Source organism: Streptococcus intermedius SK54 = ATCC 27335, from assembly GCF_000413475.1.
GTDB lineage: Bacteria > Bacillota > Bacilli > Lactobacillales > Streptococcaceae > Streptococcus > Streptococcus intermedius.
Window position 1 is genome coordinate 114940 of record NZ_ATFK01000004.1, and the last position, 115343, is coordinate 230282.

The 115343-nt window shown below is 36.9% G+C and carries 110 protein-coding genes, 3 tRNA genes, 2 pseudogenes and 2 riboswitches (2 of these 117 only partly in view); of the genes and pseudogenes, 46 read left to right on the forward strand and 69 right to left on the reverse strand.

All coding sequences use genetic code 11. The annotated features are described in order from the left end of the window. Together HMPREF1654_RS06000 and HMPREF1654_RS06005 are read left to right on the forward strand one after the other, a co-directional pair. A protein-coding gene (locus tag HMPREF1654_RS06000; protein WP_003076658.1) for a MarR family winged helix-turn-helix transcriptional regulator crosses the window boundary here: on the forward strand, positions 1 to 79 show its 3' portion. It extends 371 nt beyond the left edge of the window; 79 of the gene's 450 nt are visible here — the last part of the coding sequence; its start codon lies beyond the left edge, outside the window; the stop codon is at positions 77 to 79. Positions 80 to 89: 10 nt separating this feature from the next. Beyond that, entirely contained in the window at positions 90 to 797 is a 708-nt protein-coding gene (locus HMPREF1654_RS06005) for a B3/B4 domain-containing protein (RefSeq protein WP_003072615.1), read from the forward strand. 743 nt (positions 798 to 1540) lie between these two features. Here the strand turns inward: HMPREF1654_RS06005 and HMPREF1654_RS06010 are convergent. Then, the gene (locus HMPREF1654_RS06010; protein WP_003076235.1) at positions 1541 to 1984 is read right to left on the reverse strand and encodes a GtrA family protein; all 444 of its coding nucleotides are present in this window, start codon (positions 1982 to 1984) and stop codon (positions 1541 to 1543) included. A gap of 28 nt (positions 1985 to 2012) precedes the next feature. Beyond that, positions 2013 to 2122: riboswitch (PreQ1 riboswitch) on the forward strand. Between HMPREF1654_RS06010 and HMPREF1654_RS06015 the strand changes: the two genes are divergently transcribed. Further along, entirely contained in the window at positions 2120 to 2629 is a 510-nt protein-coding gene (locus HMPREF1654_RS06015) for a QueT transporter family protein (RefSeq protein ID WP_003072618.1), read from the forward strand. Its footprint overlaps the riboswitch before it by 3 nt. A gap of 56 nt (positions 2630 to 2685) precedes the next feature. On the opposite strand, the gene HMPREF1654_RS06020 is transcribed toward HMPREF1654_RS06015, so the two are convergent. Next, the gene (locus HMPREF1654_RS06020) at positions 2686 to 3735 is read right to left on the reverse strand and encodes a PTS sugar transporter subunit IIC (protein WP_003072620.1); all 1050 of its coding nucleotides are present in this window, start codon (positions 3733 to 3735) and stop codon (positions 2686 to 2688) included. 24 nt (positions 3736 to 3759) lie between these two features. Beyond that, positions 3760 to 4707: a 2-dehydropantoate 2-reductase gene (locus tag HMPREF1654_RS06025; RefSeq protein ID WP_003072621.1), complete on the reverse strand. Its 948-nt coding sequence runs from the start codon at positions 4705 to 4707 to the stop codon at positions 3760 to 3762. Between the two features lie 304 nt (positions 4708 to 5011). Between HMPREF1654_RS06025 and ligA the strand changes: the two genes are divergently transcribed. The 5 genes from ligA to kphA all read left to right on the forward strand — a co-directional run bounded on the left by ligA (position 5012) and on the right by kphA (position 10900). Continuing rightward, a complete protein-coding gene (gene ligA, locus HMPREF1654_RS06030; protein ID WP_003076606.1) occupies positions 5012 to 6970 on the forward strand; it encodes an NAD-dependent DNA ligase LigA in 1959 nt (652 codons plus the stop codon). 8 nt (positions 6971 to 6978) lie between these two features. Beyond that, complete coding sequence (locus HMPREF1654_RS06035) at positions 6979 to 7938, forward strand: diacylglycerol kinase family lipid kinase (protein WP_003076850.1); 960 nt, start codon at positions 6979 to 6981, stop codon at positions 7936 to 7938. A gap of 13 nt (positions 7939 to 7951) precedes the next feature. Next, positions 7952 to 10252: a type I pullulanase gene (pulA, locus tag HMPREF1654_RS06040; protein WP_003076858.1), complete on the forward strand. Its 2301-nt coding sequence runs from the start codon at positions 7952 to 7954 to the stop codon at positions 10250 to 10252. A gap of 116 nt (positions 10253 to 10368) precedes the next feature. After that, on the forward strand, positions 10369 to 10641 hold the full coding sequence (gene rpsP / locus HMPREF1654_RS06045; RefSeq protein WP_003076473.1) for a 30S ribosomal protein S16: 273 nt from the start codon (positions 10369 to 10371) through the stop codon (positions 10639 to 10641). A 19-nt stretch (positions 10642 to 10660) separates the two neighbouring features. Continuing rightward, a complete protein-coding gene (kphA, locus tag HMPREF1654_RS06050) occupies positions 10661 to 10900 on the forward strand; it encodes an RNA-binding protein KphA (RefSeq protein ID WP_003072626.1) in 240 nt (79 codons plus the stop codon). A 59-nt stretch (positions 10901 to 10959) separates the two neighbouring features. Here kphA and HMPREF1654_RS06055 read toward each other — a convergent pair whose 3' ends face one another. Together HMPREF1654_RS06055 and HMPREF1654_RS06060 are read right to left on the reverse strand one after the other, a co-directional pair. Then, positions 10960 to 11469, reverse strand: coding sequence for a transcription repressor NadR (locus tag HMPREF1654_RS06055; protein WP_003076429.1), 510 nt, complete (start codon positions 11467 to 11469; stop codon positions 10960 to 10962). A gap of 38 nt (positions 11470 to 11507) precedes the next feature. Further along, positions 11508 to 12032, reverse strand: a complete 525-nt coding sequence (locus HMPREF1654_RS06060; protein WP_003072629.1) for an ECF transporter S component — start codon at positions 12030 to 12032, stop codon at positions 11508 to 11510. Between the two features lie 140 nt (positions 12033 to 12172). On the opposite strand from HMPREF1654_RS06060, the gene HMPREF1654_RS06065 reads away from it, so the two are divergent. The 5 genes from HMPREF1654_RS06065 to HMPREF1654_RS06085 all read left to right on the forward strand — a co-directional run bounded on the left by HMPREF1654_RS06065 (position 12173) and on the right by HMPREF1654_RS06085 (position 17988). Continuing rightward, on the forward strand, positions 12173 to 13036 hold the full coding sequence (locus HMPREF1654_RS06065) for a GNAT family N-acetyltransferase (RefSeq protein ID WP_003076733.1): 864 nt from the start codon (positions 12173 to 12175) through the stop codon (positions 13034 to 13036). Positions 13037 to 13091: 55 nt separating this feature from the next. After that, positions 13092 to 13724 carry a copper homeostasis protein CutC gene (locus HMPREF1654_RS06070; protein ID WP_003076960.1) on the forward strand — a complete coding sequence of 211 codons (633 nt, stop codon included), beginning with the start codon at positions 13092 to 13094 and terminating at the stop codon, positions 13722 to 13724. A gap of 12 nt (positions 13725 to 13736) precedes the next feature. Then, positions 13737 to 14408: an MmcQ/YjbR family DNA-binding protein gene (locus HMPREF1654_RS06075; protein ID WP_003076268.1), complete on the forward strand. Its 672-nt coding sequence runs from the start codon at positions 13737 to 13739 to the stop codon at positions 14406 to 14408. A gap of 95 nt (positions 14409 to 14503) precedes the next feature. Next, positions 14504 to 16246 carry an ABC transporter ATP-binding protein gene (locus HMPREF1654_RS06080; RefSeq protein WP_003076407.1) on the forward strand — a complete coding sequence of 581 codons (1743 nt, stop codon included), beginning with the start codon at positions 14504 to 14506 and terminating at the stop codon, positions 16244 to 16246. After that, positions 16246 to 17988, forward strand: coding sequence for an ABC transporter ATP-binding protein (locus tag HMPREF1654_RS06085; RefSeq protein ID WP_003076650.1), 1743 nt, complete (start codon positions 16246 to 16248; stop codon positions 17986 to 17988). Before HMPREF1654_RS06080 ends, HMPREF1654_RS06085 begins: the two co-directional genes overlap by 1 nt. Positions 17989 to 18018: 30 nt before the next feature. Here the strand turns inward: HMPREF1654_RS06085 and HMPREF1654_RS06090 are convergent, their stop codons facing one another. Continuing rightward, positions 18019 to 19290: an aminotransferase-like domain-containing protein gene (locus HMPREF1654_RS06090; protein WP_003076282.1), complete on the reverse strand. Its 1272-nt coding sequence runs from the start codon at positions 19288 to 19290 to the stop codon at positions 18019 to 18021. A 234-nt stretch (positions 19291 to 19524) separates the two neighbouring features. On the opposite strand from HMPREF1654_RS06090, the gene HMPREF1654_RS06095 reads away from it, so the two are divergent. The 13 genes from HMPREF1654_RS06095 (at position 19525) to HMPREF1654_RS06155 (ending at position 33359) form a co-directional block, all read left to right on the forward strand. Beyond that, positions 19525 to 21813 (forward strand): CAP domain-containing protein, encoded by a 2289-nt coding sequence (locus HMPREF1654_RS06095; protein ID WP_003076528.1) that lies wholly within the window; start codon positions 19525 to 19527, stop codon positions 21811 to 21813. A gap of 248 nt (positions 21814 to 22061) precedes the next feature. Then, a complete protein-coding gene (locus tag HMPREF1654_RS06100) occupies positions 22062 to 22400 on the forward strand; it encodes an ATP cone domain-containing protein (protein ID WP_003072637.1) in 339 nt (112 codons plus the stop codon). Between the two features lie 148 nt (positions 22401 to 22548). After that, positions 22549 to 22725, forward strand: a complete 177-nt coding sequence (gene rpsU / locus HMPREF1654_RS06105; protein WP_000048054.1) for a 30S ribosomal protein S21 — start codon at positions 22549 to 22551, stop codon at positions 22723 to 22725. Between the two features lie 413 nt (positions 22726 to 23138). Beyond that, positions 23139 to 23990: a ribosome biogenesis GTPase YlqF gene (gene ylqF / locus HMPREF1654_RS06110; RefSeq protein WP_003076572.1), complete on the forward strand. Its 852-nt coding sequence runs from the start codon at positions 23139 to 23141 to the stop codon at positions 23988 to 23990. After that, the gene (locus HMPREF1654_RS06115; protein ID WP_003076831.1) at positions 23977 to 24753 is read left to right on the forward strand and encodes a ribonuclease HII; all 777 of its coding nucleotides are present in this window, start codon (positions 23977 to 23979) and stop codon (positions 24751 to 24753) included. Before ylqF ends, HMPREF1654_RS06115 begins: the two co-directional genes overlap by 14 nt. An 88-nt stretch (positions 24754 to 24841) precedes the next feature. Next, positions 24842 to 25399: a sugar O-acetyltransferase gene (locus tag HMPREF1654_RS06120; protein WP_003076878.1), complete on the forward strand. Its 558-nt coding sequence runs from the start codon at positions 24842 to 24844 to the stop codon at positions 25397 to 25399. An 82-nt stretch (positions 25400 to 25481) separates the two neighbouring features. Continuing rightward, a complete protein-coding gene (dprA, locus tag HMPREF1654_RS06125) occupies positions 25482 to 26324 on the forward strand; it encodes a DNA-processing protein DprA (RefSeq protein WP_003076620.1) in 843 nt (280 codons plus the stop codon). 85 nt (positions 26325 to 26409) lie between these two features. Further along, a complete protein-coding gene (topA, locus tag HMPREF1654_RS06130) occupies positions 26410 to 28503 on the forward strand; it encodes a type I DNA topoisomerase (RefSeq protein WP_014829675.1) in 2094 nt (697 codons plus the stop codon). Between the two features lie 55 nt (positions 28504 to 28558). Beyond that, entirely contained in the window at positions 28559 to 29053 is a 495-nt protein-coding gene (locus HMPREF1654_RS06135) for a hypothetical protein (protein WP_003076981.1), read from the forward strand. A 93-nt stretch (positions 29054 to 29146) separates the two neighbouring features. After that, complete coding sequence (trmFO, locus tag HMPREF1654_RS06140; RefSeq protein ID WP_003076323.1) at positions 29147 to 30481, forward strand: methylenetetrahydrofolate--tRNA-(uracil(54)-C(5))-methyltransferase (FADH(2)-oxidizing) TrmFO; 1335 nt, start codon at positions 29147 to 29149, stop codon at positions 30479 to 30481. A gap of 106 nt (positions 30482 to 30587) precedes the next feature. Beyond that, positions 30588 to 31412 (forward strand): alpha/beta hydrolase, encoded by an 825-nt coding sequence (locus HMPREF1654_RS06145; protein ID WP_016670404.1) that lies wholly within the window; start codon positions 30588 to 30590, stop codon positions 31410 to 31412. 18 nt (positions 31413 to 31430) lie between these two features. Beyond that, positions 31431 to 32171, forward strand: coding sequence for an esterase family protein (locus HMPREF1654_RS06150; RefSeq protein WP_003076787.1), 741 nt, complete (start codon positions 31431 to 31433; stop codon positions 32169 to 32171). Between the two features lie 27 nt (positions 32172 to 32198). Beyond that, positions 32199 to 33359 (forward strand): ATP-grasp domain-containing protein, encoded by a 1161-nt coding sequence (locus tag HMPREF1654_RS06155; RefSeq protein WP_003076666.1) that lies wholly within the window; start codon positions 32199 to 32201, stop codon positions 33357 to 33359. 485 nt (positions 33360 to 33844) lie between these two features. On the opposite strand, the gene xerS is transcribed toward HMPREF1654_RS06155, so the two are convergent. The 4 genes from xerS to HMPREF1654_RS06180 all read right to left on the reverse strand — a co-directional run bounded on the left by xerS (position 33845) and on the right by HMPREF1654_RS06180 (position 37892). Beyond that, positions 33845 to 34915 carry a tyrosine recombinase XerS gene (xerS, locus tag HMPREF1654_RS06165; RefSeq protein WP_003077056.1) on the reverse strand — a complete coding sequence of 357 codons (1071 nt, stop codon included), beginning with the start codon at positions 34913 to 34915 and terminating at the stop codon, positions 33845 to 33847. Between the two features lie 195 nt (positions 34916 to 35110). After that, positions 35111 to 36685, reverse strand: coding sequence for a signal recognition particle protein (ffh, locus tag HMPREF1654_RS06170; RefSeq protein WP_003076864.1), 1575 nt, complete (start codon positions 36683 to 36685; stop codon positions 35111 to 35113). Positions 36686 to 36745: 60 nt separating this feature from the next. Continuing rightward, positions 36746 to 37078, reverse strand: a complete 333-nt coding sequence (locus HMPREF1654_RS06175; RefSeq protein ID WP_003077007.1) for a putative DNA-binding protein — start codon at positions 37076 to 37078, stop codon at positions 36746 to 36748. Between the two features lie 115 nt (positions 37079 to 37193). Next, the gene (locus HMPREF1654_RS06180; RefSeq protein ID WP_003076949.1) at positions 37194 to 37892 is read right to left on the reverse strand and encodes a GntR family transcriptional regulator; all 699 of its coding nucleotides are present in this window, start codon (positions 37890 to 37892) and stop codon (positions 37194 to 37196) included. Between the two features lie 140 nt (positions 37893 to 38032). Between HMPREF1654_RS06180 and guaA the strand changes: the two genes are divergently transcribed. Further along, the gene (guaA, locus tag HMPREF1654_RS06185) at positions 38033 to 39592 is read left to right on the forward strand and encodes a glutamine-hydrolyzing GMP synthase (protein WP_003076638.1); all 1560 of its coding nucleotides are present in this window, start codon (positions 38033 to 38035) and stop codon (positions 39590 to 39592) included. A gap of 286 nt (positions 39593 to 39878) precedes the next feature. On the opposite strand, the gene HMPREF1654_RS06190 is transcribed toward guaA, so the two are convergent. The 8 genes from HMPREF1654_RS06190 to HMPREF1654_RS06225 form a co-directional block, all read right to left on the reverse strand. After that, on the reverse strand, positions 39879 to 40727 hold the full coding sequence (locus tag HMPREF1654_RS06190; RefSeq protein WP_003076966.1) for an alpha/beta hydrolase: 849 nt from the start codon (positions 40725 to 40727) through the stop codon (positions 39879 to 39881). 111 nt (positions 40728 to 40838) lie between these two features. Further along, positions 40839 to 41441, reverse strand: a complete 603-nt coding sequence (locus HMPREF1654_RS06195) for a lysozyme family protein (RefSeq protein ID WP_003072689.1) — start codon at positions 41439 to 41441, stop codon at positions 40839 to 40841. A gap of 3 nt (positions 41442 to 41444) precedes the next feature. Continuing rightward, on the reverse strand, positions 41445 to 42419 hold the full coding sequence (locus tag HMPREF1654_RS06200; protein ID WP_003076656.1) for a nucleoid-associated protein: 975 nt from the start codon (positions 42417 to 42419) through the stop codon (positions 41445 to 41447). Between the two features lies 1 nt (position 42420). Continuing rightward, a complete protein-coding gene (glyA, locus tag HMPREF1654_RS06205; RefSeq protein ID WP_003076431.1) occupies positions 42421 to 43677 on the reverse strand; it encodes a serine hydroxymethyltransferase in 1257 nt (418 codons plus the stop codon). 36 nt (positions 43678 to 43713) lie between these two features. Continuing rightward, complete coding sequence (locus HMPREF1654_RS06210) at positions 43714 to 44316, reverse strand: L-threonylcarbamoyladenylate synthase (protein ID WP_003076811.1); 603 nt, start codon at positions 44314 to 44316, stop codon at positions 43714 to 43716. Beyond that, entirely contained in the window at positions 44309 to 45139 is an 831-nt protein-coding gene (gene prmC, locus HMPREF1654_RS06215) for a peptide chain release factor N(5)-glutamine methyltransferase (protein ID WP_003076902.1), read from the reverse strand. The genes HMPREF1654_RS06210 and prmC overlap by 8 nt, the downstream gene beginning before the upstream one ends. Continuing rightward, positions 45139 to 46218 (reverse strand): peptide chain release factor 1, encoded by a 1080-nt coding sequence (gene prfA / locus HMPREF1654_RS06220; RefSeq protein ID WP_003076517.1) that lies wholly within the window; start codon positions 46216 to 46218, stop codon positions 45139 to 45141. Before prfA ends, prmC begins: the two co-directional genes overlap by 1 nt. Further along, positions 46215 to 46820 (reverse strand): thymidine kinase, encoded by a 606-nt coding sequence (locus HMPREF1654_RS06225; protein ID WP_003077040.1) that lies wholly within the window; start codon positions 46818 to 46820, stop codon positions 46215 to 46217. Before HMPREF1654_RS06225 ends, prfA begins: the two co-directional genes overlap by 4 nt. Before the next feature lie 104 nt (positions 46821 to 46924). Here HMPREF1654_RS06225 and HMPREF1654_RS06230 point away from each other — a divergent pair, with 104 nt between their 5' ends. Next, positions 46925 to 47125: a 4-oxalocrotonate tautomerase gene (locus tag HMPREF1654_RS06230; RefSeq protein WP_257995685.1), complete on the forward strand. Its 201-nt coding sequence runs from the start codon at positions 46925 to 46927 to the stop codon at positions 47123 to 47125. Between the two features lie 76 nt (positions 47126 to 47201). Here HMPREF1654_RS06230 and HMPREF1654_RS06235 read toward each other — a convergent pair whose 3' ends face one another. The 9 genes from HMPREF1654_RS06235 to nox all read right to left on the reverse strand — a co-directional run bounded on the left by HMPREF1654_RS06235 (position 47202) and on the right by nox (position 56786). After that, positions 47202 to 48269, reverse strand: coding sequence for an MATE family efflux transporter (locus HMPREF1654_RS06235; protein WP_003076563.1), 1068 nt, complete (start codon positions 48267 to 48269; stop codon positions 47202 to 47204). Positions 48270 to 48366: 97 nt separating this feature from the next. After that, positions 48367 to 49632 carry a nucleobase:cation symporter-2 family protein gene (locus tag HMPREF1654_RS06240; RefSeq protein ID WP_003072704.1) on the reverse strand — a complete coding sequence of 422 codons (1266 nt, stop codon included), beginning with the start codon at positions 49630 to 49632 and terminating at the stop codon, positions 48367 to 48369. Further along, a complete protein-coding gene (locus tag HMPREF1654_RS06245; RefSeq protein WP_003076355.1) occupies positions 49632 to 50213 on the reverse strand; it encodes a xanthine phosphoribosyltransferase in 582 nt (193 codons plus the stop codon). Before HMPREF1654_RS06245 ends, HMPREF1654_RS06240 begins: the two co-directional genes overlap by 1 nt. A gap of 96 nt (positions 50214 to 50309) precedes the next feature. Beyond that, positions 50310 to 50405, reverse strand: a riboswitch (purine riboswitch). Further along, positions 50401 to 51384 carry a GMP reductase gene (guaC, locus tag HMPREF1654_RS06250; protein ID WP_003072710.1) on the reverse strand — a complete coding sequence of 328 codons (984 nt, stop codon included), beginning with the start codon at positions 51382 to 51384 and terminating at the stop codon, positions 50401 to 50403. Its footprint overlaps the riboswitch before it by 5 nt. 259 nt (positions 51385 to 51643) lie before the next feature. Continuing rightward, positions 51644 to 52828 carry a DUF1266 domain-containing protein gene (locus HMPREF1654_RS06255; RefSeq protein ID WP_003076992.1) on the reverse strand — a complete coding sequence of 395 codons (1185 nt, stop codon included), beginning with the start codon at positions 52826 to 52828 and terminating at the stop codon, positions 51644 to 51646. After that, a complete protein-coding gene (locus tag HMPREF1654_RS06260) occupies positions 52828 to 53481 on the reverse strand; it encodes a hypothetical protein (RefSeq protein ID WP_003076748.1) in 654 nt (217 codons plus the stop codon). Before HMPREF1654_RS06260 ends, HMPREF1654_RS06255 begins: the two co-directional genes overlap by 1 nt. Beyond that, positions 53442 to 53609: a hypothetical protein gene (locus tag HMPREF1654_RS10045; protein WP_003076427.1), complete on the reverse strand. Its 168-nt coding sequence runs from the start codon at positions 53607 to 53609 to the stop codon at positions 53442 to 53444. Before HMPREF1654_RS10045 ends, HMPREF1654_RS06260 begins: the two co-directional genes overlap by 40 nt. 103 nt (positions 53610 to 53712) lie before the next feature. Then, on the reverse strand, positions 53713 to 55272 hold the full coding sequence (locus tag HMPREF1654_RS06265) for a ClC family H(+)/Cl(-) exchange transporter (protein WP_003072721.1): 1560 nt from the start codon (positions 55270 to 55272) through the stop codon (positions 53713 to 53715). Between the two features lie 140 nt (positions 55273 to 55412). After that, a complete protein-coding gene (gene nox, locus HMPREF1654_RS06270; protein ID WP_003076456.1) occupies positions 55413 to 56786 on the reverse strand; it encodes a H2O-forming NADH oxidase in 1374 nt (457 codons plus the stop codon). Between the two features lie 297 nt (positions 56787 to 57083). On the opposite strand from nox, the gene HMPREF1654_RS06275 reads away from it, so the two are divergent. The 6 genes from HMPREF1654_RS06275 (at position 57084) to HMPREF1654_RS06300 (ending at position 62591) form a co-directional block, all read left to right on the forward strand. Then, the gene (locus HMPREF1654_RS06275; RefSeq protein WP_003076731.1) at positions 57084 to 58013 is read left to right on the forward strand and encodes an FAD:protein FMN transferase; all 930 of its coding nucleotides are present in this window, start codon (positions 57084 to 57086) and stop codon (positions 58011 to 58013) included. A 19-nt stretch (positions 58014 to 58032) separates the two neighbouring features. Next, positions 58033 to 58641 carry an NADPH-dependent FMN reductase gene (locus tag HMPREF1654_RS06280; protein ID WP_003072727.1) on the forward strand — a complete coding sequence of 203 codons (609 nt, stop codon included), beginning with the start codon at positions 58033 to 58035 and terminating at the stop codon, positions 58639 to 58641. A 15-nt stretch (positions 58642 to 58656) separates the two neighbouring features. Next, positions 58657 to 59904 (forward strand): NAD(P)H-dependent oxidoreductase, encoded by a 1248-nt coding sequence (locus tag HMPREF1654_RS06285; protein ID WP_003076310.1) that lies wholly within the window; start codon positions 58657 to 58659, stop codon positions 59902 to 59904. Positions 59905 to 60053: 149 nt separating this feature from the next. Next, entirely contained in the window at positions 60054 to 61037 is a 984-nt protein-coding gene (locus HMPREF1654_RS06290) for an ABC transporter ATP-binding protein (RefSeq protein ID WP_003072731.1), read from the forward strand. Next, on the forward strand, positions 61030 to 61809 hold the full coding sequence (locus HMPREF1654_RS06295; RefSeq protein ID WP_003077011.1) for an ABC transporter permease: 780 nt from the start codon (positions 61030 to 61032) through the stop codon (positions 61807 to 61809). Before HMPREF1654_RS06290 ends, HMPREF1654_RS06295 begins: the two co-directional genes overlap by 8 nt. Positions 61810 to 61811: 2 nt before the next feature. Beyond that, a complete protein-coding gene (locus HMPREF1654_RS06300; RefSeq protein ID WP_003076709.1) occupies positions 61812 to 62591 on the forward strand; it encodes an ABC transporter permease in 780 nt (259 codons plus the stop codon). A gap of 27 nt (positions 62592 to 62618) precedes the next feature. Here HMPREF1654_RS06300 and HMPREF1654_RS06305 read toward each other — a convergent pair whose 3' ends face one another. From HMPREF1654_RS06305 to dnaG, 9 genes are all read right to left on the reverse strand, one after another. Continuing rightward, entirely contained in the window at positions 62619 to 64328 is a 1710-nt protein-coding gene (locus tag HMPREF1654_RS06305) for a cache domain-containing sensor histidine kinase (protein ID WP_003076471.1), read from the reverse strand. Continuing rightward, a complete protein-coding gene (locus HMPREF1654_RS06310; protein ID WP_003076277.1) occupies positions 64325 to 65059 on the reverse strand; it encodes a response regulator transcription factor in 735 nt (244 codons plus the stop codon). The genes HMPREF1654_RS06305 and HMPREF1654_RS06310 overlap by 4 nt, the downstream gene beginning before the upstream one ends. A 57-nt stretch (positions 65060 to 65116) precedes the next feature. Then, entirely contained in the window at positions 65117 to 66226 is a 1110-nt protein-coding gene (msrB, locus tag HMPREF1654_RS06315) for a peptide-methionine (R)-S-oxide reductase MsrB (RefSeq protein ID WP_003076846.1), read from the reverse strand. A 12-nt stretch (positions 66227 to 66238) separates the two neighbouring features. After that, the gene (locus HMPREF1654_RS06320; RefSeq protein ID WP_003072742.1) at positions 66239 to 66823 is read right to left on the reverse strand and encodes a redoxin family protein; all 585 of its coding nucleotides are present in this window, start codon (positions 66821 to 66823) and stop codon (positions 66239 to 66241) included. A 16-nt stretch (positions 66824 to 66839) separates the two neighbouring features. After that, positions 66840 to 67550 carry a thiol-disulfide oxidoreductase-associated membrane protein CcdA2 gene (ccdA2, locus tag HMPREF1654_RS06325; RefSeq protein WP_003069152.1) on the reverse strand — a complete coding sequence of 237 codons (711 nt, stop codon included), beginning with the start codon at positions 67548 to 67550 and terminating at the stop codon, positions 66840 to 66842. Positions 67551 to 67690: 140 nt separating this feature from the next. Further along, on the reverse strand, positions 67691 to 69019 hold the full coding sequence (brnQ, locus tag HMPREF1654_RS06330; RefSeq protein ID WP_003076420.1) for a branched-chain amino acid transport system II carrier protein: 1329 nt from the start codon (positions 69017 to 69019) through the stop codon (positions 67691 to 67693). 150 nt (positions 69020 to 69169) lie between these two features. Continuing rightward, complete coding sequence (locus HMPREF1654_RS06335; protein ID WP_003072745.1) at positions 69170 to 69499, reverse strand: metal-sulfur cluster assembly factor; 330 nt, start codon at positions 69497 to 69499, stop codon at positions 69170 to 69172. A 17-nt stretch (positions 69500 to 69516) separates the two neighbouring features. Beyond that, positions 69517 to 70629 (reverse strand): RNA polymerase sigma factor RpoD, encoded by a 1113-nt coding sequence (gene rpoD, locus HMPREF1654_RS06340; RefSeq protein WP_003072747.1) that lies wholly within the window; start codon positions 70627 to 70629, stop codon positions 69517 to 69519. Positions 70630 to 70631: 2 nt separating this feature from the next. Continuing rightward, a complete protein-coding gene (gene dnaG / locus HMPREF1654_RS06345) occupies positions 70632 to 72407 on the reverse strand; it encodes a DNA primase (protein WP_003076824.1) in 1776 nt (591 codons plus the stop codon). Positions 72408 to 72567: 160 nt separating this feature from the next. Between dnaG and mscL the strand changes: the two genes are divergently transcribed. Together mscL and HMPREF1654_RS06355 are read left to right on the forward strand one after the other, a co-directional pair. Continuing rightward, the gene (gene mscL, locus HMPREF1654_RS06350) at positions 72568 to 72945 is read left to right on the forward strand and encodes a large conductance mechanosensitive channel protein MscL (protein WP_003077044.1); all 378 of its coding nucleotides are present in this window, start codon (positions 72568 to 72570) and stop codon (positions 72943 to 72945) included. A 243-nt stretch (positions 72946 to 73188) separates the two neighbouring features. Then, positions 73189 to 74505, forward strand: coding sequence for an FAD-containing oxidoreductase (locus HMPREF1654_RS06355; RefSeq protein ID WP_003076505.1), 1317 nt, complete (start codon positions 73189 to 73191; stop codon positions 74503 to 74505). Between the two features lie 59 nt (positions 74506 to 74564). On the opposite strand, the gene HMPREF1654_RS06360 is transcribed toward HMPREF1654_RS06355, so the two are convergent. Together HMPREF1654_RS06360 and gyrA are read right to left on the reverse strand one after the other, a co-directional pair. Beyond that, positions 74565 to 75308: a class A sortase gene (locus tag HMPREF1654_RS06360; RefSeq protein WP_003076729.1), complete on the reverse strand. Its 744-nt coding sequence runs from the start codon at positions 75306 to 75308 to the stop codon at positions 74565 to 74567. Positions 75309 to 75328: 20 nt separating this feature from the next. After that, positions 75329 to 77776 (reverse strand): DNA gyrase subunit A, encoded by a 2448-nt coding sequence (gyrA, locus tag HMPREF1654_RS06365; protein ID WP_003076822.1) that lies wholly within the window; start codon positions 77774 to 77776, stop codon positions 75329 to 75331. Positions 77777 to 77974: 198 nt separating this feature from the next. Here gyrA and HMPREF1654_RS06370 point away from each other — a divergent pair, with 198 nt between their 5' ends. Next, a complete protein-coding gene (locus tag HMPREF1654_RS06370; RefSeq protein ID WP_003072763.1) occupies positions 77975 to 78958 on the forward strand; it encodes an L-lactate dehydrogenase in 984 nt (327 codons plus the stop codon). A gap of 134 nt (positions 78959 to 79092) precedes the next feature. Here HMPREF1654_RS06370 and HMPREF1654_RS06375 read toward each other — a convergent pair whose 3' ends face one another. The 10 genes and pseudogenes from HMPREF1654_RS06375 to parE all read right to left on the reverse strand — a co-directional run bounded on the left by HMPREF1654_RS06375 (position 79093) and on the right by parE (position 88586). Beyond that, positions 79093 to 79497, reverse strand: a complete 405-nt coding sequence (locus HMPREF1654_RS06375; protein WP_003076414.1) for an NUDIX hydrolase — start codon at positions 79495 to 79497, stop codon at positions 79093 to 79095. A 74-nt stretch (positions 79498 to 79571) separates the two neighbouring features. Further along, a tRNA-Arg gene (locus tag HMPREF1654_RS06380) sits at positions 79572 to 79643 on the reverse strand. A gap of 82 nt (positions 79644 to 79725) precedes the next feature. Next, positions 79726 to 80925, reverse strand: a complete 1200-nt coding sequence (gene rpsA / locus HMPREF1654_RS06385) for a 30S ribosomal protein S1 (RefSeq protein WP_003072767.1) — start codon at positions 80923 to 80925, stop codon at positions 79726 to 79728. 161 nt (positions 80926 to 81086) lie between these two features. Then, positions 81087 to 81158, reverse strand: a tRNA-Gln gene (locus tag HMPREF1654_RS06390). Positions 81159 to 81200: 42 nt separating this feature from the next. Further along, positions 81201 to 81281, reverse strand: a tRNA-Tyr gene (locus tag HMPREF1654_RS06395). Between the two features lie 52 nt (positions 81282 to 81333). Beyond that, positions 81334 to 81564 (reverse strand): DUF2969 domain-containing protein, encoded by a 231-nt coding sequence (locus HMPREF1654_RS06400; protein ID WP_003076889.1) that lies wholly within the window; start codon positions 81562 to 81564, stop codon positions 81334 to 81336. Between the two features lie 103 nt (positions 81565 to 81667). Beyond that, positions 81668 to 82699: pseudogene (locus HMPREF1654_RS06405) on the reverse strand (branched-chain amino acid aminotransferase); the annotation flags it as partial. Between the two features lie 131 nt (positions 82700 to 82830). After that, positions 82831 to 85287 (reverse strand): DNA topoisomerase IV subunit A, encoded by a 2457-nt coding sequence (parC, locus tag HMPREF1654_RS06410; protein WP_037589431.1) that lies wholly within the window; start codon positions 85285 to 85287, stop codon positions 82831 to 82833. A 352-nt stretch (positions 85288 to 85639) separates the two neighbouring features. Next, positions 85640 to 86461 carry an aminoglycoside 6-adenylyltransferase gene (locus tag HMPREF1654_RS06415; protein ID WP_003076238.1) on the reverse strand — a complete coding sequence of 274 codons (822 nt, stop codon included), beginning with the start codon at positions 86459 to 86461 and terminating at the stop codon, positions 85640 to 85642. Between the two features lie 175 nt (positions 86462 to 86636). Continuing rightward, positions 86637 to 88586, reverse strand: a complete 1950-nt coding sequence (gene parE / locus HMPREF1654_RS06420) for a DNA topoisomerase IV subunit B (RefSeq protein ID WP_003076982.1) — start codon at positions 88584 to 88586, stop codon at positions 86637 to 86639. Between the two features lie 172 nt (positions 88587 to 88758). Between parE and plsY the strand changes: the two genes are divergently transcribed. Then, entirely contained in the window at positions 88759 to 89406 is a 648-nt protein-coding gene (gene plsY, locus HMPREF1654_RS06425; RefSeq protein ID WP_003076487.1) for a glycerol-3-phosphate 1-O-acyltransferase PlsY, read from the forward strand. 424 nt (positions 89407 to 89830) lie between these two features. Here the strand turns inward: plsY and HMPREF1654_RS06430 are convergent, their stop codons facing one another. The 3 genes from HMPREF1654_RS06430 to HMPREF1654_RS06440 are packed head-to-tail and all read right to left on the reverse strand — an operon-like array spanning position 89831 to position 91564. Further along, a complete protein-coding gene (locus HMPREF1654_RS06430; protein ID WP_003076915.1) occupies positions 89831 to 90448 on the reverse strand; it encodes a hypothetical protein in 618 nt (205 codons plus the stop codon). A 47-nt stretch (positions 90449 to 90495) separates the two neighbouring features. Further along, positions 90496 to 90963, reverse strand: coding sequence for a deoxycytidylate deaminase (locus HMPREF1654_RS06435; protein ID WP_003072787.1), 468 nt, complete (start codon positions 90961 to 90963; stop codon positions 90496 to 90498). Positions 90964 to 90979: 16 nt separating this feature from the next. Beyond that, on the reverse strand, positions 90980 to 91564 hold the full coding sequence (locus HMPREF1654_RS06440; RefSeq protein ID WP_003072790.1) for a TetR/AcrR family transcriptional regulator: 585 nt from the start codon (positions 91562 to 91564) through the stop codon (positions 90980 to 90982). A 132-nt stretch (positions 91565 to 91696) separates the two neighbouring features. Between HMPREF1654_RS06440 and HMPREF1654_RS06445 the strand changes: the two genes are divergently transcribed. Beyond that, positions 91697 to 92542 (forward strand): DegV family protein, encoded by an 846-nt coding sequence (locus HMPREF1654_RS06445; protein ID WP_003076474.1) that lies wholly within the window; start codon positions 91697 to 91699, stop codon positions 92540 to 92542. Positions 92543 to 92797: 255 nt separating this feature from the next. On the opposite strand, the gene HMPREF1654_RS06450 is transcribed toward HMPREF1654_RS06445, so the two are convergent. From HMPREF1654_RS06450 to eno, 4 genes are all read right to left on the reverse strand, one after another. Further along, positions 92798 to 93529 (reverse strand): DUF3307 domain-containing protein, encoded by a 732-nt coding sequence (locus HMPREF1654_RS06450; protein WP_003076635.1) that lies wholly within the window; start codon positions 93527 to 93529, stop codon positions 92798 to 92800. Next, a complete protein-coding gene (locus HMPREF1654_RS06455; protein WP_014829655.1) occupies positions 93522 to 94199 on the reverse strand; it encodes a SatD family protein in 678 nt (225 codons plus the stop codon). The genes HMPREF1654_RS06450 and HMPREF1654_RS06455 overlap by 8 nt, the downstream gene beginning before the upstream one ends. Positions 94200 to 94350: 151 nt before the next feature. Beyond that, positions 94351 to 95094: an NAD-dependent protein deacylase gene (locus HMPREF1654_RS06460; protein WP_003076461.1), complete on the reverse strand. Its 744-nt coding sequence runs from the start codon at positions 95092 to 95094 to the stop codon at positions 94351 to 94353. Between the two features lie 77 nt (positions 95095 to 95171). Next, a complete protein-coding gene (gene eno / locus HMPREF1654_RS06465) occupies positions 95172 to 96476 on the reverse strand; it encodes a surface-displayed alpha-enolase (protein ID WP_003068974.1) in 1305 nt (434 codons plus the stop codon). A 366-nt stretch (positions 96477 to 96842) separates the two neighbouring features. Here eno and HMPREF1654_RS06470 point away from each other — a divergent pair, with 366 nt between their 5' ends. The 3 genes from HMPREF1654_RS06470 to HMPREF1654_RS06480 all read left to right on the forward strand — a co-directional run bounded on the left by HMPREF1654_RS06470 (position 96843) and on the right by HMPREF1654_RS06480 (position 98275). Continuing rightward, positions 96843 to 97385, forward strand: coding sequence for an LptM family lipoprotein (locus tag HMPREF1654_RS06470; RefSeq protein ID WP_003076714.1), 543 nt, complete (start codon positions 96843 to 96845; stop codon positions 97383 to 97385). 102 nt (positions 97386 to 97487) lie between these two features. Then, the gene (locus tag HMPREF1654_RS06475; protein ID WP_003072810.1) at positions 97488 to 97940 is read left to right on the forward strand and encodes a DUF1694 domain-containing protein; all 453 of its coding nucleotides are present in this window, start codon (positions 97488 to 97490) and stop codon (positions 97938 to 97940) included. Positions 97941 to 97951: 11 nt separating this feature from the next. After that, complete coding sequence (locus HMPREF1654_RS06480; protein WP_037589464.1) at positions 97952 to 98275, forward strand: nuclear transport factor 2 family protein; 324 nt, start codon at positions 97952 to 97954, stop codon at positions 98273 to 98275. Between the two features lie 85 nt (positions 98276 to 98360). Here HMPREF1654_RS06480 and HMPREF1654_RS06485 read toward each other — a convergent pair. From HMPREF1654_RS06485 to HMPREF1654_RS06515, 7 genes and pseudogenes are all read right to left on the reverse strand, one after another. Further along, positions 98361 to 99111 (reverse strand): annotated as a pseudogene (locus tag HMPREF1654_RS06485) (PHP domain-containing protein). 795 nt (positions 99112 to 99906) lie between these two features. Beyond that, the gene (locus tag HMPREF1654_RS06490; RefSeq protein ID WP_003076239.1) at positions 99907 to 101949 is read right to left on the reverse strand and encodes a hypothetical protein; all 2043 of its coding nucleotides are present in this window, start codon (positions 101947 to 101949) and stop codon (positions 99907 to 99909) included. A gap of 212 nt (positions 101950 to 102161) precedes the next feature. After that, complete coding sequence (locus HMPREF1654_RS06495; RefSeq protein WP_003076882.1) at positions 102162 to 103361, reverse strand: MFS transporter; 1200 nt, start codon at positions 103359 to 103361, stop codon at positions 102162 to 102164. A gap of 109 nt (positions 103362 to 103470) precedes the next feature. Then, complete coding sequence (gene asnS, locus HMPREF1654_RS06500) at positions 103471 to 104817, reverse strand: asparagine--tRNA ligase (protein ID WP_014829651.1); 1347 nt, start codon at positions 104815 to 104817, stop codon at positions 103471 to 103473. A 19-nt stretch (positions 104818 to 104836) separates the two neighbouring features. Continuing rightward, positions 104837 to 105202: a VOC family protein gene (locus HMPREF1654_RS06505; RefSeq protein ID WP_003072817.1), complete on the reverse strand. Its 366-nt coding sequence runs from the start codon at positions 105200 to 105202 to the stop codon at positions 104837 to 104839. Next, on the reverse strand, positions 105202 to 106383 hold the full coding sequence (locus tag HMPREF1654_RS06510) for a pyridoxal phosphate-dependent aminotransferase (protein ID WP_003076306.1): 1182 nt from the start codon (positions 106381 to 106383) through the stop codon (positions 105202 to 105204). Before HMPREF1654_RS06510 ends, HMPREF1654_RS06505 begins: the two co-directional genes overlap by 1 nt. Beyond that, on the reverse strand, positions 106380 to 106868 hold the full coding sequence (locus HMPREF1654_RS06515) for a cell wall elongation regulator TseB-like domain-containing protein (RefSeq protein ID WP_037589428.1): 489 nt from the start codon (positions 106866 to 106868) through the stop codon (positions 106380 to 106382). The genes HMPREF1654_RS06510 and HMPREF1654_RS06515 overlap by 4 nt, the downstream gene beginning before the upstream one ends. A gap of 84 nt (positions 106869 to 106952) precedes the next feature. Between HMPREF1654_RS06515 and HMPREF1654_RS06520 the strand changes: the two genes are divergently transcribed. Continuing rightward, on the forward strand, positions 106953 to 107399 hold the full coding sequence (locus HMPREF1654_RS06520) for a MarR family winged helix-turn-helix transcriptional regulator (protein WP_003076805.1): 447 nt from the start codon (positions 106953 to 106955) through the stop codon (positions 107397 to 107399). A 66-nt stretch (positions 107400 to 107465) separates the two neighbouring features. Continuing rightward, complete coding sequence (locus HMPREF1654_RS06525) at positions 107466 to 108017, forward strand: NADPH-dependent FMN reductase (RefSeq protein ID WP_003077053.1); 552 nt, start codon at positions 107466 to 107468, stop codon at positions 108015 to 108017. A gap of 49 nt (positions 108018 to 108066) precedes the next feature. Here the strand turns inward: HMPREF1654_RS06525 and yaaA are convergent, their stop codons facing one another. Beyond that, a complete protein-coding gene (gene yaaA / locus HMPREF1654_RS06530; RefSeq protein WP_003076237.1) occupies positions 108067 to 108792 on the reverse strand; it encodes a peroxide stress protein YaaA in 726 nt (241 codons plus the stop codon). A 113-nt stretch (positions 108793 to 108905) separates the two neighbouring features. Between yaaA and HMPREF1654_RS06535 the strand changes: the two genes are divergently transcribed. Further along, a complete protein-coding gene (locus HMPREF1654_RS06535) occupies positions 108906 to 109364 on the forward strand; it encodes a DUF1836 domain-containing protein (RefSeq protein WP_003072823.1) in 459 nt (152 codons plus the stop codon). After that, positions 109348 to 109995 (forward strand): PAQR family membrane homeostasis protein TrhA, encoded by a 648-nt coding sequence (trhA, locus tag HMPREF1654_RS06540; protein WP_003077006.1) that lies wholly within the window; start codon positions 109348 to 109350, stop codon positions 109993 to 109995. Before HMPREF1654_RS06535 ends, trhA begins: the two co-directional genes overlap by 17 nt. A 113-nt stretch (positions 109996 to 110108) precedes the next feature. On the opposite strand, the gene HMPREF1654_RS06545 is transcribed toward trhA, so the two are convergent. The 6 genes from HMPREF1654_RS06545 to deoC all read right to left on the reverse strand — a co-directional run. After that, positions 110109 to 111065 carry an ABC transporter permease gene (locus HMPREF1654_RS06545; protein ID WP_003072825.1) on the reverse strand — a complete coding sequence of 319 codons (957 nt, stop codon included), beginning with the start codon at positions 111063 to 111065 and terminating at the stop codon, positions 110109 to 110111. Between the two features lies 1 nt (position 111066). After that, positions 111067 to 112131: an ABC transporter permease gene (locus HMPREF1654_RS06550; protein WP_003076479.1), complete on the reverse strand. Its 1065-nt coding sequence runs from the start codon at positions 112129 to 112131 to the stop codon at positions 111067 to 111069. Further along, positions 112124 to 113659: an ABC transporter ATP-binding protein gene (locus HMPREF1654_RS06555; RefSeq protein ID WP_003076820.1), complete on the reverse strand. Its 1536-nt coding sequence runs from the start codon at positions 113657 to 113659 to the stop codon at positions 112124 to 112126. The genes HMPREF1654_RS06550 and HMPREF1654_RS06555 overlap by 8 nt, the downstream gene beginning before the upstream one ends. Before the next feature lie 129 nt (positions 113660 to 113788). Next, positions 113789 to 114844: a BMP family lipoprotein gene (locus HMPREF1654_RS06560; protein ID WP_003077035.1), complete on the reverse strand. Its 1056-nt coding sequence runs from the start codon at positions 114842 to 114844 to the stop codon at positions 113789 to 113791. A 71-nt stretch (positions 114845 to 114915) separates the two neighbouring features. Next, positions 114916 to 115305, reverse strand: a complete 390-nt coding sequence (locus tag HMPREF1654_RS06565) for a cytidine deaminase (protein ID WP_003072837.1) — start codon at positions 115303 to 115305, stop codon at positions 114916 to 114918. Next, positions 115292 to 115343 carry the end of a deoxyribose-phosphate aldolase gene (gene deoC / locus HMPREF1654_RS06570; RefSeq protein ID WP_003076286.1) on the reverse strand. The gene runs 611 nt beyond the window's last position, so the window shows 52 of its 663 coding nt (coding positions 612–663); the start codon falls outside the window, past its right edge; it ends in the stop codon at positions 115292 to 115294. Before deoC ends, HMPREF1654_RS06565 begins: the two co-directional genes overlap by 14 nt.

Sequence of the window (115343 nt, forward strand, 5' to 3'; positions counted from 1 at the left end):
AAAAATGTTATCAAAGGTGCGACAAAATATTACTGATGATTGGGAATTGGTAAAAAAAGGACAAAAAAGAAATTATTGAGAGGTGTAAAATGAAAGTCATAGTTGAAAAGGAATTTTGGGAGTTATTTCCTCAAGCACAAATTAGTATTATGGTAGTTAAAGGATTGGATAATAGTGTTGATGAAAGTAAGGATACTTATTTTAAATCTTTATTAAATAAGGGAAGTAAGCGAGCAGAAACTTTTATTGAAGATGACACGTTTACTCAAAATATTGTGATTCAAGAATGGCGTAATGCTTTTAGTAAGTTTAGAACTAAAAAAGGCGCTCGTTCTTCTATTGAGGCTCTTTTAAAAAGGGTAAGTCAAGGTCGTGAGTTCAATCCAATCAATCCGTTGGTGGATCTTTATAATAGCGTATCACTTTCCTATGCTGTTCCTTGTGGGGGTGAAGATATGGCTAAAATTCAAGGCGATTTACATCTTGGCAAAGCAGAGGGAGGAGAGGCTTTCTTTCCGCTTGGCGCAGAGACGGATGCACCGGCTCTTCCAGAAGAAATCATCTATTATGATGATGAAGGAGCTGTTTGTCGTTGTTTTAACTGGAGGGAAGCACAACGAACGATGTTAACAGAAGGGACAACGGATGCGGTATTAGTTATTGAAGCGATTAATGAAGATCAAGCAAAGCGTGCGCAAGTAGCTATGAATGAATTGAAAAGTTTAGTTGAAGATTATTTTGGTGTGAAAGGGGAAATTACTAATCTGACAATAAATCAACCAAGCGTAGAAATGTAAAAATAAAAAGCTTTTAAACAGAACCACCTATCATGTAATGGTTATATAAGGAGGTTCTTTTTTTGTGACTAAAAAGAACGGAAATTTACAAAATATTTCTCTAAATTTAAATTACAGGTAGTTAGTTATCAAAGCGAAAGGATGTCCTCTATTGTTAAGAATATAGCTTAAAAAGCAGATAGCCAAATTTGAAATTGAACAAGAAAATATCATGAAAATCCCGAGTTCCTCAAACAGGATTTAAGAGTTTGTAAATCCTAAGATAACCAAAGAATAAAATGCTTGTCTATGCATGGAGAATGATATTTTAAAATCTTAAGGGCTATCCTCACTTTCTGAGAATAGCTCCTTTTATCAAGCAGGGAATGGTTGCAAAGTGGTCACTCTGTGTCCAGTTTATCCGCCTATTTCGATTTTTTAAGTTCTTCTTACTATCTTTGGCTATGTAGTAGCAAATCACTATACAAATGGTTTAACACTGACTTGTCATAAAGTTATTATAGGCCTATTTCACGTTTTGAGAAAGAAGCTTGTCATAAGACTACCTCTTGTAAGAATTTCTTTTTACATTTTAAGAGTGAATCATTGAGATTATCCCCTTCACAGATTGGAGAGAAATTGATTCAGCAGCGAAAGACTATAGTGATAAATATAAGATAAGAGGCTACACGAAATTTTAAAGGGTATAGAGAATCACACATGGCGAACAACTATAGTTTTCTTACTGTTCATTTCAAGCTCTTTTATTTCTTTGATTTATTTTTAAATACAAATATTTTGCTAAAAACATAATTGAGTACAATAATAACGATTTGAGCAAACAGTGTTTCAATAGTATTGATCAATTTCATATCATGGTGAACAAACTGGCCGATGATATTTGGAAAAGTAGTAACAAAAATAAGTGTAAGTCCCATATCCAGTAAAAAGGTGGAAATCCGTGCAATTACAAACTTGATAAAACGAGAAAACCAGTTTTTTCTTTCTTGTTTAAAAACAATCGTATCGTTTGTCACAAAGGCAAAGAGGATACCAGCGATATTTCCCAAAGCTGTAGCTAGCAATTCATTGCTTGTATAAGCGTAACAAAACATACGAGTAAGAACAGCAACAACAGTTGTAGCAACACCAAAAAACAAATAAGACAAAATTTCATTCTCAAAAAAGTGTGTAATATATTTTTTCATATATTTACTCTATCATATTTAAAAAAAATGTGCTATACTTGAAAGGCTGTATTAATGTTATCAATACAGTCCTTGGCGCTTAGTTTCCTTTCGCCAAGCATATTATACGCGGTTATAGCCGCCAAAGGAGAAAAAATGGAAAAATTTACTGTTCGTGATATGGCTCAAATTGCTTTGGTTGCTGCGATTTATGTAGCACTCACAATGACACCGCCCCTGAATGCTATTAGTTATGGAGCCTATCAATTTCGTATTTCTGAAATGATGAACTTTATGGCTTTTTATAAACCTAAGTACATTATTGGAGTCACATTAGGTTGCATGATTGCTAATTTATTTAGTTTTGGGCTTATTGATGTCTTTGTCGGTGGTGGCTCGACCTTGATATTTTTGAGTTTGGGTGTATATTTCTTTAGAAAATATATGAATGAATATCTATTTAATGGATTAATCAGTAAAGCCTTTTTTTATTTTGCAATTTTCTTTTCGCTTTCTATGGTGACTATTGCAGCAGAATTATATATTGTTGCCAAAGCTCCATTTTTCTTGACTTGGTTTACGACTGCAGCAGGAGAGTTCGCTTCACTCATTATTGGTGGAATTTTAATGGACAAGCTAAATAAGCGGATTGACTTGGGGAAATAAATGCTTTGAATAGCAGACTTAATAAAAAATCTGTCGAAAATTCGACAGATTTTTTATTAGTCTTGGAATTTAAATACTACAGAAGAATCATATAATTTCAAGATTTTTTCAAAAATAATTTTACTTGCCAGAGCTGCAAGAATTGGAACAATGAGCCATACAATAACTGCTAAAGCTACATTTAGTCCCGCATCAATAGAAGCTAATGGCCCAACCAAACCAACGAGACCAAAACCTGCTGACTGAGCAGTTCCGCTGACTGAGAAAAGAGCTACTGGGATAGCAGATATAACAGCTGTGGTCAAACACGGAACTAAAATAATCGGATATTTAAAAACATTTGGCATCATCAGTTTCATAGCTCCTAAAGCAATAGCTAAGGTCACACCTGAATTATTTACTTTCCAAGAATGAACAACCAAAGCAACAGCTGTAGCAGCAACTCCCATTGCTGAAGCACCAGCTGAAATTCCGTTTAATTGAATAGCTAAACCGATAGCTACGGTTGAGATTGGAGAAATGATAATAAAGGCAAATGAACAACAAATTAAAATCGACATCAATAGCGGTTGGAAGTGTGTAAATTCATTGATAACCACTCCAATGCCAGTTGTAATTTGTTTAACAAATGGCAAGAGCAGTAAGCCGATAAAGGCTGCACCTACCCCGACGACAATCGGCATAGCTACCACAGCTGTTGAACCGAATCGATCTTTAATCAACATAAGCATACCAACTGCGATGGCTGCGGTCAACATAGTGTTGATCAAATCACCTGTGCCAGCCCCAACATATTTACCGAGTTCAGTATTGAAAGTAACGACACCTGAAGCTACAAAAGCAGCTCCGGCAGTGACCATCATTTGCATGGGTTTAAATCCAAATTGTAAAGCAATTAATCCACCAATAATTAACGGCGTTGCTAGTTGGAAAATAACAGCGATATGAATAATAGTCTGTGCAATTGGCACAGTACTGAAATATTTCAAAATGGCTGATAAAACAGCGTTTGGAATTAAGCCAATAATAACTCCTAATGCTGTTCCTGCCAATACTTTATTGACAAAGATTTTTGCTGTCATCTTTTCTTGTACTTGTGTTTCCATCTAATTTCCCTTTCTGTTTCCAAACTATTTAGCGCCTAATATTTGTTCTTTACAGTGAACCAATTCTGTCAAGAAGGAGCAATATGGAGTTTGTACACCATACTTTTGACCTTTTCGTACGACAGCTCCGTTGATATAATCAATTTCTGTTAAACGATTATGCTCGTTCAAATCTTGATACATTGATGGGTGATGTAATCCGATTGTATCTCGATTGTAGCAATTTTTTTCGATGTAATCGACAGTTTCCTCAACATTCAAATCGACATTTTCATATTTTGCAACCGCCGCAAATTCATTGACAATTTGTTGAACAATTGTATGGGCGGGCGTAGTATCACCGAAGTCTGCCATATTAGAAAGTAAAATGGTACATAAACCATTCATTGTTCCGTTGACGCAAGCCTTTTTATAAATGGCGTGTAAAATATCCTCTGAGTACTGTGCATTCAATCCAGCAGAATTTAAGATTTCGACAATGTGATCAGCTGTATCTTTGGCTTTTGAATCTGAAACCAGATTTTTCAGTGCAACGGTTCCATTTCCGAATAACTTCACTTGACCTGGTCCTTCCATACCTGCTGTCCACATAGTATTTCCAATCATGATATGATCTTTTGGCACATATCTTTCAATGATTTCTTCGTGTCCTATCCCATTTAATAAACAGAGAACATTTGTATGTTCTTTTATCAATGGCTGAATGTCTGTTAACATTGCTTCTAACTGCATTGCTTTAGTAAATAAAATGATTAAATCGCTGGACAAAGCTGGCTTTAGTTCGCTTTGAAGATAAATTGGTAATTTAGCGATGATTTGTTCACCATTTAAGTTAGCTTGTAAGCCGTTTTTCTGGATAGCTTTTACATGTTCTTTCCAGCCATCTATTAAAGTCACTTTATGTCCTGCTAGATGCAACATGAGACCAAAGCGACTTCCCATAGCACCAGCACCTGCAATTGTAATATTCACAATATGCTTCCTCCTGTATATTGTTCGAATTTTTTCTTTATTAAAAGAAAGTGAACTATATATATTTTACTTCTTTTATATCTTTTTTTCAATTAAATTTTGAATTATTAAGATATCTATAAAGTTCTAAGGGCAAAATTCTATTAAATTATTTATAAAATATCTAGGACATCTTATTTTACGAATGCTTATAAAATTTAGACATTCTAGTTTTTATGCTATTTCATTTTATGTGTCTAATTTTTTTGTTAAGAATATTAGTAAGAATGCTGTAGAAACGCATGAATTATGATAAAATAGAAATATGAAAGACAGAATGTTAGAACTGGTGAACCTACTAAATCAATATGCGCATGAATATTATACAACGGATAATCCAAGCGTATCAGATAGTGAATATGATAGGTTATATCATGAATTGTTAGATTTAGAACAGCAATACCCAGAGCTCGTTCAGGCTGATAGCCCAACTCATCGCGTGGGTGGTAAGGTTTTAGAAGGGTTTGAAAAATACCAACATCAGTATCCGCTATATAGTTTGCAGGATGCTTTTTCACGTGAAGAGTTAGAGGCATTTGATGTACGGATTCGCAAAGATTTTCCAAAGGTGAGTTATCTGTGCGAGTTAAAAATTGATGGTCTCTCCATTTCTCTTATGTATGAAAATGGCATTTTGGTTGCAGGAGCCACTCGGGGAGACGGCTCTGTCGGAGAAAATATCACAGAAAATTTAAAAAGAGTCAAAGATATTCCATTAGTCTTGCCAACTGCTGTAAATCTGACAGTTCGTGGTGAATGTTATATGCCACGTAGTTCCTTTGATAGGGTGAACCGATTGCGGCAAGAAAACGGGGAGTCGGAATTTGCAAATCCAAGAAATGCTGCAGCAGGAACGTTACGCCAGTTAGATACTGCAATTGTAGCCAAACGTAATCTTGCAACCTTTCTCTATCAAGAAGTTAGTCCAACAGACATGGCGAGCCAAGATGCTGTTTTAAAGAAGTTATCTAAAAATGGATTTAGTGTGAATGAACAGTATATTTTGGCTGATTCGATGGATGAAGTATGGGAATTCATAGAAAAAATCAATCAAGAACGGAAACAATTACCTTATGATATTGATGGAGTTGTAGTTAAAGTAAATGATTTGGCAATGCAGGAGGAGTTAGGTTTTACTGTAAAAGCACCTAAATGGGCGATTGCTTACAAGTTTCCGGCCGAAGAAAAAGAAGCTCAACTTTTATCAGTTGATTGGACGGTTGGGCGAACTGGAGTGGTTACACCGACTGCTAATCTAACACCTGTGCAACTAGCAGGTACGACAGTCAGTCGAGCAACTCTGCACAATGTCGATTACATTGCTGAAAAAGATATTCGTAAAGACGATACAGTTATCGTTTATAAGGCGGGTGATATTATCCCTGCTGTTTTGAGAGTTGTTGAAGGTAAACGTCAATCAGAGGATAAGATTGAAATTCCTAAGTATTGTCCGAGTTGTGGCAGTGAACTGATTCATTTTGAAGATGAGGTTGCCTTGCGTTGTATCAATCCACGATGTCCTGCACAAATCAAAGAAGGTTTAATTCATTTTGCTAGTCGTGATGCCATGAATATCGCAGGTCTTGGTCCGGCTGTTGTTGAAAAGTTATTTGATCAGCAACTGGTAAAAGATGTGGCTGGTATTTACCGTTTGACTGTAAATGATTTGTTGCAATTGGAGAATTTTAAGGAAAAATCAGCTAACAAATTATATACTGCTATTCAAACTTCTAAGGAAAATTCTGCTGAGAAATTATTATTCGGCTTAGGTATTCGCCATGTTGGAAGTAAAGCTAGTCAGATTTTACTAGAGCATTTTCATGACTTGGAGCAGTTAGCAAAAGCAACTAGAGAAGAAGTTGCTGCACTGGATAGCCTAGGAATGGTAATTGCAGAAAGCTTAACTAGTTATTTTGCTCAGGAAGGCACACAGATTCTATTGGAAGAATTGAAAGAAGTGGGAATTAATTTAGCTTACCTAGGTAAAAAGGTTTCAGCGGATGCGGCTCTTTCTGGATTAATTGTTGTGTTAACAGGGAAATTAGAGCGACTAAATCGCTCAGAAGCAAAAGCAAAATTAGAAAGTTTAGGTGCAAAGGTAACGAGCTCTGTTTCTAAAAAAACAAGTTTAGTCGTTGCTGGAGCAGATGCAGGAAGTAAATTAACAAAAGCTCAAGAGTTAGGAATTGACATTCGTGATGAATCTTGGCTTGAGAACTTGTAGAGGTTTGTATGGAAACAGCTAGAAAAAGAGCACGATTGATTTATAATCCGACCTCTGGTCAGGAAATTATTAAAAAAAATATCGCAGAAGTTTTAGACGTTTTAGAAGATGTGGGTTATGAAACAAGTGCTTATCAAACAACACCCGCTCCTTTATCAGCTCAAAACGAAGCAGAGAGAGCAGCCAAAGCAGGATTTGATTTAATTGTGGCAGCTGGTGGCGATGGAACGATTAACGAAGTGGTTAATGGCGTGGCACCATTGGAAAACCGTCCCAAGTTGGCGTTTATTCCTACTGGTACAACCAATGACTATGCGCGTGCTCTCAAGATTCCAATGGGAGATCCAGTAGCAGCTGCTCGGATTATTGAAAAAGATCAAACCATAAAAATGGATATCGGTCAAGCTTATGGAAAAAAATATTTTATCAATATTGCTGCAGCAGGAACTTTGACAGAATTAACATATAGTGTTCCAAGCGAAGTTAAATCGCGTCTGGGTTATCTTGCCTATGTTGCAAAAGGAGCAGAAATGCTGCCAAAATCTAAATTACGTAAGGTGCATATTGAACATGACCATGGTGTGTTTGAAGGTAAAGTTTCTTTAATCTTTGCTGCCTTGACCAATTCAATTGGCGGTTTTGAAAAATTGGCACCAGATACAGTATTGGATGATGGTAATTTCACCTTGATTTTGGTGAAAACAGCAAGGTTATTTGACATGTTAGCATTGATGATTCAAGCAATCAATGGTGGTCAGCATGTGACTGATGCAAATGTAGAATATTTAAAAACAAGTAAATTAAAATTAGAAGTTTTAGATAAAAAGGCACCATTCATGTTAAATTTGGATGGTGAATATGGTGGAGACACTCCTGTTGAGTTAGAAGTTCTTCATAACCATTTAGAGTTTTTTGCAAATATTGATGAGATTAGCGATAGTGCTTTGTCATTAGAAAATAGGGAATAATCAGGAGAATATGATGTTAGACTATCGTGTCTTAATCCATTACCATAATCAATTAGGTAATTATACAGCTTATAATATGTGGAAATGGCAAATGAATAAATGGGGAGAAGAAGCTTCTTTTTTTCAAAGAGATGATTTTGGTATTCAAGGGAATTTGTCGTATAAGAGCCATCATGCTTTAGATTATGCGCATGTCATTGTAAAAACAATTGATTGGTCTCACCAGTCGGTTGACTATTCCATTCAGTTATTACCTCCTCATCTGGTGACGGAAATCTGGATTATTGAAGGAGATAAGCAAATTTATTATTCTAGGCAAGCTGCTATAGCTAGTCCGTATTATGCAAAGCGAGATTTTCATGCTTTTGATATGGCTTTAGATAGCAAGCATTTTGATCAGCATTGGGGTTACCAAGGTTGGCTAGGTTGCCGTTTTGATGGTCAAACAGCTGAATTTAAACTTTGGGCACCAACCGCTAAAAAAGTGCAGTTAGTGGTATATAAGAATAGCAGTAATAATTCGGAAATTTGGAAAATTTATGAGTTGCAAAGAGGGAAGAGGTTTTCAAAAGATCATTCTGAAAATACAATTGGGATTTGGTCTAGGGTGATTTTGGATGATTTATCAGGTAGAGCTTATCAATATCAGTTAGAGTTTGAGTCTCACAAAACATTGACGCGCGATCCATACGCAGAAGCAACGACTGATGATGGATTTCGTTCTGTCGTTTTATCACCTACGGAGCGAAACCCTAAACATTTTCAAGTAAAGCAAGGACAACAAGCAATTTGGCGTTTGGAAAATCCTTGTCAGGCTGTTATTTATGAAATGCATGTACGAGACCTGACGAAATCTAGTAGTTCTGGTGTTTCTAAAAAATATCGAGGTACCTTTTTAGGTGCCTGTCAGAGAGGGACTAAAAATAGAATGGGGCAGGCGACAGGATTTGACTATATCCAATCTTTAGGTGTCAATGTCGTACAATTACAGCCGATCTCTGATCGACATAAAGACTATGATCAAGATGGGAATGTGGCTTACAACTGGGGTTATGACCCTCAAAATTACAATGCTCCAGAAACGAGTTTTTCAACAGATCCAACAAATCCTTCTCAAGGAATGCGGGATTTGAAAACGATGATTCAAGCTTATCATGATGCGGGTGTTTCTGTGGTGATAGATGTTGTGTACAATCATAGTTACTCTACTTATGATTCGCCTTTTCAAGCTACAGTGCCAGATTATTACTATCGGATGAATCCAGATGGCTCTTTCCAAAATGGGACAGGCGTGGGGAATGAAACAGCTAGTGAACACGAGATGTTCCGGAAATATATGATTGATTCGATTCTTTATTGGGTCAATGAGTATAATATAGATGGTTTTCGTTTTGATTTGATGGGAATTCATGACATTGAAACCATGCGTCAGATTCGAGAAGCTTTGGATGAGATTGATCCTCAAATCCTGACTTATGGTGAAGGTTGGGATATGGGAACCGGGTTACTTCCTCTTGATAAAGCTAAGAAAGATAACGCTTTCGAATTACCAAATATTGGTTTTTTCAATGACACTGAACGTGATGCTATTAAAGGAGCGGAGGTCTATGGGGGCTTAAAAGCTGGTTTTGTAAGTGGAGAGGCAACAGAATCAATTGTTGCTAAAGCAATTTTAGGAAGCAATGAACTGGGAGTTTATCTGGAACCGAAACAAGTTGTGAACTATGTAGAAGCGCATGATAATTATAATTTACATGACTTGTTAGTGGAACTACATCCAGATGATGATGACTTGACTCGTACCAAACGAATTGAATTGGCGACTGCGATGAATTTGCTGTTGCAAGGTATGAGTTTTATGGAACTAGGACAGGAATTTTCACGTAGCAAGCTAGTAGCAACTGGAGAAAATGGTCAAACTATTCAGGAAGATTATGAACGTGCTATGAATAGTTATAATGCTCCTGATACTGTTAATCAGGTAAATTGGGATTTGATAGCTGATCACCAAGAAAGTATTGACTATATCAAAAAGATTATCCATTTAAAAACTATGACAAAAGAATTTTCTTATCAACATTACGAAGACATTTACCAGCACGTCTTTGTGCACTCAGCTCATTCAGGAAGTGGGATTGTCATTTTTGAGGTGAAAGATGAGAAATATTACCTTGTGATCTTCAATGCAAGCGGCCAAAGTTACAACATTGAAGATATTGGCAATTTGAGATTTGTAGCTGGTAATAGTCGCCAAGTTAGTGATTCTTTTGTTGAAGATTTAACAGCAACAGTCTTTGAGGTTCTAGAATGGTAATTTGAGAGATGTCAAGTTTTTTTCTTGACACCTATTCTTACTTGTGATATGATAGAGTACGTTGGTAATAGCTCTGCTATACCTAAAAATAAAAAGAGAAAAGAGAAATTTTAAAAATGGCAGTTAAAATTCGTTTAACTCGTATGGGTTCTAAGAAAAAACCTTACTATCGTATTAACGTAGCAGATTCACGTTCACCTCGTGACGGACGTTTCATCGAAACAGTTGGAACTTACAATCCACTTGTTGCTGAAAATCAAGTTACTTTGAAAGAAGATCGTGTTCTTGACTGGTTGTCGAAAGGTGCTCAACCTTCTGATACAGTTCGTAACATTCTTTCAAAAGCTGGCGTAATGAAAAAATTTCACGATTCTAAATACTCTAAATAAATAGAAGTGCAGGTTAACCATGGACACGATTGAAAATCTTATTATTGCGATAGTGAAACCGCTGATTTCACAACCAGATGCTTTAACGATTAGGATTGAAGATACACCAGAATTCTTGGAATATCATTTAGATCTTGATCCTAGCGATGTTGGACGTGTAATTGGTCGTAAAGGTCGCACAATTTCTGCGATAAGGACGATTGTTTACTCTGTTCCAACCGAAGATAAAAAAGTTAGAATTGTTATTGACGAAAAATAAAATAGAGCCTTAGTGGCTCTATTTTTTGAAATCTATCCTTAAAATGACTTGTGTATGTTTTACAGTAGAAAACCTAAATTTTCTAGTGCTTTTTCGATATAATCTAAATCTTGCTGCGAATCGGCTTCTACTAGATGATAATGGACACCGTCTGTCAATTCAGATAAACCGCGGAAATTACTTTCATGAATTTGTTGGATAAAATGTTGGACATCTCTGCGACAAGTTAATTTCAGATACGTTTGGATTTCCCCATAAACAGGATGCTCCACCATAATATTTTGGACTCGTCCGCCATTGTCTACGATTGCCAACAATTCTGTTTCGATATCTTCGATTGTGTGCTTGACTTTAAAAAGCTGGTGATAATATTTAACAGTATCATTCATTTTGTAAATATAGCCTCTATTTGTGCTAATAATAGGAGCACCATCAGCTCGAAGAACGGCAATATCTTGAACAATAATTTGGCGCGTAACATTGAATTTTTCTGCTAGAATTTGACCATTTAAAGGAGTTTCTGTATTTTTTAAAAGTTGTAATAAATTAGTTCTTCTTTGTTTTATCATAAATTCATTGTAGAATAAATCCGTTAATTATTCAAGATTTAACGGATTTTTTGTAGAGTCTTATAAATAAATTGTGCAATGATAAAGTCAACGATACTATGAATAATTGTTCCAACACCTACGAGAATGAAGAGAAGGTAAAACATATTTTCTGGAAAAGAAGTAGAGGCGTAAAAGACGAGACAAGCAAGAACTTCAGCAATCGCATGAACGAAAGCAAGAACAATATTTAGTATCCAAGTTTGAATTGGTTTATCTAAAGTTTTAGGATATTTTCTAAGGTAAAGAGCACCTAACAATCCGAAGAAGAGATGAGATAAGGCGCGAAGAACAATAACAATAGGATAACCAGCTGCTAAGAATCCAAAGGTGGAACCTAAAATAACGACTAAAGTCATCAAAGGCGAGATAAACATAGCTAAAAAGATAGGGACATGGCTTGCTAACGTATAAGAAGCGGGTGGAATAATAATTTTTATAGGCATAATCATAGGAATGACAATAGCTAGCGCTGTCAAAAGAGCTGTGAGAGTTATAAATTGGTTTTTTGTTTTTGGTTTCATAATTCCTCCAGTAACTGTATATACATAAGTATATTTTATTGTTTTTACAGATAATGTCAAGAGAAAATTTCGATAAAGTAAACAAAATTCCTAAATAGTAGGTACTATGTTTGTTAGAATATTAATAAGAGGAGAAAACTATGATAGATATGTTAGAACAGCCAGAGTATATTGCTATTCATTCTTCCTTACGTTTGCGAAAGTATGATGGACAAGCTCATCTAGCTTTTTCTTGGTATCAGAATCCTGATGTAATCCATTTGATTGATGATAGTAGAGAGCCTTATACACTTCAGCGAATCAAGAAAATGTATGACTATCTTACTCAGCATGGAGAAGTGTATTTTATTGAGATTCTGATAAATGAAAATTGGATGCCAATTGGTGATGTAAGTTTTTGGCAAGAGGATATGCCTATTGTTATTGGTAACTCAGATTATCGTGGTCATGGAATCGGGAAGACTATTGTTCAAGCATTAATTGAACGTGGACGACAGCTGGGCTATGAACGTTTGTATGTTCGAGAAATTTATGATTACAATACTGCTTCTAAAAAGATGTTTGAATCGGTAGGATTTTATCCCATAGAAAAGACTGAAAAAGGACATCGCTATGCTTTGGATTTACTGCTTCCTTTATCAGCTATTCAACCAAGTCAATTTTATCTTTCAGAAGAGAAACTAAAGCAGGTTCAGACATGGTTTGATACAAAGAACATAAGTAGTTTAAAACCCTTGCCAATTAAGCGCTTCCAAGACAAAATCTTTTTTACTGATGGACACAGTAGAGCATTTATAGCTTATCAAGCTGGTTTTGAAGAGATTCCAGTTTATGCAGAAAAAGACGATTTGAATTGGGAGTTCTATTCCTATTGTCTTCAAGTTTGTGACAAAATAGGTATTGCTACAATAAAAGATTTAGAAAATCGGATTTTGTCTGTGTCGGATTACAAGAAAAATTGGTTAGATTGGTGTCAACAACTCTCAAAAAAATTTGAGGAATAAATAAAGATTGTGTTATAATGGTCAAGAAAACAGTTTCATATAGAAGAGGTCAAAAATGATTTATGAATTTTGTGCAGAAAACGTGACTGATTTGGAAAAAGCCATGCAAACAGGTGCTCGAAGGGTTGAGCTTTGTGATAATCTAGCGGTGGGTGGAACGACGCCGAGCTATGGTGTCATAAAAGCAGCTGTAGAGTTAGTGGATCCTTACCATGCAACTGTTATGACGATGATTCGTCCACGTGGAGGAGATTTTGTATACAATGATTTAGAAATGAAAATCATGTTAGAGGATATTCAAATGGCTTGCAGAGCTGGTACACATGGTGTAGTTTTTGGTGCATTGACAGTTGCTGATAAAATTGATTATCTAAAAATGGAAAAGTTGGTAGAAGCTGCTCAAGGATTAGAGATCGTATTTCACATGGCTTTTGATGCTATTCCAAAGGAACAGCAGTTCAGTACAATAGATTGGTTAATCGAACATGATGTGAATAGAATTTTAACTCATGGAGGAGTAGCTACAGAGCCGATCCACAATCATTTTCTCTGGTTAAATACTTTGATAAAACATGCAGCTGGTCGAATTGAAATTTTACCAGGAGGAGGTATTACGGTTAATAATCGTGATGAAATTATCGCAAATCTTGGCGTGAACCAACTTCATGGCACCAAAATTGTATTTTAGAAAGTGAAGAACATGTTAGAGATATTTGAGAAATATCAAGCGAATCTAGAAAAATTACAGATTTTTGGTTTTAAAAAAAAGGAAAAAGGGCTTGTTTATTCTCAAGAAATAATGAATGGTGATTTTTGTTTGCGAATTCAATTACAGGGTGAAGAGTTAAATTATCAGGTAGTGGATCAAGAAACAGGCGATGAATATGTACAAGTCAAAATGGAGCAGATGACGGGTGAATTTGTTGGACAGGTTCGTGAAGCTTGTCAAGAGATTTTCCTGATGATTCGAACTAACTGTTTTGACGAAGTTGGCTTTCTTTATAAACAGAGTGGCCGCTTGCAAGATTATGTTGCAAAAACCTATGATGGAAAGCTGGAATACCTCTGGGAAAAGTCTTCCAGGAAGAGTTCTACCAAAGCTGGAGTTTTCCGTCATCAGGACAGTAAAAAATGGTATGGAGCCTTTCTGACTACAGATTGGTCTAAGTTTGAAGTAGATCGAAGTGGTACTATTGAGGTGCTTAATGTTAAGAATGACCATGTGGTAGAGCTAATTCAGAGAAAGGGAATTTACCCAGCCTTTCACATGAACAAAAAATATTGGCTTAGCCTGCCCTTGGATGACACTTTAAGAGATACAGAACTTTTTGCTCTTTTGGACGAAAGTTTTATATTAACCAAAAAGAAATGAGAAATACAGTTAGCTTGCACTGACTGTGTTTTGTTTTTTCTAGTAATTATGAAAAATAGTGTATAATGGTAATCAGCAATAATTGAGGAGAGAATATGAATCTTATCAGAAAATTAGGTTGGTTTTTCAATCTAGAAAGAAAGCGGTATATAATTGGAATTCTAGCCTTGTCTTTGGTTAGTGTTTTTAATTTAATCCCCCCTAGAGTAATTGGTGTGGTAATTGACCGTATTGCTAGTCGAAATCTAACATCAAACCAATTAGTTTTAAATCTTTCGGTTTTGCTTGCTTCGGCTTTTATTATGTATGCTCTTCGTTATCTTTGGCGTCTCTACATTTTTGGCACAGCAAATCATTTGGGGCGAATTTTGCGCTCTCGTCTCTTTGAACATTTTACTAAAATGTCTCCGTCTTTTTATCAAAAATATCGAACAGGAGATTTGATGGCGCATGCAACAAATGATATTAATGCAGTCGTGAGCGTGGCAGGTGGAGGCGTTATGTCGGCAGTAGATGCCACAATCACAGCTCTGGTAACGCTGTTGACTATGTTTTTTGTTTTAGACTGGCGCCTGACTTTGATTGCCACCTTACCATTGCCATTTCTTTCTTGGGGAACGAGTCTAATTGGGCGAAAAAATCATGAGAGTTTTAAGGCAGCCCAAGAAGCTTTTTCTGATTTGAACAATAAGGTGCAGGAAAGTGTTTCGGGGATTAAAGTGACTAAATCATTTGGCTATCAAATAGCAGAAAGTCAATCTTTTGCAAAAATAAATCAGGGTGTCTATGAGAAAAATATTTTAGCCGCAAAATATAATTCCCTATTTGACCCTATGGTGTTGATTTTCATCGGCTTATCTTATGCTTTAACCTTGATTTTTGGTGGACTGTTCATCTCTAGAGGACAATTTACAGTTGGAGAATTAGTAACATTTATCACTTATCTGGATATGTTAGTGTGGCCTTTGCAGGCAATGGGTTATCTTTTTAATATTAGCCAGAGGGGGGCAGTTTCTTATGAGCGGATTGAGCGACTGTTAGCAGAAAAATCTGATGTCAAAGAGACAAAAAGCCCTGTTTCCCCTATCCAAAACGGTCGCTTAGTCTATGATATTAAACGTTTTTCTTATGAGGAAACAGCAACTTTGTCCAATATTCACTTTTCGTTAGAAAAAGGGCAAACGTTAGGAATCGTAGGACAAACAGGTTCTGGCAAGACGACGCTTTTGCGCTTGCTTATGAGAGAACAGGATATTCAGGAAGGTGCTATTTGTCTGAATAATCATGACATTCGAGATTATACTTTAAATGATTTACGGAGCTTAATTGGCTATGTGCCGCAGGAGCAGGTTCTTTTTGCAATGTCAATTGCGGACAATATTCGTTTTGCAAATCCAAATTTGTCAGATGACGAAGTGATTCAAGCTAGTAAACTTTGTGGTCTTTATGAGGATATTATTGGCATGCCAGCAGGCTTTCATACGATTGTCGGTGAACGTGGGGTGTCGCTTTCAGGAGGTCAAAAGCAACGTTTAGCAATGAGTCGAGCACTTGTTCTTAAACCAGATATTTTAATATTGGACGACTCTTTATCTGCTGTTGATGCTAAAACAGAGCATTTGATTTTGGAAAACCTCAAAACAGAAAGAGACGATAAAACAACCATTATCACTGCGCACCGTCTATCAGCAATTGTTCATGCAGATTTGATTTTAGTGATGGAAAATGGACGAATTAAAGAACGGGGTACTCACCAAGAGTTATTAACTCAAAATGGTTGGTATGCACAAACTTATCATAAACAACAATTGGCAGAAAATCTAAAGGAGGATCGATAATGAGAAAACAAGTAACCTTTTATCGCCTTCTAACTTATATGTGGCGTTATAAATGGATTAGCATTTTGGCACTCGTTTTCATCTTTGCGACAACCTTGGTAACGACAACTTTGCCACTTTTAGCTCGCTATTTCATTGACCATTTTATTAGTCGTTATCAGATTATGACAGGTTTTTATGTTCTGATTATGTACTATGCTCTTTTTCTTTTGCGAGTGTTATTTACTTTCTTGGGACAATATTCTTTTGCGCGTGTGGCACATAGCATTGTTCGCGATTTGCGTCAAGAAAGTTTTGAAAATATTGAGTATTTAGGGATGGTCTATTTTGATCAGACCCCAGCAGGAGCGATTGTCTCCCGTTTGACAAATGATACACAAGCAGTAGCGGATATGTTTAGTAGTATCTTTTCAAGTTTTTTAAGCTCTGTTTTTATTCTTGTCGTAACATTGGTGACGATGTTTAGCTTGAATTGGCAATTGACAGGTCTTATTGTACTCTTTTTACCAGTCATGTTAGGTTCCATTTTGGTTTATCAACGCTTATCTGATCGTCTCCTCAAGCTTGTCAGAAGTAAACTTAGCGATTTGAATGTTAAGCTTTCTGAAAGTATTGAGGGAATGCGTATTATTCAGGCATTTGGTCAAGAAAATCGCTTAATAAAGGAATTTGAAACTATTAACGGTGAGCATTTGGATTATACAGTTCGCTATCTTAATATTAATAGCCTTTTTCTGCGGCCAGCCATGTCTTTGTTGAAAATTTTAGCTTATGCGGTCATTTTAGCTTATTTTGGTTTTACTTGGCAAATTGCAGGAGTAACAGCCGGAGTTATGTATGCCTTTGTCCAATATGTCAATCAGCTTTTTAATCCTTTGATTGATTTGATGCAGAATTATTCTGTTTTGCAAACATCTATGGTAGCTGCAGGCCGCGTTTTTGAAATCATGGACCGTAAGGATTATGAACCGAAGCAAACCAATTTACCGCTAGAGATTACAGATGGAAAGATTGAATTTCGTCATGTTTCTTTTTCTTATGATGGCAAGTATGATATTCTTAGGGATATCTCATTTTCGGTCAAACAGGGGGAGACAATTGCTTTTGTCGGTGCGACTGGGTCGGGCAAGTCCTCTATCATTAATCTCTTTTTACGTTTTTATGAGTTTGAGAGAGGTGAAATTTTAATTGATGATAAAAATATTAAAGATTACAGTCAATCTGAATTGCGCCGAAATATTGGCTTAGTTCTTCAAGAACCGTTTCTTTATCATGGTACCATTGCTTCTAATATTAAAATGTATCAAGAAAATCTAGGGAGAGAAGAGATTGTAGAAGCTGCTAAATTTGTTGATGCGCATGACTTTATCAGTCGGCTACCTGCAAACTATAATAGCCCAGTGACAGAGAGAGGAGCGACTTTTTCGAGTGGTCAAAGACAATTGCTAGCTTTCGCTAGAACAATTGCAAGCAAACCTAAAATCTTAATTTTGGATGAAGCAACCGCCAATATTGATTCAGAAACCGAAGAACTGATTCAATCTTCTTTGAGAAAAATGCGTCAAGGACGAACGACTATTGCCATCGCTCACCGGCTATCTACCATTCAAGATGCCAATTGTATTTATGTTATGGAGAAAGGCCGAATTATTGAATCTGGTACTCACGAAGAACTCTTAACTCTCAAAGGTACTTATTATAAAATGTACCAACTTCAAGCAGGTATGATGGGAGAGGAGTGATTTCTTAGAAAAAAGGAGCTTCGGCTCCTTTTATAAATATTTATTTAAATGGTGTAAGGTTTTTTCTAGATTTTCATATCTAATTTTTGCGTATTGATAAGGACAATCATGTATGTAACTTGATTCAAAAAAGTCCAAAGATAGATTGCTGTGTTTCAATGAACTTGTTGAAGCAAGGGAACGGAAATCAAAAAGTACGCCATCTGTTGTTAGTTGATAGGGAAGCACTAGAACCTCAGCTTCTAAGAGGCTTTGAGCCTTATCTTTTTCTGCTTCCAATCGGGACAGAAGTGCTAGACGATTTTTCTCAAACATAAGATTATCAATGTAAAGAGATAAGGCTTTTTGCATGATGAGATTGCTATCGTAGTCTACTGCTTTTTTATAAGCAATGAAAGCTGATTGAATATCCGATGGCAATAGTAGAGCTGTTATTCGTAAGGCGGGAAAAAGACTGGCAGAAAAAGATTTGATATAAATGACATGTTGGCTGTTGTCCAAGTAATGAAAGGTCAACTCATGCTTGCTGTCAAAGTCAGCTAAATAATCATCTTCTACGATATAAACATCATAAAGCTGAGCAAGACGAATGATTTCCTCTTTTTCTTTTCGGTTGTAAGAATGTCCTAAGGGATAATGAAATCGTGGAATAGTGTAGAAAAATTTGATATTCCTTGATTGGAAAATCCATTCTAACTCTTTTAGATTGATTCCTTCTGGAGTCCGTTCAATCGTTTGATAAGGAAGTTTCTGTACGGTTAGCAAATCGTTTATCCGATGATAGGTTGGTTGCTCAACTAGAATTTCCTGCTTTCCGTTCGGGAACGCAATTTGCGACAGAATATAAAGAGCTTGCTGGGTACCAGATGTTAGAACAATTTTAGCAGCAGAGGTGTAGATAGCCGCATCCAAAAGCAGTTGTTGAACCGAGTGGCGCAACTCCTCCAATCCCTCTTGCTGTGAATAGTAGTTAAAAAGATAATTTTCTCGACCGATGAGCGTTTCATTGAGACAAATTCGAAAATCTTCATAAATTTGGTGGCGGTCATCCCTGACAGATAATTCCATATCCTGCTGATCTTCCGGACTATTTTCTAAGACATAGTAGCCACTCTTTGGAACAGCATAGATGTATTTTTGATATTTTAATTCCATTAGTGCCTTCTGGGCTGTATCTTTGCTGCAATGATACTTATCTGCTAACTTACGAATAGAAGGAATCTTCTGCCCCTTGAGCAATTTCCCATTTTGAATATCTTGACGAATCCGATCTACGATACATTGATATTTAGATTTTGGCATCTTAACTGTCCCCGTACAGAAGAAATTTTCTCTATTGTAACTTATTTTTGCATCTATTACAATTGGGGAATAATCGCCTGTTAGGCATAGATTTTTTATCGAATAGTTTCAATAAATTATTTATGTAAAAGAAATTTAATCAAATAGTTATCTATGCAAGACATTAGTGGAATTGTAATTTAGGTTGAAATGTTTTATAATGAAAAGGAACAAGTAATATTAGGGGGATTTCTAATGGAGAGAAAAATAAAAAAATCAGTCGTTGCGACCGGCTTAGCTGCAACGACAATCATTTCAGGTAGTCTATCACATCCAGTAAATGCAGAAGAAGCAAAACCAAAATCCACTGAACCAAAGACATCTGAAAAAATTACAAAACCAGTTACAGAATCAGATGTTCAATCAGCAAAATTGGAAGCAAATGCTGCGAAAGTTCAGAAAGATACGCAACAGAAAGTTGTAGATCAAGTAAAAGAGGATGTAAATACTTCAAAGGAAGCAGTAGCAAATAACAAGAAAGCCGTAGCAGATGCAGAAACAGAAAAAAATGCAGCGACCTCAGAAGTGATTAGAACTGCAAAAGAAAAAGTAAAAACAGCAGAGAACACTGTTGCAACAGAGAAGAAGAAGGTTCAAGAAGCAAAGTGCTCGGAAGAAAAGGCAAAAGAAGCTGTTAAAAATCAAGAAAATATTGTAGCAGGGCAGCAATCACTTGTTGATGTTGCCCAACGTGAATTAGACACAGCTAAAACTCCAGTTGCAAATGAGGAACACGATCTTAACCGCGCAAAAGAAGAAGAAAAACAAGCGGAAAAGAATTTGGCAGAAAAGCAAAAAAATCTTGCTAAAGCGAAAGAAGAAATCGCTAATCTTCCTAAAGAAATCAATGCAGCTACTGAACAAGTTAAGCAAAGTGAGCAAAAAGTTGCAGAAAATCAAGCGGCTATTGATCAAAAATCTGCTGAAGTAGCCCGCGCTGAACAATCAGCTGCTAATAGAAGAAATGTTGACTTGAGTAAAGCAACCTATGGTGAATTTTTGCAACATGCTAAAACAAATGGAGCTAATCAAGCGATTCGTAATGCAGCTGCTGAAGCGCTAGCGACTTATGAAAGAGCTAAACATGAAGACGGTATTACAATTGGTTCTGATTCAACAAGCCCAGCAACTTTGGAAAATAATTTAAAAGCGATTGAATTGGTTAGGGCAATCAATACTTACCGTAGACAAGCTGGATTAAAGGAACTGTTGATTGATCCTTACAAAAATCCAGCCAGTCAAGTTCAAACTCTTTATTTTAGAAGAGCAAATTGGCATATGGGCAAATATTTTGGCAATGAAAACGTAGCCATTAATAGCTCTGTAAGAGGAGCGGTTGGCTACTGGTATAGCGAAAAGGCTCTGTATCAGCAAATCGCTGCACAATATGGACTTCCAATAGACGAAACAAAAATTGATGCTAATGCTATTTATATGAAAGTGGGTGCTGATGTTTTTGCACGAATCGGTCACTATGTCCAAATGATGGATAAAAACTTTAATTCGATTTCAGCAGCATATTATAGTAATCCAAATCCATATAATAATTTATATGAAGTTGGTTTCCACACAGCATCTAATGAACGTTTCAATAACGGTACACTTCTTAGCGCAGATGCTTATGAGCAAGCAATCCGTAATTTTGCTGGTGCTGCAAAAGCTGCAGATGAACAAGCAACAGTAGCTAAGAATCAATTAGCTATGTTGCGAGCTCAAAGAACAGGCTATGTATCTACTTTAAATATCCAAAAGGCAAAATTAGCAGACCTTCAAAAATTGGCTGCGAATCGTTCAGGAGCCCTTGCTACTGCAAACGCTGAGTTGATTACAGCAGAAGCGGCTTTGACAAAAGCGAAGCAAAATATTGCAACGAAAGAAGCAGCTTTGAAACGTGCAACTGCAATGATTGCATCACAGTTAGCGCCTAAACAAGCAGCATTAGCAAAAGAACAAAATTTGCTAGAAACTGCTAAAAATAAATTAGTAGAACTAAAGAAAGCCTTAATTATAGAAGAGTTAAACCTTGCTAAGGCAAAAGATGCCCTACAAACTAGTCAAATCAAGCTAAAAGAAGCTCAAAATAACTTGGAAAAATTACAAAATGCACCTCAAGCGCTTGAAGCAGCTAGAAAAGCTCTTCAAGCTACACAGGCTGTCTATGCTGCGAAGGTTAACATGTTAAAAGAAGAAGAAGCAAAACTGGATATTGTGCGTTCCATTTATACCAAGTTACAAGAAAACTATGAAAAATTACAAAGTCAACTCCCACCAAAATCTCAAAAGACAACAGGTGTAGAAGTACAAAAATTGCATTTATCTAGAACTTATCAACCCAAGCCATTGTTAGTTAGACAACAAAATAGCAATCAAAAAGTTCTACCTGCTACTGGTACTAAAACAAATCAAGTTGCTGCATTGGGATTGTTACTTGGATTGGGAAGTTTAGCTAGTGTTCGCCGTCGTAAAAGAGATAATGAAGATTAATTAGTTCAAGATTAAAAAAATTACTCATCCATTCTAAAGACATACACTTTGATTTTTGAGTGTTTGTCTTTTTTTAAAATTAAGATATTCAAATCACTGTTGAAGAAATAAAGTAAAGATTGGATAAACTATAGTTTTATCTAATAACTTTTTCAAAGTATCTATTATTTTGAGAATTGCCGAAAAAATAGTATAATGTCTTTATTGTACTATGTACACAGACTTAACTAAGTTTAAAGGAGTTTTTCATGCAAGTCATCAAACGTAATGGCGAAATTACTGATTTTAATCCAGATAAAATTTATCAAGCTATTTTGAAAGCGGCGCAAACAGTTTATGTTTTGACCGATGATTTACGTCAAAATTTAGCGCTTGTCACTAAAAAAGTAGTATTGGATTTAGAGGAAGCTGGCGTAGAACGAGCTACTATTAGTATGATTCAATCAATGGTAGAAAATCGCTTACTAGGTGCTGGTTATATTACGATTGCAGAGCATTATATTTCCTACCGCTTGCAACGAGATTTAGAGCGTAATGGCTATGGCGATCAGATCGCAGTCCATTTGCATTTTGAACAAATCCGATAAATTCTGGTTTAGCTTATAAGACGCAGTAGCTATCGATTTTTTCATTTTCTCCCAAAAACAGACACATTCGAGCAATTTCTAAGACTTGACAAGTGTATCTTAATATGATAGAATTTAAAGGATTTTAAACTTGAAGGGAGTGAAAATAATGTCAAAAACAGTAGTACGTAAGAATGAATCCCTTGACGATGCTCTTCGTCGTTTCAAACGTGCGGTTACTAAAGCTGGTACTCTTCAAGAAACACGCAAACGTGAATTCTATGAAAAACCTTCTGTAAAACGCAAACGCAAATCAGAAGCAGCTCGTAAACGTAAAAAATTCTAATAAATAGAAAAAGCAGGAATTCAATCCTGCTTTTTTGTGTCTTTTCATGTTGTACATCGCTTTACAAAAGGAAAAAAGAGTTTTATCAACTTTAGTATCCTCAGTATCCTCCTTTTTGATACTCGTATGAAGGAGGTTTTTGAAAATTGTTATAATTTTTTGACCATGATCTATTTCCTCTTGTTGTAGAGTTTGACAACAAGAGGAAAGAAATTGTTGATTATGTAACACGAATTCGCGAACTAATACTTTCATTTACCGATAAACAGGATAAAAAAGCTGTTTTGTATCATTCAAGTTGAAAATTGCCTTTTAAATTTGAAAGGTTTTTTTGAAGCCTCTATTTATCGCTGCGGATTATTTAAAATTCTGATATAATGAAGATGTTAGAATACTGTAAGAAAGAGGTTTTCATGGCTACTATTCAATGGTTTCCAGGTCATATGTCAAAGGCTAGGAGACAAGTTCAAGAAAATATCAAATTTGTTGACTTTGTGACGATTTTAGTAGATGCGCGTTTGCCATTCTCTAGTCAAAATCCTATGTTGACAAAAATCGTGGGTGATAAGCCTAAACTCCTTGTTTTGAATAAAGCAGATTTAGCTGATGCCCATTTAACGAAAGAATGGCGAAGATATTTTGAAAATCAGGGCATCAAAACATTGGCTATCAATTCTAAAGAACAATCAACCGTAAAAAAGGTCACAGAAGCAGCAAAATCTTTGATGAAAGAAAAAATCGCTCGGCAAAAAGAACGTGGGATACAAATCGAAACATTGCGGACTATGATTATCGGCATCCCGAACGCTGGTAAATCAACTCTGATGAACCGTTTAGCTGGGAAAAAAATCGCTGTGACTGGAAATAAACCAGGTGTTACCAAGGGGCAGCAGTGGCTCAAGTCTAATAAGGACTTGGAAATTTTAGATACTCCAGGGATTCTCTGGCCTAAGTTTGAGGATGAAAAAGTAGCTTTAAAACTCTCTTTAACAGGAGCGATTAAAGATGATGTACTGCCAATGGATGAAGTGACTATTTTTGGAATCAATTATTTCAAAGAACATTATCCTACTGAGCTTCAAGAGCGCTTCAAGTCAATGAATTTAAAAGATGAGGCTCCTGAAATTATTATGGATATGACACAAAAATTAGGGTTTCGCGATAATTATGACCGGTTTTATCAGCTTTTTATCAAAGAGATTCGTGACGGAAAAGTAGGGCGATATACATTGGATATGCTGGGAGATTTGAATGGCAACGATTAAAGAAATTCAGAAACAGTTGGAACAAGTCACTGGTTTGGATGACCCATTTTTTAAAGAGCTGGCTCATGATGAGCGGACTGGGGTAAAGAAATTGGTTGTTAAGCGTCGCAAAGCAATTCAAGACGAGTATGAAGAAGAGACTCGGTTGGAAAAAATGCTATGCTATGAAAAAGATTTGTATGCACAGGGTATAGAATGTATTGCCGGCATTGATGAAGTTGGTCGTGGTCCTTTGGCCGGTCCTGTTGTGGCTGCAGCAGTTATTTTACCTAAAAACTCTAAAATAAAAGGTCTCAACGATAGCAAGAAAATTTCTAAGAAAAAACATGAAACAATCTATCAAGAAGTGCTAAAGCAAGCGATTGCAATTGGCATTGGTATCAAAGATAATCAAGTTATTGATGAAGTGAATATCTATGAAGCAACGAAGTTGGCTATGATAGAAGCAGTTGGAAATCTTAAAATTACTCCACAACATCTTCTGATTGATGCCATGAAGCTAGATCTTCAAATACCACAGACATCTATCATCAAAGGAGATGCTAATTCACTCTCCATTGCGGCTGCTTCAATCGTAGCAAAAGTGACTAGGGATCGCATGATGACAGATTATGACTTAACTTATCCAGGTTATGACTTTGCACACAATGTTGGTTATGGAACTCAGCATCATTTAGAAGGATTGAAACGTAGAGGAATTACTCCTATTCATCGCAAAACTTTTGAACCAATTAAATCAATGATTAAAAAGATAGAAAACTGAAGATGATTATTAGTAAACTTTTAAACAACAATGTAGTCATTTCTGAAGAAAATCACCAATTATTTATCAAGAATGAAAAGGAAAATCAATGGCAACTGAATATGAAAAAATGATAGCGGGACAATTATACAATCCTCAAGATCCAGAATTACGCAGGCTTGTATCTCGTTCTCGCAAATTTCAATACACATTTAACGCAGAACGAGATGGCAAAAGAAGAAGTGCTTTAGTAAAAGAATGGCTTGGTTCTACTGGTGAAAGTATTTCTATGAAACCAAATTTTGTTTGCGATTATGGTATCAATATACATTTAGGTGAGAATTTCTACTCTAATTGGAACATAACTATGCTTGATGTCTGCCCGATTACAATTGGAAAAAATGCAATGTTTGGACCAAATTGTCAGCTTTTGACACCTCTCCATCCTTTGAATGCACAAGACCGCCTATCTGGGGTAGAGTACGGTGCACCGATTACTATTGGTGATAATTGCTGGGCTGGTGGGGGTGTAACGATTTTGCCAGGGGTGACACTAGGTGATAATGTCGTTATCGGGGTGGGATCAGTTGTAACTAAATCTTATGGTGATAATGTTGTTTTAGCAGGAAATCCAGCTCGAATTATTAAAGAATTAGATAAAATGTAAAAAACGAGAAATTCTCGTTTTTTCATTTCTTTTACGAATAGTATCTTTGAAAGATATTAATGAAAGTAAAAGGAATGAAAAAATGAATAATTTTGATATTTATAAATTAAAAGAAGCCGGCTTGACAAACCAACAAGTTATCAATGTATTAGAATATGCTGAAATACATGAAAAAGATTTGTCTGCCAAAGACATGGCAGTTGTTTCCGAATGCCGTAATCCTGCTCTTTTTATTGAAAAATATTTGCAGTTAGATGATGATTTATTACGTCAAGAATTTGAGAAATTCCCATCTTTTTCTATCTTGGACGATGTATATCCTTGGGATTTGAGTGAAATTTATAATCCACCCGTTCTTCTTTTTTATAAAGGTAATTTGGATTTGCTAAAATTACCTAAAGTGGCTGTTGTAGGAAGTCGAAATAGTAGCCGAGTAGGCAGTCAATCTGTTCAAAAGATTATTAAAGAGCTAAACAATGAATTGGTTATTGTGAGTGGTTTAGCACGCGGAATTGATACCTCGGCTCACATGGCAGCATTGCAAAATGGTGGTCGAACAATTGCAGTTATCGGAACGGGCCTAGATGTGTTTTATCCAAGGGCGAATAAGAAACTCCAATCGTATTTGGGAGAACATCATCTAGTGCTTAGTGAGTATGGTCCTGAAGCAGAGCCATTAAAATTTCATTTTCCAGAGCGTAATCGGATTATAGCAGGATTGTGTAGAGGGGTTATTGTCGCTGAAGCTAAAATGCGCTCAGGCAGCCTTATTACTTGTGAGCGAGCAATGGAAGAAGGGCGAGATGTATTTGCTATTCCAGGGTCAATTTTAGATGGAAGAAGTGATGGCTGTCATCATTTGATTCAGGAGGGAGCAAAATGTATCACATCAGGGTCTGACGTACTTTCTGAATTCCAGTTTTAAAACAAGTTCTCCTATAAGAGAATGCTACTAGTTGACATCTTGAAAAAAATAGTTTAAACTCTATGAGGTTTATTACTTTTAGAAGGTGTTTAGATTGGCAACAAAAACAAAGAAAAAAACAATAGCTAAAAAAAATCTGGTGATTGTAGAGTCGCCAGCTAAGGCAAAAACAATTGAAAAATATTTAGGACGGAACTACAAGGTTTTAGCTAGCGTAGGTCATATTCGAGATTTGAAAAAATCTACGATGTCCGTTGATTTTGAAAATAATTATGAGCCAGAATATATCAATATTCGTGGAAAGGGTCCTCTTATCAATGACTTGAAAAAAGAAGCTAAAAAGGCTAAACAAGTCTATCTTGCGAGCGACCCAGATCGAGAAGGAGAAGCTATTTCTTGGCATTTGGCTCATATTCTAAATCTGGATGAACATGATAAAAATCGCGTTGTTTTCAACGAAATTACGAAAGATGCAGTTAAAAATGCTTTTAAAGAACCACGTCAAATTGATATGGATTTGGTAGATGCTCAACAAGCTCGTCGTGTACTTGACCGTATTGTAGGGTATTCTATTTCTCCGATTCTCTGGAAAAAAGTCAAGAAGGGGTTATCGGCTGGACGTGTACAATCTGTTGCTTTGAAGCTCATCATTGATCGTGAAAACGAAATTAATGCTTTTAAGCCAGAAGAATATTGGACGATTGATGGAACGTTCAAGAAAGGTGCTCGGCAATTTCAAGCAAGCTTTTATAGTATAAATGGCAAGAAAATGAAACTTGCTACCAACGATGATGTCAAAAATGTCCTTTCTCAAATCAAGAGTGATGAATTTACCGTAGAAAGTGTTGAGAAAAAGGAACGCAAGCGCCATGCTCCACTACCTTATACTACATCATCTATGCAGCAAGACGCTGCTAATAAAATCAATTTCCGAACTCGGAAAACTATGATGGTCGCTCAACAGCTCTACGAAGGAATCAATATTGGTTCGGGTGTGCAAGGTTTGATTACTTATATGCGTACAGATTCTACTCGTATTAGCCCAGTGGCTCAAAATGAAGCTGCGGCTTTTATTACAGAGCGTTTTGGCGAAAAATATTCTAAACATGGTAGTAGAATTAAAAATTCTTCTGGTGCACAAGATGCTCATGAAGCGATTCGTCCATCGAGTGTGTTCAATACTCCCGAAAATATTGCTAAATATCTAGATAAAGATCAATTAAAATTGTATACATTGATTTGGAATCGGTTTGTGGCTAGTCAAATGACAGCAGCGGTATTTGACACTATGAGTGTGAAATTAGAGCAAAATAGTGTTCAGTTTGCTGCAAGTGGTAGTCAAGTTAAATTTGACGGTTATCTAGTTATTTACAACGATTCTGATAAGAATAAAATGTTACCTGAGATGGAAAAAGGTGACATAGTGAAGCGAGTTAACACCAATCCTGAACAGCATTTTACTCAACCACCAGCACGTTATTCAGAAGCAACTTTAATTAAGACCTTGGAGGAGAATGGCGTTGGGCGCCCATCAACTTATGCACCAACGATTGAAACTATTCAAAGACGCTACTATGTAAAACTAGTTTCCAAACGCTTTGAACCAACCGAATTGGGAGAAATTGTGAATTCATTGATTATTGAATTCTTCCCAGATATTGTCAATGTGAAGTTTACCGCTGATATGGAAGCCAAATTGGATGATGTAGAAGTCGGAAAAGAACAATGGCAAAAGGTTATTGACGAGTTTTACCAGCCTTTTGAAAAGGAAGTAGCTAAGGCTGAGACTGAAATGGAGAAAATCCAAATCAAGGATGAGCCAGCTGGTTTTGATTGTGAAGTTTGTGGAAGTCCTATGGTTATCAAGTTGGGGCGTTATGGTAAATTCTATGCTTGTAGCAATTTCCCTGATTGTCACCATACCAAAGCTATTGTCAAAGAAATAGGCGTAGAGTGTCCTAAATGTCATCAAGGACAAATTATTGAGCGTAAAACCAAACGAAACCGCCTTTTCTATGGCTGCAATCGTTATCCAGATTGTGATTTCACGTCCTGGGATAAACCAGTTGGCCGTTCTTGTCCAAAATGTGGTCAATACCTTGTCGAAAAGAAAGTTCGTGGTGGAGGCAAGCAAGTTGTCTGCAGCAACGGGGATTACGAAGAAGAAAAAGTAAAATAGTTTTTACATAATTTATATTACGTAAAACAATCTTCTGAAGAAGAGGTACAGCTTTATGACAGATAAATTTGCAGAATTTCTAAAAATCGCGTCTCAACTGAACAAGATGGGAATTATTCCACTTCTGATGGGCTCCTTGGGGCTGGAACAGGTTACTGGACAAGATTGGCAAGCGCGTGATATTGATATTCATGTTCATGGTGATGAGCGTGGCTGGGAAGCACCAGATGAAGAGCGTATTTATGATATGGACAAGATTGAACCAATGATGGAGCGCTTGGGCTATCGCTTAGTCGATCTGCACGAACACGAATTTCAAAAAGAAGATTTATCTATTGAATTTGGAGCCATGGAAACCTTGGAGGCGTTTTCGGGTGTACCAATAGCGGAGCTGACTCGAAGAGAAGTAGAAGGTGTTCAGTTTCTACTGCCAACTGCAGAGCAATTTTTAGCTATCTACCGTGCTTCTTCACGAGATTCTTACCGAAATGAAAATAACAATCATAAGGATTTTGCTAAGATTGCTTACTTGGAAAAAATGACAAAATGATGGACAGGCGGGAATCCTCCTGTCTGTCTTTTTTACTATCTTTTTGTTATAATGGTCAGAGTGAAAATCTAGAAATATCCAAGGGAGAGTATCATGTCATTATCCTATATCAATGTTATCGGTGCTGGTCTGGCTGGCAGTGAAGCGGCTTACCAGATTGCTAAACGTGGAATCCCAGTCAAACTCTATGAAATGCGGGGTGTCAAGTCGACGCCTCAACACAAGACTGCGGACTTTGCAGAACTGGTCTGCTCTAACTCTTTGCGAGGAGATGCGCTGACTAATGCAGTCGGTTTGCTTAAGGAAGAAATGCGACGGTTGGACTCGGTTATTTTAAAGTCAGCAGAAGCGACTCGCGTTCCGGCCGGTGGTGCTTTAGCAGTTGGTAGAGAAGGTTTTTCGAAGATGGTGACGGATCAAGTAATCAGCCATCCACTAATTGAGGTCATTCGTGAAGAAATCACCGAAATTCTGGAGGATGCTATCACAGTCATTGCAACAGGGCCCTTGACCAGCGATGCTTTGGCAGAAAAAATCCATGCGCTCAATGGAGGCGACGGTTTTTATTTCTATGACGCAGCAGCGCCAATCATTGATGTCAATACCATCGATATGACCAAGGTCTATCTCAAATCTCGTTATGATAAGGGCGAAGCGGCCTATCTCAACGCGCCGATGACCAAGCAAGAATTTATGGATTTCCATGATGCTTTGGTCAATGCTGAAGAAGCACCGCTCAATTCCTTTGAAAAAGAAAAATACTTTGAAGGCTGTATGCCTATTGAAGTTATGGCCAAGCGAGGCATTAAAACCATGCTTTATGGTCCGATGAAGCCGGTTGGTTTAGAGTATCCAGATGACTACCAAGGGCCTCGAGATGGTGAATATAAGACGCCATACGCTGTGGTGCAGCTCCGTCAGGATAATGCAGCAGGCAGTCTTTACAACATCGTCGGCTTCCAAACTCATCTCAAGTGGGGCGAGCAAAAGCGGGTCTTTCAAATGATTCCTGGCCTTGAGAATGCAGAATTTGTCCGCTATGGTGTCATGCACCGCAACTCCTATATAGACTCTCCAAATCTGCTGGAACAGACTTTCCGATCTAAGAAACAGCCAAATATTTTCTTTGCAGGTCAAATGACTGGAGTTGAAGGCTATGTCGAATCAGCGGCTTCTGGTCTGGTTGCTGGTATCAATGCCGCTCGACTCTTCAAAGGAGAAGAAGCACTTGTCTTTCCAGAAACAACAGCTATTGGCAGCTTGCCTCATTATGTTACCCATGCTGACAGCAAGCACTTCCAACCTATGAATGTTAATTTCGGCATTATCAAAGAACTGGACGGCCCTCGGATTCGTGACAAGAAAGAGCGCTATGAGAAGATTGCTGAACGAGCGTTGGCAGATTTAGCGACCTATTTAGATAAATAGACCGGCATTTTACTTAAGAGCTCAAAAAAATTAGGAAATCCCTAACTTTTTTGCTTAATTTATGATATAATAAATAAAATTTTTGAAAATAGAAAGTTTTCTGAAAATGAATAAATCCTATTTCTACCTCGATATGAAAACACATGAATTGATAGTTCCATACACCAAACAAAAGCGACGTGTACGTGTTCTACTTCCTAAAAACTATGCCAAAGATACTAAAAAGACTTATCCAGTCGTCTATTTTCACGATGGGCAAAATATCCTTTACAGTAAGGAGTCTTACAGCGGTCATTCTTGGAAAGTAATTCCAACGATTAAGCGCAATCCAGATATTGAGAAAATGATTGTTGTGGCCATTGACAATGATGGACCACGGCGGATGGATGAATATTCTGCTTGGAAATTTGAGGAGTCCAATATTCCTGGTGTTCAGTTTGGTGGCAAGGGCACGGAGTATGCAGAGTTTGTTATGGATGTCGTCAAACCTTTTATTGACGAAAACTATCAAACTAAGGCTGACCGTCAGCATACAGCTATGATTGGGTCTTCATTGGGAGGCAATATTACCCAGTTTATAGGCATTGAGTATCAGGAACGAGTCGGTTGTCTGGGTGTTTTTTCATCGGCTAACTGGCTCCATCAGGAAGCTTTTGACCGTTATATAGAGCGTCAGAAGTTACAATCTGACCAGCGAGTTTTCATTTATGTCGGAACGGAAGAAGCGGATGATACAGATAAGACACTTATGGCAGGTAATATCAAGCAAGCCTATATCGACTCCTCGCTCACTTATTACCGCCAGTTGATTGCTGCTGGTGTTAAACTTGACAATCTGCAAATCAAAATCCAGTCAGGAGCCATTCACAATGAGATAGATTGGGCAAAGAATTTGCCTGATTGTCTCCGTTTTATCAGTGAGAAGTGGTAAGATAAAAGGAGAAAGCGCATGTATGTAGAATTGTTAAGTCATTGGAGCGGCAATCTGGGGCGAGAAATATATATAAATCGCTATGGCCATGCTGGTATTCCAGTAGTGGTATTTGCTTCATCGGGTGGCAGTCACAATGAATATGCTGATTTCGGAATGATTGAGGCTTGCTCATGGTTTATCGAGACGGGGAAGATACAATTCTTTACTTTAAGTAGCGTAGATAGTGAAAGCTGGTTAGCTGACTGGAAGCATCCTCAAGATCGAGCAGAAATGCATCGTGCTTATGAGCGATATGTCATCGAAGATGCTATTCCTTTTATCAAGTACAAGACTGGATGGTTTGATCCGGTGATGACGACCGGTTGCTCTATGGGAGCTTATCACGCCGTTAATTTCTTCCTCCAACATCCAGATGTTTTCAATAAAGTGATTGCCCTTAGTGGAGTCTATGATGCTCGCTTTTTTGTCGGTGACAATCTGAATGATGAAGCAATTTATCAGAACTCGCCAGCTGACTATATCTGGAACCAAAATGATAGTTGGTTTATGGACCGTTACCGTCAAGCAGATATCATTATTTGTACCGGCCTAGGCAGCTGGGAACAAGACGGGCTTCCATCTTTCTATACTCTCAAAGAGGCTTTTGAGCACAAAAATATTCCAGCTTGGTTCTCTGAGTGGGGGCATGATGTGGGGCATGATTGGATATGGTGGCGTAAGCAAATGCCGTATTTCTTGAGCCAGTTAAATCTTTAAGATATCAAGTAGAGAGGAAATTTTATCATGAATTATATTGTTATTTCACCTTATTATCCGCAAAATTTTCAACAATTTACTGTTGAGCTTGCAAACAAAGGAATTACTGTTTTGGGCATTGGGCAGGAACCTTATGATCAACTAGATCAACCTTTGAAAAATGCTCTAACAGAATATTTTCGGGTGGAAAATCTTGAAAATCTCGACGAAGTTAAACGCGCTGTAGCATTCCTTTTTTACAAGCATGGGCCAATTGACCGTATTGAGTCGCATAATGAATATTGGTTGAATCAAGATGCTCAACTACGTGAACAGTTCAATGTTACTGGACCAAAACCAAAAGACTTAAAAAAGACGAAATTTAAGTCTGAAATGAAGAAACTCTTCAAAAAGGCAGGCGTGCCAGTCGTTCCAGGGCAGATTGTAAAAACCTTGCAGGCAGTTGACATGGCTGTTAGCAAGATTGGGCTTCCGTTGATTGCCAAACCAGACAATGGTGTTGGAGCAGCAGGAACCTATAAACTTGAAACTACTGAAGATATTGAACAATTTAAACAAAAATGGGACAAGCAAACCGTTTATTTCTTTGAAAAATTCGTTGATTCTGGACAGATTTGCACATTTGACGGGTTACTAGATTCCAAAGGCAACATTGTATTTTCAACAACTTTTGATTATGCTTATACTCCTTTAGATTTAGTATTAAATCATTATGAAAATTCGTATTATATTATAAAAGACATGGAGCCTAAATTACGTCAATATGGTGAAGCTATCGTTAAAGTGTTCGGCATGAAAGAGCGGTTCTTTCATATTGAATTTTTCCGTAATGGAAATGATTATATTGCTATTGAATACAATAACCGCCCCGCAGGTGCTTTTACTATTGATTTATATAACTTTGCGCATTCGATTGATCTTTATCGTGGATATGCAGCTGTTGTAAACGGTGAACCTTTCCCACAGTCTCAAGTAGAAACACAATATGGCTTGGTGACTGCTCGTCGTTCAACCTCAAATTATGTATATTCAGAAGAAGAGTTGCGTGAAAAATACGGTGATAAATTAAAAGCAGTAAAAATTATGCCACAGGCTTTTGTTGACTTACAAGGAGATATTCATTATATTCTGACGACACCAAATCGATCTGAAGTCGATCAAATGATAGAGGATTTTGGAAAAAAGTAGAAAAACAATATTTTTTAGTTTAAATGGAATGAAATTCTAAAATTACATTCCTTGCCATTATTTTTAAAGATGCGAGACCAATTTAAGATCTTCTCATTCGTCAAAGCATTGGGACCATTATGTATAAAAGCAGAATCTAGGATGTAATAACTAAGAAATTACTGGTAAGGGGTTTTTGCGGAAATGTGTTGTTTTATACACAGAAGATACCAATCTATTTGAGGTCTGCGCCTCAAACTTTAATATTGTTGAAGAACTGCCTGATTTATGGAATTTCAGGGGTATCAAGAATGTAGACGTAGCAGCAGTAGAGGACGTGCTACATGATATTAAAAATACAAATATGAAGATATTTTGAAAATTTTAGAACAATGCTGTTGTTATTGTGTGAGAACCAAAAAATTAGCTCTTACATTAAAAATTAGAGCCAATTTTTGTAATTATTTTACAGAACAAAATATTGCATAATATTAGTTATGTAATATTTATAATTTATCTAATGCATTCTTTTGCTCATCATTAACGATATGGGTATAGAGGTCAGTGACCTGAGTACTAGCATGACCTAGCTGATGGCTAACCAAGACCTGGGACTTGGTCGCATCATAAAGCCTAGTAGCTAGAGTGTGGCGGAGTTTGTGAGGAGTCACTCGAACTTTAAAATTTTCAGAATACTTGGCAACCATCTTTTCTACACTAGATGCGTCAATCCGATTGGGGACTCCTCTATATCCTGTCAAAAAGAAGGCAGTATCGGATTTCTCAGTTTTATAGCGTTTGGATCGAATCTCCAAATACCTTTCTAAATAAGGTTTAGCGAAAGATGCAATATTAACAGAATCTCTTTTCCCACCTTTACGAGTAACTTCAATGACCATTATTTTCAGATTGAGGTCTTTCAAATCAAGATTTACTGCCTCGGATAGACGAATACCAGATGCAAGAAGTAGTGCTATCATCGCCAAATCTCTCTCTTTATTTTTGTTGAAAGAGGAGAGGGCACGGTTAGATAAACTTTTAGGATATTCTTCATCAATATAATTCAAAAATTGTTCAGTTTCCGTGCCTAAAAAGAGTTTTTGTTTAATATTTTCAGCTCGTGCAGCTAAAGTTTCTTTCTTTTTCTTAGTGGACACTTTTTTCATAACATTACGGTAAAAATAAGGCTCCCCATTCTCATTTTCCACCTCTTCAGTTAAATATTTATAAAGGCTAGAGAGAGCTGAAAGAGTGCGGTTAATAGTTGTTTGAGATACTCCGTTTTGCGTGGTATTAGCATTAAGCAGCGGTCGTTCCCGTAAGTAAAGGATAAATGATTCCATATCTTTTTTAGTCATATTTTCCAACACCGATAAAGGAATTTCTGCAATTTGTGAGACATCAGTAATTCCAGAGTCTAAAATCCACTGAAAAAAACGATTGTATTCTTTAAGATATTCATATAAGGTTGTAAAACTGTATGGAACAGTTAATTTAGATTGATAATATTCCAAAACATACCAGGGGAGAATAGTCTTTAGTTTTTCAATTCTTTCTAAAAGTAGTTCACGCTTCATAAAGGATCTCCATTATTTTATTCTATATAAGAAGTATAGCATAGCTCTATATTTTTTTCAAGAAAATTATAGTTTTTCGGAAAGATGTTAGAGAGATTACCTATAAAACAATCATCCCAAAGATGTTATGTTGCTAGAATATATAAAAAATAAGCCGATGCGCAATTTTTGAACGACTTATTTTTTTGTATTTGATTATTTCCGCTTTTTCTTAGCCTTTTTCATTTTATTTGCCATGCGTTTCATAGCTTGTTTAGTTGCAAATTCACCAATTTTTCCCTTAAGTCCACCACCAAACATTTGGCTCATATCCGGCATGCCAGTGCCTCCTAAACTTGACATATCTGGCATACCACCTTGCCCCATCATACCTTCTAGAGCTGTCATATCTGGTATTCCTCCTTCGCCAGGCATGTTCTTAGGCATATTGTTGGGGTTTAGTCCCATTTGCTTCATCATCTTATTCATATCACCAGACATGACACCCTGCATGACAGATTTGGCTTGATTAAAGTCCTTGATAAACTTATTAACTTCGACGAAGCTATTACCAGAACCTGCAGCAATCCGACGGCGGCGACTTGGGTTGAGAAGATTGGGGTTTTCTCGCTCAGCTGGTGTCATGGATGATACAATGGCACGTTTGCGAGCAATTTCATTTTCATCTACCTTAAAATTCTTCATGGCAGGATTATTGGCCATACCAGGAATCATCTTTAGTAGATCTTCCATTGGGCCCATATTTTGAACCTGATCTAGTTGGTCAATGAAATCATTAAAATCAAAGGTATTTTCTCGCATTTTTTCAGCCATCTCAAGTGATTTTTGCTCATCGTATTCTTGAGAGGCTTTTTCAATCAGAGTCAGCATGTCTCCCATGCCTAAAATCCGACTAGACATTCGATCTGGGTGGAAAGTTTCAATGTCTGTAATTTTTTCCCCAGTACCAGTAAACTTAATCGGTTTACCAGTAATTTGGCGGACGGATAAAGCGGCACCACCACGTGTATCGCCATCAATCTTAGTCAGAATAACCCCAGTTACTTCTAACTGATCATTAAATTCACGAGCTACATTGGCAGCTTCTTGCCCAATCATGGCATCGACAACCAAGAGAATTTCATTTGGTTGAGCAAGTACTTTGACATCACGCAGCTCATTCATGAGTTTCTCATCGATTTGCAGACGACCAGCTGTATCAATCAGCACATAGTCATTGTGATTAGCCTTGGCTTGCTCCAGACCTTGACGAACAATCTCGATTGCTGGTACTTCTGTTCCTAACGAAAATACTGGTACATCAATTTGTTGACCAAGAGTTTTGAGCTGATCAATAGCTGCCGGACGATAAATATCAGCAGCAATCATCAAAGGTCGAGCAGCTTCTTCTTTCTTAAGTTTATTGGCTAATTTTCCTGCAAATGTAGTTTTACCAGCCCCTTGGAGACCGACCATCATGATAATGGTTGGAATTTTAGGAGATTTGATAATTTCTGCTGTATCAGAACCTAATACAGTGGTCAATTCTTCGTCAACAATCTTGATAATTTGTTGAGCAGGATTTAATGTATCAATAACTTCGTGTCCGACAGCACGCTCGCGAACTTTTTTGATAAAGTCTTTGACAACTGGTAAAGCTACATCGGCTTCCAAGAGTGCCATACGAATTTCTTTGGTCGCTTCTTGGACATCACTCTCTGAAATTTTTCCTTTTCTTCGTAGATTTTTAAAGACGTTTTGTAAACGTTCGGTTAAACTTTCAAATGCCATAAAATGTATTTCTCCTGGTTAATGATATTGATTTGTGCGTATTTTTTTACTGACAATTCACTATTCTCGATTGTCAATACTAGATAAGGTTGCAATTTGCTTTTGCAAATAGATATCGTCAGCATATTTCTCTATTATTTGATCGAAAATTTGGCTTCTAACGATATAATCTGAATACATGTGAAGTTTCATTTCGTAGTCTTCTAAAATCTTCTCAGTCCGTTTGATGTTATCATAAACAGCTTGACGGCTAACTTGAAACTCTTCAGCAATCTCAGCGAGACTATAATCATCTGCATAATAAAGTTCAATATAATTCATTTGTTTATCTGTTAGAAGTGCTGCATAAAATTCAAATAGAGCATTCATTCGATTGGTTTTTTCAATTTCCATAAGATTTATTATACCAAAAAATACAGTAAAACTCTACTAGTGAAGAGATTTACTTAACTAAAAACACTCCCACATCAGCGACAGTGTTTACATATCTTAAATTAGGTAATATAAATTAATTGTTTTCTAAATAAAATTCAAATCGTTCGCCGACATATTGACTTTTGACATATTCAAAAGCCGTTCCATTGTCAAAATAAGAAATCTGTGTCAAACCAAGAATCGCATGACCTTTAGGAATTTCCAGGTAATGCGCAATCCTTTCTTTGGCAAGACGTGCATAAATAGTTTGTTGGGATTTTCCAATTTTATAGCCATGTTCTTGCAAGGTTTGAAAAAAATGCTTCGTAATTTCTTCTTTGTTAAAATTTTTGATGAATTTTTCTGGAATTGAAGCGACTTCATAAACTACAGGAATGTGATTAGCATACCGTACTCGTTCCATACGAATGACGTTTTCAGTCTTTTCGATTTCTAATTTTTCGACTTCTTCTTTACTTGGTAATGTTCGACGATAAGAAATAAGCTGACTTGAAGGCGCCTTTCCTTGGGCTTTGATAATTTCAGTAAAGCTAGTTGTGCCACGCATCTTTTCCTGAACCCGTGTACTAGCTACAAATGTACCACTTCCCATACGACGTTCCAGTACTCCTTCTTCTACTAAAAGAGTGATGGCTTGACGAAGTGTCATGCGGCTAACCTCAAATTGTTCAGCTAAATCACGCTCACTTGGCAAGCGTTGTCCGATTTTCCAAATTTCTTCGTCGATTTCTTTTTTTATTTGATCGTGAATTTTCATATAAGCTGGAAGCATAGTAACCTCTTTCAAGACAAATTTCCTCTTTTTATTGTATTATCAATTGAAATAAAAGTCAATTCTCACTCAATGGGATTGGAAAAGTCTCTATTTTGTGTTAGAATAAACAAAGAAATTTCATTTGAGAAAGGGAAGAAATGACAATTACAACTGAATTGCAAGATGTTGAAAGAATCATTGTATTGGATTATGGCAGTCAATATAATCAACTCATCTCACGCCGTATACGCGAGATTGGTGTTTTTTCTGAACTAAAAAGTAATAAAATTACAGCTGCTGAAGTTCGTGAAATAAATCCAGTCGGAATTATCCTGTCTGGTGGGCCAAATTCTGTTTATGAAGAAGGTTCATTTGATCTTGACCCTGAAATTTTGGAATTGGGCATTCCGATTTTAGGGATTTGTTATGGCATGCAGCTTTTAACTCACAAATTAGGCGGAAAAGTTGTACCCGCAAGAAACGCTGGAAATCGTGAGTACGGTCAGTCAGAACTCATTCATACGGATTCACAACTGTTTGCAAGCACTCCTGAACAACAAATTGTTCTTATGAGTCATGGAGACGCTGTTACAGAAATTCCTCAAGGGTTTGTACGAACCGGAACTTCTGCCGACTGTCCATTTGCAGCTATTGAAAATACCTCCAAGAAAATCTACGGCATTCAGTTCCACCCTGAGGTTCGTCATTCAGAATTTGGCTACGATATTCTTCGCAACTTTGCTCTTGATATTTGTGGAGCCAAAGGCGACTGGTCTATGGATAATTTTATTGATATGCAAATTAAGCAAATTCGAGAAACTGTTGGAGATAAACGCGTTCTTCTGGGTCTATCGGGTGGTGTCGATTCATCAGTTGTTGGTGTTCTCCTTCAAAAAGCTATTGGAGACCAGCTTATCTGTATTTTTGTAGATCATGGCTTACTCCGTAAGGGAGAGGCGGAGCAAGTTATGGATTCTCTTGGCGGGAAATTTGGTCTTAATATTATTAAAGCAGATGCTGCCAAGCGTTTCCTTGGTAAATTAGCTGGTGTATCTGATCCAGAACAAAAGCGTAAAATCATTGGTAATGAGTTTGTTTATGTTTTTGACGATGAAGCTAGCAAGTTAAAAGATGTAAAATTCCTCGCACAAGGAACGCTTTATACTGACGTTATCGAATCTGGTACAGATACTGCTCAAACTATCAAGTCTCACCATAATGTTGGTGGTCTGCCAGAAGACATGCAGTTTGAGTTGATTGAGCCTCTCAATACACTTTATAAAGACGAAGTTCGTGCGCTTGGTACAGAACTTGGTATGCCAGATGAAATTGTTTGGCGTCAGCCATTCCCAGGCCCAGGACTTGCCATTCGTATTATGGGCGAGATTACTGAAGAAAAACTCACAACTGTTCGTGAATCTGATGCCATTCTTCGCGAAGAAATCGTGAAAGCTGGACTCGATCGTGATATTTGGCAATACTTCACTGTGAATACTGGTGTTCGTTCGGTAGGTGTCATGGGAGATGGTCGAACTTATGACTATACTATTGCAATTCGTGCTATTACTTCTATTGATGGAATGACTGCAGATTTTGCTAAAATTCCTTGGGAAGTATTGCAAAAAATCTCTGTTCGTATCGTCAATGAAGTAGCTCATGTTAATCGTATTGTCTACGATATTACTAGCAAGCCACCAGCAACGGTTGAGTGGGAATGATGAAAATAAAAACCGCATGAAGTAAAGCCTTCAGCGGTTTTCTCTTGATAGTTTATAGTCTGCTTAACTTTATTATTAGCTAATATCATTTGTTCCAACATATGATTTCTTATGCCTTTTATAGCATAGCATTTGGACAAAAATGCGAGCATGCGTCTACTGGTATATAATCTCTGTATTGGTTCAGGTGTCGTCCTAAGCAATTTTGCATTGCAAGGTCATTCATCCTAAGAGTTGGTTCTTATAATATATCCAAAACAGTAAACTTAGTTTTTAATTGATCAATTTATTTTCCCCACAAAAATTGAATGAGTAACTTATCTACTTCTGGATTTTCGTGTAGTTGGCTATGTTGAGCTAGTTTACCTGTGATTTTCTTTTCTTGGTAAGATTTTGCATTATCAGAAACCAAGTACTTCAGGCTACGAGATGAAGCGTTTAAAACAGAACCATCTGATCCATTTTTGTAATCTCCATAGATATTTAACACGTCAACTTGATTTTGCGGGAAAACTTCACGTAATGGCAATAATCTTTGAAAAATCTGTGTGACTTGGTTTGGCTGACCTGTTGCTTCATTAACTTTTACATCAGAAGATAAACCCATAGCTTCTAAACCGGCAGCAAAATTAGCAATATTGACTTGCTTTTGTAATTGTGGTAATTTCTCATCTTGTCCATGATCTAGAAGATAATACAAAATAGACATATTTCCTAAAGAATGCCCCACCATATTCATCTTTGTAAAACCATACTTTTCTTGTAGCTTGCTGACCACGGCTTTTGCATATCGACCAACATCAATAGGATTGCGATTATCTTCGTAATTCACTTCTACGATTGGGTTGGCAGCGCCTTTGGAGATGTTTCCCTTCAAGGTTACCTGACCATTCCTATCAACATTTGCTCGAATAACAGTTTTTGTTACTCCTGCTTTTTTTGCTGCATCTGTCATATGTCGTTCAGCATTAGCACTACTCCCATAACCATGAAAGAAGAGCGTTGGAGTAGTTGATTGAACATAATTATTATTTTTATCTAACTTACCTTCTGCTTTAGTACGATAAAATAAAAACACAGAAATAGAAAGCAAAATTGTTAAAATTCCCGTAATTAAGGCTATTTTTTTCATCATATTTAGCATTTCCTTTTGTGAGATATATTTTCAAGTATAACATGTAAGAATATAAATGACAATTGATTTGTTTGAAAATCCCTAGCAGAGAAGCTACTAGGGATTTGATTATTAAAACCAATTCATCACTTTCATGATATACATATTCATCCGAACTTGACGAGAGTAATAGAAATTTCCTCCATTGATATAGAGTTTAGAACCATGTAAAAGTGCAATGGGATGATAATAAGCATATGTTTTCCCAGTTACGTTTCCTAAACTTGGTGCGACAACATCTTTAGAGTATTTTTTTGCTAAATCAATGGTGTTTTCCCCACCATGTTTTGCAATGTAGTCAATATAGGAGCGACCAAAGTTATAAGCTTGTACAGCGGTCCAAACATCTACTTTCTTTTTTTGCGCTAGATTTAAATTGGTGGATAAAGTTTGAACTCCTTGTCGAATACTTTCTTTATTATTTAAAATAGAATTTTTCTGTCCTGTCATACTCTCACTAGATTGCATAACATCAGAAACTTTACCTTTTGTTTCGGTATAAATCATAGCAAGGACAAGTTCTTCATTAGCTACAGTATCCTGCTCATCTAACACTTCTCGCACTAAGGTACGGTAGTTCATCACCTGCTTAACATCATGATGAACTTGGATAAACTTATAACAGACAAGGATTAAAAGGATAAGAAAAATCAGTTTTCTAAGAATTTTGAACATTATTTATTTACTTTGAATATCTTCTATGTTTTTGATGAGAATGGAATAAGTTCCATTGTCGTTTTGTATGAATTCTACAGATTCTGCATCTTGATAGATGTTATTGGGGACAATGAGTTCAATTCCATTTGAAAGGGAGAGTTTTTGATTTTCAAATTTTTTCTTCTGACGGCTACTATCAACTTCATCGAATTTAACAGTTTCTGGAATAACTTCCTTTACCCGATCTATAAAAGTCAAGCGAGCTGTAAGATTGTTATCAAATAATTCATCAGCTAGTTTTTCTGGCGACAATTCATCGTTTTCTTCTAAGTTTTTAAAAATAGACGATTTAACCTTGGATTGAAATTGGAAATCATCCTGATTAAAACTTTCTGCGACTTTTTGAGCCGTTTTTTCTAAGGCTTTAATAGATTTTTTAGGTGAAGTTTTAGGCTTGACTTGTAACAGGCTATCAGAAAAATAATTGAAAAAAGTCCCATTGTATTTAATCCGTTTTTCAATCAAATGGTATTTACGAGATTGAAGGTTAATAACCAAAGCCTCATCAGCACCTGTACCAAATCCAGGCAAGTTATTCTGGGTAATCTTGATAGGATTGTCTACTTGTCCACCCAAGTGAGTGAATGTTTCTCTCAAAGCAATGCGCAAAAAAGCAAAATGCTCAACGCCTTCTTTGTCAAATTGAACAAACATCAAATCGTTGGTTTTCTGATTTTCGCTTACCAAAAATTCCTCTTTCCAGAGATTGGCAACTGTGATGGATGTTTCTAAAAGGTCTTTTGTAATATGTGATAAAAAGACACTATCTTCTGTGAAAATACCTGTTTTAGCCTCATCTGAATAGACACGTTCAATCTTCCTGCGAAGATATTCTTCAATTTTGGGAGTAATATCAAGATATTTATCTGCTAAAAGAAGATCGGTATCTGATGGACTAAATTGATGAATAATAGCTTTTTTTATGTAAATGTCCATTTCAAACCTCGTATAGCGGAAAGGCATCTGTCAATCCCTTGACTTCTGCACGAACCTGCTCTAAAATAATTTCGTTATCAGCGTTTTCTAAAGTTTTAATAATCAATTCTGCTACTTTAATACTTTCTGTTTCGCCAAAACCACGAGCAGTAATAGCTGCAGTTCCAATCCGAATTCCACTTGTTTTAAATGGCGATAAAGTTTCATAAGGAATAGAGTTTTTGTTGAGGGTAATGTGTACATTATCCAATAAATCTTGAGCAATTTTTCCATTTTCAACCACTTTGGTCACATCCACAAGAAAAAGATGATTCTCCGTACCACCTGAAATGACACGGAAATTAGCATGTTGCTGGAATACTTGAACCATTGCCTTAGCATTATCCAAAATCTGCTGAGCATAAACTTTGAAAGCTGGATCTAATACTTCTTTGAAAGCAGCTGCTTTAGCAGCTACTACGTGCTCCAATGGTCCCCCTTGAATTCCTGGGAAGATTGCAGAATTAATCTTTTTTGCTAACTCTTCATCATTGGTTAAAATGAGACCTCCGCGAGGACCTCTAAGAGTTTTATGAGTGGTAGTTGTTGTAATATGTGCATAAGGTACTGGGCTTGGATGCAAACCAGCAGCAACTAAACCAGCAATATGAGCCATATCTACCATCAGTTTTGCTCCGACAGTATCTGCAATTTCACGAAATTTTGCAAAATCAATAATATGTGAATAGGCAGAAGCTCCTGCAACAATCAATTTGGGTCTGACTTCTTTAGCTTGTGCCAAAATAGCCTCAAAATCTAATAGTTCAGTTTCAGAATCAACATTGTAAGGTACAAAGTTGTAGTTTTTTCCAGAGAAGCTAACAGCAGCACCGTGTGTCAAATGTCCACCTGCCGCAAGATCCATTCCCATTACTGTGTCGCCTGGCTTGATTAAGGCCATATAAGCTGCACAATTTGCTTGACTACCTGAGTGAGGTTGGACATTAGCGAATTGTGCTCCAAATATTTTCTTGGCACGTTCAATCGCTAACGTTTCAATCACATCTACAACATTTGTACCGCCATAATAACGATGACCTGGATAACCTTCTGCATATTTGTTGGTTAAAATAGAGCCTTGTGCTGCCATAACCGCTTTTGAAACAACATTTTCTGAAGCTATTAATTCAATATTGTTTTGCTGACGTTTTTCTTCTGTAGTAATGGCTTCCCAGAGCTCACCGTCATATTCTTTATAGTCTTTATGATCAAAAATCATAAGAGTCTCCCTTCTGTCAAAATGGTTCAAAACCTACTAGTTGATTTTTTGAAAACCGATTTCTGGAATTTTAGCAAGGATTTCTGCACGAGTAACAGCCCCTTGACGTAGAATATGTGCGGTTTCTCCAGATAAATCCAAAATAGTTGAATCCTGACCTGTTAGAAAGATATCATCTTCTATACCAAGAACTTTATGGTTGAACTCTATCATAATTTGCTGAAAGTTTACTCCACTACTCTTTCCAGATAAATTTGCAGACGGACCAATGAGAGGTCCAAATTTTCTAATCAAGTCCAAAGTTTTGGGATGGTTAGGAACACGAAAACCAACTGTTTTCATACCTGAATTTACCCAAGTCGGAACTTGTTCATTAGCTTGTAAAATAATCGTTAAAGGACCCGGTAGAAAAGTTCGGTAAAGCTTTTCTAGATACTGAGGCTGATATTTAGAAAATTGATAAATATCTTCTAAACTTGAAACGTTTAGGTTCAAAGCTTTGTTGCGAGGTCTTCCTTTTAAGTTATAAACATGTTTGACAGCCTGTTTATCTAAGGCTTTGCAAAATAAACCATATACCGTTTCGGTTGGTAACACGACTGCTCCTCCGCCACTCAGTATTTCCTCAATTTTATCCATTATCTATCACTACCATTCTATCTTTTCCGAATTGATCTTGTAAGATGCGAATTCTCATTTTGGGAAGTGTGGACTCAAAGATTTTTTTGACCTTTTCCCCTTGTTTGTAGCCAATTTCGAGATAAATCTTTCCTTTTTCTGTTAAATGATTTGGGGCACTTTCAGCAATTTTTCGATAAACGGCATATCCATCTTCTTCGGCAAAAAGAGCAAGATGTGGCTCTGAGGCAAGGACGTTTGTCGCTACTTCCTCTATATCTATCTCTGAAATATAAGGTGGATTAGATACAATAATATCATACTTTCCCGTAATCTTCTGAAAACAATTAGACTGAATAAAGTCTACCATTACATTGATAGATTTTGCATTTTCTTGCGCTAAATCCAGAGCATCTTGGGAAATATCAGAAGCTGTAATCTGCCACTTATCACGCTCAGCAGCTAAAGATAAAGCAATTACTCCGCTTCCAGTTCCAATATCTAAAATTTTAATATTGATATTAGGATTTTCAGCCAAAATGAGGGTGACCAATTCTTCAGTTTCCGGTCGTGGAATCAGCACGCGTTCATCTACTTTAAAGGAGCGGCCCAAAAATTCTGCATGGCCAATAATATATTGAGCAGGTTTATGAGCTAATAATTGAGTTTGAATTTCTTTTAGTAACTTTACATCATCTACTGCTGCTTCTGTGTGCATTTTCATCACAAATTCGGTGAAAGATAAGTCTTTTAAGGCTCGAAAAGCAAAGGATAAGCTTTCTGCTTCTTCCCCAACTGCTTCAAGCTCGATTTCCATTTCAGCAAGAATTTGAGCTAATTTCATTATTTATTCAGTTCTTCTAATTTTTGTGTTTGATCATACAATACCAAAGCATCTACGATTTCATCTAATTTTCCAGCTAAAATCGTATCTAATTTTTGCAGTGTCAAACCAATACGATGGTCTGTCACACGATTTTGTGGGAAATTATAGGTACGAATCCGTTCTGAGCGATCCCCAGTCCCGATGGTCGATTTTCGCTCGGCATCTTGCTCGTCTTGTGCGATTTGCGCAAAATGGTCAGCTACGCGTGCACGGATAATCTTCATAGCCTTGTCACGATTCTTCTGTTGCGTTCTTTCTTCTTGCATTTCAACTTTGATATTTGTTGGCAAGTGAACGATCCGAACGGCTGTTGCGACTTTATTGACATTCTGACCACCAGCACCAGAAGCATGATAAATATCAATTCGAAGATCTTTTGGATCAATATCGTATTCTATTTCTTCGATTTCGGGCATGACTAAGACGGTCGCTGTTGAAGTATGAACTCGTCCTTGGCTTTCTGTCACTGGAACACGCTGTACACGGTGGGCACCTGATTCGTATTTTAATTTGGAATACACAGCTTGCCCAGAAACCATAGCTACTACTTCTTTGAAGCCCCCAACCCCATTCATGGAGGCTTCCATGATTTCAAATTTCCAGCCTTGTGATTCAGCGTATTTTTGATACATTGTTAGGAGGTCGCCAGCAAAAAGTGAGGCTTCATCACCTCCCGCTGCACCACGGATTTCTAAGATAATATTTTTATCATCGTTTGGATCTTTTGGAAGAAGAAGAATTTTCAATTTTTCCTCATATTCTTCCTTTTCAGTTTTCGCATCTTTGAGTTCTTGCTTTGCCATTTCTTCCAAATCAGCGTCGCCAGTAGCATCTTTAATCATTTCTTCCGCATCTGTAATATTTTGAAGAACCCTTTTATATTCACGATAAGCTGCTACCGTATCGCGCGTGCTTGCCTCTTCTTTGGATAATTCCATGAAACGCTTAGTATTACTGACAACATCAGGATCACTCAGAAGCTCTCCCAATTCTTCATAACGATCTTCAACGGCTTGTAGCTGTTCATAAATATTCATTGCTTGCTATTCTCTCTTTCATTCTTTATTTCCTCGATTTCTGGATGGAAATAGTGCTTCCTACAGACTGGGATATAGGTTTCGTTTCCACCGATTTGAATCTGTTCTCCCTCATAAACTGGCTGACCATTTGTTGTTCTTAATACCATAGTTGCCTTTTTAGAACAAAATTGACAAATCGTTTTAATTTCATCAATCTTATCTGCTAAAAGTAGGAGATACTTAGAACCTTCAAATAACTCATTTTGGAAATCATTTTTCAAACCAAAAGCCATAACTGGTACATTTAATTCATCAACCACTTTCGCCAAGTCATAGACATGATGACGAGATAGAAATTGTGCTTCATCAATCAATACACAATAAGGTTTTTCAGGCATTTCTTGAATGAAGTGGAAAATATCAGTATCTTCTGCTATTGCCATTGCTTTTCGTTTCATGCCAATACGACTAGAAACAACACCGAAACCATCACGTGTATCAAGTGCACTCGTCATGATAACAACACCTTTGCCCTGTTCTTCGTAATTGTGTGCCACTTTTAAAATTTCAATGGTTTTGCCCGAATTCATCGTGCCATATTTATAATATAATTGAGCCATTTTTCTTGATTCGTTTCAAATTTCTCCAATTTTTAATACTTCTTATTTTACCATATTCTGACACTCTTTAAAACCTAATTTGTGATAAAATAAAAATATCAAATATAAAAAGGAGAAATGAAATGCCATTTGTCAGAATTGATTTATTTGAAGGACGTACTTTAGAGCAAAAAAAAGCTCTTGCAAAAGAAATCACTGCTGCTGTCGTGAAAAATACTGGCGCACCACAATCTGCTGTTCATGTCATTATTAATGATATGCCAGAAGGAAGTTATTTCCCACAAGGAGAAATGCGTACAAAATAACAAAAAAGAATCTTGGATAAAAATCTGAGATTCTTTTTTGTTTCAAAATAGTAAGAATGCATGTGCGGTAGATAACCTAATTTCTTTTTTGAATATGGTTAAGTCGGAGTTGATATAAAATGCCACTAACAACCAGACTGATAATTAGGCCAAACCAATAAGCAAAGGGACCTAAATTTGTGAGGTGATCTAATAGTAATCCAACTGGTAACGCCACCCCCCAATAACCAATCAATCCCAAATAAAATGGCACTTTTGTATCCTTATAACCGCGTAAAATTCCTTGCAGAGGCGCTGCAAAAGTATCTGCTAATTGAAAAAACAAACTATAAGTTAAGAAAATGGATGTCAGACGAATGAATTCTTTGTTCGTTCCATACAATGAAGCGACTTGATGACGAAAAAGATATAAAAATGTCAGTGTGAACATAGCAAATCCCAGTGCGGTCACTCTCCCAAGAGTACAATATTTTCTCACAACATCTAGTCGTTGAGCACCAATTTCGTAAGATACGATAATCGCCATTGCATTAGAAATGCTCATGGGGAAAGCATACATAAGATTTGAAAAATTAATAGCAGATTGGTGACTGGCAATGACTAATGAAGAAAATTTTGCCATGAGTAAACCGACAACTGAAAATATCACAACTTCTGCAAAAACGGTCCCTCCAATAGGAAAACCTAGGCGCATGCCTTCCAGAAATAAAAGTAGTGGGATAATTCCAAACGCTAAATACCAGAGATAATGTATAGCAACTTTTGCTACTAAAGGTTCTAAACTCATATTGGACAGAACCAGCGGCCCACCTAAAAATACGAGTCCGAACAAGAGAAGAGATAAGCCAAGAGACAAATAAATAAACTGATAAAAATCAGAAGCGACTTTTTCTTCTCGTTTTTGTCCTAAATGATGCCCAATAATCGGAACCAAAGCTGAGACAATGCCAGTTAGAAAAGTAAAGAAAGGACTCCATAAACTAGTCGCCATTGAAACTCCAGCTAGATGCAAAGTATTGTAATGTCCCGTCATTGTTGTGTCTACAAAAGAGGCTGAAAAATTGGCAAGTTGATAAATCAAAATTGGCAAAAAAATTGAGACGAATAATATCATTCGTTCTTTTAAATTGCGAGTTTGGTACATAAAATCTCCTCAAACAGTTCTTTCTCTCTTAACTATACTATAAGCAATTGGAATAGTCAAAAAGGCTAGGAGAAAATCTTCCTAGTCTTGTCGAACTTTATTTCTTCTTATGATTTAAAATAAGGTTTAAGGCAATTGCAATTACACTTGCCATGACAATTCCGTTTGAGAAAAACATTTGCAAGCCAGTTGGTAGGCTGTTAAAAAGATTACTTCCATTTAAGCCGACTCCAGCAGAAATAGATACAGCAGCAATCAAGAAATCATGCTCATTGTGTTCAAAATCAACTCGTGCTAGCATTTGCATTCCCTGAACTGAAACAAAACCAAACATGATAAGCATAGCGCCACCAAGTACAGGGCTTGGAATAATTTGTGCTAAAGCTCCGAATTTTGGTAGTAATCCTAACAAGATAAGAAAGCTTGCTGCATAATAGATTGGAAGACGTGTTTTAATTCCAGAAAGTTTGACTAAACCAACATTTTGTGAAAATCCTGTATATGGGAACGTGTTGAAAATACCGCCCAACAGTACAGCAATTCCTTCTGCTCGATAACCATTTCGCAGGCGAGTGCTGTCTAGTGTTTCCTTTGAAATATCTGAAAGCGCAAAATAAACGCCTGTTGATTCAACCAGAGAAACGGTTGCGATGATACACATCATGATGATTGATGAAAATTCAAACTTGGGAATCCCAAAATAAAACGGTGTTGGAACGTGCATAAGAGGTGCTTGAGTTACTGGAGTAAAATCTACTAAGCCCATACAACTAGCAACAATTGTTCCGACCATTAAACCAATCAAAATGGCAATGGATTTGAGAAAGCCTTTTGCGAAGATATTTACCAGAAGTATTATTAAAATTGTAACAGCAGCTAACAATAAGCTTTGGGCAGTTGGTTTTTCACTATTATTTCCCATATTACCAATGGCAACTGGAATGAGTGTCAATCCGATGGTTGTAATTACTGATCCTGTCACAATTGCTGGAAAAAAATTAGCAATTTTAGAACAAAATCCTGCAATCAAAAGAACGTAAACACCAGAGACGATGAGTGCTCCAAACATAGCTCCACTTCCATGTTTTTGACCAATCATGATCAAAGGGGCAACCGATTGAAAGGCAACCCCAAGTACGACTGGCAAGCCGATGCCAAAATATTTATTGAGTTGTAATTGTAAAAATGTTGCCACACCACACATGAAAATATCTGTAGAAATAAGGTAGGTCAGCTGTTGACTCGAATAACCTAATGCACTAGCAATCATGATAGGGACAAGGATTGACCCTGAATACATCGCTAATAAGTGTTGCAAACCTAAGATAGCCGCTTGTGAGTGCTTTTTTTCTTTATAATTCATTATGCATCGGCCTCCATAAATACAATTTTTCTATTTTCAAATTTTTGAATACGAGCTAAAGAAACGACTTTTCGCTTATCTTCTTCTAGTAACTTTCTACCTTCTTGGAATGATTTTTCAATGACAATACCAATCGCTTCTACAGAGGCGCCTGATTGCTCAATAATATCGATAAGGCCCTTAGCAGCCTGTCCATTTGCTAAGAAATCATCGATAATAAGAACTTTGTCCTGGCGATTTAAGAATTTCCCCGCAATCGAGATGGTACTCGTTACTTGCTTGGTAAAAGAATAAACTTCTGCCGTTAAAATCCCCTCCGTCATAGTGATATTTTTTGACTTTTTCGCAAAAATCATCGGAACTCCCAGTGCTTCAGCTGTATAAATGGCAGGTGCTATACCAGATGCTTCAATTGTCACAACTTTTGTAATACCGGCAGATTTGAAATAGGTAGCGAATGCTTTTCCAATTTCTCTCATTAAGTTTGCATCAACTTGATGAGTAAGAAATGAATCCACTTTTAAAATATTTTCCCCTAAAACATGCCCATCTTTTAGAATGCGTTCTTCTAATAATTTCATAAAATCACCCTTTAAAAAATAAAAAGCTTGCCAAAAGCAAGCCTAAAACAATTGGTTAAGCAATTGAATGTAAAATTCTTTGCTCTAATTTAGCAAGAAATTTGAAGACTTACTTATTGTTAGGTATTAGGTACCTTGTAGAAACATTATGCCAAATTCATAATATAAATAAGTAATGATTCTATTATTAATGTATATCACCATTCCAAATGGAATTTTTCACAATGACATAGTCCACGTGCCTCAGACCAGCTAAATCTTTTCCACCAGCATAGGAAATAGCACTTTGTAAATCTTGCTCCATTTCAATTAACGTATCCGAAAGATGTCCTTTAACAGGTAAAAGGATTTTCTTTCCTTCCACATTTTTATAAGCGCCTTTTTGGTATTCAGAAGCAGAACCATAATATTCTTTAAACTGTTCACCATTTACTTCAACTGTTTGACCTGGACTTTCAATATGACCTGCAAAGAGAGAACCAATCATTACCATGGTAGCACCAAAGCGAATAGATTTAGCAATATCGCCATGTGTGCGAATACCACCGTCTGCAATAATCGGCTTGCGAGCAGCTTTTGCGCACCAGCGAAGAGCCGCTAGCTGCCAACCACCTGTCCCAAATCCGGTCTTCACTTTTGTGATGCAAACTTTCCCAGGGCCAATCCCAACTTTTGTGGCATCTGCTCCAGCATTTTCCAGTTCACGAACAGCTTCTGGTGTCCCAACATTCCCTGCAATCACAAAGGTATTAGGTAATTCTTTTTTTATGTGTTGAATCATTTCAATGACACTGTCTGAATGCCCATGAGCAATATCAATCGTGATATATTCTGGAGCGTCTGTTTTCAATTGACTAATGAAATCATATTCATAATCTTTCACACCAACCGAAATAGAGGCAATCAAACCTTGCTCATGCATACGTTTAACGAATGGAAGACGACTAGCTTCGTCGAAACGATGCATAATATAAAAATAACCACATTTAGCTAGTTTTTCTGCAGTATCTTCATCCAGAATTGTTTGCATATTAGCCGGAACAACAGGAAGTTTAAAGGTGTGATCTCCAAAAGTAACGGTTGTATCAGCTTCTGACCGACTTTTGAGGATACATTTATTAGGAATCAATTGAATGTCTTCATAATCAAAAATAGGAAATTCGTTCAGCATATCACTCTCCTTAAGTTGTATGCAAAAATGACCTACCTATGCTTTCGCATCGCTACGTCTTTCCTGACGTTTCCTTTGACATTATAACACAATATACATATATTACAATAAAATACAGCAAAAACTATTTTATCGTTCGGTATTTCTGAAAAAACATTAAAAAGCAACTATTTTCTTTTGTATACCACAAGAGTCACTAATCTGAATTGTAGTCGAAAATTAAAAACCAGCGATAGTAAGAATTTCTATCGCTGGAGTTTTAAAATGGATATTGTTTATAAATACTGTTTGGATTGTTTAATAATTTCATGGCAACGATCCGATTGCTCTCGAAATCGCCGCCCCATCCAAGACTTCTGCCGAGTAATACTGCAGCAAAATATTGCCTCCAATTGTGATAATGTCGCTTTGCACCGACAATAGCTTGATCGATGGCAGTCCACATTTCTTGTTCAGAAATGTATTTCGCTACGTAGGCATAACGCAGCAGATTGACCAAACGGTCATAGTTCCATGCTTTTAAAGTTTGAATCTTTCCTAAGTCTACATCGGTATATTGATAATGAGCAATGAGGTTATTGACAATATCATCGTACACAGCTTGGTCGTCTATATTGGCTTCACCAGAACGAATATCCTTCAACAATTGATCTAAACCGTTGATGAAATTGTCTGCCAGTAAGTCTGTCACAGTTTGTAAAACATCCTGTTTATTATGGATATCCCAATCTACTGCCAGCATCTCTTTTGCATCTTTAACGGAAATTCGTCCAGTTGGTAGATAGCCCAATAGGTACTCATAGGACAGGCCGTTTCTAGTAAACAGGACAGCTCCATAAGCCAATTTTGCTTTTTCTGTGTCTGTTAGCTTACGACCAGGTGTTAGATGTGTTTTACTGTAAATATAAGTAACAAGTGCAGTTCCACCAAGTGCAATAAAGAGAACAATTGTTAAACCTATCCAGTAATACCACACGTAATAATTAGCTCGATCCACTTTTAAAAGATTGACGAAAATATCGATAAATAGAGAGAATAAATCTGCTTTTGAATCTGTCTGTTGCTGAGCATAGGCCAAGGCAAGGACTTCAGACAAGTAGATAGAAAAGTAAGAAAAAACAAGTCCTACCACAAAGCCAAATCCATCCAAACTAGGCATAGGTTTGTCAAACTTTGATTTTCTTTCCTCCTTACCAACGTTCCAATAAGTTTCTGAAGAATTGTTTGTTTCTCCCTTATCAAAAATGGAAAACCAAATAATGCCTAGCCATGGAAGAAGGGCAAAAATAATCAAGTGGGGATGTACTTCGTTGGAAATTGCAAAGAAATACAATATAGCTGTCGCTGCAGCCAGTCCCAATAAGCCTCCAAGGAGAGTTAACATTTTATTTACTTTGCGACTTTTCCAGTAAAATTGCTCCTTCCATTGTTTGAAACTGAGCATTAACGACCTCCAAGGATATTAATAATATTCGTTACGACGTTTGGTTGTTCAATCATATAGTGATTTGCGAAAGTTAAAACTTTACGATCTGTTGTAGCATCAAGAATAACAATCAACCCTGCATAATCTGAAACAACTGTATACTCTGCCCATTTATACACCTCATCATCAAATATAATGCTGTCTTTATTGATTTTTACTTTGATGCCGTTCTCAATCTTTTTATCTAGACTTTTGATAGTTTTCAGTCCACCAGCACGATTTGGATTTAGAGCACGGAATTCAATAGTTTGACCGTTTTCAATTTTCTGCATATCTTGTGGTAGATTGGCAGTAACCACATCATCTTGAAGCATATCAAGACTTCTTGAAGCATATAAATGCGCATTCAATCGAATCATTTTACCGGCAGATTTGTACAGGATTCCAAGCATTTTATTTGGTGTTGTACCTGGAATAATATGATATTGAAGACCTTGATAGAGAATCTTCTCGCCATTTTTTCCAACGGTAAATCCATCTTCATAATAATAGATAGTGGGTGATATTTTTAAAATATAGAGACCAACCGAAGCGAACAACAAACAAATGAGAAAGATAGTGATGATAAGCATCATCTTGATACTGTCAGACGCACCTCGTCCATTTCCCATCCCAGAGTTCCTAAAAGTGATTTAGTAATCATAAAAGCAAAAAAAGTAAATAGGAACATATCTGCAAAAGCCATAAAAGTAAAATAGAAACTGCGCTTGGCAGTGCCTTTTGGTGTTGAAGTTGACATATTGTCCTCCTAAAGTTTTAATATAACATTTTGCTTGTTTATTAGCAAAAAATAAAATAAATCGCCACCTTATTCATTATCATCTTTTATTTAACACAATACTCTATAGTAATATGTCCTTAATTCGACCGATGTCTGATTTTTTTACAACTACATAAATCATATCTCCCAGATAAAGGCGCGTGCTACCATTCACGGTCTGATTTTTCCCATTGTGCTGTTGCATTGTAATCAAGATACCTCTTGGTAACTCCAACTCATGAACTTGCTTACCAGCTATTTTTTCAGAAACAGGGATTTCAATAAGTGTCGTCTCACTATTATCTGATAGACTATCTGGAAGCATTCTCTCTAGCATAGCTTCATACACAGGTGCTCCACCCAGTAAATCCATTACAACATATGCCACTAGAGTGACCAATCCGAGGGGCATAAGATTTCGTATATCACCAACCATCTCAGTCACCAAAATGATAGCAGTTAACGGAGCCTTCGAAATAGCACCAAAATAACCACTCATTCCTAAAATGATAAAAATTGGAAATTGCTCTTGTGTTACGAAACCTAAGTTCACACAAAGAATACCAGCAATTGCTCCTAAAAGAGAGCCTAAGGTTAAAATAGGAAGAAAAATACCACCGGGAAGACCACTACCATAGCTAATCATACTCCAGATAAAGCGAATAATGAAAAACATCACTAATGGCATCAGCCAGTAATGTTGATTAGTCAAAGAAAGAACTAGTTGATTGCCACCGCCTAAAAGCTGTGGAAGAAAATATCCTATTGGAAGGATGAAAACGAAGGCTATAATGGGATAATATTGTGGAGAAAGATTCAGATATCTCCCAATTACATCGTAAATCCGAGGCATAGCTAAAACAACTTTTTCATATAAAAAGCCAGAAAAACCAAGAAAAATTCCCAACAACAAATAAAGCCAATACTGCCCTAAACCCATCAGCGGAATATCATCTGGCATATTTAATACAGGAGTTAATCCAAAGATTATGAGCGAAACAAAATTCGCTGTCAGACTGGCCGCTAAAGACGATACCCAAAAGAAACGAGAAAAATGATGATAGACTTCTTCAATGACAAACAATAATCCTGCAATCGGGGCATTAAAAGCTGCCGCTAGTCCTGCTGCTGCTCCGCTTGCAATCAGAGATCGTTCTTCGACAGGACTTAAGTGAAGACGTCTGGCAATTCCTTTCCCTCCCATTGCTCCAAGCTGAATACTGGGGCCTTCACGCCCTAACATCAAGCCACTTGCAATAGCTAAAATGCCAAGAATGTACTTTTTCCAAAGGACACTCCACCAAGACAAGCTTATTAGCCCTTTTAGCTCTGCTTCAACTTGCGGAATTCCAGAACCTTTAATATCCCTTTCTGATTTTGTTAATTTTGCGCTTATCCAAATCACGCAAGCGTAAAATAGCAGAAGAATAAAAGGAAATAAACTAATCCGTTCAAGTCCTTGCTGATAGAAATATTGAATAATATGAAACCCTTTTTCAATTAAAAAACGAAAAGAACCAACAATTGCACCCACGAAAATCCCAACTAAAATCCCTCTTGAGACTTGCAGAATGATCGAACTAGATGTAAATGCGAATTCTTTCTTTGTATTTGATACTTCTTCTTGTGTCTGAATAGACATCGTAGCCTCCCAAATATGTTCTCTTTCTATTTTAGCATAAATTTTTCTTATTGATGGAGGTTGTTTTAGAGAATGAATTTCTAAATAAAAATCAAACCAGTTTCGTTCGAAAGCTGGTTTGTAAGTTTAATATTTTATCTCTATTTTTCAGCTGTCAGTGCTGCCATCGTAATATAATTATAAGGTTTGTTAAAGTGAGGCAGGAAGAAAATATCGGTCAAAGCCAATTTATCAATCGTCACTTTCTCTTGAATAGCAAGTGAGAAGAGATGGATGCCCATTGAAATATCTTCGTGTGATGCTATTTGTGCACCAAGGATTACACGTGTATCTTTATCGAATACAATGCGAATAGCTACTTCATGGTTATCGTGTTTGATAAATTCTGGCTTTTGAAGGTCATTAAAGCCAGTTTTGACTGCATTGTAGCCAGCAGCTTTTGCTTTTTCCAAGGTCAAACCAGTTGAAACCATTTTAAGATCGTAGATATTAATACCGTTTGAACCTTGCACACCAATTCCTTCTAACTCATGCCCTGTCGCGTTGTAGGCTCCGACAATACCTGATCGTACTGCATTAGAAGCAAGTGCAATGTAACTCATATCATCTAGAGCATTGTCATAAATTGTCGCACAGTCACCAATTGCATAAACTCCTGAAAGACTTGTTTCTTGTTTTTTATCAACAAGGAATGCGCCGTTGTGGAAAAGTTCAATTTTACCAGCGCCAAGATCTGTGTTTGGTCGGAAACCAACAGCCATAATGACCATATCTATGTCAAATGTTTCTTTATCCGTTACAATACGCTCAACTTTGTCAGAACCTTCAACTGCTTGCACGGTTTGTCCATAAGCCAATTTAATGCCATGATCTGCTAAGTTTTTACTCATCAAATCAGATAATTCACGATCGTAGTAGCCAGCAAGACAAGTATCTGCTACATCAATCAAGGTTACTTCTTTTCCGAGACGTTCGAAAGCTTCTGCCAGTTCTACACCAATATATCCAGCTCCGACAACGGCAACGCGCTTGATGCCTTCGTTGTTTCTCAATTTTTCAATCACTTCAGCAGAATTTTGATACAATTTTACAAATTGAACATTTTCCATAGTTGCTTTAAATTCACGATTGCCTTCGACAATTTCAATCCCTTTGATTGGTGGAATAATTGGTTGTGAACCTGTCGCAAAAATCAATTTTTCATAAGACTCTACATGCTTTTGCCCATTTACAAGTGCAGTCACTTCTTTTTTGTCGTAATCAACGGACAAAACAGGACTTTCCATATAAACTTTAGCACCCTTGGCTTCAAGCTTTTCTTTATCTGAATAGAACAAACCTTCTGGACCGTCAATTTGTTTTCCAATCCAAAGCGCCATTCCACATCCTAAAAAGGAAATATTGGAATTTTGATCAAACACAACAATTTCATTTTCATTTCCAAAGTTGTCAAGCATCGTATTGATACAAGCTGTGCCGGCATGATTGGCACCGATAACGACAATTTTACTCATAGAGCAATTCCTACCTTAATTTTAATTTTCTCAAACATTATAACAGAACGTGTTAGCGTTTACAATGTATTTGCTCATAAAACTGAAAAATATTACATTTATTATCACTAAAATAGAACTTTTCATGAATGATTTCATTATAAATCTCAATTTTTTAAAATTTAGAAGTTTATCTGGGGCAGCAGACAACTAATTTCATTGAAATTATCAGAAAATTTTCTACAAATAGTTTGTGAAAACGTTCTCTTCGTGTTATAATAGATTTGTATTTCAAATTTACAGAAGGAAGGTGATGTAGTGGATTTCACCTCTCGCTCCGTTCACCTAATGGGGACAACGATTTCGATTTCAATTCTTCATCATCAAGCCGACTTGTTACTTGATAAAGTTGTTCATCTTCTTTTCCTTTATGAAAAGCGCTTTAGTGCAAACGATGACACTTCTGAGTTGATGAAAATCAATCATCAAGCTGGAAAAAATTGGGTTCAGGTGCATCCAGAATTATTTGAATTAATTGAGTTGGGAAAGAAACACAGTTTAGCTCGAAAGAGTCATTTAAACATTACTATCGGTCCACTCGTTCAAACATGGCGTATTGGCTTTCCGGATGCAAAAATTCCTAGTACAGAAGAAATTAAACACTGTCTTTCTTTAATAGACCCTACTTCTATTAAGTTAGATGCTGCTTCTTCTAGTGTTTTTTTAGCAGAAAAAGGAATGAAAATTGACCTTGGTGCAGTTGCAAAAGGTTATATTGCTGATAAGGTGATTGAATTTGTGAGAAATGAAGGAGTCACTTCAGCGCTTATCAACTTAGGAGGAAATGTGCTGACTCTCGGAGGCAATCAAGTTTCTAAGCGATCTTGGAGGATTGGAATCCAACATCCTAAATTAAGGCGCGGACATAACGTGGCTATTCTTCCTATAGTGAATCAATCCGTTGTAACTTCAGGAATTTATGAACGAACCCTTGAAAAACAGGGACAATCGTATCACCATATTCTTGATAGCAAAACTGGCTATCCTGTTGAGACAGATGTTGCTAGTTTAACGATTGTATCTAATCGATCTGTCGATGGAGAAATTTGGACAACGCGGTTATTTGGTGAAACTCAAACTTCTATTTTAGAACAAGTTGAAAAAGAAGAAGAGATTGAAGCGCTAGGAATCACAAAAGATGATCAATTATTTTACACTTCTGGTTTGAAGCCAGAGCTTCTCTTTTAATGTCGGAAAGGAAATGATTATGTTAAAACTCATCGGTTTAGTTGGCACCAATTCAAAACGCTCAACTAATCGCCAGCTACTACAATATATGCAAAAACATTTTGCGGATAAAGCAGCAATTGAATTAGTGGAAATCAAGGATATCCCTCTATTCAATAAGCCTGCAGATAAAAAACTTCCAACTATTGTAATGGAAATTGCTGAAAAAATAAAAGCCGCTGACGGTGTGATTATTGGAACGCCCGAATATGACCACTCCATCCCAGCTTCGCTCATGAGCGCTCTGGCTTGGTTATCTTATGGCATTTATCCCATGATTAATAAACCTGTAATGATTACAGGCGCTTCCTACGGAACTTTGGGGTCGTCTCGCGCACAATTACAACTTCGTCAGATTTTGGATGCCCCTGAGTTAAAAGCTTCCGTTATGCCTGGCTCTGAATTTTTGTTGTCACATTCTCTGCAGGCGTTCGATAAAGAAGGTAACCTCATTGACCTAGACACCATTCAGAAATTAGATGCACTCTTTAATGATTTCCGGCTTTTTGTGAAAATTACCGAAAAATTGTCCAGTGCTCAGGAATTATTGCACAAAGAAGCTGAAAACTTTGACTGGGAAAACTTGTAAAAGGAGAATGACGTAATGAAATTTGTAGGAATTGTAGGCTCAAATGCAGGACAATCATATAATCGTAAATTATTAGAATTTATCAGAAAACATTTTAAATTAAAATTTGAATTGGAAGTCTTGGAAATTGATGAAGTTCCAATGTTTAACCAAGACGAAAAGTGGGATGAATCTTTCCAACTACGTCTCCTGTACAATAAAATCACTCGTGCGGATGGGGTCATTATCGCTACTCCTGAACATAATCATACAATTACTGCTGCTCTTAAAAGTGTACTTGAATGGCTGTCATTTGAAGTTCATCCATTTGAAAATAAACCGGTTATGATTGTAGGAGCTTCTTACTATGACCAAGGAACTTCACGTGCACAAGTACATTTACGAAAAATACTTGATGCCCCAGGTGTTAATGCTTATACTCTTCCGGGGAATGAATTTTTGCTTGGAAAAGCCAAAGAGGCCTTTGATGAAGAGGGAAACATCAGCAACGAAGGAACTGTTGCATTTCTTGAAACCTGCTTAGATAATTTTATGAAATATGTAGAGGTCGTTTCAAAATTGAAAAAACCAAAACCAATTGAACCAGAAGACTTGGATGTTACTAATCCTATTGCGACAACAATTCAAGGTATTGATCCAGACGATCCTGAATGGGTTGAAAAAGCTGCTACTATGGTTGGCGCTGTGTCAGGAGATACTTATGTAAAACTGGATCATGGTATTTTGACGGTCGATCAAATCAATATGTTTTTGAAGTCCATGCCGTTTGAACTGACTTATGCCGATGATAATAATCAATTCCTCTATTATAACAATGCGCATCAAGATCCTGATACGATGCTGGCCAAACGTGTACCATCACAATCCGGAAATCGCTTATCTACTGTTCACAATTCACTCCCAGCTAGTAGAATGAAAAACGTTGAATGGGTTGTGGGTACGTTGCGTAATGGAAATCAAGAGTATGTTCGCACTTTAATTCCAAATCCAAACTCAACGGTTTTAAATACACATAACTATCAGGCTATGTATTATCCAGATGGTTCTTACGCAGGTATTAATGAAATTGTCTTCAATTTTAGACCGTGGTTAGAATGGTACTTAGAAACGACTGGTCAACGTTTAGTTGGTGGAAACGGACCATTATTTGTTCCTACAGGAGAAAATGCGACTGCAGACACTACTTCTGGTGCTTCAGATGCAGGTAGTCACAGCGACAGTACGGGTGAAGCAGATGCTACTTCTGCTGCTTCCAGTCATTGATCTAAAAAAATCAAAGAAAAGGTTGAGCAATTTTGTCTCATCCTTTTTTCTGTACAAAAGATCATTCCACAAGATTCACTTGCGCATATTTCGTGAACTTGCTATAATAATGAATATGCGCAAACGTTTTCTGCCACAAGGAGATAATGATGATTGAAGCAAATCAATTATATAAGACATATAGTATTGTCGAGAAAGAATTAGGCCTTAAAGGTTCTATCAAAGCCTTTTTTCACCCTAAGAAAAAACAAATTCACGCTGTACAGAATATTTCATTAACGGTTCAAAAAGGTGAAATTGTTGGTTATATTGGTTCGAATGGAAGCGGAAAGTCCACGACTATAAAAATGCTGACAGGTGTTCTTTATCCAGATCGAGGTAGTGTTAAAATTAATGGACTTACCCCACAGAAACATCGTACAGCAGTCAATAAGCAAATTGGCGTTTTGTTTGGACAAAAATCACATTTACGTTGGGATATTCCTGTACTGGAATCTTTTATTTTGCATGCGAAAATCTATGACGTTCCTGATAAAGTTTTTGAGGAACGCTTGGAGCAATTAATTGACCTGTTGCAGCTAGGAGATTTTATTCACCAGCCTGTTCGTAATCTTTCGCTCGGGCAACGAGTTCGCTGCGAATTTGCTGCTATATTCATTCATCAACCTGCCGTTGTTTTCTTGGATGAACCTACAATCGGTCTTGATGCCAGCGTAAAAGAAACAATTCGTTCTTTTATTCGTTTTATGAATATGGAACATCAGACAACTTTTCTCATTACGTCTCATGATATGCAAGATATTGAATCACTCTGTGGACGAATTTTTATCATTGATAAGGGCAAAAAGGTTTATGATGGAAGTCTGACGAAATTAAGAGAAAAGTTTTCAACAGTTAAAACCATTTCTTTCAAAACGCAAACGCCAATAGAAGAGCTATTCCAAATCAATGGTTTTCGTTTTGAGAAAATTGACTCTTATCATTTCAATATTCATTATCAGACAGATATTTATACTAATGCCCAAGTTATTAATCAGATTTTTGATCATTATTCAATCGAAGACCTAGCTATCAAAGAATTGACAATTGAAAATATCGTCAAACAAATTTATGAGGAGGGGCTTGATGAGTAAATATATTCATATCACACGCTTAGCTCTTATTACGCAACTTCAATATAAATCTTTCTTTGTTGCAACTCTGATTCGTACTTTCATACAAGTTCTTGTCTCTATTTTTGTTTGGAAAACCATTTTTTTCACCCAATCTCACGTTAATGGTTATACTTTAGAAACGTTCACTACCTATATTATATTTGCAAATCTACTAGGAAATCTAAATAGTTTTAGTATTGGACGGGATCTATCTCTGATGATTGTAGATGGGAATATTACTGGCGAGCTACTTTATCCTTACTCTTTAATTACTTCGCTCTTTTTCCAAGACTTTGCTGTCAAAATTGTTGAAATTGTTAAATTCATTCCAATTTTATTAGTTATCCCTTTGCTTCAAGGACAGTTTTATCTTCCAAATTGGCAGACAGGATTGCTTTTCTTATTTTCTAGTTTATTAGGAATGTTTATTATCCTCTTACTAGATTTAGGATTTAGTTTAACCGCCTTTTTCACGGCAAATACATGGGGAATATTGATTCTCAGAAATGGCCTTTTTTCACTCGCTTCTGGAGCGCTTTTGCCACTAAGTTTTTATCCAGAAAATATTGCAAACATTTTGAAACTATTACCTTACAGCTTTGCTGTTAATTTTCCGGTCAATATCCTTTTGAGAAGACAGGTTAATTTTGAGCTTTTCTGGATTCAGTTGGCTTGGATTCCGATACTTTCAGCTTTTATTGCTCTACTTTGGTACCAAGCTAAACGTCGTTTAGTCATTTTAGGAGGTTGAAGATGAAATACATCAGCATTTATTTTTATAACCTCAAAGCTTACTTGATTGCTAGTATGTCTTATAGGATGGACTTCTTTATTGGACTTATTTCTTCTTTGATTGAACAGATTGTTTATTTAATCTTTTTAAATGTATTATTTGCAAATATCAAGAAAATTGCCGGATTCAACTATGGACAAATGCTATTTATTTATGGAATGGCAACTATCGGACGTTCAGTTCACCTGATTTTCTTTGACAATCTTTGGATGTTTGGAAGCCGCTATATTCGCAAAGGTGAGTTTGAACGCCTACTTATCATGCCCATCAATCCTCTTTTTCAGCTAATTTGTGAACGCGTGCAGCTACAAGGATTTGGTACAACACTGATGGGAGCTATTGCAACTTATCAATCCTATCATTTACTCGGACTGCATTGGAACATTTTTCATCTACTTCTCTTTGTCTTTATCTGTATTTGTATTGGTTTACTCTATGCTGCTATTCAATTAGGACCTACTGCTCTTGCTTTTTGGATTGTCGAATCTTTCCCTATCACAATGGGGATTTTCTCCCTCAATCAAATGGCACAATACCCTATCAAAATTTACCCAACCTTTATCCAATTGATACTAATTTTTGTATTTCCTTATGCTTTTACTTCTTTTTTTCCAGCTCTTTATTTTTTAAATCTAGGCTGGATTGGTTTGCTACTTCCTTTAGTCCTACTTGTTATTTTTACTATCAACTACGCTCTATTCAAATACGGCATGAAAAAATTCTCCAGTGTTGGGAATTAAATATTAAAAACCAACTGAAATCTTTCATCAGTTGGTTTTATTTGCCTTTGGAAAATAGAGACGAATCTCCGTATAAGTATTTTCTTCAGATTTAATTTCCATGTGATAGGATTTACCAAATTGTAATTGCAAACGCTGATTAACATTCTTCAAACCGACACCACCTAGGTGCATCAAGAGAGTATCAGCTGTATCATGAGCGACAAATCCTCGACCATTATCGTAAATGGAAAGAATTAGTTGATGACTATTTTCATAAACAGTAACCCGAATCATCCCTTGACGATTCATTTCCTTGATACCATGATAAATCGCATTTTCAACCAAAGGCTGCAAAATTAATTTTGGAATCTGATAATTATCATAAGCACTTAACTCTTCAATTTCATACTGTAATTTCTCTCCATACCGCTGTTTTTGAATGAACAAATATTGCCGAACATGATCAATTTCATCCTTGAGAGAAATTTGTTCATGACCTTGATTAAGTGCCAAACGGAAATACTTAGCCAGTGATTTTGTGACTTCTACAACACTTTTGCTATCATTAAATTCTGCCATCCAAACAATGGTATCTAATGTATTGTACAAAAAATGAGGGTTAATTTGACTGGAAAGCGCCTGTAATTCATATTTTCTGACATTTTGCTCTTCTTCTTTGACAGCCATCATCAATTTGTCAATCTGATTGAGCATTGTATTAAACTGTTTGGCCAAATCAATCAATTCGGGGGATCCTTTTTCAACAGCTCGCAAGTGCGCATTCCCAGATCCGATAGCTAAAATGGTCTCTTGCAACTCATGCAAGGGCTTAATCCATAAACGCAAGATAAACCAAATGCCAATAAGACAAATACCTAAAGCTAATAACCCTGTTCCGATAAAAGACCAAAGAATTTGTTTTTGCACAGCATGCAGTTGCTCCATAGAAGACACACCAATCAAGGTCCAGTCACTATGTGGAATTTGGTACTGAGATACGTAGGCCTGCTTTGATTTTACATAACCATTTTTTGCAGCAATATAGGGCGCCATCGCACGCATTTCAGTAGCGGATGAATAAACTGCTTTCTTTGGGTGATAGACAAAATCATGTTTGTCATTCACAATGAAGGTAAAACCGTCTTTCCCCAGTTGCAGGCGATCTAGATAGGCTTCCAACGTCTTATAACCAATGTCAAGCCGAATAACACCCAAATTCTTCCCGTCTTTATCTACTACTTCTTGTGTAATAGAAATAACCCACTTTTCATCCGTTTCCTTATCAACAGTTTTTCGTGCTGGTGTCAGTACGGGCATAGCGCCCTTATGAATAGCATCCTGATACCAGTTTTCTTTCATCATATCACTAGATGTTTTCACTGTTAAATCAGGATCAGTTGAAATAAAATTGCCATCTTTTGTCACCAAAACCGCGGATACCAAATCAGAATCCGTTTTTAAAATCATAGCCAGCAATTGACGGAGTTGTCCAGCATACCTTTCATCAGGTTTCTGTGCATAAGTTTTTACTGTCTCGCTTTCAGCTAAACTACTAGTAGTTTCCTTTAATTTTTGCAAGTAAGAAGTAATAAACTGCCCACTTTGCTGAATCGTATTACGTGTTGTTTGTTCTGTTGTTTGTCGAATAGCCGCCGAGCTAGTTTGATAATAAAGTCCTCCGACAATTCCCAGAAGAACCAAAATAATAACAAAAACATAAATCACCAGCTGAATCAGAAGTGAATAACGTTTCATTGAGTGTCTCCTTTTTTAAATTGCCGAGGTGTCACTCCAACGATTTGCTTAAAGCGTTGAGAAAAGTAATTCATATCCTCAAAGCCGACTTGCTCTGCTACTTCGTATACTTTTAAATCCGTCGTTAGCAATAGCAATTTTGCTTTTTTCATTCGCTCTTGAATTAAATAATCTTGAAATGGCAAACCTAGTTCCTTTTTAAGCAATACACTCAAATAAGATGGACTAAAGCCTAATTGAAAGGCTAAAGATTTTAAGGATAATTCTGTATCGGCTAATCGGTCATGGATAGCTTGTTCTAAGGCCGAAAATTCTGCCTGCTCTACTAGCTCATGCACCTGGTGCTCCTTCTTTTCCTTATCCAATTTCACTTTCACTTTTATTAACATGGTTTCAACATCTTCTCGTGAAAACGGCTTTAGTAAATAATCATCCGCACCTAATTTAACAGCTGAAAGGGCATATTCAAAATCATCGTACCCTGTTAAAAAAATAATATGTAATTGCGGATACTGTTCTCTCGCTAATTGGGCTAATTTAATACCATTCATCTGAGGCATATTAATATCAGTCAGGATAATATCTGGGCATTCTGCTTGAATCTTTTCCCAAGCCTCTAAACCATTTTCAGCCTCACCTATCACTTGCATGTTAAATTTTTTAAAGTCTACTAAAGACGAAATACCTTGTCGAACAAGGTATTCATCTTCTACAATCATAATTGAATACACGAGCGCACTCCTACTATTTACTAAACTCATTATAGCAAATTTTTTCTTAAAATGCTGTTAGACATAGTTCAATAAATATCCATAACCTTTGCTTTCCATTTGGTCTTTAGGAATAAACTTGATAGACAAGCTATTAATACAATAACGAAGTCCACCTTTATCTTTAGGACCATCTGTAAAAACATGCCCCAGATGGGAATTACCGACTCGACTTCGTACTTCTGTCCGAGTCATATTAAAGCTATGGTCTTCTTTATAGTTTGCGACATCCGGGCTAATCGGACGCGTAAAACTTGGCCAACCACAACCTGATTCAAATTTATCCTTTGATGAAAATAGTGGCTCACCTGTTACAACATCGACATAAATTCCTGCATCAAACTTATCCCAATAACGATTTGAAAAAGCACGTTCGGTCTCATCTTTTTGAGTTACCGCATATTCTTCCTCTGTCAATTTTTTCTTAATTTCGTCATCTGATGGTTTTTTGTATTTAGCTGCGTCAATCACTGGATAAGTTGCCTGTTTTACATTTATATGGCAATATCCATTTGGATTTTTCTTCAAATAATCTTGATGGTACTCTTCAGCCTTGATAAAATGTTTGAGCGGCTCTTTTTTAACTGCCAAAGCTGTTTTAAATTTTTTGCTTTGTTCTTCAAAAACTTGGTTGATAGTCGTGATATCGGCTTGGTCTTGATAATAGACACCTGTGCGGTATTGAGGACCACGATCATTTCCTTGTTTATTTTTGCTAGTTGGGTCAATAATTCTAAAATAATGTAGCAAAATCTCTCTTAAAGAAATTTTATTGGCATCATAAGTCACATGAACCGTTTCAGCATGTTTAGTTTGTGAGATTAGTTCATAGTTCGTTGTCTCGCTATTTCCGTTCGCATAGCCAGAGACTGCATCTATTACACCATTAACACGAGAAAAATATTCTTCTACCCCCCAGAAACAGCCACCTGCAAGATAAATATGTTTTAAATTAGCATTTTTCAAATCAGGTTTCTTGTTGTTGACGGGTGTCGTTTGGCTAACAGATGCTTCTTTAATTTGATTAATAGATGACTTCGTTGTCATAAAACGTCCCCCCAAAACAATTGTACCAAGGATAAGTAAAATGGATCCGAAGAGTAAAAGCAATTTCATTTTGTGATCCATCGTCATTACCTCCTATTTGATACTTTTCAGAGTTGATTCAATTTCAGATTTTTTGATAAAACCTGGACGAGTTTTAACTAATTTTCCATTACTATCAATAAATGCGGCTGTTGGATAAGAGCGAACTCCATATTGCTCTAGTAATTTTCCACTTGAATCAATCAAAACAGGTAAGTTTTTATAATCTAGTTTTGAATACCACTTTTTGAAATCTGTTTCTGATTTTTCACCCTTATGACCTGGAGAAACGACTGATAAAATAACGTAGTCTTTGCCATTTTCTTTCGCCAATTCATCCGTGTGTTTCAGCGTGGATAGACAGATTGAGCACCATGATGCCCAGAATTTCAAATAAACTTTCTTTCCTTTAAAATCTGATAGTTTATAAGTCTTGCCATCGACTCCTTTTAGATTAAAATCAGGAACAGCTTCTCCTTGATTTGCTTTTGTAGCAGTAACCTCATTGTTCTTGTTAGTTACTTGTCCTTGTTCAGTTTTATTTGTATCATTTGCTGAAGAATTTGTTTTTTGATTTGCACATGCACCTAAAAAAGTAGCACATAACAAACTCGTAACAACTAACATTGATTTTTTCATGGGATTTCCTCCTTTTTTATCCACCAAATATTGAAGCCAGAACGTTGAAATTTCCTAGCATGAGTAAGATTCCCATTAAAATAATGAGAGCCCCTCCAATCTTCTTCAATGTGCTCATATAAGGTTTAATTTTCCCAAAATGGCGTAATACAATTGAAGAAGCAAAAGCTAAAATAAGAAATGGGATAGCTAATCCTAGGGTATAAACCAACATGAGCAATCCACCTTGCCAAGCTCCATTTCCACCAGAAGCAGCAATAGCTAATACTGAACTAAGGACCGGGCCAACACAAGGTGTCCAACCAAAACTAAAAGTTACACCTAATAAGAAAGCATTGTAAAAATCATTCCTATTCTTATTTTGCTTTAATTGGAGACTTTTTTGTCGTTGTAATACCTTGAAATTTATCAACTCCATTTGATGAATACCAAGTAGAATGACAATAGCCCCCAGTACATAACGAAACCAATCAGCGTTCAAGATTTTTCCTAAAAATCCTGCTCCATATCCAAGAATTAGAAATACAACTGATAAACCAGCAATGAAAAATAGTGTTTTTACAATGCCATACCAAGAGATTTTCTTTCCCAAAACAGTCACTGTCCTCGGCTCATCTGTATCTAACAAAATTCCAACATACACCGGTAAGAGAGGTAAAATACACGGCGAGAAGAAAGATAAGATACCGGCCAAAAATACAGAAATTGAAAATACGGTTGATGCCATACCTTTTCTCCTTACTAATTTTCTTTATATAGCTAGTATATATTTGATGAGCAAAAAAAAATAGAGGTGACGATTTGAAAAAACTTGAATTTAATATGGTCATAAAAAAATCTACCACTTTCGTGATAGACTTCTTGAGATTATTCCATTTCAAAAGTATCGCTTTTTTGCTTGTTCGGTAAAAACAAAGAGACTATAATTCCAATAACTGTTGGTATTAGCCAAGGAATAGATGCTTGGGCAAGTGGTAGGATGTTGATTATACTTATAAGAGCAGTTAATTTAAATTGTTGTCCAATAATACTTGTAAAGGCAATAGCTGTCACAACGGCTACTGTCAATTGCATTCCTATTTTAGATAAGGCAACAAATTTATTGACTATCACAATCATTACGATTGCAATGGTAATTGGATAGAGAATTTGTAAAACTGGCACAGAATACTGAATAATTGTTTCCAATCCAAGATTTGCAATTGCAAATCCAATCAATGTAAAGACTGTCGCATAAGTTTTATAAGCAATCGCAGGAAACGTTTTGTTGAAAAATTCAGATGTTGAGACAATCAAACCAACCGTTGTGGTAAAACAAGTCACTATCACCATTACAGCAAGGAAGATTTGCGCTGTTGGTCCAAAAATAGCCTGTGTAGCTCGGGACAAGACATAAACCCCTTTATTGGCATCAGACGCCATTACATCAGCAGGAATTGGGAAATGATTCCCTAAGAAAGCCAATCCAATATATAACGCACTAAACCCAAGTGCCACCACCACTCCAACAATCCAAATAGTTGAAATATATTCTTTTTTATTGGCAAAACCAAGTTGGTTCAATGTTTGGACAGCAATAACACTAAAGGCAACAGAAGCAAGTGCGTCAAGCGTATTATACCCTTCAAGAAAGCCGGCTCCAAAAGCTGCCTTTGCGTATTCTGTACTAGCTGTTTGTGGTACGGTAGCCCCATATTTAATGACTCCTAGAATGATTAGAATGATAATCAAGATGGCAAAGACGGGGGTCAAAATGCGACCAATCCGATCCAAAATTTTAGAAGGATTTAATGAAATCAGATAAGCAGATACAAAATATAAAACTGTAAAAATAATGAGTCCCAAACCAGTCATATTACTCGGAAGCAATGGTGCAATTCCAACTTCATAGGAGGTAGTCGCTGTCCGTGGTATGGCAAAAAAAGGACCAATTGCCAAATAAAGAGCCACTAAGTAACTCGTTGCAAACCACGGAGAAATCTTTTTAGAAATCTCATAAACATAACCTTTTGGATTTAATGCACCAATAATCAATGTCAAAATGGCAATTCCAACTCCCGAAAGTACAAATCCAGAAATTGCTGGCCAAAAATTCTTACCTGACATGGCTCCTAAAGTCGGCGGAAAAATTAAATTACCTGCGCCGAAAAATATTCCAAACAAGAGTAATCCTGTTAGCGCTCCTTTTTTTAACATATTGCTCTCCCTTTTTAAATTAAGTACGTTTAATCATTATAACAGATTCTAACAATACTTCAAGTAATATAGAGGATAAAGTTAAAATATTTTATAAATTCTGAATGTTTTAGCAAAATAAAAAACAGCACAATCATGCTGCTCTTTATCTTATTTAATTCCTAAAGCAATACGCGCATAACGACTCATTTTATCAACTGTCCATGCTGGATACCATACTAATCTCACTTCCACTTTGCTCACTTCAGGTACATCTGACATCGCATCATGAATCTGATCAGTTAATAAGTCTGCCAACGGACAACCCATGGTGGTTAATGTCATATCAATCTGCGTCTCACCATTTTCGTCATTGAAATGAATTTCATAAACCAAGCCAAGATTTACAATATCAATTCCTAATTCAGGGTCAATGACTTGTTCTAAACTTTCTAAGATACGATTTTTAATATCTTCAATTTGTTCATTTGTGTATGTCATGGTGCCTCCTATTTCTATTAATCCTCAATAAAATCACGCAACGGTTTGCTACGACTCGGATGACGTAATTTACGCAGAGCTTTTGCCTCGATTTGTCGAATTCGTTCACGAGTTACGTTAAAGACTTTTCCAACATCTTCGAGTGTACGCATCTTTCCATCATCTAAACCGAAACGCAAACGCAATACATTTTCTTCACGGTCTGTTAATGTATCGAGAACCTCATCTAATTGCTCACGCAGGACGATACGTGTTGTATAATCAACTGGGTTTTCAATGACCTCGTCTTCGATAAAATCACCTAAATGACTGTCATCTTCTTCTCCAATAGGCGTTTCAAGAGATACTGGTTCCTGTGCAATTTTCAAGATTTCGCGGACTTTATCCGGTGTCATATCCATGCGTTCAGCAATTTGCTCCGGTGTGGGATCTTGCCCCAATTCCTGCAAAAGATTGCGTTGCTCCCGTACTAATTTATTGATTGTTTCGACCATATGAACCGGAATTCGAATTGTACGAGCTTGATCGGCAATTGCACGAGTAATCGCTTGACGAATCCACCAAGTAGCATAGGTTGAAAATTTAAAACCTTTGGTATAGTCAAATTTATCAACAGCTTTCATCAATCCCATGTTTCCTTCTTGGATCAAGTCAAGAAACTGCATACCGCGCCCAACATAGCGTTTTGCAATGGAAACAACCAATCGCAAATTAGCTTCCGCTAAACGCTGTTTTGCTTCCAAATCGCCTTGCTCCACAAGAACAGCTAATTCTTGCTCTTCTTCATTGGTCAATAGTGGAACAACGCCAATTTCTTTTAAATACATACGGACAGGATCATTCACTTTAGCAGAATTACTGCCAAGTAATTCCTCATCTGTTAATTCAACTTCTTCTTCCTCTGTATTTAAAACTCGTTCACTTGGATTTCCTTCTTTATCTGTAATAGCAATCCCTGCATCTTGAATCCGTTGAAGAAGATCCTCAATACCATCAGCATTTAAAGTAAATGGAATGACTAGCTGATCATTGATTTCATCATCGGTTGCTGTACCAGTTTTTTTATGGTTGCGAATAAATTCTGCAACTTGAACATCAAAAGTTGTTACTTCTTTTTGTTTTGTAGCCATCCCTACTCCATTCTCCTTTTTTGAGCGATAAATCGCTCTAACTCTTCTAATGCCGTATCTGCATCACCCTCATGAGATGCTTCACGAACTTTTTTACCAATTAATTGATTTTCTTTACGAAGCAATTCTTTGTCTCGTGTTTGCTCCACTTCAGCCAACTCCTGATCAGACACTTCTTCGGGTAGATTTTCATTTAAAACCCGATACCACGCCTCTTGTACCGAATCATTTTGCTCAGATAAATCTTGTGGCGAGACCTCGCCATTTGCCTTTAAAATCTCATACAAAATCTGCAGCTCGGCTGTTGTGAAACGAAAATCTTTTCGCAAGCGATAATCATTTAAAATCATAGGATTATCAACCATTCGTTGCAAGAGATGACTCTCTGCCTTAATTAGCCGTGATACTCGCTGCGTTATGGGAATATCAGGGTTTATCACCTGATGTTGGGCTTGCTGTTTCTGCTCTCTTCGATTCACTAAACGATGATTATTAACAGCTTGCTCCACTTGTTGGTAATCAAAATTAGGTAACAATTCAGCCAACATATAAATATATGAATTCTGTGCAGTAATAGATTGTACCTGTGCAATCAGCGGAGACATTCGCTCAACAAATTCAATTTGGGCTTGTAAATTTTCAATATTATCCGGCTTCAGATAGTTCAAAAGAAATTCTATATCGCTAATTCGCGTTTTAGTTAATAAAATCTGCAAATCCTCAGGGGAATTTTTTTCAATAAATTCATCTGGATCCATACCATCAGGAATTTTGACAATTTGAACTGATAAATCGTGTAATTCATCCAATGCTTTTGCCGTAGCCGCTTGTCCGGCTTTATCACCATCGTACGTTAGAATAACTTTCTTTGTAAACCTACGGAGTTGCTCTACATGTTCATGTGTCAAAGCCGTCCCCATAGACGCTACAGCATTTTCAATCCCTGCACGATAGGCTGCAATGACATCCATAAAACCTTCCATTAAATAAACTTCATGGTGTTTTTTGATAGTTGCTTTTGCCTTGTCTAAATGATACAACTCATAGCTCTTATTGAAAATTGGAGTACTACGACTATTTTTATATTTAGCAACTTTTTGATCTCTCTCACTAACTTGCCAAATGCGACCCGAAAAAGCAATGACTTGTCCTTTATCATTTGTCAATGGAAACATAATCCGATTTTGAAAGGCGTCATAAATTAGACTATTATCAGCTAAATTGAATAGGCCTGAATTCATAATGACTTGTTCATCAAACTTCTCGCTAACACTTTTATAAAGATAGTTGCTTTCATTCGGAGATAAGCCAATTTGAAAATGTTTGATTACCTCATCTGTCAAGCCACGTTCATAAAGATAAGAACGCGCTTTCTCACCTATTTTCGTAGTCATCAACACTGCATGGTAAAACTTTGCAGCTTCTGCATGAATATCATAAAGTGCTTGATAAGGGTGTGTTTGGTTTGTCTGTTCTTTTCTACCATTTTCTACTTCTAATGGAATCCCTGCACGATCAGCAATGATTTGGACAGCATCCATAAAAGGAACACCACGATAATCTTCAATAAATTTAAAGACATCACCAGATTTTCCACAACCAAAACAATGATAAAATTGCTTCTCTTCTACTACATTGAATGACGGAGTTTTTTCACCATGAAAGGGGCAAAGTCCCAAATAGTTCCTTCCAGCCTTTGTTAGAGCAACGACTTCTCCTACAATCTCGACGATATTGACACTATTTTTAATATCAGAAATGATTTCTTTATCAATCAATAGACAATACCCCCAACTTATCATAGAATAACAACTTACATTTTATAATAAATTTACCAAAAAGTAAAATATTCACTATATTTTTTAGATATTTTATTGAACTTTTTGTCTATTTAAGATATAATGTAACTTAGTATTGTATTTTGAAAGGAAAAAGAAAATGTTAAAGGATCTTAAAGAATTTTTACTTCGCGGTAATGTAATTGATTTAGCAGTCGGTGTCATTATTGCCAATGCTTTTGGAGCGATTGTTAAATCGTTGATTGGTGATGTTATCACACCACTCTTTCTCAATCCAGCGTTAAAAGCTGCTGGCGTAAATCAAATTGCTGGTTTAAAATGGAATGGAATTGCGTATGGCAGCTTCTTAAGTGCTGTTATCAACTTCCTCGTCATCGGAACTGTTCTCTTCTTCATCGTCAAGTCTGCTGAAAAAGCACAAAGCCTTACTAAAAAGGACGATACTGTTGAAGAACCAGCAGGTCCAACTGAATTAGAAGTCCTTCAAGAAATTAAAGCGCTACTTGAGAAGAAATAAACGTTTAGTAGCAAGAATTCTAATTAGCTAAGGTCAAAAGCCTGCTCTCAAAAAGGCTATATTCGTTGAAAACATAATTTATTGTATGAGTTTGGAATATTTGTATACTCCAGGCTCTTTTTTTGCTATAAAAATCTAATAGTTTATTGCCATCTGTATCAGCTGGTTCAATTTTACAAAGCAAAATACAGGCATTTTTTAAATAGATGTGTTACAATGCTTATAAAAATGGAGGAAAAAATCATGTTAATATACGATTTGATTGTTATTGGTTTTGGTAAAGCTGGAAAAACATTAGCAGCAAAAATGGCAACGCAAGGAAAAAAAGTTGCTTTAATTGAACGTAATAAATCTATGTACGGCGGAACTTGTATCAATATTGCTTGTATCCCAACCAAAACATTACTAGTAGCTGCAGAAAAAGGATTACCTTTTGAAGAAGTAATCGATGAAAAAAATGCAGTTACCAATCGACTGAATAAAAAAAATTATACAACTATTAGTGATGCTGGAGTCGATATTATTGATGCAGAAGCTCATTTTTTATCGAACAAAGTCGTTGAAATTGTAGCAGGTGACGAAAGACAAGAATTAACAGCTGAAAATATTGTCATCAATACAGGTGCTATCTCTAACGCTTTACCAATTCCAGGACTTACTACAACAAAAAATATTTATGACTCTACAGGTATTCAAAACCTTGATAGACTACCTAAACGTCTTGGAATTCTTGGCGGCGGGAATATCGGTCTTGAATTTGCCGGTCTTTTCAATACATTAGGGAGCAAGGTAACTGTTCTAGATGCTGCCGATACCTTTCTACCACGTGTAGAACCCTCTATTGCGACTATAGCTAAAACATATATGGAAGAAGATGGTATCGAAATTTTTCAAAATATCTTTACTCAAGAAGTCAAAAATGATGGTGACGAGGTGATTGTTGTTACTAAAAATAGAACTTTTCACTTCGATGCTTTGCTTTATGCTACTGGTCGCAAGCCAAATATTGAACCATTAAAGCTAGAAAATACAGACATTCAAGTAACAGATCGTGGGGCTATCCAAGTTGATAAACATTGTCAAACCAATGTTCCTGGCGTCTTTGCTGTTGGAGATGTCAATGGTGGATTACAATTTACCTATGTCTCATTAGACGATTTTCGTATTGTCTACAATTATCTGACAGGCGATGGTTCTTATACACTTGACGATCGTAAAAATGTACCGACTAGTATGTTTATCACCCCTTCGCTAGCTCAAATTGGCCTAACTGAAGCGCAAGCGAAGGAACAAGGGTTGCCTTATGCAAGCAAAGAAATTCCAGTTTCAGCTATGCCGCGCGGACATGTTAACGCTGATCTCAGAGGAGCATTTAAAGCTGTTGTCAATATAGAAACAAAGGAAATCCTTGGTGCGACTATCTTCTCGCAAGGCGCTCAAGAAATTATCAACATAATAACTGTAGCTATGGACAATAAGATTCCATATACTTATTTCACAAAACAAATTTTTACTCATCCAACTTTAGCTGAAAATCTTAATGACTTATTTATGATTTAGTTATCACTACTATACTTTTCAATATAAAATGAGCTAATTTTTCATTAGCTCATTTTATATTATAATTGCATTTGATTATATGTTTTGCCAAATGCCTTTAAAATTTCTTTTGGCGCCCCCTTATAAGGCGTTTCTCCATCTAGTGTTCCTTTGACAATCGTGCGGGATGTTGCTGCTGCGTCTTCACATGTTACTAAGGTCACTTCATTCACACCTTCGCGGTCATTGATCACATCTACTCTATCAGGGGCCACATTCTCAACTGATGTAATAGAGTAGGTATAAATTTTTTCTTTATCTGTCAGGTAAATTTTCATTCCACTTTTGGCACGATCTAAAGGAGAAAATAGCATATTACTTGCACCTGTAATCCCAAATACATGATGACTAGCCAAGGCATAATTCCCTTTTCCCATTTGTTGCGTTTCTTTCATAGTACCTGCACCATAATAAAGCCCTACATTATCCAAGCCTTTAAAGATTGGTAGATTCATTGAAAGTTCTGGGATAGCAATTCCTCCAATAACTGGTAATTGCTGAGCTCGCCATTGAGCATTAATCACATCTTCTGTTGATAATGATTTTACTTTGTCAAAATTAAAGCTAGTTTTGGCTTTTTTGTTTTTATTAATCTTATCTTTTGAAACATTGCTAACTTGATACCTATTGGTATGCCAAACCATAATCATATTACGAATAGAAGAGTTAAAAATAAGTGCAAGTGCAACAATAATTAACAATGTCGCAATGATGTTAATTAGAATATTTTTTCTTTTATTACGCTTTTTTCTTCTTGATGACATAATATTTCCTTTTATCCAGTTTAATCTTCATCCTCTTCTTTTTCATTATCCGCTGTAACGCTTGTAAAGGTAACAATCTGTGCTCCTTTATCGAGCCGCATTACTTTAACACCTAAAGTCGCACGGCCTGTCTGAGAAATATTAGCAACATTCGTTCGAATGATGACCCCTGTATTCGTGATAATCATCAAATCTTCATCACCATTCACGGCCATCAAGCCTGCTAATGGACCATTTTTCTCAGTAATATTAGCTGTTTTCATTCCTTTTCCGCCACGACCTTTCGTAGCATACTCACTGGCTAAAGTTCGCTTACCATAACCTTTTTCAGTAATAACTAATACTTCTTGATTATCTGAAATGACACTAGCGCCTACAACATGGTCATCCGTACGCAAATTTACTCCTCTCACACCAGTCGCACTACGTCCCATATTCCGAACTTGGTTTTCGTTAAAACGTACAGCGTAGCCCATTTTTGTTCCGATAATGATATCCGCTTGTCCATTTGTCAAAAAGACGTTAATCAACTCATCTTCTTCTTTTAAATTCAGAGCTTTTAACCCATTTTGACGAATATTAGCAAATTCCGTTACGCTAGTTCGTTTTACCACACCATGGCGTGTAGTGAAGAAAAGGTAAGAATGAGTATCGTGTTCAGCTTGAACATTGATGATTGTCTGAATCGTTTCACCTTCGTCCAATTTCAATAAGTTGACAATTGGCAATCCTTTAGCTGTACGACCATATTCAGGAATTTCATAACCTTTCAAACGATAAACACGCCCTTTATTGGTAAAGAAGAGTAAGCGATCGTGTGTGCTGGTAGAGACTAATTCACGAACAAAATCATCATCTTTCACACCTGTTCCTTGAATACCACGGCCCCCACGTCTTTGTGCAGTAAATTCATCCTGATTCAGCCGTTTAATATAACCTTTATTGGAAAGAGTGATTAAAACATTAGTTTCTTCGATGAGATCTTCGTCTTCTAGAGATAATACTTCACCAACCATTAATTCCGTGCGGCGTTCATCAGAGAACTTACGTTTAATCTCTTCTAATTCTTCCTTGATAATGGTAGCTACTCGTTCCGGTTTTGCCAAAATATCCATCAAATCTGCAATTAATTTCATTAAGTCATCATATTCAGACTGGATCTTATCGCGCTCCAATCCTGTCAAACGACGAAGACGCATATCCAGAATTGCTTGACTTTGACGTTCAGATAACTCATAACGTGACATTAATTCCGCTTGTGCTTCAGCATCGGTTTCACTATTTCGAATAATGCGAATGACTTCATCAATATGATCAAGCGCAATTAACAAACCTGCTAAAATATGAGCACGAGCTTCGGCCTTTTCCTTATCAAAAACCGTCCGACGTGTTACCACTTCTTTTTGATGTTCAATATAAGCTAGTAAAATTTCACGAAGAGACAAAATTTTAGGCACTCCGTTTTGAATTGCTAACATATTGAAACTGAAATTTGTTTGCATTTGCGTTAATTTGAACAAGTTGTTCAAGATCACATGCGCACTTGCATCACGCTTTACTTCAATGATGAAGCGCACTCCTTCTCGATTAGATTCATCACGGACTGCCGTAATTCCATCGATCCGTTTTTCTTGAACCAGCCGGACAATATGTTCATGAACTTTTGTCTTGTTGACCATATACGGAAATTCAGTGATAACAATTCGTTCACGTCCAGATTTAGTTTCTTCGATTTCTGTTCGAGCACGTAAAACAATGGACCCCTTACCAGTTTCATAAGCACGATGAATACCTGACCTTCCCATTACTAAAGCACCTGTTGGAAAATCTGGTCCAGGTAATACTTCCATAAGATCGCGCGTTGTTACATCTGGATTGTCCATGATCAATTTAACGGCATCAATAGTTTCACCAAGATTGTGAGGAGGAATATTGGTAGCCATCCCCACAGCAATACCAGTTGCTCCATTGACCAGCAAATTAGGAAAACGCGACGGTAAGACTAATGGTTCACGCTCACTACTATCATAGTTATCTGCAAAATCAACTGTATTTTTATTAATGTCGCGCAACATTTCAAGGGAAATTTTACTCATACGAGCTTCTGTGTACCGTTGCGCGGCAGGGCCGTCCCCATCCATAGAACCAAAGTTCCCGTGACCATCTACTAACATGTGACGATAAGACCACCATTGTGCCATCCGCACCATAGCTTCATAAATAGAGGAATCTCCATGTGGGTGATATTTCCCCATAACATCACCCGTGATACGAGCAGATTTCTTATGTGGTTTATCAGGGGTTACACCTAGTTCATTCATTCCATACAATATTCTTCGATGGACAGGCTTTAAACCATCTCGAACATCAGGAAGGGCACGAGCCACAATGACACTCATGGCGTAATCGATAAAACTCGTCTTCATTTCGCTCGTTAAGTTCACATTGACTAAATTATTATCCTGCATTAAAAAATGCCTCTCTTCAATTTATATGACCTTATCATTATAACATAAATTCGGATTTTTTTCAGTAAACACCCTTGAATATAAAAACGTTTACATAAGATAATATGTATTATATCCGTGACAAATTACTACAAAAGTGATAGAATGAAGTTGTAAAGGGACATGTTCCCCAATAAATTAAAGGAGATGTTTAGCAAAATGACTCTTACTAAACAACATAAAAAAGTCATCCTTGTTGGTGACGGTGCTGTAGGTTCTTCTTACGCATTTGCTCTTGTCAACCAAGGTATCGCTCAAGAACTTGGTATCGTTGATATTTTCAAGGAAAAGACTGAAGGGGATGCTGAAGACCTTAGCCACGCCCTTGCCTTCACTTCACCTAAGAAAATCTATTCAGCAGAATATGCTGATGCGCACGATGCAGATCTTGTCGTTTTGACTGCTGGTGCACCCCAAAAACCAGGTGAAACTCGTCTTCAATTGGTTGAGAAAAACCTTCGCATCAACAAAGATGTTGTTACCAAGATTGTTGAGTCAGGATTTAATGGTATTTTCCTTGTAGCTGCTAACCCAGTTGACATCTTGACTTACTCAACATGGAAATTCTCTGGTTTCCCTAAAGAACGTGTTATTGGTTCAGGTACTTCTCTTGACTCAGCACGTTTCCGTCAAGCACTTGCTGAAAAATTAGATGTAGATGCTCGTTCTGTCCATGCTTACATTATGGGTGAACATGGTGACTCAGAATTCGCTGTTTGGTCACATGCTAACGTTGCAGGTGTTAACCTTGAAAACTATCTTCAAGATGTAGAAAACTTCAATGCTGCTGAATTGGTTGACTTATTTGAAGGCGTTCGTGACGCTGCATATTCAATTATCAATAAAAAAGGTGCAACTTTCTATGGTATCGCAGTTGCTTTAGCTCGTATTACAAAAGCTATCCTTAATGATGAAAATTCAGTTCTTCCACTTTCGGTCTTCCAAGAAGGTCAATATCCTGGTGTTACTGATTGCTATATTGGTCAACCAGCTATTGTTGGCGCACATGGTATTGTCCGTCCAGTCAACATCCCATTGAATGATGCTGAAAAACAAAAAATGCAAGCTTCTGCTAAACAATTAAAAGACATCATTAACGATGCTTTCTCTAAAGAAGAATTTGCCTCAGCAGCTAAAAACTAATGAGATTTTATCTCACTCCTTGGTAAATCAAGGAGTTTTTTTGTATCTAAAAAATAAGTACTATAAAAGTTATGATGCTATACAAATCAATTTTATAGTACTTATTTCTCTTCCCCAATTTACATTTTATCAATTTATTCCAATATATCCTTTAAATAAGGAACGACTTTTTCGCCTTTCATATCTGATAGAGTCCGAATCCAGCGAAATGCTGTATGTTCTTCTGCATCAAGTTGAATTTTTCTATGTTCAAGTAATTCTGCTTGATAAACTAAACGCGTAAAAACGACACCCTTTGCCTTATCGTAGCAGCTATCTTCATGAAGAATCAAACTTAATTGTACCTTTTGGTTAACTTCTTCCATCACTTCACGCATAGCTCCGTCTCGTGGTAATTCATTTTCTTCCACACCTCCTTCTGGAATGTCCCAATATTCTGGGTACATATTTGGTAAACCACGTTTTACCTCACTTCGTTTAATGAGCAAATAGCTTCCGTCCTTTTCAATTAAAGCATGAGCAATCAATTTTACAGGCATTCGAAATCCCCTTCTCCTTTATAAAAAACAAAATTCTTGTTTTAGACAAGAATTTTTAAATAGTTAACAAACAATCCACCCTGAGAGAATCGAACTCCCATCTCAAGAACCGGAATCTTACGTGATATCCATTACACTAAGGGTGGCAACCATTCTATTATACAAAAAATTTATGAAAATAACAAGTAAAAAAAGATTGAAATGATAGATTCCAATCCTTTTATTTTATTATAATTCAATATCGCCAAACAAGTCAGCCATTGAGAATCCAGTTTGAGTTTCTGGGAGTTCAAAGTCACGTTTTTCTTGACGTTTTGGACGACGAGGACGTGATTGACGTTTTTCTTTTTGTTCATCTTCTTGAACTGGACGTTCTTCAAGAGCTTTGATAGAAAGTGATACACGTTCTGCATCAGCATTAACATCAAGAACTTTGACAGTTACCTCTTGACCGACTTTAAGCACATCTTTTGGATTTTCAACACGTTTATGTGAAATTTGGGAGATATGAACCAGTCCATCAATGCCTGGCAACACTTCAACAAATGCACCAAAATCTGTTAAACGTTTAACCGTACCTTCGATAACATCACCGGCAGCAAGTTTTTGTTCAACACCATCCCATGGCCCAGGGGTTGTAGCTTTAAGAGAAAGTGATACACGACCTTCCTCTTCATTTAAATCAAGCACTTTTACTTCGATTTCATCACCAACTGACACAACTGATTTAGGTGAAACGTTGCGTTCATGTGATAATTCCGTCAAGTGAACAAGACCGTCAACACCACCAAGGTCGATAAAAGCACCAAAACTTGTAATACGTGCAACTTTACCAGTTACGATATCACCAACAGCTAATTTGCTAAATACTTCGGCACGTGCTGCTGCCGCTTTTTCTTCCACTACTTCACGACGTGAAAGGATGAAACGGTTTTCTTTTGGATCTACTTCTTTAATTTTTGCTTCAAATTCTTGACCAACAAAACGTTCCGTATTACGAACAAAACGAGTATCTAACATTGAAGCTGGAATAAAACCACGAAGTCCTTCAAACTCTACTGAAAGTCCACCCTTAACTGCACGAGTTCCTTTTACAGTGACAACTTCTTCTTCACGTCCGACTAACTTGTCCCATGCTTTGCGAGCTTCTAAACGTTTTTTAGATACAAGGTAAGTAACTGTATCAGTATCTTTACCAACTACTTGACGAAGAACAAGCAATTCAAGTGTTTCACCTGGTTTTACTAGGTCGTTAATGTCAGCATCACGATCGTTTGTCAATTCGCGAAGGGTTAACACACCTTCAACACCAGTTCCAGCGATTGCAACATTAGCTTGGCTTGCATCAACAGTCAATACTTCAGCAGTAACGACATCACCTGGCTCAACTTGGCTAACACTATTTAGCAAATCTTCAAATTCATTCATCTAAAAAATCCTCCAACAATCAAGCTTTTCTAGCTTGACATACTTATAATATTTTTCCTAAGCACCGCAATGACATTGAACTATCTTTAACGTTTCTCACCCTATAAAGAAATAAAATACCCTAAGATATTTTACCATTTATCTGATATATTACCTAAGAACTGGGGTAGCTGGATTCGAACCAACGCATGAGGGAGTCAAAGTCCCTTGCCTTACCGCTTGGCTATACCCCAAAAAAGAATGTAGACATACTTTTTAAAGACTAAGTACGCTCATGGAGAGGGAGGGATTCGAACCCCCGAACCCGAAGGAGCGGATTTACAGTCCGCCGCGTTTAGCCTCTTCGCTACCTCTCCTGCACAATCAACAGTATTCATTATACCATTGATGAAAAGAAAATACAAGCATTTATTTACTCAAATTATATGTTTCAACCAATTTTTCCACTGCATTTTCAAGTTTTTTATAAAAACTATCAACATTTTCATTTTTTATGATAGCAAATTGTCCATCAAACTCAGCAATTTGCCCAATGACCTTTTTACCAATTGACAAAATATAACCTTCATATTGTTCATTTCCTACTTTTACTTGGCTATCTGCTAATTGGATTTCAATCTTTTTATCTTTTTTACTCATCAAATACCTCTTTCAAATCTCTATTTTACAAAAAAATAAGAAAACTAGCAAGCAATACGTGAAAATAAAAACTATCTCAATGAAGAGACAGTTCCAAAAATTTTTAAACTTTTACAACCCATCCTTCTGGTGCTTCAACATCGCCAAATTGAATACCAGTTAGTTCATCATAAAGTTTTCGAGTGATCGGGCCTACCTCGGTCTCGCTATAAAAGACATGAAAATCCTCGCCATGCTGAATACCACCAATTGGAGATATAACTGCTGCTGTACCGCAAGCCCCTGCTTCAGCAAAACGATCTAAATTATCAATCGGAACATCTCCTTCGATCGCTTTCAAACCTAAACGATGTTCTGCTAAGTATAGGAGAGAATATTTTGTGATAGAAGGCAGGATGGATGGACTATACGGTGTCACAAATTCATTATCTTTGGTAATCCCGAAGAAATTTGCAGAACCTACTTCTTCTATCTTCGTATGAGTAGCTGGATCTAAATAAATAACATCTGAGAATTTATTTTCGTGCGCCATTTGTCCTGGAAGTAAGCTTGCTGCATAGTTTCCACCGACTTTAGCTGCCCCTGTACCATAAGGGGCTGCACGATCATACTTATCAGAAACAATAAAGTTTGTTGGAGTCAAGCCACCTTTAAAGTAATTTCCTACAGGCATTGCAAACACTGTAAAAATGTATTCATCTGCTGGTTTAACACCAATGATGTCGCCAACCCCCAACAATAATGGACGAATATAAAGGGTTCCTCCTGTTCCATACGGCGGAACATAATCTTCATTGGCACGAACCACTTGTTTCACAGCATCTACAAACATATCTGTCGGAACTTGTGGCATTAAAAGGCGATCTGATGTACGTTGTAGGCGTTTTGCATTTTGATCTGGGCGAAACAACTGCACACTACCATCTTTTGTACGATAGGCTTTCATTCCTTCAAAGGCTTGTTGTCCATAATGAAGGCAAGGAGATGATTCGGACATATGTAAGGTTGCTTCTTCAGTCAATCCCCTTTTTTCCCACTGCCCATTTTTATAATAGGCAAGATAGCGATACGGCAATTTCATATAGGAAAAACCAAGATTTTCCCAATCAAGATTTACTGACATAACATTCTCCTTTTTGAATTTATGTTTTTTATTTTACACTAATTTTAGATATTTTCAATAGTTTTTTGTAAAATTCTGAAAATTTTTTAATTTCAGTTTATATGAACACCGCAAAAAAATCAGCTCTTGAAGCTGATTTTCAATTATTTAAGATTTGCAGAAAACACTTCTTCATCAGAAATCGTATCTGAGATGAAGCTACCATTACTAGTTCTTTCAGACAAGCTAAGATCAGCTAGGTTCACTTCGTAAGTAGTTCCTTTGTTAGAAACTATGGACAAAATTTGCTCTTCTTCTACTGTTGGAGTTTCTGAACTAAAGAGATCGAGTTCTACAGATTGTTCTCCAAAAACAGGCCCAGCTGCAAAAATACGATGCGGTTTAGTCTTGAGCTCTCTCAATACTTGAAGCCCTCGATTTGCTCGGCTAGTAACAGGAATGCCTGTAATTGCCATTCGTTTGAGGGAACCGCGCTGGGTTAAGAGATAAAACGAGGCAGTGTTGGCGATAAAGGCTGACACTAGTACATCGTCCTTTTTAAGGTTAATAGCCTTAACACCTGCTGCTTTGGCACCCACAACCGGTACCTCTGCAACATTAAATCGCAAGGCATAGCCATTCTTCGTCACTAGCATGACATCATCTAGCTTAATTGGAGAAATGCCGATAATTAGATCATCCTCATTTTTTAATTTGGCAAACTTGACCGACTTGGATTTATAGGTTCGCCAAGGGCTAAATTCTTTTCGCTCCACGCGCTTGATTTGTCCTAGTTTTGTTACTGCAAAATAAGTTTCTTCGTCAAAATCATCAACCACTTCTGCATAAATGACTTCTTCGTTCGTCTCAAAATTGGTAATAGTCTGACTGATATGTTCTCCGATTTCTTTCCAGCGAATATCTGCCAATTCATGAACCGGCCGATAGATGACATTGCCAAGATTGGTAAAAATCAAAAGATGTTGAGTAGTCTTTGCTAAATGGACAAAAATAAGATGGTCATCATCCCGCTTACCGACCTCATTAAGCGTTGATGAATTGAAAGAGCGCGGACTAGTGCGTTTAAGGTAACCACTACGAGTGACACTAACAAATGTTTCTTCTTCCACAATCAGACTTGCTGTATCAATCTCAATGGCATTTGCCGTATCTTGCAATTCACTAAGACGAGGATTACCAAATTTCTTTTTGACTTCACGAAGTTCACGTTTCATCAAATTGTACATCGTTTGCTCATCGCCTATAATGGCAGCCAGCATTGCAATTTTCTCGCGCAGATCTGCTTCTTCCTCCTCCAGAACTACTACGTCCGTATTGGTCAAACGATAAAGTTGAAGCGTGACAATGGCTTCTGCTTGCTCTTCGGTAAAATCATAGCTGACTTTGAGGTTTTCCTTGGCATCTGCTTTATTTTCTGAAGCACGAATGAGCGCAATCACTTCATCTAAAATCGAAATAACTCGAATTAGCCCTTCCACAATATGGAGTCGCTTCTCAGCCTTGGCCTTGTCAAAACGGCTACGAGCTAGAATAATATCCTTGCGGTGGGCAATGTAACTGGTCAAGATTGGTACAAGCCCCACCAAACGAGGCGTAAAATTGTCGATAGCTACCATGTTGAAATTGTAATTAACTTGCAAATCAGTGTACTTGAAAAGATAGTTGAGAATCAGCTCAGTATTAGCATCTTTCTTAAGCTCGATAGCAATGCGAAGACCGTCTCGGTCGGACTCGTCCCGTACCTCAGCAATGCCGGCCACCTTGTTATTGACCCGCACATCGTCAATCTTCTTGACCAAGACCGCCTTATTAATCTCATAAGGAATCTCGGTAACAACAATTTGCTCTTTGCCACCTTTAAGCTTTTCAATCTCAGTTCTTGAGCGCACCACAACTCGACCTTTACCAGTCTCGTAGGCTTTTTTTATTTCGTCTCGGCCTTGGACGATGGCTCCTGTCGGGAAGTCCGGACCCGGCAGAAACTCCATGAGTTTGTCCACCTTGGCTTTGGGATGATCAATCATGTAGACCACTGCATCGATGACTTCAGCCAGATTGTGAGGCGGAATGTCTGTCGCATAACCAGCAGAAATTCCCGTCGCACCATTAACCAAAAGATTTGGAAAAGCAGCAGGCAATACAGTTGGTTCTTTCTCCGTATCGTCAAAATTCCAAGCAAAAGGTACGGTATCCTTCTCGATATCTTGCAGAAGATAGCCAGCAATCTCAGCCAAGCGCGCCTCAGTATAACGCATAGCCGCTGGCGGATCCCCATCCATAGAACCATTATTTCCATGCATTTCGACAAGAATCTCACGATTTTTCCAATCCTGAGACATGCGGACCATAGCATCGTAGATCGAGCTATCACCGTGTGGATGGAAATTCCCCATGATGTTCCCGACCGACTTGGCTGACTTGCGGTAGCCCTTATCAAAGGTGTTGCCGTCCTTATTCATTGAATAGAGAATACGGCGCTGCACAGGTTTCAAGCCATCACGAATATCCGGTAAAGCTCGCTCTTGAATGATGTATTTGGAGTAGCGACCAAAGCGCTCTCCCATGATGTCCTCAAGGGACATGTTTTGAATGTTACTCATATAGGATACAGAGCCCGTAAAATACAAAGTGAAAATAGGAAATTATTGCAGTGAGCGATGCTCACAAGAGAATTTATCTTTTTCACACAGTATTTAGGGCGTGTTCAACTCCTTTCAAAGAATGTAGAGTAGTTTTTTATAAAATAAAAGATATTTTACGGAAATTAATCCCGTGTTCAGTTACTAATAAGTAGCTAAACTATCCTTTCTGTAGTTTAAAATTAATTAGTAATAAGGAGTTTCCACACAGCATTTAGGGCGTGTTCAATTCCTTTCAAAGAAGGTTTTTTGATAATAATTGTCTGTGGTAGCCTGGTAGACCAGTAAATCTAAACTGTAAAAGCTAAGTTTTTTAGAAACTAAGCCTCTCTTCAGCATACTGAATCATTTTCTCTGCGGTTTCTTTGTCATAAGGGAAGCCAGTTTTAAGCGAGAAGCTTTGTGCTTCTTTGTGGAAGAAGTTCAATGTAGCCAAGAGAGATTTGGTGAGATTTTCTTGTCCAGAAAAGTCAAGCAAGGCTGTAAATTCTTTCTCTTTCTCAGCTGGCAAATACCGGAAGAGGTACTTGTAGTTCTTGCCAATATCAAGCGTCCCCTTATCTGCTGCTACCTGCCAAGCTAAAAGCTTGAGCAATTCTTGCTGGCAGATTCCATACAGATGATCCGTCGCATAGACAAGGTGGTTTCGATGAATACCCTTGACCACATAGGCTGACACCCACCAAAATTCATTGCAGGACTTATCAAAGTCAGTCGCACTAGCTGGAGCCGTCCAATAGCGCTTGGGTGTCGGTACATAAGGCTGAAAGAGTCCCTGCGGGTCATGTATCACCGTAAAATCCGCTTCACTATTCACCCATTCTTTTATGTGCTCCTTGGGACAGAGGGTCAAATCTATCCGATTGCCATCTTCAAAGAGCATGAGATAGAGGCGACGATGATCAAGTACGTTATGCTGCTCGATAGTGCGTTTGTCAAATTGGTCCAACCAAACAAGGTCAGTCACAAGATCATCTAAATTATCATTATCCACAATGTAGACCACATCATAGTCTTGAAACTCGTCCTTAGGGGCATTTGGATTTGTCCGTGAGCCAGACATGGCGACAGCGTCGACCTGTAGAGCTTCTGCGGTTTGCAAAATTAAATCTAACATTTCAGTTTCTGTTCTCATCGAAAGACCTACCTTTCACTAAAAAACATCAATCTTGTACAAATACAACCCTCACAACAATAAAAGATATCTACACATCTTTGATAAAGCTTCACTTGTGCAAACCATCTATCAGAATATTTAATAAAAGTATTGAATTTACTTGTTAAGATGTGACAATAACTGGGAGGTTGTCTCAAAATACCATCTCCCCACTCTCCTCCAGCGTAAACTTGACATTATCTTCAATCCATTTACGGCGAGGTGGGACTTTGTCTCCCATGAGGACATTGACGCGGCGCTCAGCACGGGCTAAGTCGTCAATGGTGACGCGAATGAGGGTTCTGTTTTCAGGATTCATCGTGGTTTCCCAGAGCTGATCAGCATTCATTTCTCCAAGCCCTTTGTAGCGCTGCAGCATGGCGCCTTTGCCAAATTTCTTACGCAAATCTTCTAACTCACCGTCTGTCCAAGCATATTCGACAACTTCATTTTTGCCTTTGCCTTTAGACATCTTATAAAGCGGTGGCAGAGCGATATAGACATGACCTGCTTCAACCAGTGGACGCATATAGCGGTAAAAGAAGGTCAGCAAGAGCGTCTGGATATGAGCACCATCCGTATCCGCATCAGTCATGATGATAATCTTGTCATAGTTTGCATCCTCGAGCGTAAATTCTGATCCAACACCCGCACCAATAGTGTAAATCATGGTGTTAATTTCTTCGTTTTTGAGAATATCTGCCATTTTAGCTTTTGCGGTATTGATGACCTTGCCGCGCAGAGGCAGAATTGCCTGAAACTTGCGGTCACGGCCCTGCTTGGCAGATCCGCCTGCAGAATCTCCTTCGACCAAATAGAGCTCATTCTTTGCTGGATTTTTAGACTGAGCTGGGGTCAATTTGCCAGAAAGTAATCCCTTATCTTTCTTGCTTTTCTTGCCATTTCTGCTTTCATCACGAGCTTTACGAGCAGCTTCTCTCGCATCACGAGCTTTGATTGCTTTGCGGATCAAATTAGAAGCCAATTCACCATTTTCCATCAAGAAGAAGGTCAACTTATCTGATACAACCGAATCCACTGCAGGTCGAGCCAGTGGACTTCCTAACTTGTCCTTAGTCTGTCCCTCAAACTGCAAATGCTCTTCCGGCACTAAGATCGAAAGGACAGCTGCTAGACCCTCACGATAGTCAGAGCCTTCCAGATTTTTATCCTTTTCTTTCAGCAATCCAGTCTTTCTCGCATATTCATTCATGACCTTGGTAATGGCGGACTTAAGTCCCGTCTCATGTGTTCCACCATCCTTAGTACGGACGTTATTAACAAAAGAAAGGATATTATCTGAATAACCGTCGTTATATTGGAGAGCAACCTCCACTTGAAAACCGGCGTCTTCCCCTTCGAAATACAGAACTGGTGTCAATGTTTCCTTATCTTCGTTTAGATAGGCAACAAAATCTTGTACTCCATTTTCATAATGAAAATCAACCGTTTCACCTGTTCGCTCGTCTGTCAGAGAAAGATGAACATTTTTCAATAGAAAGGCTGATTCATTGAGCCGTTCTGAAATAGTATTGTATTTAAAATCTGTCGTTGAGAAAATTGTGTCGTCTGGCATAAAGGTCACTTTGGTGCCTGTTTTTGATTTAGGTGCTTGACCAATTTTCTTTAAAGTCGTTACCGGCTTTCCACCATTTTCAAAACGTTGTTTATAAATTGTACCGTCACGTGTGATTTCAACTTCTAACCAACTAGACAGCGCATTGACAACAGATGAGCCGACCCCATGGAGTCCTCCGGACGTCTTGTAACCACCCTGACCGAACTTGCCCCCAGCATGGAGCACTGTAAAGATAACTTCCACTGTCGGAATTCCCATAGCGTGCATACCAACTGGCATTCCTCGACCGTGATCACTGACAGTTAAACTTCCGTCTTTGTTAATTGTTACATCAATCTTATCACCAAATCCAGACAGAGCTTCATCAACGGCATTGTCAACAATTTCCCAAACTAAATGGTGAAGCCCAGTAGCATCCGTTGACCCGATATACATGCCCGGACGCTTACGAACTGCATCCAATCCTTCTAATACTTGAATGGCATCGTCATTATAATTGTTAATATTGATTTCCTTTTTTACCACAAGGAACCTCCTGAATCATTCATCCTTTCTATCTTACAAGTTTTTAGTGAATTTTGCAAAGATTTTTAGAAATTATCGTATGAAAATCAGCAATTTTTCAGCCTAGACAAATTTTGTAAAATATTCTTCACCATTCCCCAATCAAAATTAAAATTCATGGTATAATAAAAACATGATGAAGATTGTTTTTACATTGATAGTAGCTTATTTGATTGGTTCAATCCCTGCCGGACTTTGGATTGGACAAGTATTTTACAAAAAAAATCTCCGTGAATATGGAAGTGGAAATACAGGGACAACCAATACCTTTCGTGTACTTGGAAAAAAAGCAGGAATTATCACCTTTGCTTTTGATTTTTTTAAAGGGACATTTGCGACTCTACTCCCTCTTTTTCTTCATATAAATGGAATTTCTCCACTTATTTTTGGCCTGTTAGCCGTACTTGGGCATACTTTCCCTATTTTCGCAGAATTTAAAGGTGGCAAAGCCGTTGCAACCAGCGCAGGTGTTATTCTTGGCTTCTCACCAACCTTTTTCACTTATTTAGCAGTCATTTTCTTCAGCTGCTTGTATCTGACCAGTATGATTTCTTTTTCTAGTGTGACGGCTGCTATTTCAGCTATTGTTGGAGTTACCATTTTTCCACTCTTCAGCTTTCTGTTACCACATTATGACACGCTCTTTACCATGATCGTGCTTGTACTAGCGCTCATCATTATCATTAGACACAAAGATAATATTCGGCGTATTCGGATAAAACAAGAAAACCTCATTCCTTTCGGATTAAATATCACAAAACAACAACCTAAAAACAAATAAAACGATTCACATAGGAGTCCAGCCCTACTACATTAGATTTTTGTAGATTTGCTAACAACACTTTATGCTAATGTAAAAAGTGTATGATGTCAAAATAAAAATGGAAGAAGCAACATTCTTTCATTTTTATTTATGCTTTGTGAATTTTTTTAAAACGAGACAATTCTAAAATTTCAACAACGAAACCAAGTAAACCAATGAAGAAAGCCTCTGTGCTAACCATTTCTAGCAAGTTCTTTTGGTTCAATTCTATTCGACTTCACTTGCTTAGAAGTCTGGTTTTGAAGTTTTTTTGTGTTGTGCAGTCGAGAGGACTCTACTTGTACAACAGGAGTTGCTGTTCAATAGGCGGTTCTAAAGAAAAATACTCTAACTTTTACATTAGAATATCTTATCTCGCAAACATTATAAAATTTTTATTTTGCTACTCTATCTGTGCCATCAAATCTTTTAAATCTGTCGCTCCAACCCTATCACCCGCTTCTTCAAAACATGTTAATGCTTGTTGAACATAAGACTTAGCCATGTTTATATCTTTCTTTGCTAACATTACCTCGGCCAAGGCGCGATAAGCGCAAGCATGATTGATTAAATCATCCGTCTGCAATGCTAAATTTAGTGTTGCCTGTAAAAGTTTTTCTGCAAGACAAATATTTCCAAGTTTGAACTGTAAATATCCTTGTTCGTACAAATTGACTGATTTCTTTAGTAGATCATCAGGGAAATGATCTGTAATAATTTCCGCTTCTACCATTATTAAATCATAGGCCTTCTGAAAATGTTCTTCTTCTCGTTCGACCATAGCTAGTTGATGTAAGCCTATGTGCTGTTCTTCTAGGTTCTTTTCAGACACAGCTTGAGCATAATAGTCTTTTAAGAATTGACGGGCTAACGCAAAATCTTTTTCTTCTAAAGCAATATATGCTTTTAAATTCAGTGTACTATAATTGTCTTGGTCTATTTGAGATACTAATTGCTTTGCAAGCTGATACTGCCCATCGAATAATGCTTGCCAAGCTTTTTGAAGTTGTTCTTCTGTCATACTTTCTTTCCTTTTATTATAGAGAATTAAATACTACACTCTAGGAATTATATTAAATCAGTTTCTGAGATTGCTTCCTTTACTTTTTCAATGGACAAATGCACCAACTCAACTTTCTTTTCTTTATATAAATAACGAGCGTAGTCATCCATACGGTATTGGTTGATATAAACCACTCGTTTGCAGCCTACCTGCAAGAGTTGTTTTGTACAATTAAGACAAGGGAAATGAGTGACATAAACAGTAAAACCTTTTGGGATTCCACGCTCTGCACCTTGTAAAATCGCATTCACTTCTGCATGTAAGGTTCTCACACAATGCCCATCAACCATCAAACATTCATGATCAATACAGTGCTCCGTTCCTGAAACAGAACCATTATATCCTGTTGAAATAACTTTGTTATCCTTTACAATAACCGCTCCTACACTTGCTCGCTTGCAGGTTGAACGATTAGCAATCAAGAGAGCTTGCGCTGCAAAATATTCATCCCAAGCCAATCTTTTTGTAACCATATTACACCTCATTGTCTTATTCATCACTCAATTTACCATTCTTTCGATGTGGAAAAAGCGGAAGTCCGAGCGATGCAATCTTCTCTGCCGGAACCCTCATACCGTCTTTAATCCATTTAATCAAAACAGAAACCACTGCCGAACTCCAAAAAGAATTCATGTACGTTGAAGCCTCTTTTCTGGAATAATTTTGTTGCTCTAACATATCAAACACAGCACTTGTCAACAGTTTTTCTAAATTGTAATCTATCGCTAGACTAACAATTCGAGCTTCTTTTTTGACTTCTTTAAACAAAAACAACCATACTTGATAAAGTTCTGTTCTCATATTAAATTGTTCCAATTTATCGGTAATCTTTTGCACTGTTCGTTGAAAAATTTCTTGTAAAATCTCTTCTTTTGAATCATAATTTCGATAAAAAGCTGCACGTGAAACGCCTGCCCTCTCTACTAATTCAGAAATAGTAATTTTGGTCAACTCTTTCTTTTCCAATAATTGCAATAAAGAAATCTCCAATGATTCTTTGGTAATTCGATTTGATTCCTGATTTGATATTTTTAAATTTTCTAAGGATTTTTTCGATATTTTACGTTCCGACATAACATTTTCTTTCTACATGTAACAACTGACTGTAAAGGCTTTCTAAGGCACAGATTTCATGATATAATTGTAAAAAAAGACAAAACTTTTGTCAATGTCTAACTAATTTACTGCCCAATAAAGGAGAATTTAATGACTTGGAAAATTGTAGCTGATTCAGGTTGTGATTATAGAACTATCGAAAATATTGCTGTTGACACCTTATTTGAAAGTGTTCCTTTGACCATTCAAGTAAATGATGAAATCTTTATAGATAATGCTCAGCTCAATATTGATGATATGATGGAAAAAATGTATGCCACTTCTTCTGCTTCAAAATCAGCCTGCCCTAGTCCAGATGACTACATGAAGGCTTTTGATGGCGCTTCAAATATTTTTGTAGTCACTATTACAGGAACCTTATCAGGAAGTCATAATAGCGCACAAGTGGCTAAAAAACTTTATCTAGAAGAACATCCTAATGTGAATATTCATATTATTGATACTCTTTCTGCAGGCGGCGAGAATGACTTGATCATCAAAAAACTGAATTTTCTTATTGATCAAGGTTTGAGTTATGAAGAAGTCGTGACAGAAATTACAGCCTATCAAACAAAAACAAAGTTACTTTTTGTTCTTACAAAAGTTGACAACTTAGTCAAAAATGGGCGACTAAGCAAATTAGTCGGAGCTGTTGTAGGATTACTTAACATCCGTATGGTCGGCGAAGCTAGCCAAGACGGGAAGCTAGAGTTACTTCAAAAGGCGCGTGGTGCAAAAAAATCACTCATTGCAGCTTTTGATGAACTCATAAAAGCGGGCTATGCAGGTGGCCAAATCATTATTGCTCATCGAAATAACCCTAAGTTTTGTCAGCAATTTTCCGAAATGGTGCGAGAAAAATTTCCTCAAGCTGTTATTGAAGTTATTCCAACTTCTGGCCTGTGCAGTTTTTACGCTGAGGAAAATGGTCTTCTCTTGGGCTATGAAATTCAATAATAGAACAAAAACGATTCATACAGATAACCTTGCCACTAACCTAATCATCTACAAACAAATATCAGCTGATCCAAATTGATGTCAGGAGCAAGACTATTTGGGAGACTGGACTGTCGACTTGTCTAAGATTGAAAAAAACAATCTGCTTTGTAATTATTGTCTGCAATCTCTGCATGATAGATTACTCAGTCAACCGCTTCGTCTTCAATTTCTTACACCTTCTACCTTTAAATTGGAAACTTTTGGCTTGTACTATTACAAATAGAGCAAGCCAAAAACAATTAGCACACTAATCATGCTAAAAAGCGAGCCGATAAGATAGTATTCTGCAAAGGATTGACTTTCAGAAATTTTATTATAACGTGCAATTGACTTAGCAGTAAAAACTAAGCCAACTGAAGCGAACTGTCCAAATATGAGAGATAGAGCCATAATATAACGTTCTAAAATCCCAATCATTGCTCCCGCACCTGCTATAGTATCTTGATTATCTCCTTTTGACTGATACCTACTGAAGAAAAGTTTAAATAAAATATTAATCGGTTTTCCAACTACTGCTAAAAATAAAAGCGTCTGAACTACTGCAGCACTATTTTTTAGCCAGAGTGGATTTATTTTGCTTGCTAATAAAACGTAAAAAAGAAACATACAAATTAGATGCAGTAATTGGTCAACAATAAAAACTTGTTTAGTCAATCTTTTTATTTCTATGAAAGTATTGAACTTGTATTTCAAGAAATCAATCACTGCATGACTAATCCAAACAGTAACAAAATATAAACTGTTTTTTGGAAAAAGAACACTCAACATTAGCAATGGAAGAAAAACAATGATTAGATGTAACATTAAATATGGTAATTTCCGACTTTTTAAGTCGGCTATTTTTTGACTCTGCCATTGAAAATCAGCTAAAACATGAGCTATCAACGTTAATAATAAGATTGGATTTTGCAAGAAGAAATCTGAAAATCCCCACAACTTAGACATGCCTACTCTCCTCCTTTGCTATCTCTTTTAATATCTGATTCATAGCAACTCGTTTATTTCTGAGATAAATTTTTAGACCACTTGCCTTGATACGTTTATTAAAAGCACTTGGAGTAATACCGAGCAATCTTGCTATTTCTTTATGCGAAAATGTTTCATCATATATATTTTCAGTCAGTAATTGTTTGAGTACATCATATTGAACTTCTGTCCACTTGGACTGAATAAAAGAACACGCAGCTAACATAGCATTGACAGTCCAGGTGACTTCTTCATCCGCCAAAAAAACTGAAATGTGATTGATGCCATAATCATTCTTGTCGTGGATATGATTAATGGCTTCTCTAGCCAACCAATATGCAGGACCATCAGAACCTATACTTTGTTCTTTATTGATTTCTGTAACCATTTCTCCAACACCAATACCGAATCGAATTTCATAAGGAGAAAATGCAACAGAAAGCTGATCTATGATTTGAAACATATAGGAATTCGGTGAGAACAAGGCTTGAAATTCATCTCCAGTTGTGACTGTAAAAGGGGAAATTAAATAGTCCTGATATTGCCAATTCAGCTCTTTCATCAATCGCAATAACTGCTGTTGTACCTGTGCTCGATCCTGTATTTTTTTTGATTCAATAATATCTCCAATAAGAGCAATATACATCATCTTTTCACTCCTTTTTGTCTATTATAATGGAAATTTTAAAAAATTTCCATTATAAAGGACATTTTCAGAAATTTCCATTATAAAGGACATTTTTTAAATTTTACTTTTTTTGAAAATACAGCTAAATGCCATACATTCACTGATTTTCGAATTAATTATCCGTTAATTTCCATACTTTACTGAGTACCTCACCAATCTTGCCCTCGATGATTAAGCTAGCTTGATTATCATGTACCACTTTACTTTTATTGATAATGACTAGCTGTCTTCCTTGAAAATACTGAACCAAACTAGCCGCAGGATAAACAACTAATGAAGTTCCACCAATAATGAGCAGATCTGCTCGACTAATAGCCTGAATTGCCTGATTAAAAACGGTCATATCCAGAGATTCCTCATAAAGAGTCACATCTGGCTTAACAATGTGGCCACAAGTCTCGCAATAAGGAATACTTCCAAACAATTTCAAAAAATCCTCTAAATCATAAAAACGATGACAATTGGTACAATAATTACGGTCTACACTACCATGTAGTTTCAATACATTTTTACTTCCTGCCATCTCGTGTAAACTATCAATATTTTGTGTGATAATCGCTTTGAGTTTTCCTACATTCTCTAAATGAGCTAAATAGATATGTGCTACATTTGGTTTAGCATCAGGATAAATGAGATATTTCTTGTAAAAATCAAAAAACTGCTTTGGATAATGTTCAAACATTGTATAGGAAACTAGTTGTTCTGCTGTGAAGTGTTGATTTAATTCAATATTGTAAATACCATTAGAACTACGAAAATCTGGAATGGCAGATTCGGTTGAAACACCTGCACCACCAAAAAATACTATATTTTGGCTATTTCGAATAATACGAGCAAGTTCTTCAATTTTATCCATATTATCCTCCTAAAATTTATCGACACAATAAAGAAAAAATCGACTAGTTTCACTAGCCGATTCGTATTATAACTGAATTATTTTGACAAGTTATAGAAAGATTTCAAACCACGATATTCAGCTACTTCACCAAGTTGGTCTTCGATACGAAGCAATTGGTTGTATTTAGCAATACGGTCTGTACGTGAAAGTGAACCAGTCTTAATTTGTCCTGCGTTAGTTGCGACTGCGATGTCAGCGATTGTTGAATCTTCAGTTTCACCTGAACGGTGTGATACAACGGCAGTGTAACCAGCTTCTTTCGCCATTTCAATAGCGTCGAATGTTTCAGTAAGGGTACCAATTTGGTTCACTTTGATAAGGATTGAGTTAGCACAAGCTTCATTGATACCTTTTTCAAGATATGAAGTATTTGTTACGAAGAAGTCATCACCAACAAGTTGTACTTTTTTACCAAGACGTTCAGTAAGCTTCTTCCAACCATCCCAGTCATTTTCATCCATACCATCTTCAATAGTGATAATTGGATATTTGTTCACCAATTCTTCAAGGTAGTCAATTTGTTCATCAGCTGTACGAACTGCAGCTCCTTCACCTTCGAATTTAGTGTAATCATAAACTTTACGTTCTTTGTCATAGAATTCTGATGATGCACAGTCGAATCCAAGGAATACATCTTTACCAGGAACATAACCAGCAGCTTCAATAGCAGCAAGAATTGTTTCTACACCATCTTCAGTTCCATCAAAACGAGGAGCAAATCCTCCTTCGTCACCAACAGCTGTTTCAAGACCACGAGATTTAAGGATTTTCTTAAGAGCATGGAAAATTTCAGCACCCCAACGAAGAGCTTCTTTGAATGTAGGTGCACCAGCAGGTACGATCATAAATTCTTGGAAAGCGATTGGAGCGTCAGAGTGAGAACCACCGTTGATGATGTTCATCATTGGAGTTGGAAGAACTTTAGTATTGAATCCGCCAAGGTAGCTATAAAGTGGAATTTCAAGGTAATCAGCAGCAGCACGTGCCACAGCAATAGATACACCAAGGATTGCATTTGCACCCAATTTACCTTTATTTGGAGTACCATCAAGTGCAATCATTGCACGGTCAATAGCTTGTTGATCGCGAACGTCATAACCAATAACTGCTTCAGCAATGATATTGTTTACGTTGTCAACAGCTTTTTGTGTACCAAGACCACCGTAACGAGATTTGTCACCATCACGAAGCTCAACTGCTTCGTGTTCACCAGTAGAAGCTCCAGATGGAACCATACCACGTCCGAAAGCACCTGATTCAGTATAAACTTCTACTTCAAGTGTTGGGTTACCGCGTGAGTCTAGGACTTCGCGAGCGTAAACATCAGTAATAATTGACATTTTTTACTCTCCTTTGAGTTATTTTATTTACATTCCTATGATACCTTAAAAATCAGGTTTTTTCAAGGAAAAATAGACATTCTAGTAAAAATAAATCAAGATATTTAAAGAAAACGATTACAATTTTAGTATGTAATTTACTTTAGTAATCATTATACTGAAAATAGCAAAAACTATCTCTTCACGAAATGTCACTGAGCATTTCCTAGCTTTCGTTTTAGACTTCAAATGTACAACCGGTTTATCGATTTTATAATATTTTGGTAATATATTTTACTTTTTTTGTGTCAACTCCAGTTTTTTCTTTAATTTTTTATTCTTTTTTGTTACTATGTTTAAAAATAAGAAAATTTTAGGAGGTTAAGAATGAAAAAGAAATTCTTACTTACTGCTATACTTACATCTGCCCTTCTATTAACGGCTTGTGGTCAAAAAAACAATTCAACAAGTCAGTCTTCTTCTACAACAGAGAAGACAACTTCTTCAAGTAAATCTTCTTCTACAGAAGAAAAAACAACTGAATCTTCTTCAAAAGAAAATACCGGCTTCCTTACTTACTCTGATGGTAGCAAAATTACTGTTAATGGTAAAGACTTCAAGCTGACTAACAGCAATGGAATGACCATTACCTATAATGATGATAAGAAGTCATATGCAATCCATGAAGCTAACGGCTCAACAATCACAAAGAATGGTGACGGTTCATATGCCATTGTTCTTGCTTCAGGTGACAACATTGCATTTAAATCTAACGGAACGTATGTCGTAACAACAGCAAGTGGTTCTATTAAAACAGGAAATGGAGCAGATGAGCTAAATAAGTATCTATCTGAAAAAGGACTTTCAACTATTTCAGACTATGATAAAAAAATCAGTGATATTTTAGAATTTATCAAAAAAAATAAATAATTTAGAGTCTTATCCTCTCGTTTCTTTTAGAAACGGGAGTTTTTAATCCCAGATGTAGATATCATCCTTTGAGAAACATTTCTTTTATGATACAATTTTATTATGACAGATATAAATAAAGTACTAATAGAAAAATCTCAAGGGGGGTTAACATTAAAACCTGATGAGCAAAGAAAGTTTTTAGAAACATTTGAGGAACGGGTCATTGCAGAATGTAGCATTGATGAAGCTAATAGTACCCTTATCCACAGCCACTTTAAAGAAATTTTGCAAAAAATTAGCTCAGACTATCAGCCTGTAACTGTGAAGATATCTCCTGCAGTCACTAGCCAATATCAAATTTTTTACTTAAAAATAGCAAAAGATCTTGGTTGTAAAGCAACAATTGTATCTAGCAACTGCCAGAATTCTCCATTTGGATTGGTTATTCATAGCGATCATCCAGTAGAGATTACCGAAAAAGAAATCCTTATCCAATTTTCTGAACTTTTCCAATCAGATTTACCCCAACAAGCAGAAAAGAAACCTTCTTTTTGGAAAAGATTGTTTCATTAAGGAGGTCACTAATAACAAATTTAGAAACATTAACCTTGTTCTTTCGAGCGGAAAATCAAAGAGATTGGAAAACTTACCAAAAATTTTTACATCCTAAAATCATCTGGGAATTGCATGAGCAAAAGGTTTCTGTTATTCGTGGAATAGAAGATTACCTTTCTAAGATTCAGCAAGCCTATCATCATAACACCATTCAATTTTCCTGTTTACATGCCTTTTCAACAGACGAAAATCGGATTGTTACTATTCTCAAAAATGATTTTGGTCAACTATCCTGTAATATTTTTGAGTTTGAAAATGGTTTAATTATCAGAGAATATGAATATTTGTTATGATATTTCCATGTCTGAGAACTAGTACACCTTGTAATCTAAAACAAATATAATCGGAGGTTAAGAACTTTTTGTTCTAACCTCTTTTTTATAGTAACATTCCTTCTTCTATGTCAAATTCCGTTAGGATTTGCTTAATGCGGTCGAAATTCAAGCGAAAATGTTCTAACGTATGGGCCATCAGAGCCCACAGAATACTTTGTTCCACCCAATTCTTTTACCAAAGATAGAGCATAGATATAAATATCTTCATAATAATAGAAATACATAGACTTGCAATTCAGTTTAAAAGTCAAGTTCTACTCTATCATTTTCTGAAAGAGGGCACGAAGTTGAGGTTCAAAGTTTTTCAGTTCTTCTACCGTCACATCAAACTTGCGAAAACCATAGTCAAAATGAGCCAAAACATGCGCTGGAATATTTTCAATAGCTTCTTCTAATTCTTTAAAGTAAATTGGAATAACTTTCATTTTGTCACATTGCAAAACAGGATCTTCTAAATAATTAAATTTCCCAGTGTGATGAACAGATAAAAGTTTCAAATCATAATTTTTATTTTCTAAGAAAGCTAAAATATCGTTCTTTCGTGGTCTATAATAGCCAATCTCAATTCCTTTTTTGATTCGATTTCCGTATTTCCGATTGAGAGCAGCTATTTTTCTGGAATAAGACTCATAATCAGGAATATCATCGTGAAGAGAGCCTGCATCATACGGATAGGGATTAGATAAATCCAGATGTTCAGTCGTCACGATTTCACCATCGTAATGTTCCAAATAATCTTTGAAATCAGCATCTGAATCGTAAGAAAAGTAAGTATGAAGATGATTATCGCGCACAATATTTTCCTCCTATCATTCCATAAAATTATACCAGAAACTTTAAAAAATGTCGTTTTTAGTTTCACCATCACTTTTTCATTCAACCACTCGTCTCAAAAAAAGCACAAAAATGAAACCTAAATTGAGACAATCGCAGTCAAAGCTCGTCTTTTCAGTCCTCACCCGTTTCTCAAACCATCTGTCGCCTCTGCTTGCTTTCAAATTCTAGTTGACAATTTCTTTTCCTTTATGGTAATTTTGAGAATAGGGGGAAATTTATGTTAGATCACTATTTGGAAGAAACAATTTTAAACAAAGCGGAAATGTTGCAAATTCTGCTGGAGTTTCAGACACTAGACATCAAACAGCTCGCACAATCACCAGTTTAAGCGAGAAGACTATCTATCAACATCTAGCCGAATTGAAAGAAGAATTTCAAGATTTGTTTTGGCTACAGGTGAGTAAATGTACCATTTATTTAGAAGTCTTTACCCAACTCAATCCGCTAGTCTGCTTTCACCGCATTTATCAAGATTCTACATTCCTACGTCTCTTACGCTATTTCTTACAGAACATGATTTCCCGTTCTAGTCATCATCCCAAAGAGCGCGGTGTTTCAGTTTCTCTTCGTAAAAGCTGCCTTGGATATATTTTGTCAGTATGGGTATTTATTCCTAGTATATCAAAAAAGCCATCATATGATGGCTTTTTAGCAAGCTAAAAATCATCTTCTCACAATGTTAAGTCATAACAAACTAAATAACTACAGTTGAAAATGGATAAAAATGATTATCAAAAGGGCGACAAATAAGTCTACTTTGATTTAAGAGTGTGATTTTCCTTCCATTCTTCTTGAGATAAATCATCAAAATCCTGACTGCTTGGCAATTCAATCAGTTCACTATGTGAAACTTCTTCAACTGTCAAAAGGGTAACTTTGCCGTCTTTGACGCGAATCATGTTGATATCAACAGCATAAATACCATCCGGCAGCTGACTGCCGTCTATCTTGGACGATACCTCGTTACGAATAAGCTGATAATTTTCATAATTATCACCCAGAAGCTCATTAGGTATATCCAGATAAGCCATAGGAACCAAAACTTCTGCTGCCACCAAATCTTTGATAGTCAAACCACCTAAGCCATTAAAAGCCGACTGTTTCTTATCGGGAGAATTTTTAAAAGCTTGCGCTTTCTGGAGAGCAGTGTCCGTCATATTGAGGAAGCCATAGCCAGTATAGGTCAGCGAGATTTTCTGCGGCAGTTGTTTGATTTTTTTGCTGTACTTGGTTTGTGAAGCTGCGTTAGCAAAAACTTTCCAGTATTGGTTCAGAAAATCTTTTGCTTCCTTAGTTTCAACAACTGACCTCATTAGCAGAGCATGATCATAAGGTTTGCTAAAATTGCTAAAGGTAGACGATGTAACCTTGCCATTCTCAATCTTAAATTTAGCCGGCACTTGCAGGTTTCCTTGCTTCAACACAGCAATCTGCTCCCCTTCTGCAGTGACTGGACTAATGGTCTTAACAGCCAAGTCTTGCCCATCTGCTTTCAAATAATTCTGAATAGCTTGGAGGGCCTGAATTGAGGGTGATGATTTCTCCCTGCCCGTTTTAAGCTTAATGTCCTTAATATCATAATAATCACTAGAGGACGAAGAAGCTTCCTTCTCCGTAGCAGCAGTTATCGATTGACGAGAAATTTTTATTGGTCGGCTTATGATTTTTCCCTTGGAGACAACATAAGGTTGGGCATCAACGATGTAAGTTCCATCTGGCAGCTTCGAAAAATCAGCCTCTTCTTCCCAGTTCATATGTGCTCCATCTTCCAATTCCAACTCTGGCATCAAGGCTCCTTCTTTTATATAATCCTTAATAGAAATAGCCGCATAGCCATTGAAAGCTCGTTTCTTGCTGTTCTTAGATTTTCTATTTTGAGCAGCTTTTTCTTGCAAGACCGAGGTTAGTTGATAATTCGTTGACATACTAAATTGTGGGCGATTATAAGATAACTCTTTATCGTATCTGACCTTGGCGTTCCCACCAGACTTTTTAACTGCTTTTTCTACAGCAGACTTGAATTCTTTCAGAATAGCCTGCCCATCCTGACTTCCTGCACTGATTCCCAGCAGAATATTTAAACCGTAAGATTCATTAACAAAGTCAACTTTTTCAAGCTTTTTACCAGAATACTCAGCGGTCACCAGTAAATCTACTCCCTCATCTGTTACCTTGAAAAAGGCCCTATCAGACTCAAACCAATGTTCTTTCATAGTGACATCATATTTCAAGCCTTTAGAGCGGTAAAATTGCTCCAATTGTTTTGTATAAACATTGTCGGATAGCTTTGTCTGAACTTTTGAATAAACCATAGGAAGGATAGTTCCTATTAAAAGACATACCAAAATTAACTGATTACTTTTCTTTGACAAACCATCCTTTTGGTAAAGTCTGTCAAAGAAAGGAAGCAACAATAAGAGGAAGATAAAGCTCCAGCCAGCAACTCTCTGCACAACATAAAATCCAAAAATCAGTACCGTTTGAGAAGCAAAGAGTGCCCAACCAATCAGTACAATCGTCGCCATATAGGCTATAGACAGACTTATTTTGACCTTGCTACCGCCTTTCAGTAGGTATTGAACCCCTCGAATCAAATTGGCCAATAAACTGAAAATATAAATAGCAAGTGTTGGTAAATAAAACCAAAACAGAAAGAACCAACCATAGCTTGAATGTGCTGAATCAGGGCTATCACCAAAATCTATATGTAAAAGTCCGTAGAAAATGGTCATAAGAAAAATAATCAAGGGAATGTAGGGGATTAGCTTAGCGAGAGCACTTAAAACTTTTTTCATTTTGAAACTCCTTCATCTCATTGTAGCATAAATTGAAAGAAAAATAAGGAAAGAGCCTCATCAGCTTTTTACCATTACTTGATAAGTATTTTTCTCCTAGCACATTTACCAGCTGCAGGAGCAACGTTATCGGGAATATGTCAAAAGTTTGGAGCAGTTGATGTGAAATACTATAATTTATATAAGACTGAAAAATACCGCTCGTAGAAAAACTAAATCTTGATTATATTTAATCTTTTACGAATCACTTGAAAAGCAATCACTAAAAGCGGCGTTAGTAAGATAAGAACTAGCCCTAATCCAATAAAAGTCTGATTAAAGCCAAAACTGTCAATCAGCCAACCAACAATCGGAAAAATGATAATCATGCTTAAACTGAACATCATTGAAGCGACACTTAACATAGTTGCTCTAGCTGAACTTGGTAAATATTGTTGCAAATCATTATAAAAAATCGGTTGATACATAGCATACAAAACATTCGTTACCAAATAAATAATAATATACATGAATGGAGTACCAAACAATGATAGTATATATGCTGCTCCTGTCAAACTAACAACTACTGGAAAAATCCGAAAAGAATGCCATGTTTTTCCAATCTTACTGGCAAGAGAAACTGCCAAAATATTTAAGACGCTACCAATCAACATAACTGTCGAAATCTGCCATCCTGCCAAGTCTGGCAATTGCTTTTGATAGTAAAAGTAAAACATGCACATTATTGTTCCAACAAATTGAAAAATTATCATCCATGTAAAAAGACTGGGATTATTTTTCATCTCTTCTCTCACAATCAAGATAATTTTTTTCATCGTCAACACTTCGTCATTTTTCTTTTTCATTGTCGGTTCTTTTATCAACCAAATCAGAATTAAAACAATAATAGAAACCACAATCATGATATAATAAGTAATATACAAATATCCATGTACAAATAACCCCGCTAGTACCGTTCCTAAAGAGATTGCTGCCTCAGAGACACCCGACATCAAACTTGATATTTTCAAATAACAATCTTTTAAGTCAGCTTCTACAGCAGAGTCATATAAAAGTGCAGAGCTCGTTCCTGAGTCAAAATTATAGGATAACGCATTAATTATCATTGCAATTGCATATATCCAAAAATTTCCCTGCCCTGTCAACATCAAAATAGATGACAAAATACTTGTTAAACGGCTGATATACAGATTAACCTTATAAGAAAACCTGTCTGCTAACATACCTGACGGAATTTCAAAAATGATGCCTGTTGCATGAAAAATACTCTCTAACAGCCCAATTTGCAGTAAAGACATACCATTTTGACTGAGGAATAAAATCCAAAAACTCGTAATACCTAAAAATCCTAAGAATTCCACTCCTGCCATGAGAGGGATATTTCTTTTGTAACTTCTCCTAAATATAAACATATTTTTTCCTTGAGTAAGCAGAAACTGAACATTTTGTCTCATTTTCTTACTTAGTCATTTTCCATATATTTTATTTCTAAAAAAACGCCAACAGGCGTTTTTACATTTCTTAAGGTTCAATTCTGTGAAGCATACGTGGAAACGGAATGGCTTCACGAATGTGTTTCGTTCCTGCGACAAATGTCACCATTCTCTCCAAGCCAAGTCCAAATCCAGCATGAGGAACCGAACCATATTTACGAAGATCAAGATAAAAAGCATAATCTTTAGGATTCAAACCATTTTCTTCAATCTTCCTTAACAATTTTTCATAGTTTTCTTCACGAGCTGAACCACCAATGATTTCTCCATAGCCCTCTGGAGCCAAAAGATCTGCACAAAGCACACGTTCTTCGTTTCCGGGAACAGGTTTCATGTAGAAAGCCTTGAAACTGGTAGGGTAGTTCACGACGAAAGTTGGTAGACCAAAATAGTTTGAAATCCAAGTTTCATGTGGTGACCCAAAATCATCTCCACGTTCGATATGTTCATACTCTGCATCTTCATCGTTTTCATGATCTTGTAAGAGATCAATGACTTCATCGTAAGAAATACGTTTGAATGGTTCAGTTGCATATTTTTTAAGAAGCTCAGTATCACGTTCTAATACTTCAAGAGCATGCGGTGCACGATCCAGAACACCTTGAATTAAAGCTTTGACATAAGCCTCTTGAAGATCAAGTGATTCTTCATGTGTAACAAACGGATATTCTGCATCCATCATCCAAAATTCTGTCAAATGGCGACGTGTTTTGGATTTTTCAGCACGAAAAACAGGGCCAAAATCAAATACACGACCAAGTGCCATGGCACCCGCCTCTAAGTAAAGCTGTCCAGATTGACTTAGAAAGGCCGGAGTTCCAAAATAATCCGTTTCAAAAAGCTCTGTTGAATCTTCTGCAGCATTTCCCGACAAAATCGGACTATCAAATTTGATAAAACCATTTTGATCAAAAAATTCATAAGAAGCATAGATAATTGCATTACGGATTTGCATAATTGCCATTTGCTTACGTGAACGAAGCCATAAATGACGGTGATCCATCAAAAAATCAGTTCCATGCTCTTTTGGTGTGATTGGGTAGTCTTGAGATTCACCGATGACTTCAATGTCTGTGATATCTAGCTCATAACCAAACTTAGAACGCTCATCTTCTTTTACAATCCCTGTCGCATAGACAGCTGTTTCCTGACTTAGGTGTTTAATCGTATCAAACTTCTCTAGTCCCACTTCTTCACCGAATTTTTCAATAAAGTTTGGTTTGAAGGCAACTCCTTGAAAAAAGGCTGTTCCATCGCGCAACTGAAGGAAGGCAATCTTCCCTTTGCCTGATTTATTGGCAACCCAAGCGCCAATTGTTACTTCTTCTCCGACATGATGTTTAACATCAATAATTGATACATATTTATTTGACACGTTTTTTCTCTTTTCTTTTTTATTCTTTGTGACAGACTGCTTCAATATTATTTCCATCTGGGTCAATAATAAAAGCAGCATAGTAGGGCTGATGATATTGAGGACGAATACCCGGACGACCATTATCTTGACCACCAGCTAAAAGACCAGCCACATAAAAAGCATCCACCTGCTCCCTCGTCTCTGCATTAAAAGCAAAGTGAGTAGAATCAGACTTTCCTTGACTCAGCCAAAAATCACCTGCTGGAGCTGTACGAGGTTCTGCAAAGCTGACTGCCTGAGGAATATCAAATGCTATTTTATACCCCAACGGAGCCAAAGTTTTCTGATAAAAAACTTTACTAATTTCTAGATTACTAACTTGAATTCCAAAATGATCTATCATTATAATTCCTCCATAAATTGATGCAAACGGCGAATAGCTTCCTTCAATGTATCCAAGTCTGTCGCATAGCTGAGACGAACATTCTCTGGTGCACCAAAGCCAGCACCTGTTACAAGAGCGACACCTACTTCTTCTAGGATAGCTGTTGTAAACTCTGTTACATCTGTATATCCTTTCATTCCCATTGCTTTTTTAACATTTGGGAAAAGGTAAAAAGCTCCTTGCGGTTTCACCACTTTAAAGCCGGGAACCTCTGCAAGCAAAGGATAAATGGTATTGAGACGTTCTTCAAAAGCTTGACGCATCGTTTCAACAGTATCTTGTGGTCCTTTTAGAGCTTCAATTGCTGCATATTGCGAAGCTGCAGTTGGATTGGAAGTTGTCTGTCCAGCCATCTTGCTCATGGCTGCAATAATCTCAGGATCTCCAACAGCATAACCAAGCCGCCAGCCTGTCATTGAATACGACTTAGACACACCATTGATTACAATTGTTTGCTTGCAAATCGCTTCAGATAGACTCGAAATTGGTGTGAATTCATTTCCATTATAAACCAAACGGCCATAAATATCATCCGCCAAAATAAGAATATCGTGCTCTACAGCCCAATTACCTATCGCCAACAACTCCTTAGCTGTATAAATCATCCCCGTTGGATTGGAAGGAGAATTGAGCACCAAAACTTTCGTTTTCGCCGACCGTACAGCATCTAATTGCTCGACAGTCACTTTAAAATGATTTGCTTCTGTCGTTTGAACAAAAACTGGTACTCCTTCTGCCATCTTAATCTGATCACCATAACTAACCCAACACGGTGTCGGAATAATTGCCTCATCGCCCGGATTGATGACACTCATAAAAAACGTATAAAGGGAGAATTTTGCCCCTGTCGCAACAGTCACTTGATTTTGTTTAATCGTATAACCATAGTACTTTGCAAAATACCCCGCAATTGCTTCTTTCAATTCAGGTAGACCACTAGTAACCGTATAAAAACTAGCTTTACCATTTTTTATAGAAGAAATAGCTGCATTTTGAATATTCTTCGGAGTTGGAAAATCTGGCTCTCCCAATGTCAACGAAAGGATATCATCCCCTTTTTCTTTTAAGGCTTTAGCACGCGCTGCCGCTGCTAAAGTTACGCTCTCATCCATATTTAAAACACGATTGGATAATATCATAATCCCTCCTTCCTGAGTATAGTCCCTGTTTCAAAATCAACATTGTAATAGGTTGTTTCAGATTTGACTTCCCAGATTGGTTGGCCGTCTATATAGCCAAATGTTACTTTATCAATTTGTTTGGCCCCATTATCTTTAGCGATTTTTTCTGCTTTCTCTTGACTAATTCCTTTAGACAACTCATAAGTATAGATTTTATCACTATCAGCTTCTATCAAAACAGCAAGCTGTGTCTTTTTGCGATTTTTCCCCAAAAGACTATAATAACTCTTTTTGCCATTATAGATAGCAAAGCGATCCACTTTATCCAAATCTGTGTATTGGCGAGCGATTTTGCTAGCCGTTTCCTTAGCGGATTGATAAGGATTCATCGATAGATTTAAAATGTAAAGAAAAGAGAAGGTGAGAACAGTCAAAACCATCGCACTTCCGATAATGTATTGCCAAACAATAAAATTTCTATCATTCTTTCTTCTATTTTTCACTCGTCCATTATACTATAAATAAGGATTTTTTTCTATCTTTTTCTAAAATTTGATTTTATTACTACTTATTGATAAAATACAATTATGAATAAACTAACAAAACTTTTACAGGAAAATCAGACCGATTTAAAAACGATGATTGTTTTAAATAAAGCAATTCGTACAATTCGACATTTTGAAAACCAAGCAGCAAAACAACACAGACTCACTCCGACTCAATTTTCAGTATTAGAGACCCTTTATAGTAAAGGAAACTTACGCATTCAAGATTTGATTGATAAAATGCTTGCAACTTCAGGAAATATGACCGTTGTAATTAAAAATATGACACGTGATGGTTGGATTTTTCGTATCTGTGATCCATCTGATCGACGTTCTTTTTTCATCGGATTAACTCCAAAAGGACGAAGCAAAATTGAAGCGGTACTTCCAGAGCATATTCAAAATGTCCAGCAAGGACTCAGCATTTTAACAGGAGAAGAAAAAGAAGACTTAATTCAGATTTTAAAAAAATTCAAAAATTTGAGCTAACTTATTGCTAACTAGTGATATTTGTTGTAATATTAACGGGTACAACATAAAAGGAGAGTCATTTATATGTCTAAAAAAGTACTATTTATTGTCGGGTCTCTTCGTCAAGACTCGTTTAACCATCAATTAGCTACTCAAGCTGAACACATTATTGCCGGTCAAGCAGATATTTCTTATCTTGATTTCAAAGATATTCCATTTTTCAACCAAGATATTGAAAGCCTGGCTCCTGCCGCTGTTGCCAAAGCTCGTGAAGAAATTCTTTCCGCTGACGCTATCTGGCTCTTTTCCCCGACCTATAACTGGTCAATTCCAGGAGTCTTAAAAAACCTTTTAGATTGGCTATCACGTGCGCTTGATCTTTCCGATCCTACCGGCCCTTCTGCTCTCAACGAAAAACTTGTAACAGTTTCCTCTGTAGCAAATGGAACTTCTCCAAATGAAGTTTTCAAACATTATAGGAGCCTTCTTCCATTTATCCGGATGAATGTCATTGAACCGTTTACCGGTGTCCCTGTAAACTCTGAAGCCTGGCAAACAGGTCAGCTGACCATTTCTGAAGAAAAACAAGCTGAACTTGCAGCTCAATCCAAAGCCTTATTAGCAGCTATCAAGTAAAGTAATTTAAAAACGGAACGATTTTAAGAAAGTCATTCCGTTTTTTCTTTTATTTCTTTACAAAAACGTAATTCATTAGCGTAGATAAATCTTCTCGAAAAGCAAAACCCGCAAACTGCAATTGTTTGATTTCTTCTTTAGTTGTTATCTGATTTTCAATCAAAGCAGTTAAAAATTGCCCCCGAGCTTTTTTAGAAATAGTAGAGTGAACTTTTAACCTTCCTTCTCTATCTTCTAAAAATTTAAACCGAATCATCTTATCTCGTATAGATTTGGAAAATACTGTCTCAAACTCGCTTGATAACAGCGATAAAATCAGTTCCTCATTTGCAATGGCTGCATCATAGTTCTGTCTCCAATAATTTTTCAAGTTTTTACCCGAAATAGTATATTTTACTAAAAAATCTAATCGATGAGGTGAAATCAGCGCCATAGCTGGCAGAATACCATAGAGACTAGAGGTGATAAACAAATGGTCATCTACATATCTTATTTCTTTCTCCGTTAAGTTATTTCTTTTGATATGTCGATACATAAGTCCATCAAACAAATGCAAAGCTGGGTAAGTCAAGGCCTCCCCTTTTTTTAATCGTTGAAGATGAGTGTGTTCTTCTTCAGCTCGCTCCCAACTAATATGGTAAAAATGAGATAACTCTTCGATAGAATACCGAGACAGACCAGCCACGATTAGTTTTGTTTGTTCTGAAAGGGAACATTTTCCACACGGTTTAAGGTTAAAATTCATTTCTTTAGCTGTTGGGATTAAAATTTTCATATTCTTATTGTATCAAAACTTATCTAGCAGAACAATTCATTTCTCTCTTGACATCCAATGTTTAGTATTATATAATCTAGTTATAGAGACTAGATGAGGAAGAGGTGAATATTTTGGAAATTCCAAAATTTCCGACATGGGAAGAATTACCTGAGTTAGATCTCTATCTTGACCAGGTTCTTCTTTATGTGAATGGTGTAAACGAACAAGCATTTCATAGCACAGACAAATCTCTAACTGCTGCTATGGTAAACAACTATGTAAAACACGCTCACATTCCAAAACCAATCAAAAAGAAATACAATCGTATCCAAATTGCTCGTTTGATTGTATTGACGACTTTAAAGCCGGTCTTTCCTATTCCAGATATTATTAAGACAATTCAGCTTCTGGTAAACGAAAAGGATTCTCCTACTCTTTACAATGAATTTGTCTATTGTATGCGAGAGGAAAAAATAGATAATACTGCACCTGCTATTGAAGTGGCTTGTCAAACTGTGAAATTATTTCATCAAACGAAAGAACTTGCTTTATCCTTAGAAAGGAGGACAAAAGATGAACCAAACCCTTAAACTTAGCAAGCAGTTGAGTTTTGGTGAAGAAATTGCCAATGCCGTCACTCATGCTATTGGTGCTGTCATCATGCTAATTTTACTTCCGATTTCTGCTATTTACAGCTATGAAGAACATGGTATTCTTTCTGCTGTAGGCGTCTCAATTTTTGTCATCAGCTTATTTCTGATGTTTCTTTCTTCAACAATTTACCATTCTATGAGCTATGGTTCTACACACAAGTATATCTTGCGAATCATTGATCACTCGATGATTTATATCGCTATCGCTGGAAGCTATACCCCCGTTGTATTGTCTCTTATGAATAACTGGTTAGGTTACCTTATCATTAGCATTCAATGGGGAACCACCATTTTTGGTATTTTATATAAAATATTTGCTAAAAAAGTTAATGAAAAATTCAGTTTGGCATTGTATCTTATTATGGGATGGTTAGTGATTCTTATCATCCCCCAAATAATTGGGCAAACAGGACCTATTTTTTGGGGAATGATGTTAGCCGGAGGACTCTGTTATACTGTCGGCGCAGGATTTTATGCCAAGAAAAAGCCTTATTTCCACATGATTTGGCATCTCTTCATCCTAGCAGCATCTGCTCTTCAGTATCTTGCAATTGTTTATTTCATGTAAATGACTCTAAAAGCAATTTATTTTTCTGAAATAGTTCTTCTCAACAGAAGAATTGTTTTTATAACAAAAGCCAAGCTACTTTGAAAAGTAACTTGGCTTTTTGAAATAGATTATTATTTAGACTTAATATAATTGACACCATCTGCTTTTGGTGCAACAGCTTTTCCGAAGAAAGCCGCTAATACGACAATAGTTAGTACATATGGCGCAATCTGTAAGTAAACTGCTGGCACGTGTGATAAGAATGGTAATTGACTTCCAATAACAGCCAAACTTTGAGATAATCCAAAGAAAAGACTAGAAAGCATGGCGCCGATTGGATTCCATTTACCAAAAATCATAGCAGCCAGTGAAATAAAACCTGGTCCGATAATTGTTGTTGCTGCAAAATTTACTGAGATAGATTGAGCATAAATTGCACCGCCGATGCCACCAAGGAAACCTGAAATCATCACACCGTAATAACGCATGAGATAAACATTGATTCCCAATGTATCAGCTGCTTGTGGGTGCTCCCCTACTGAACGTAAACGAAGTCCAAACTTCGTCTTAAACATAATGAACCAAGTTAGAAACGCAAATATTACTGCAATATAACCCATTAAACTGGTATGTTTAAAGAAGATATCACCAATGACAGGAATATCCGACAATAGCGGAAAGTTAAATTTACCAAATGATACTTGGATATTATCCGTTTGTCCTTTGTTATAGAAAGCTTTTACCAAGAAAATTGCTAATGCAGGTGCCATCAAGTTCAGAACGGTACCACTGACAACGTGATCTGCACGGAAATTAATAGTCGCCACAGCATGAATCAGTGAGAAGATTAACCCCACAATACCACCAACTAAAAGCGACAACCAAGGAGTCAAATTTCCAAAAGTATTGACAAAGGTAAGGTTGAAGACAACTCCTGAGAATGCGCCCATAACCATAATTCCTTCAAGTCCGACATTGACAATCCCAGCATGTTCTGAGAATGCACCACCAATACTGGTAAAGATTAAAGGTGCTGCATAAATGAGCATAGAGGAAACTAACAGACTTAACATTGTTACAAAATTCATCTTATTTTCCTCCCTTTACTTTTACTTGTTTTCTTGGTTTGATAAAGTGTTCAATAATGTAATGAATACTTACAAAGAAAATAATAGATGCTGTTACAATATTTACCAATTCGGCTGGAATCGTTGCAGCATTCATACCTGGAGCTCCAACTTGAAGTACAGCAAATAAGAAAGCTGCAAAAAGAATACCAATTGGTGAATTATTTGCAAGAAGGCTGACAGCCATACCATTAAATCCGACAGCAAGAGAACTACCTTGTACATAAACATTTTGGAAAGTTCCAAGGCCTTCAACAACCCCTCCGACACCAGCAAGTGCACCTGAAATAATCATTGAAAGAATAATGGTTCTTTTAGCAGACATCCCTGCATATTCACTCGCATTTGGATTTAGTCCGACAGAGCGAATTTCAAAACCAAGTGTTGTTTTTTTCAGCATGAACCAGATAAGGACAACTGCAATAACTGCAAAGAAGATTCCAATATTCATCCGTGAATTATTGGTTAACGCTCGCAACCATTCTGTTTGATAAGTTGCATTAGCTCCAACTTTAACGCTTGAGTCAATACTTTGCATAACACTCTTTGGGAAACTATGAATCACTGCATTTCCAACATAAAGAACGATGTAGTTCATCATAATAGTTACGATAACTTCACTTGTTCCCAAATAGGCACGAAGAATCCCAGGAATAGCACCAATAATCCCACCGGCTACTGCTGCAATAACAACTGTCGCAAGAATCATAATAGGACGCGGAAGGTTCGGAAACGAAAGTGCAAACCACCCACTTAAAATCCAACCTGCTAAGGCTTGTCCTGGTAAACCGACATTAAAGAAACCAGCTCGGCTTGCTACTGCAAACCCAAGCGCAATTAAAATAAGTGGCCCCATTGCTCGGAAAATTTCACCAATACTTCGAATAGTACCAAAAGCGGCTTTAAATAGTTCTTCATAGCCCCAGATGGCATCATAGCCAAAAATCCACATAACAATGGCACCGAGTAAAATTCCAAGAATAACGGAAATCAAAGGCACCGCAATTTGCTGTGTTCTCTTAGTCATTTGAATCTCCCTTCTTAATTTCACCACCGGCCATCAAGATACCCAACTCTTGTTTGTTCGTTTCAGCTGGAGTGACAATACCTTGAATCTTACCATCATGGATAACAGCGATACGGTCTGAAACGTTCAGAATTTCATCTAATTCAAAGCTGACAACCAGTACTGCTTTTCCCTTGTCGCGCTCTTCAATCAAACGTTTATGAATATATTCAATCGCTCCAACATCCAATCCACGAGTGGGTTGACTAACAATTAAAAGGTCGGGATTTCGATCTATTTCACGAGCAATAATCGCCTTTTGTTGATTCCCTCCTGAAAGAGCAGATGCTGGGACAGTTTCATTTGCAGCACGAACATCAAATTCTTCCATTAATTTGCGTGCATAAGATGTGATATTATTATAATTCAAGATGCCATTTTTGCTTAATGGCTCCTTGTAATAAGTTTGCAATGCCATATTTTCAGAAAGCATCATATCCAAGACCAAACCATCGCGATGACGATCTTCTGGTACATGACTAACTTGCATCTCAGTAATCTTCCGTGGAGAGAGACCAACGACTTCTTCGCCTTTTATAGTAATACTTCCTGATTTTACTTTTCGAAGGCCTGTGATTGCTTGAATTAGCTCACTTTGTCCATTTCCATCAATCCCAGCAATTCCAACAATTTCACCAGCTCGCACATCCAAAGATAAGTCCTTAACAGCAGGTATACCTCGATTTTCATTAACAACCAAATCTTTAATGGAAAGAATAACTTCTTTAGGGTTAGAAGCTTCTTTTTCTGTTGTAAAGGATACTGAACGACCAACCATCATTTCAGCAAGATCTTTATTTGTTGCACCGCCAATCTCAACAGTTTGAATACTCTTACCACGACGAATAACGGTAACACGATCTGAGACCGCACGGATTTCATCCAATTTATGCGTAATCAAAATGATGGATTTTCCTTCTTTAACTAGATTTTTCATAATATGTTCTAGTTCTTCAATTTCTGAAGGAGTTAATACTGCTGTTGGTTCATCAAAAATCAGGATGTCAGCGCCCCGATATAATGTTTTTAAAATTTCAACGCGCTGTTGTGCACCAACAGAAATATCCTCAACCTTTGCAGTTGGATCCACAGCAAGACCATATTTTTCAGATAGTTCCTTGATGTCTTTAATTGCTGCTCGAATGTCCAAAACACCATTTCTTGTTGTTTCACTACCTAGAATAATGTTTTCAGCAACTGTAAAAGCTTCTACCAACATGAAATGCTGGTGAACCATCCCTATTCCTAAAGATGCTGATTTTGAAGGAGAATCAATCGTCACTGACTTCCCATTCACAGTAATCTCACCACTTGTTGGTTCAAGCAAGCCTGCCAACATATTCATCAGAGTGGACTTACCCGCTCCGTTTTCTCCTAAAAGTGCATGAATTTCACCACGCCTTAGATTAAGATTAATTTTATCATTTGCGACAAATTCACCAAAAATCTTGGTTATCTCATGCATTTCAATGACATTTTCGTGTGCCATATGATTGATTCCTTTCAGAAATTATTTTATTTCAGTAAAACTCACTAAATTTAGTCAGCTTTACTGAGACAAAAGATGTCTCAATCTCAAAAAGCGACCCACGAAGGTCGCTTCTTGAGTGTTAGGTTATTATTCTGTAGGAACTTTAATGCTTCCGTCAAGGATTTTTGCTTTTGCATCTTCTACGGCTTTTTTAGCTTCAGCAGATAGATTCTTAGTTGTCAAATCTACACCACCATCTTTCAGACCGTAAGTTGTAGTTTTTCCTCCTGGGAATTTATCTTTTGCTGCTTTGTTGGCAATATCTTTCACCGTACCGCCAACTTTTTTCAAAGTAGACGCTAAAACAAAGTTAGATTCTTTACCATCTTTAGATTTGTATTTGCCTTCAGCATTTTGGTCACGGTCAACACCGAGAACCCAAACTTTTTCAGATTCATTTCTAGTTTCATTGATAGATTTTGCTTCGTTAAATACACCAGCACCAGTACCACCAGCTACTTGATAAACAATGTCAGCACCAGCTGCGTATTGAGCGGCTGCAATTGTCTTCCCTTTTGAAGCGTCTCCAAAACTTTCAGCGTATTTCACATCAATCTTGATAGAAGGATCAACAGATTTTACACCTGCTGCAAAACCTTTTTCAAAGCGAGTAAGAACAGCCCCTTTAATACCACCAACAAAACCAATCATCTTCGTTTTAGTTGTTTTAGCTGCAGCTACACCAGCAAGGTAAGCAGCTTCGTTATCTGCAAAGAGTGCAGAAGCTACATTCTTTTGGCCTTTAATTTCATCATCAATGATGACATAGTTAATATCAGAGTGATCTTTTGCAGCAGCTTCTACTGCATTACGAAGTGCAAATCCGATACCAAATACTAATTTATAGTTACTAGAAGCAGCTTGCTCAAGGTTAGTAGCATATTCAGATTCGTTAGTAGATTGGAAATAAGTAAAACCATGGTCTTTCTTCAATCCATTTTCTTTACCCCAAGCTTGCAAACCTTCCCAAGCTGATTGGTTAAATGACTTATCATCTACACCACCTGTATCTGTAACGATTGCAGCTTTTAAATTTGTCTTTGCACCTTTATTACCTGATTTAGATGCACGATTACCACATGCAGCAAGTCCTATTGCTGCGATAGCTACTAGACCAAGGCCTAGCCATTGTTTCTTGTTCATCTCTGAACCTCCTAAATAAGATGTGCAACAATGTTGCAAGATTAACTTTGGTCAAACGACCATTTTACCAACTAATCCAAGCCAGTAAAAGAATATGGAAGTAATTCCTTGACCGTCATCACGACCGTCGATCTATCTTTGGCAACAAGTGTCACCTTTAAATCTTTTGAAAAAAATTCTGCCATTACTTGACGACAAGCACCACACGGAGAGATGGGGTGTTTGGTTTCACCGTAAACGATTAACTCCTTAAAATCTGTGACACCTTCAGAAACCGCTTTAAAAATAGCTGTTCGTTCTCCGCAATTTGTCAAACCAAAACTAGCATTTTCAATATTTACACCTGTAAAAATTTGACCATTTTTAGCTACTAATACAGCTCCAATTGGAAAATGAGAATAAGGAACATAAGCCTTTTTACTTGTCTCAATGGCTAGATTAATCAACTCAGTAGTCGCCACTAGCCTGTTCTCCCTTCATGATGGCTACACCAGAAGAG

Bases quoted from the DNA above. Each gene is read 5' to 3' on its own strand.
- HMPREF1654_RS06005 (WP_003072615.1), top strand. From the start codon at position 90: ATGAAAGTCATAGTTGAAAAGGAATTTTGGGAGTTATTTCCTCAAGCA.
- HMPREF1654_RS06195 (WP_003072689.1), bottom strand. From the start codon at position 41,441: ATGTTCAAAATTCTTAGAAAACTGATTTTTCTTATCCTTTTAATCCTT.
- HMPREF1654_RS06035 (WP_003076850.1), top strand. From the start codon at position 6,979: ATGGAAACAGCTAGAAAAAGAGCACGATTGATTTATAATCCGACCTCT.
- HMPREF1654_RS06445 (WP_003076474.1), top strand. From the start codon at position 91,697: ATGACTTGGAAAATTGTAGCTGATTCAGGTTGTGATTATAGAACTATC.
- plsY (WP_003076487.1), top strand. From the start codon at position 88,759: ATGATGAAGATTGTTTTTACATTGATAGTAGCTTATTTGATTGGTTCA.
- HMPREF1654_RS06430 (WP_003076915.1), bottom strand. From the start codon at position 90,448: ATGACAGAAGAACAACTTCAAAAAGCTTGGCAAGCATTATTCGATGGG.
- HMPREF1654_RS06010 (WP_003076235.1), bottom strand. From the start codon at position 1,984: ATGAAAAAATATATTACACACTTTTTTGAGAATGAAATTTTGTCTTAT.
- HMPREF1654_RS06400 (WP_003076889.1), bottom strand. From the start codon at position 81,564: ATGAGTAAAAAAGATAAAAAGATTGAAATCCAATTAGCAGATAGCCAA.
- ffh (WP_003076864.1), bottom strand. From the start codon at position 36,685: ATGGCATTTGAAAGTTTAACCGAACGTTTACAAAACGTCTTTAAAAAT.
- HMPREF1654_RS06120 (WP_003076878.1), top strand. From the start codon at position 24,842: ATGGCAACTGAATATGAAAAAATGATAGCGGGACAATTATACAATCCT.
- HMPREF1654_RS06150 (WP_003076787.1), top strand. From the start codon at position 31,431: ATGTATGTAGAATTGTTAAGTCATTGGAGCGGCAATCTGGGGCGAGAA.
- HMPREF1654_RS06175 (WP_003077007.1), bottom strand. From the start codon at position 37,078: ATGGAAATTGAAAAAACCAATCGAATGAATGCTCTATTTGAATTTTAT.
- HMPREF1654_RS06015 (WP_003072618.1), top strand. From the start codon at position 2,120: ATGGAAAAATTTACTGTTCGTGATATGGCTCAAATTGCTTTGGTTGCT.
- HMPREF1654_RS06560 (WP_003077035.1), bottom strand. From the start codon at position 114,844: ATGAACAAGAAACAATGGCTAGGCCTTGGTCTAGTAGCTATCGCAGCA.
- HMPREF1654_RS06415 (WP_003076238.1), bottom strand. From the start codon at position 86,461: ATGAGAACAGAAACTGAAATGTTAGATTTAATTTTGCAAACCGCAGAA.
- HMPREF1654_RS06490 (WP_003076239.1), bottom strand. From the start codon at position 101,949: ATGAAAAAAGTTTTAAGTGCTCTCGCTAAGCTAATCCCCTACATTCCC.
- HMPREF1654_RS06190 (WP_003076966.1), bottom strand. From the start codon at position 40,727: ATGATGAAAAAAATAGCCTTAATTACGGGAATTTTAACAATTTTGCTT.
- HMPREF1654_RS06060 (WP_003072629.1), bottom strand. From the start codon at position 12,032: ATGAAACCAAAAACAAAAAACCAATTTATAACTCTCACAGCTCTTTTG.
- HMPREF1654_RS06210 (WP_003076811.1), bottom strand. From the start codon at position 44,316: ATGGATAAAATTGAGGAAATACTGAGTGGCGGAGGAGCAGTCGTGTTA.
- pulA (WP_003076858.1), top strand. From the start codon at position 7,952: ATGTTAGACTATCGTGTCTTAATCCATTACCATAATCAATTAGGTAAT.
- HMPREF1654_RS06070 (WP_003076960.1), top strand. From the start codon at position 13,092: ATGATTTATGAATTTTGTGCAGAAAACGTGACTGATTTGGAAAAAGCC.
- HMPREF1654_RS06080 (WP_003076407.1), top strand. From the start codon at position 14,504: ATGAATCTTATCAGAAAATTAGGTTGGTTTTTCAATCTAGAAAGAAAG.
- rpsU (WP_000048054.1), top strand. From the start codon at position 22,549: ATGTCAAAAACAGTAGTACGTAAGAATGAATCCCTTGACGATGCTCTT.
- HMPREF1654_RS06200 (WP_003076656.1), bottom strand. From the start codon at position 42,419: ATGGACATTTACATAAAAAAAGCTATTATTCATCAATTTAGTCCATCA.
- HMPREF1654_RS06090 (WP_003076282.1), bottom strand. From the start codon at position 19,290: ATGCCAAAATCTAAATATCAATGTATCGTAGATCGGATTCGTCAAGAT.
- HMPREF1654_RS06295 (WP_003077011.1), top strand. From the start codon at position 61,030: ATGAGTAAATATATTCATATCACACGCTTAGCTCTTATTACGCAACTT.
- HMPREF1654_RS06455 (WP_014829655.1), bottom strand. From the start codon at position 94,199: ATGATGTATATTGCTCTTATTGGAGATATTATTGAATCAAAAAAAATA.
- ylqF (WP_003076572.1), top strand. From the start codon at position 23,139: ATGGCTACTATTCAATGGTTTCCAGGTCATATGTCAAAGGCTAGGAGA.
- HMPREF1654_RS06265 (WP_003072721.1), bottom strand. From the start codon at position 55,272: ATGTCTATTCAGACACAAGAAGAAGTATCAAATACAAAGAAAGAATTC.
- HMPREF1654_RS06305 (WP_003076471.1), bottom strand. From the start codon at position 64,328: ATGAAACGTTATTCACTTCTGATTCAGCTGGTGATTTATGTTTTTGTT.
- yaaA (WP_003076237.1), bottom strand. From the start codon at position 108,792: ATGAAAATTTTAATCCCAACAGCTAAAGAAATGAATTTTAACCTTAAA.
- HMPREF1654_RS06525 (WP_003077053.1), top strand. From the start codon at position 107,466: ATGTCTAAAAAAGTACTATTTATTGTCGGGTCTCTTCGTCAAGACTCG.
- HMPREF1654_RS06145 (WP_016670404.1), top strand. From the start codon at position 30,588: ATGAATAAATCCTATTTCTACCTCGATATGAAAACACATGAATTGATA.
- HMPREF1654_RS06285 (WP_003076310.1), top strand. From the start codon at position 58,657: ATGAAATTTGTAGGAATTGTAGGCTCAAATGCAGGACAATCATATAAT.
- HMPREF1654_RS06155 (WP_003076666.1), top strand. From the start codon at position 32,199: ATGAATTATATTGTTATTTCACCTTATTATCCGCAAAATTTTCAACAA.
- HMPREF1654_RS06355 (WP_003076505.1), top strand. From the start codon at position 73,189: ATGTTAATATACGATTTGATTGTTATTGGTTTTGGTAAAGCTGGAAAA.
- HMPREF1654_RS06055 (WP_003076429.1), bottom strand. From the start codon at position 11,469: ATGATAAAACAAAGAAGAACTAATTTATTACAACTTTTAAAAAATACA.
- HMPREF1654_RS06075 (WP_003076268.1), top strand. From the start codon at position 13,737: ATGTTAGAGATATTTGAGAAATATCAAGCGAATCTAGAAAAATTACAG.
- ligA (WP_003076606.1), top strand. From the start codon at position 5,012: ATGAAAGACAGAATGTTAGAACTGGTGAACCTACTAAATCAATATGCG.
- rpoD (WP_003072747.1), bottom strand. From the start codon at position 70,629: ATGGCTACAAAACAAAAAGAAGTAACAACTTTTGATGTTCAAGTTGCA.
- rpsP (WP_003076473.1), top strand. From the start codon at position 10,369: ATGGCAGTTAAAATTCGTTTAACTCGTATGGGTTCTAAGAAAAAACCT.
- HMPREF1654_RS06460 (WP_003076461.1), bottom strand. From the start codon at position 95,094: ATGGATAAAATTGAAGAACTTGCTCGTATTATTCGAAATAGCCAAAAT.
- HMPREF1654_RS06095 (WP_003076528.1), top strand. From the start codon at position 19,525: ATGGAGAGAAAAATAAAAAAATCAGTCGTTGCGACCGGCTTAGCTGCA.
- HMPREF1654_RS06225 (WP_003077040.1), bottom strand. From the start codon at position 46,820: ATGGCTCAATTATATTATAAATATGGCACGATGAATTCGGGCAAAACC.
- HMPREF1654_RS06300 (WP_003076709.1), top strand. From the start codon at position 61,812: ATGAAATACATCAGCATTTATTTTTATAACCTCAAAGCTTACTTGATT.
- HMPREF1654_RS06510 (WP_003076306.1), bottom strand. From the start codon at position 106,383: ATGATATTATCCAATCGTGTTTTAAATATGGATGAGAGCGTAACTTTA.
- HMPREF1654_RS06235 (WP_003076563.1), bottom strand. From the start codon at position 48,269: ATGTACCAAACTCGCAATTTAAAAGAACGAATGATATTATTCGTCTCA.
- dprA (WP_003076620.1), top strand. From the start codon at position 25,482: ATGAATAATTTTGATATTTATAAATTAAAAGAAGCCGGCTTGACAAAC.
- gyrA (WP_003076822.1), bottom strand. From the start codon at position 77,776: ATGCAGGATAATAATTTAGTCAATGTGAACTTAACGAGCGAAATGAAG.
- HMPREF1654_RS06505 (WP_003072817.1), bottom strand. From the start codon at position 105,202: ATGATAGATCATTTTGGAATTCAAGTTAGTAATCTAGAAATTAGTAAA.
- HMPREF1654_RS06555 (WP_003076820.1), bottom strand. From the start codon at position 113,659: ATGGCACACGAAAATGTCATTGAAATGCATGAGATAACCAAGATTTTT.
- trmFO (WP_003076323.1), top strand. From the start codon at position 29,147: ATGTCATTATCCTATATCAATGTTATCGGTGCTGGTCTGGCTGGCAGT.
- msrB (WP_003076846.1), bottom strand. From the start codon at position 66,226: ATGGATCACAAAATGAAATTGCTTTTACTCTTCGGATCCATTTTACTT.
- HMPREF1654_RS06240 (WP_003072704.1), bottom strand. From the start codon at position 49,632: ATGAATTATAAAGAAAAAAAGCACTCACAAGCGGCTATCTTAGGTTTG.
- HMPREF1654_RS06245 (WP_003076355.1), bottom strand. From the start codon at position 50,213: ATGAAATTATTAGAAGAACGCATTCTAAAAGATGGGCATGTTTTAGGG.
- HMPREF1654_RS06435 (WP_003072787.1), bottom strand. From the start codon at position 90,963: ATGGTTACAAAAAGATTGGCTTGGGATGAATATTTTGCAGCGCAAGCT.
- HMPREF1654_RS06545 (WP_003072825.1), bottom strand. From the start codon at position 111,065: ATGAATTTTGTAACAATGTTAAGTCTGTTAGTTTCCTCTATGCTCATT.
- guaC (WP_003072710.1), bottom strand. From the start codon at position 51,384: ATGCTGAACGAATTTCCTATTTTTGATTATGAAGACATTCAATTGATT.
- parC (WP_037589431.1), bottom strand. From the start codon at position 85,287: ATGAGTAACATTCAAAACATGTCCCTTGAGGACATCATGGGAGAGCGC.
- HMPREF1654_RS06085 (WP_003076650.1), top strand. From the start codon at position 16,246: ATGAGAAAACAAGTAACCTTTTATCGCCTTCTAACTTATATGTGGCGT.
- HMPREF1654_RS06470 (WP_003076714.1), top strand. From the start codon at position 96,843: ATGAAAAAGAAATTCTTACTTACTGCTATACTTACATCTGCCCTTCTA.
- mscL (WP_003077044.1), top strand. From the start codon at position 72,568: ATGTTAAAGGATCTTAAAGAATTTTTACTTCGCGGTAATGTAATTGAT.
- HMPREF1654_RS06450 (WP_003076635.1), bottom strand. From the start codon at position 93,529: ATGTCTAAGTTGTGGGGATTTTCAGATTTCTTCTTGCAAAATCCAATC.
- HMPREF1654_RS06100 (WP_003072637.1), top strand. From the start codon at position 22,062: ATGCAAGTCATCAAACGTAATGGCGAAATTACTGATTTTAATCCAGAT.
- rpsA (WP_003072767.1), bottom strand. From the start codon at position 80,925: ATGAATGAATTTGAAGATTTGCTAAATAGTGTTAGCCAAGTTGAGCCA.
- HMPREF1654_RS06495 (WP_003076882.1), bottom strand. From the start codon at position 103,361: ATGTTTATATTTAGGAGAAGTTACAAAAGAAATATCCCTCTCATGGCA.
- nox (WP_003076456.1), bottom strand. From the start codon at position 56,786: ATGAGTAAAATTGTCGTTATCGGTGCCAATCATGCCGGCACAGCTTGT.
- prmC (WP_003076902.1), bottom strand. From the start codon at position 45,139: ATGAAATTAGCTCAAATTCTTGCTGAAATGGAAATCGAGCTTGAAGCA.
- glyA (WP_003076431.1), bottom strand. From the start codon at position 43,677: ATGATTTTTGATCATAAAGACTATAAAGAATATGACGGTGAGCTCTGG.
- xerS (WP_003077056.1), bottom strand. From the start codon at position 34,915: ATGAAGCGTGAACTACTTTTAGAAAGAATTGAAAAACTAAAGACTATT.
- ccdA2 (WP_003069152.1), bottom strand. From the start codon at position 67,550: ATGGCATCAACCGTATTTTCAATTTCTGTATTTTTGGCCGGTATCTTA.
- HMPREF1654_RS06255 (WP_003076992.1), bottom strand. From the start codon at position 52,828: ATGCTCAGTTTCAAACAATGGAAGGAGCAATTTTACTGGAAAAGTCGC.
- HMPREF1654_RS06475 (WP_003072810.1), top strand. From the start codon at position 97,488: ATGACAGATATAAATAAAGTACTAATAGAAAAATCTCAAGGGGGGTTA.
- HMPREF1654_RS06550 (WP_003076479.1), bottom strand. From the start codon at position 112,131: ATGACTAAGAGAACACAGCAAATTGCGGTGCCTTTGATTTCCGTTATT.
- guaA (WP_003076638.1), top strand. From the start codon at position 38,033: ATGACAATTACAACTGAATTGCAAGATGTTGAAAGAATCATTGTATTG.
- HMPREF1654_RS06260 (WP_003076748.1), bottom strand. From the start codon at position 53,481: ATGGGAAATGGACGAGGTGCGTCTGACAGTATCAAGATGATGCTTATC.
- HMPREF1654_RS06135 (WP_003076981.1), top strand. From the start codon at position 28,559: ATGACAGATAAATTTGCAGAATTTCTAAAAATCGCGTCTCAACTGAAC.
- HMPREF1654_RS06375 (WP_003076414.1), bottom strand. From the start codon at position 79,497: ATGCCTGTAAAATTGATTGCTCATGCTTTAATTGAAAAGGACGGAAGC.
- brnQ (WP_003076420.1), bottom strand. From the start codon at position 69,019: ATGTTAAAAAAAGGAGCGCTAACAGGATTACTCTTGTTTGGAATATTT.
- HMPREF1654_RS06280 (WP_003072727.1), top strand. From the start codon at position 58,033: ATGTTAAAACTCATCGGTTTAGTTGGCACCAATTCAAAACGCTCAACT.
- HMPREF1654_RS06180 (WP_003076949.1), bottom strand. From the start codon at position 37,892: ATGCTTCCAGCTTATATGAAAATTCACGATCAAATAAAAAAAGAAATC.
- HMPREF1654_RS06115 (WP_003076831.1), top strand. From the start codon at position 23,977: ATGGCAACGATTAAAGAAATTCAGAAACAGTTGGAACAAGTCACTGGT.
- trhA (WP_003077006.1), top strand. From the start codon at position 109,348: ATGAACCAAACCCTTAAACTTAGCAAGCAGTTGAGTTTTGGTGAAGAA.
- kphA (WP_003072626.1), top strand. From the start codon at position 10,661: ATGGACACGATTGAAAATCTTATTATTGCGATAGTGAAACCGCTGATT.
- prfA (WP_003076517.1), bottom strand. From the start codon at position 46,218: ATGAATATTTATGAACAGCTACAAGCCGTTGAAGATCGTTATGAAGAA.
- HMPREF1654_RS06065 (WP_003076733.1), top strand. From the start codon at position 12,173: ATGATAGATATGTTAGAACAGCCAGAGTATATTGCTATTCATTCTTCC.
- HMPREF1654_RS06320 (WP_003072742.1), bottom strand. From the start codon at position 66,823: ATGAAAAAATCAATGTTAGTTGTTACGAGTTTGTTATGTGCTACTTTT.
- HMPREF1654_RS06290 (WP_003072731.1), top strand. From the start codon at position 60,054: ATGATTGAAGCAAATCAATTATATAAGACATATAGTATTGTCGAGAAA.
- eno (WP_003068974.1), bottom strand. From the start codon at position 96,476: ATGTCAATTATTACTGATGTTTACGCTCGCGAAGTCCTAGACTCACGC.
- HMPREF1654_RS10045 (WP_003076427.1), bottom strand. From the start codon at position 53,609: ATGTCAACTTCAACACCAAAAGGCACTGCCAAGCGCAGTTTCTATTTT.
- HMPREF1654_RS06335 (WP_003072745.1), bottom strand. From the start codon at position 69,499: ATGACATACACAAATGAACAAATTGAAGATATTAAAAATCGTATCTTA.
- HMPREF1654_RS06370 (WP_003072763.1), top strand. From the start codon at position 77,975: ATGACTCTTACTAAACAACATAAAAAAGTCATCCTTGTTGGTGACGGT.
- HMPREF1654_RS06360 (WP_003076729.1), bottom strand. From the start codon at position 75,308: ATGTCATCAAGAAGAAAAAAGCGTAATAAAAGAAAAAATATTCTAATT.
- HMPREF1654_RS06020 (WP_003072620.1), bottom strand. From the start codon at position 3,735: ATGGAAACACAAGTACAAGAAAAGATGACAGCAAAAATCTTTGTCAAT.
- HMPREF1654_RS06520 (WP_003076805.1), top strand. From the start codon at position 106,953: ATGAATAAACTAACAAAACTTTTACAGGAAAATCAGACCGATTTAAAA.
- HMPREF1654_RS06440 (WP_003072790.1), bottom strand. From the start codon at position 91,564: ATGTCGGAACGTAAAATATCGAAAAAATCCTTAGAAAATTTAAAAATA.